Annotated in this window: 71 protein-coding genes and 2 pseudogenes; 40 read left to right on the forward strand and 33 right to left on the reverse strand. The window is 54.3% G+C overall.

From position 1 onward, the window contains the following. On the reverse strand, positions 1-529 hold a 529-nt coding region (locus tag AC2FEB_RS19615), incomplete at its 3' end, for a hypothetical protein (RefSeq protein WP_496884324.1). Between the two features lie 283 nt (positions 530-812). Here AC2FEB_RS19615 and AC2FEB_RS19620 point away from each other — a divergent pair. Both AC2FEB_RS19620 and AC2FEB_RS19625 read left to right on the forward strand, forming a co-directional pair. Next, positions 813-1,091 carry a hypothetical protein gene (locus AC2FEB_RS19620; RefSeq protein ID WP_496676166.1) on the forward strand — a complete coding sequence of 93 codons (279 nt, stop codon included), beginning with the start codon at positions 813-815 and terminating at the stop codon, positions 1,089-1,091. A 248-nt stretch (positions 1,092-1,339) separates the two neighbouring features. Then, a complete protein-coding gene (locus tag AC2FEB_RS19625; protein ID WP_496676168.1) occupies positions 1,340-1,909 on the forward strand; it encodes a hypothetical protein in 570 nt (189 codons plus the stop codon). Positions 1,910-2,153: 244 nt separating this feature from the next. On the opposite strand, the gene AC2FEB_RS19630 is transcribed toward AC2FEB_RS19625, so the two are convergent. After that, on the reverse strand, positions 2,154-2,339 hold the full coding sequence (locus AC2FEB_RS19630) for a hypothetical protein (RefSeq protein WP_496676170.1): 186 nt from the start codon (positions 2,337-2,339) through the stop codon (positions 2,154-2,156). Positions 2,340-3,364: 1,025 nt separating this feature from the next. Here AC2FEB_RS19630 and AC2FEB_RS19635 point away from each other — a divergent pair. Beyond that, positions 3,365-4,291 (forward strand): DMT family transporter, encoded by a 927-nt coding sequence (locus tag AC2FEB_RS19635; protein ID WP_496676172.1) that lies wholly within the window; start codon positions 3,365-3,367, stop codon positions 4,289-4,291. Positions 4,292-4,388: 97 nt separating this feature from the next. Here AC2FEB_RS19635 and AC2FEB_RS19640 read toward each other — a convergent pair whose 3' ends face one another. Both AC2FEB_RS19640 and AC2FEB_RS19645 read right to left on the reverse strand, forming a co-directional pair. Then, a complete protein-coding gene (locus tag AC2FEB_RS19640) occupies positions 4,389-6,887 on the reverse strand; it encodes a tetratricopeptide repeat protein (RefSeq protein ID WP_496676174.1) in 2,499 nt (832 codons plus the stop codon). Positions 6,888-7,202: 315 nt separating this feature from the next. After that, positions 7,203-8,114, reverse strand: a complete 912-nt coding sequence (locus AC2FEB_RS19645; protein WP_496676176.1) for a homocysteine S-methyltransferase family protein — start codon at positions 8,112-8,114, stop codon at positions 7,203-7,205. 385 nt (positions 8,115-8,499) lie between these two features. Here AC2FEB_RS19645 and AC2FEB_RS19650 point away from each other — a divergent pair, with 385 nt between their 5' ends. Further along, complete coding sequence (locus tag AC2FEB_RS19650; protein WP_117870033.1) at positions 8,500-8,961, forward strand: hypothetical protein; 462 nt, start codon at positions 8,500-8,502, stop codon at positions 8,959-8,961. Positions 8,962-9,257: 296 nt separating this feature from the next. Here AC2FEB_RS19650 and AC2FEB_RS19655 read toward each other — a convergent pair whose 3' ends face one another. From AC2FEB_RS19655 to AC2FEB_RS19665, 3 genes are read right to left on the reverse strand one after another with little or no spacing between them, the layout of a single operon-like run. Next, on the reverse strand, positions 9,258-9,746 hold the full coding sequence (locus AC2FEB_RS19655) for a DUF8737 domain-containing protein (protein ID WP_117870031.1): 489 nt from the start codon (positions 9,744-9,746) through the stop codon (positions 9,258-9,260). A 55-nt stretch (positions 9,747-9,801) separates the two neighbouring features. Continuing rightward, positions 9,802-10,374, reverse strand: a complete 573-nt coding sequence (locus AC2FEB_RS19660) for a carbonic anhydrase (protein ID WP_162896820.1) — start codon at positions 10,372-10,374, stop codon at positions 9,802-9,804. 47 nt (positions 10,375-10,421) lie between these two features. Beyond that, on the reverse strand, positions 10,422-11,528 hold the full coding sequence (locus AC2FEB_RS19665; RefSeq protein ID WP_117870027.1) for an NmrA family NAD(P)-binding protein: 1,107 nt from the start codon (positions 11,526-11,528) through the stop codon (positions 10,422-10,424). Positions 11,529-11,624: 96 nt separating this feature from the next. Here AC2FEB_RS19665 and AC2FEB_RS19670 point away from each other — a divergent pair, with 96 nt between their 5' ends. Beyond that, positions 11,625-12,203, forward strand: coding sequence for a TetR/AcrR family transcriptional regulator (locus AC2FEB_RS19670; RefSeq protein WP_496676241.1), 579 nt, complete (start codon positions 11,625-11,627; stop codon positions 12,201-12,203). Positions 12,204-12,522: 319 nt separating this feature from the next. On the opposite strand, the gene AC2FEB_RS19675 is transcribed toward AC2FEB_RS19670, so the two are convergent. Continuing rightward, positions 12,523-13,440 carry a LysR family transcriptional regulator gene (locus AC2FEB_RS19675; protein ID WP_162896818.1) on the reverse strand — a complete coding sequence of 306 codons (918 nt, stop codon included), beginning with the start codon at positions 13,438-13,440 and terminating at the stop codon, positions 12,523-12,525. Between the two features lie 109 nt (positions 13,441-13,549). Here AC2FEB_RS19675 and AC2FEB_RS19680 point away from each other — a divergent pair, with 109 nt between their 5' ends. From AC2FEB_RS19680 to AC2FEB_RS19705, 6 genes are all read left to right on the forward strand, one after another. Further along, on the forward strand, positions 13,550-14,509 hold the full coding sequence (locus AC2FEB_RS19680) for a tripartite tricarboxylate transporter substrate binding protein (RefSeq protein ID WP_117870021.1): 960 nt from the start codon (positions 13,550-13,552) through the stop codon (positions 14,507-14,509). 69 nt (positions 14,510-14,578) lie between these two features. Continuing rightward, complete coding sequence (locus AC2FEB_RS19685) at positions 14,579-15,046, forward strand: tripartite tricarboxylate transporter TctB family protein (protein WP_162896817.1); 468 nt, start codon at positions 14,579-14,581, stop codon at positions 15,044-15,046. Between the two features lie 5 nt (positions 15,047-15,051). Further along, entirely contained in the window at positions 15,052-16,566 is a 1,515-nt protein-coding gene (locus AC2FEB_RS19690; RefSeq protein ID WP_117870016.1) for a tripartite tricarboxylate transporter permease, read from the forward strand. Continuing rightward, positions 16,559-17,635, forward strand: a complete 1,077-nt coding sequence (locus tag AC2FEB_RS19695) for a lyase family protein (protein ID WP_496884325.1) — start codon at positions 16,559-16,561, stop codon at positions 17,633-17,635. The genes AC2FEB_RS19690 and AC2FEB_RS19695 overlap by 8 nt, the downstream gene beginning before the upstream one ends. Positions 17,636-18,503: 868 nt before the next feature. Continuing rightward, a complete protein-coding gene (locus AC2FEB_RS19700; protein ID WP_299895612.1) occupies positions 18,504-18,800 on the forward strand; it encodes an antibiotic biosynthesis monooxygenase family protein in 297 nt (98 codons plus the stop codon). A gap of 185 nt (positions 18,801-18,985) precedes the next feature. Beyond that, entirely contained in the window at positions 18,986-19,885 is a 900-nt protein-coding gene (locus AC2FEB_RS19705; RefSeq protein WP_496676184.1) for a hypothetical protein, read from the forward strand. 291 nt (positions 19,886-20,176) lie between these two features. Here AC2FEB_RS19705 and AC2FEB_RS19710 read toward each other — a convergent pair whose 3' ends face one another. Together AC2FEB_RS19710 and AC2FEB_RS19715 are read right to left on the reverse strand one after the other, a co-directional pair. Continuing rightward, positions 20,177-21,412, reverse strand: a complete 1,236-nt coding sequence (locus tag AC2FEB_RS19710) for a metallophosphoesterase family protein (protein ID WP_496676187.1) — start codon at positions 21,410-21,412, stop codon at positions 20,177-20,179. A 410-nt stretch (positions 21,413-21,822) separates the two neighbouring features. Next, positions 21,823-22,161 (reverse strand): annotated as a pseudogene (locus AC2FEB_RS19715) (lipocalin-like domain-containing protein); the annotation flags it as partial. A 415-nt stretch (positions 22,162-22,576) separates the two neighbouring features. Here AC2FEB_RS19715 and AC2FEB_RS19720 point away from each other — a divergent pair. Beyond that, complete coding sequence (locus tag AC2FEB_RS19720; RefSeq protein WP_496676189.1) at positions 22,577-23,809, forward strand: dienelactone hydrolase family protein; 1,233 nt, start codon at positions 22,577-22,579, stop codon at positions 23,807-23,809. 205 nt (positions 23,810-24,014) lie between these two features. Here AC2FEB_RS19720 and AC2FEB_RS19725 read toward each other — a convergent pair whose 3' ends face one another. From AC2FEB_RS19725 to AC2FEB_RS19745, 5 genes are all read right to left on the reverse strand, one after another. Continuing rightward, positions 24,015-24,278, reverse strand: a complete 264-nt coding sequence (locus AC2FEB_RS19725) for a hypothetical protein (protein ID WP_117870636.1) — start codon at positions 24,276-24,278, stop codon at positions 24,015-24,017. A gap of 450 nt (positions 24,279-24,728) precedes the next feature. Continuing rightward, positions 24,729-25,124 (reverse strand): nuclear transport factor 2 family protein, encoded by a 396-nt coding sequence (locus AC2FEB_RS19730; RefSeq protein ID WP_117869990.1) that lies wholly within the window; start codon positions 25,122-25,124, stop codon positions 24,729-24,731. Positions 25,125-25,513: 389 nt separating this feature from the next. Next, positions 25,514-27,484 (reverse strand): pyridoxamine 5'-phosphate oxidase family protein, encoded by a 1,971-nt coding sequence (locus AC2FEB_RS19735; RefSeq protein WP_496676191.1) that lies wholly within the window; start codon positions 27,482-27,484, stop codon positions 25,514-25,516. Positions 27,485-27,655: 171 nt separating this feature from the next. Then, complete coding sequence (locus tag AC2FEB_RS19740) at positions 27,656-28,078, reverse strand: nuclear transport factor 2 family protein (RefSeq protein ID WP_117869986.1); 423 nt, start codon at positions 28,076-28,078, stop codon at positions 27,656-27,658. A gap of 1 nt (position 28,079) precedes the next feature. Then, on the reverse strand, positions 28,080-28,715 hold the full coding sequence (locus AC2FEB_RS19745) for a glutathione S-transferase family protein (protein ID WP_117869984.1): 636 nt from the start codon (positions 28,713-28,715) through the stop codon (positions 28,080-28,082). Positions 28,716-28,822: 107 nt separating this feature from the next. Here AC2FEB_RS19745 and AC2FEB_RS19750 point away from each other — a divergent pair, with 107 nt between their 5' ends. Next, entirely contained in the window at positions 28,823-29,737 is a 915-nt protein-coding gene (locus AC2FEB_RS19750) for a LysR family transcriptional regulator (protein WP_117869982.1), read from the forward strand. Between the two features lie 25 nt (positions 29,738-29,762). Here AC2FEB_RS19750 and AC2FEB_RS19755 read toward each other — a convergent pair whose 3' ends face one another. After that, positions 29,763-30,665 carry a LysR family transcriptional regulator gene (locus tag AC2FEB_RS19755; RefSeq protein WP_117869980.1) on the reverse strand — a complete coding sequence of 301 codons (903 nt, stop codon included), beginning with the start codon at positions 30,663-30,665 and terminating at the stop codon, positions 29,763-29,765. A gap of 147 nt (positions 30,666-30,812) precedes the next feature. Here AC2FEB_RS19755 and AC2FEB_RS19760 point away from each other — a divergent pair, with 147 nt between their 5' ends. From AC2FEB_RS19760 to AC2FEB_RS19770, 3 genes are all read left to right on the forward strand, one after another. Further along, positions 30,813-31,199 (forward strand): YybH family protein, encoded by a 387-nt coding sequence (locus AC2FEB_RS19760; RefSeq protein WP_117869978.1) that lies wholly within the window; start codon positions 30,813-30,815, stop codon positions 31,197-31,199. Between the two features lie 72 nt (positions 31,200-31,271). Further along, positions 31,272-31,706, forward strand: a complete 435-nt coding sequence (locus AC2FEB_RS19765) for a hypothetical protein (protein WP_496884326.1) — start codon at positions 31,272-31,274, stop codon at positions 31,704-31,706. 25 nt (positions 31,707-31,731) lie between these two features. Continuing rightward, positions 31,732-32,118: a YybH family protein gene (locus tag AC2FEB_RS19770; protein WP_117869974.1), complete on the forward strand. Its 387-nt coding sequence runs from the start codon at positions 31,732-31,734 to the stop codon at positions 32,116-32,118. A gap of 651 nt (positions 32,119-32,769) precedes the next feature. Here the strand turns inward: AC2FEB_RS19770 and AC2FEB_RS19775 are convergent. After that, the gene (locus tag AC2FEB_RS19775; protein ID WP_496884327.1) at positions 32,770-33,696 is read right to left on the reverse strand and encodes a DMT family transporter; all 927 of its coding nucleotides are present in this window, start codon (positions 33,694-33,696) and stop codon (positions 32,770-32,772) included. Positions 33,697-33,798: 102 nt separating this feature from the next. Here AC2FEB_RS19775 and AC2FEB_RS19780 point away from each other — a divergent pair, with 102 nt between their 5' ends. The 5 genes from AC2FEB_RS19780 to AC2FEB_RS19800 all read left to right on the forward strand — a co-directional run bounded on the left by AC2FEB_RS19780 (position 33,799) and on the right by AC2FEB_RS19800 (position 40,382). After that, a complete protein-coding gene (locus tag AC2FEB_RS19780; RefSeq protein WP_496761400.1) occupies positions 33,799-35,796 on the forward strand; it encodes a sensor histidine kinase in 1,998 nt (665 codons plus the stop codon). Next, positions 35,793-37,133, forward strand: coding sequence for a sigma-54-dependent transcriptional regulator (locus tag AC2FEB_RS19785; RefSeq protein WP_117869970.1), 1,341 nt, complete (start codon positions 35,793-35,795; stop codon positions 37,131-37,133). Before AC2FEB_RS19780 ends, AC2FEB_RS19785 begins: the two co-directional genes overlap by 4 nt. A 125-nt stretch (positions 37,134-37,258) precedes the next feature. Further along, positions 37,259-38,269 (forward strand): TRAP transporter substrate-binding protein DctP, encoded by a 1,011-nt coding sequence (dctP, locus tag AC2FEB_RS19790; protein WP_117869969.1) that lies wholly within the window; start codon positions 37,259-37,261, stop codon positions 38,267-38,269. Positions 38,270-38,337: 68 nt separating this feature from the next. Then, on the forward strand, positions 38,338-38,970 hold the full coding sequence (locus AC2FEB_RS19795) for a TRAP transporter small permease subunit (protein ID WP_117869968.1): 633 nt from the start codon (positions 38,338-38,340) through the stop codon (positions 38,968-38,970). 11 nt (positions 38,971-38,981) lie between these two features. After that, a complete protein-coding gene (locus AC2FEB_RS19800) occupies positions 38,982-40,382 on the forward strand; it encodes a TRAP transporter large permease (RefSeq protein WP_117869967.1) in 1,401 nt (466 codons plus the stop codon). 431 nt (positions 40,383-40,813) lie between these two features. On the opposite strand, the gene AC2FEB_RS19805 is transcribed toward AC2FEB_RS19800, so the two are convergent. The 6 genes from AC2FEB_RS19805 to AC2FEB_RS19830 all read right to left on the reverse strand — a co-directional run bounded on the left by AC2FEB_RS19805 (position 40,814) and on the right by AC2FEB_RS19830 (position 49,871). Continuing rightward, the gene (locus AC2FEB_RS19805) at positions 40,814-41,887 is read right to left on the reverse strand and encodes a tetratricopeptide repeat protein (protein WP_496676205.1); all 1,074 of its coding nucleotides are present in this window, start codon (positions 41,885-41,887) and stop codon (positions 40,814-40,816) included. Between the two features lie 71 nt (positions 41,888-41,958). Further along, positions 41,959-43,794 (reverse strand): glycosyltransferase family 2 protein, encoded by a 1,836-nt coding sequence (locus AC2FEB_RS19810; protein WP_496676207.1) that lies wholly within the window; start codon positions 43,792-43,794, stop codon positions 41,959-41,961. Further along, positions 43,791-45,404 carry a cellulose biosynthesis cyclic di-GMP-binding regulatory protein BcsB gene (locus AC2FEB_RS19815; protein WP_162896815.1) on the reverse strand — a complete coding sequence of 538 codons (1,614 nt, stop codon included), beginning with the start codon at positions 45,402-45,404 and terminating at the stop codon, positions 43,791-43,793. Before AC2FEB_RS19815 ends, AC2FEB_RS19810 begins: the two co-directional genes overlap by 4 nt. 19 nt (positions 45,405-45,423) lie before the next feature. Beyond that, on the reverse strand, positions 45,424-46,644 hold the full coding sequence (locus AC2FEB_RS19820) for an NAD-dependent epimerase/dehydratase family protein (RefSeq protein ID WP_496676211.1): 1,221 nt from the start codon (positions 46,642-46,644) through the stop codon (positions 45,424-45,426). 151 nt (positions 46,645-46,795) lie between these two features. Further along, on the reverse strand, positions 46,796-49,333 hold the full coding sequence (locus AC2FEB_RS19825; protein ID WP_496884328.1) for a hybrid sensor histidine kinase/response regulator: 2,538 nt from the start codon (positions 49,331-49,333) through the stop codon (positions 46,796-46,798). A gap of 43 nt (positions 49,334-49,376) precedes the next feature. Next, positions 49,377-49,871 (reverse strand): putative pterin-binding protein, encoded by a 495-nt coding sequence (locus AC2FEB_RS19830; RefSeq protein ID WP_496676215.1) that lies wholly within the window; start codon positions 49,869-49,871, stop codon positions 49,377-49,379. Between the two features lie 155 nt (positions 49,872-50,026). On the opposite strand from AC2FEB_RS19830, the gene AC2FEB_RS19835 reads away from it, so the two are divergent. From AC2FEB_RS19835 to AC2FEB_RS19845, 3 genes are all read left to right on the forward strand, one after another. Continuing rightward, the gene (locus AC2FEB_RS19835; RefSeq protein ID WP_117869960.1) at positions 50,027-50,644 is read left to right on the forward strand and encodes a response regulator; all 618 of its coding nucleotides are present in this window, start codon (positions 50,027-50,029) and stop codon (positions 50,642-50,644) included. 128 nt (positions 50,645-50,772) lie between these two features. Beyond that, positions 50,773-51,198 carry a hypothetical protein gene (locus AC2FEB_RS19840; protein WP_496676218.1) on the forward strand — a complete coding sequence of 142 codons (426 nt, stop codon included), beginning with the start codon at positions 50,773-50,775 and terminating at the stop codon, positions 51,196-51,198. 62 nt (positions 51,199-51,260) lie between these two features. Next, the gene (locus AC2FEB_RS19845) at positions 51,261-51,893 is read left to right on the forward strand and encodes an amidohydrolase family protein (RefSeq protein ID WP_496676220.1); all 633 of its coding nucleotides are present in this window, start codon (positions 51,261-51,263) and stop codon (positions 51,891-51,893) included. Between the two features lie 601 nt (positions 51,894-52,494). On the opposite strand, the gene AC2FEB_RS19850 is transcribed toward AC2FEB_RS19845, so the two are convergent. Then, positions 52,495-54,120, reverse strand: coding sequence for a L,D-transpeptidase family protein (locus AC2FEB_RS19850; RefSeq protein ID WP_496884329.1), 1,626 nt, complete (start codon positions 54,118-54,120; stop codon positions 52,495-52,497). A gap of 208 nt (positions 54,121-54,328) precedes the next feature. Between AC2FEB_RS19850 and AC2FEB_RS19855 the strand changes: the two are divergent. The 7 genes and pseudogenes from AC2FEB_RS19855 (at position 54,329) to AC2FEB_RS19885 (ending at position 65,428) form a co-directional block, all read left to right on the forward strand. Beyond that, positions 54,329-54,898, forward strand: a pseudogene (locus tag AC2FEB_RS19855) (alpha/beta fold hydrolase). A gap of 1,303 nt (positions 54,899-56,201) precedes the next feature. Next, on the forward strand, positions 56,202-59,228 hold the full coding sequence (locus AC2FEB_RS19860) for a hypothetical protein (RefSeq protein ID WP_496884330.1): 3,027 nt from the start codon (positions 56,202-56,204) through the stop codon (positions 59,226-59,228). After that, the gene (locus AC2FEB_RS19865; protein ID WP_117869956.1) at positions 59,225-60,481 is read left to right on the forward strand and encodes a hypothetical protein; all 1,257 of its coding nucleotides are present in this window, start codon (positions 59,225-59,227) and stop codon (positions 60,479-60,481) included. Before AC2FEB_RS19860 ends, AC2FEB_RS19865 begins: the two co-directional genes overlap by 4 nt. Positions 60,482-62,192: 1,711 nt before the next feature. Further along, positions 62,193-63,455 (forward strand): ferredoxin reductase family protein, encoded by a 1,263-nt coding sequence (locus AC2FEB_RS19870; RefSeq protein WP_496884331.1) that lies wholly within the window; start codon positions 62,193-62,195, stop codon positions 63,453-63,455. Positions 63,456-63,892: 437 nt separating this feature from the next. Further along, the gene (locus AC2FEB_RS19875; protein WP_254683716.1) at positions 63,893-64,156 is read left to right on the forward strand and encodes a hypothetical protein; all 264 of its coding nucleotides are present in this window, start codon (positions 63,893-63,895) and stop codon (positions 64,154-64,156) included. A gap of 117 nt (positions 64,157-64,273) precedes the next feature. After that, positions 64,274-64,681: a universal stress protein gene (locus AC2FEB_RS19880; protein ID WP_117869953.1), complete on the forward strand. Its 408-nt coding sequence runs from the start codon at positions 64,274-64,276 to the stop codon at positions 64,679-64,681. 222 nt (positions 64,682-64,903) lie between these two features. Beyond that, positions 64,904-65,428 (forward strand): flavodoxin domain-containing protein, encoded by a 525-nt coding sequence (locus AC2FEB_RS19885; RefSeq protein ID WP_117869952.1) that lies wholly within the window; start codon positions 64,904-64,906, stop codon positions 65,426-65,428. Positions 65,429-65,441: 13 nt separating this feature from the next. Here AC2FEB_RS19885 and AC2FEB_RS19890 read toward each other — a convergent pair whose 3' ends face one another. Further along, positions 65,442-68,189 carry an HAD-IC family P-type ATPase gene (locus tag AC2FEB_RS19890; protein WP_496884332.1) on the reverse strand — a complete coding sequence of 916 codons (2,748 nt, stop codon included), beginning with the start codon at positions 68,187-68,189 and terminating at the stop codon, positions 65,442-65,444. 403 nt (positions 68,190-68,592) lie between these two features. On the opposite strand from AC2FEB_RS19890, the gene AC2FEB_RS19895 reads away from it, so the two are divergent. Both AC2FEB_RS19895 and AC2FEB_RS19900 read left to right on the forward strand, forming a co-directional pair. Further along, a complete protein-coding gene (locus AC2FEB_RS19895; RefSeq protein ID WP_117869950.1) occupies positions 68,593-68,970 on the forward strand; it encodes a nuclear transport factor 2 family protein in 378 nt (125 codons plus the stop codon). Between the two features lie 186 nt (positions 68,971-69,156). Further along, on the forward strand, positions 69,157-70,950 hold the full coding sequence (locus AC2FEB_RS19900) for a PHA/PHB synthase family protein (RefSeq protein ID WP_496676234.1): 1,794 nt from the start codon (positions 69,157-69,159) through the stop codon (positions 70,948-70,950). A gap of 164 nt (positions 70,951-71,114) precedes the next feature. Here the strand turns inward: AC2FEB_RS19900 and AC2FEB_RS19905 are convergent, their stop codons facing one another. From AC2FEB_RS19905 to AC2FEB_RS19920, 4 genes are all read right to left on the reverse strand, one after another. Further along, positions 71,115-71,543 (reverse strand): phasin family protein, encoded by a 429-nt coding sequence (locus AC2FEB_RS19905; RefSeq protein ID WP_117869948.1) that lies wholly within the window; start codon positions 71,541-71,543, stop codon positions 71,115-71,117. A 143-nt stretch (positions 71,544-71,686) separates the two neighbouring features. Further along, positions 71,687-72,811, reverse strand: coding sequence for an ABC transporter permease (locus tag AC2FEB_RS19910; RefSeq protein WP_117869947.1), 1,125 nt, complete (start codon positions 72,809-72,811; stop codon positions 71,687-71,689). Further along, positions 72,812-75,508, reverse strand: a complete 2,697-nt coding sequence (rbbA, locus tag AC2FEB_RS19915) for a ribosome-associated ATPase/putative transporter RbbA (RefSeq protein ID WP_496676236.1) — start codon at positions 75,506-75,508, stop codon at positions 72,812-72,814. It lies immediately after the preceding gene. After that, positions 75,505-76,500 carry an HlyD family secretion protein gene (locus AC2FEB_RS19920; protein WP_117869945.1) on the reverse strand — a complete coding sequence of 332 codons (996 nt, stop codon included), beginning with the start codon at positions 76,498-76,500 and terminating at the stop codon, positions 75,505-75,507. Before AC2FEB_RS19920 ends, rbbA begins: the two co-directional genes overlap by 4 nt. Positions 76,501-76,731: 231 nt before the next feature. Between AC2FEB_RS19920 and AC2FEB_RS19925 the strand changes: the two genes are divergently transcribed. Beyond that, positions 76,732-77,187: an alcohol dehydrogenase catalytic domain-containing protein gene (locus tag AC2FEB_RS19925; protein WP_254683715.1), complete on the forward strand. Its 456-nt coding sequence runs from the start codon at positions 76,732-76,734 to the stop codon at positions 77,185-77,187. Positions 77,188-77,204: 17 nt separating this feature from the next. Then, entirely contained in the window at positions 77,205-77,717 is a 513-nt protein-coding gene (locus AC2FEB_RS19930) for an MDR/zinc-dependent alcohol dehydrogenase-like family protein (protein WP_254683714.1), read from the forward strand. Between the two features lie 535 nt (positions 77,718-78,252). Here the strand turns inward: AC2FEB_RS19930 and AC2FEB_RS19935 are convergent. From AC2FEB_RS19935 to AC2FEB_RS19945, 3 genes are all read right to left on the reverse strand, one after another. Then, positions 78,253-78,567 carry a DUF1244 domain-containing protein gene (locus tag AC2FEB_RS19935; protein WP_117869944.1) on the reverse strand — a complete coding sequence of 105 codons (315 nt, stop codon included), beginning with the start codon at positions 78,565-78,567 and terminating at the stop codon, positions 78,253-78,255. Positions 78,568-78,654: 87 nt separating this feature from the next. Continuing rightward, positions 78,655-78,894, reverse strand: coding sequence for a DUF6868 family protein (locus AC2FEB_RS19940; RefSeq protein WP_117869943.1), 240 nt, complete (start codon positions 78,892-78,894; stop codon positions 78,655-78,657). Between the two features lie 87 nt (positions 78,895-78,981). Next, positions 78,982-79,719 carry an N-formylglutamate amidohydrolase gene (locus AC2FEB_RS19945; RefSeq protein ID WP_117869942.1) on the reverse strand — a complete coding sequence of 246 codons (738 nt, stop codon included), beginning with the start codon at positions 79,717-79,719 and terminating at the stop codon, positions 78,982-78,984. 142 nt (positions 79,720-79,861) lie between these two features. Between AC2FEB_RS19945 and pyk the strand changes: the two genes are divergently transcribed. Continuing rightward, a complete protein-coding gene (gene pyk / locus AC2FEB_RS19950) occupies positions 79,862-81,307 on the forward strand; it encodes a pyruvate kinase (RefSeq protein ID WP_117869941.1) in 1,446 nt (481 codons plus the stop codon). 13 nt (positions 81,308-81,320) lie between these two features. On the opposite strand, the gene AC2FEB_RS19955 is transcribed toward pyk, so the two are convergent. Then, on the reverse strand, positions 81,321-81,782 hold the full coding sequence (locus AC2FEB_RS19955) for an Lrp/AsnC ligand binding domain-containing protein (RefSeq protein WP_254683713.1): 462 nt from the start codon (positions 81,780-81,782) through the stop codon (positions 81,321-81,323). Between the two features lie 197 nt (positions 81,783-81,979). Between AC2FEB_RS19955 and AC2FEB_RS19960 the strand changes: the two genes are divergently transcribed. The 4 genes from AC2FEB_RS19960 (at position 81,980) to rplT (ending at position 84,745) form a co-directional block, all read left to right on the forward strand. Next, positions 81,980-82,417 carry a universal stress protein gene (locus AC2FEB_RS19960; protein WP_117869939.1) on the forward strand — a complete coding sequence of 146 codons (438 nt, stop codon included), beginning with the start codon at positions 81,980-81,982 and terminating at the stop codon, positions 82,415-82,417. Positions 82,418-82,430: 13 nt separating this feature from the next. Beyond that, positions 82,431-83,981: an alanine/glycine:cation symporter family protein gene (locus tag AC2FEB_RS19965; RefSeq protein WP_117869938.1), complete on the forward strand. Its 1,551-nt coding sequence runs from the start codon at positions 82,431-82,433 to the stop codon at positions 83,979-83,981. Between the two features lie 183 nt (positions 83,982-84,164). Further along, complete coding sequence (gene rpmI, locus AC2FEB_RS19970) at positions 84,165-84,365, forward strand: 50S ribosomal protein L35 (protein WP_010443552.1); 201 nt, start codon at positions 84,165-84,167, stop codon at positions 84,363-84,365. Positions 84,366-84,379: 14 nt separating this feature from the next. Continuing rightward, on the forward strand, positions 84,380-84,745 hold the full coding sequence (gene rplT / locus AC2FEB_RS19975; protein ID WP_058273348.1) for a 50S ribosomal protein L20: 366 nt from the start codon (positions 84,380-84,382) through the stop codon (positions 84,743-84,745). Positions 84,746-84,903: the final 158 nt, after the last annotated feature.

Here is an 84,903-nt window from a genome sequence, read left to right on the forward strand (position 1 = left end):
CGCCGCTGTTTCCCCCGCCGTTACCGCCGGAGTTTCCACCACCGTTGCCGCCGGAGTTTCCACCACCGTTGCCGCCGGAGTTTCCACCACCGTTGCCGCCGCTGTTTCCCCCGCCGTTACCGTTGCCGCCACGGTTTCCATTGATGCCATTGTTCGCCGACTTCCCTTGCGATGTAGCAGCAGAATTTCCTGGCGCTGTCTTAGCAGCTTCAGTTACCTGCCGCCCAACACTTGACCGATTGGGTACAACAACACCTGTTTTTGCATTGACGATAACGCTGATTATCTTTCCATTCGGCTTTTTGACCAGAATTCGATAGTAGACTTCATCTGTCTGAAAGGCACGCGCATTAACTGGGGTGCCGCCAAAAACTCGCTCTACACCCTTGATAACCTTCTTAAGCCGAATGGCTTGTCCCGAACTTGTCGCCTTGCGTAACTCCGCCTGCTTAAGTTCGCGGGCAGCCGCATCGCTTTCTCCGGGCTGGAGAACCGCGAAAAGGCAGGCAAGGATCAAAAGCTTTTTCATATTCGGTACTTTTTAGGGCGCTGACGCCCGATCAACCTAACGAAGGTTACATGAACCGTTGATGAACGACCAGTTTCCCGTGGGTTCAACATCGATGGGGTTAGATGACAAAAACTAGGACAAGAACCCGGCAAGGGCATACTGCCTGTCGGAATCAAATTTGTAATAGCGCTGACGACAGAAACTCAAAATTGAACAACGAGAAACGCCATGAAAAACACAATTTCCGGATTGTTGAAAACCTCAGCGGTCGCCATCGCCCTGATGAGTTCCGCCGCGCTTGTTGGGGCGGTCGCCTTTCCTGATTCTGCCTACGCGAAAGGCGGCAACGGAAAAGGCGGCGGCAACGGTGGAGGAAACTCCGGCGGCAACGGTGGCGGAAACTCCGGCGGCAACGGTGGCGGTCACGGCGGAGGAAACTCCGGCGGCAACGGTGGCGGAAACTCCGGCGGCAACGGTGGCGGTCACGGCGGAGGAAACTCCGGTGGTAATGGCGGTGGGAACGGAAATGGCCATGGTAGCGGAAATGACGGAGCCGGAAACAGTAATGGCAAAGGCTTAGGAAAGGGCGCACCCAAAAATGAAGGAAAGTCTGCAGCTGGCAAGACAGGTAACAAAGCAGCTGGTATCTCAGGATCGCGAGCTCAATCTTCAAAAGGGAAAAATTTCTCTTTGAAAGAGATATTTGGTGGCAGGAAGTCCAAGGCCAATAAACCCAAATCCAAAGCAACGAAAACCGCGCGAACAATCACGTCATCGCCTACGGTCACCAGTTCAGTGCGCCCGGAAAAGCGTCCGACAGGACACAAAATGGCTTCGTTACTTGGGGCTCATCCGTCAGAGTTGGGCGCGTTGAACGCAGCGAATGCGAGTGAGACGGCCCTACTGAACGCCGCACCCAACTCACGAGTCGGCCGAATTGCTACTTATCGTGAAACGGTATTGGCTGGCGATGATCTGCGGGCGGCGCTGGAGGAGCAGCAGGAGCTTCTGGACGGGATGACGCCGCCAGATCGTTCTGTTTCCGAAATCGAACAGGATCTTGAAGCGGCACAAACTGAAGTTCAGGAAAAGCAGGATCGTGTGACCGAACTTGAAGAGGCGCTGGAAGACGCAGGTGGCACCGACCCAGACATCGAGGCAGCGCTTGAGGAAGCAAACAACGATCTACAGGACGCCATCGACACGGCTGAAAGTTTGGAAACCGAGAAGCAGGATGCTGTCGAATACGAACAAGCGGTTGCTGAAGTCGAGGACTTGACAGAGGCCGTTGAAGATCAAGGGCTGACTGAGCGCGAAGCACTGGAAAACGCGGCAAACAAGCCAGTCACTGACGAGGTTGAGGCCGCGGTAAAATCACTGCTTGGCTTGGACAGCTAACAGTATTGGCTTGTTATTCTGCAGGCCGATGGTGGCCGGGTCGACCATGTCTTTACCACGAGCATGGCCGGCCCGGCATCGTATTGGCACCGTCCTGATCAGACTGCCTGAAGTACATTCTAAGAGCTTTGAGCACATTAAAGACACGCACAAAAATTGACCCGCTCCGATACGGAGCGGGTTTTGTCGAAACCTGATTTGGTCGCCGAAAACCGGAAGCGTATTTTTGCTTCAACTCGCTGGCTCAGGCGTCCCTGTTTGCCCCATTAAGTCGCTTGTCGCTGATGATGTCAGTCAGTGATTTTTCGATAGGAGGGAAGCGATTGTTGCTCGAATTTTCAGTATTGGAAAGTTCGCCACCAATGGCAGCACTTGAGGATTGCATCGATGCGGGAACGCAAAGCTCAACCTCAATGGCAGTCTTGATCATTCTTTTCCCCTTCCACTAAGCTGGGCAGCTCTAAATAGCCCTGCAGGTAGCAGTATGAGCCAAACACTTTGAACACGCAGAGAATACATTGTTCACGTTCGGTTAATGTTGTCGCCCCGGTGTGAACAAAAGGTTGGAATACCCTTGCTGCATGGAAAAACCAGCCAATCAGGGGAACCCATCCGACAGTGGCATTAGTTGAGCAGGACAGTTCAAAGAATGCGGTTGCTATTAATCGGTATTGCGCTTCTTAACTGGTGCCGTTGTTCTAGATTCACGGAAACCGTCTTGCCAACGGTGACTTTTTATTCGAGATGCTGTGGTATTTTATGTGGTACTGTTCGATTCAGATTATTAAAAACATTATAAAAACAGAAAATTGTAATATAAGTTCGAAGACTCCTCGGTCCGCCACTGGTTTCCTGTTGAACGTCACACGAATCTGACCCAACCGTCACAGGTGGACCAGAAACAAGGTGAACGTTCGACATCAGATGGCGCCCCCAACGTTGGACATCAGTTGAATTTGACCTTTGCGTCATCAACTAACACGCCGCCCCCTTATTATGCTCCCGCAGACAGTTTGGTTTGTTCTGACTTCCCTTTCGGACAATCAGAGCTGATCTGCAGGTCAGACAGCGAAGCTGCCTGTTCCTGCTAATCTGCCACGTGGCAAACGCGGGGGGGGGGGGGGGCGAGGCAACGCTATTCGACAGGGGTGGTGCGGCCCGCAGGCACAGCCGAGGACAAGCGGTCATATTTCACGACCGATATCCGCGCCGATAGGAAACTGCAGAAGATGATCTAATGATTCGGCGCCGACCAGTAACAAGGCAAAGCAGTCATTCGACAGAACTGTTTCGAGGGCTGCGACCCCAGCATCACAGAACCACCCTGAAGGTCTCCTTTGGGCCGCTTTCCGAGCTTCGAGGTCAAAGCAGTGCAAGTTTTTTAAGGTGGTTTTTACACAATTGCTGCATCGATTGAAGCTTTGTTTCAAAAGCCGGTCATGCTCTGATGTAACCATGAAAATGAACAAAACTGCACTGGCTTACGGGGCATTGTTGCTTGCAATGCTGATCAGCGCCGGGAACTTTTTGTTCGGCAATCTGGCAGTCAACGAAGTTCATCCGGTTGTATTAACATTTTGGCGCTGCCTGATTGCAGCAATATTTGTTTTACCACTTGTTTTGAAGGGACGGAGCAACCCATTCCATCATTTTCAGGGCAGTTGGCTTCGTACTACAATCCTTGCTTGCATTGGCGTGGTGGCTACGCCCTGGCTTGTATATACAGCGCTCCAATCCAATGATCTGATAGATCTTGGCGCCGGATATACCAGTGTGCCTTTGCTCACGATCTTGTTTTCGGCATTGTTGCTTAACGAACGATTGCGAGCAGTTCAGTATCTGGGTGTCGCCATCGCACTCTTTGGAGCGCTGGTTTTTGCATTTCGTGGTGATTTGGAAAATCTAATCAATTTCAACCCGCATCTCGCTTTCCTTTTGATGATAGCCTCCAATGCCTGCCGCGGGCTTTATTTGGTTCTTCTCAAGAAATGGCACATGCATCTTAAGCCCGACGAAGGTTTGTTCGTGATTTTCGTTGTTGGCATTGTCGTTCTGCTGCCATTCGTTGTGATACATGAAGCTGGCACATTTCGACCATTAGACTACTCTTGGCAGGTCTGGGGCTCGATCCTGTTCGTCGGAGTTGGTATGGGTGCTATCTATCTGCACCTGCTTAATTTCGGCACAAACGAAGTTGGTGCGTCGACAGCCTCCCTATTTGCATATCTCGTGCCGATACTCGTTACGGTCGAAGCTGTAGCCCTAAAGGGCGTGGATCTCCAGATCTATCAAGGTTTCGGCGGTGTGCTGATTGTTAGTGGCGTTTTGATCGCAACCCGTTTGCACCATCGACCAACCGCTGCGGACCATCCGCCTCATTGATACATGTGCTTCCAGCGGTATTGTGCCTGGCCTCATTTTGGGCAAGGCGAATTGAATGGAATTCTATGCCTCACGGCCAGTCCGCAGAAGGTGAAGCTCAATCCGGCAAACCAGCTTCCCGGAGGTCTCCGACAAATCTGTCAAGATCGTTTTTTTGCAGGTTTTCGAAGGCCAGACGGACGCGCGAACAGGTCATGTTGGGGCGTTTTTCTTTGCTCTGACTGATTATTCGTCTCGCTTCATCCGGAGCTTTCTGTCGTATCAGTATTACCGCCAACACATAACGGCCGAATGGATCAACCGATTTGCCCTCCAACGCTGTTCTCGCACAAGTTTCCGCCTGATCAAAACTGTCGAGAACATAAAGGCAGAAAGCTTTGGCCAGCAGCTTCACCTTGAAATATGGACCTGATGGGCCAAACCGGGTTGCTGTCTCGAAATGGGACAACGCAGGCTTCGCCTGCCCATTTGCCAGATGTGCATATCCGAGAACCAAATGCGCGTTTGCTGCACTTGGGTTGAGACTGACGGCAAGTTGTGCCTCTGCAATCGCGGTATCGTGTTTGTTATACTGAGTGTAGGCACGGGCAAGAGTGGCATGCGCGAAACTGCTTTGTTCATCCAGGGCCACGGCGCGCTCCGCGTGATAGAGCGCGCGTTCCTTCGCCTCTGCCCGATCATCGACCTGGACGAAGAACAGTTTCCGAAGCTCGGCGTTTGCCATCACTGCGTGCGCGAGCGCGTAGTCTGGTGTGATATCGATGGTTCTTGTTAAGATATCGTTTGCTTTCTGGGTATCTTCATCTGTGAATTTGAACAGATGCCACAGTGCTTTTTGAACCCTGTCCCACACGTTGATTTCACCACGTTTCAATCGGGCTTGTTCGCGCAAGTCAAACCGCAACTCCCAATCTATGTGCCCGACAACGGCTGACGCAATTTCCTCCTGGAGGGAAAAAACATCTTCCGTTTTGTGGTCCAGACGATCAGCCCAAAGATCATGCCCAGTTGATGTGTCTACCAGATGGGCGGTCACACGAACGCGCTGATCGTCATAGCGCACGCTACCCTCTACCAAATAATGCGCCCCGAGACGTTGTGCGATCTCTTCGCCGGCCAAAGAAGCATCTTTGAGGAGCTTGGTTGAAGTAGGAGAGACCACCGATAGCCAATCCACTTTTGCCAGTTCGGTCACAAGTTCATGGTTGATGCCCGCCACAAACCCATTGGTGTCGCTTTGTCCACTGAGGCAATCGAAAGGCAGCACTGCGACTACTGGCTTTTGCGGTGTTGGAAGCTGTGTGACCATCTGATCAAACAGACGGTCTTTTTCGGCCGGCGGCTCTGTTTTTGGTGCAAGTGTTTCGGTTTCAGTTCGATTGCTGGACAAATTTTTTTCCACTGTCGGAAAGCGGAAAACTGGTCCGTGCCGGGGCCACTCAACATTGTTGAGCGTCATGTAGTCTTTAAGGTTGTGGGCTGCGTACAAGAATGCGTGGCTGCGAGCAGCGACACTGAGGTTCTTGTGTGCGAAATTCAGGCCCACTGCGACACGGGCCAGCAAGTATTGGCTTTCCATAAAACTGAGCCGATGGCTTTCGTGGCGCTCAACCCAACTCATCGCCCCACGCCGCAAAGCTCTGACAAATTCGACGATGCCGACATCATCCTGCCAAAGCCCCAATGTGTGGTGTTTTGAATGAAAGAGGCCAAGATCATCAAGGATGGCATCCCATTGGGCAGGTATGCAGTTTCCGCGCCGCGCCAACAGGTATGCCAATTCGAAATACGCGTGGTCGTAAAACAAAAACTGTTTGTTTACGTACAACGCCAAATCGATCAGAAAATAATCGGGATCACGGCTTTGGTGCGCTCGAACCAGTACATTGTAACCATGGAGGTCCCCATGCACCCGACCCTTTGCCGCTCTTACGCTCAACCGGCTTGGCAGGTTCTCATCGTAGGCAAAAGCCAGCGGGTTTGGGTACCAGTGCCCTTCAAACATCAGACAACGTTCGTTCGGGTCATGACCGCAAACATCCGAAAGAAAGTGATGCAGCCGACCTGGTTCAGAGTCCAGTCTGTAGCCGAGCCATCCGGAAAGCAGTTCCCCGGGCGACTGCAATCCGGGCGCCATTTCATAATCGACGTTCCAGTCATCAAGCAGGCTTCTCGACAGCCGCTCAAGAACGTTCAAGGCCAGCTCGTAGCCGCAATCATTCCAAGGAAGAGAGTATTCAAGTCCTTGCGCCACAACGGTGGAAAGGATCGCGACCTTACCGTCGTGTTCCAAAGAATGGACAATGCGTGCCAGATGCTTTGATCCAAACGCAGGAACCGCTTCAAACGCCTCCAGATGTCGCTGGGTTTCGGCCTTTTCTTTCCATTCCGGATCGGGCAGGGCGTCAAATTTGAGAATGGCCTGGCCGCTGAATGCGTCGCAAGTGATGTCGACAATAAAAACAAGGGCACCGGACTTGCCGGCACTTAGTTGTCGGTGAAAATAAATTTCACCCTTCACTGACCACCTGTCAGTTATCAGCGGCAGAAGCTCAATGTAAGCTTCAGGCCATGAGAGATCATCGATAGCGGGCATTAACGTCACTCCGCAGAAGTGCGACCATGGAAGGTGTATATCTGTAAGGCGGCACCGTTTCGTGACATGATACACAAGCAATAGTGTGAACCAAGGCGTTTAAATCGACCGGTCAGAGCTTTCTACGCGACGGCTGGACCTGCCCTATAGAGCCCGAAGGGCTGCAACATGCATAAAAGTCCGCTTTACGAGAAAATACCGATAAGCATTTGAACGCGATCAATGATTGTATTCGGCCGCTCCTAACAAGTTGCGGAAAGAAATCTCGGTATCGCCTCAGATCTCGGCGTTAAAGCGCAGATTGAACCAAGTTGGCTACGCCAATTCGCTGATCATCGATTTCAGGTGGCGCATGTCGGTACCGCAGCACCCTCCAAATACTTGAATCGACGGATTCTGCTGCGCAATCGAGGCAATCTGTTTGCCAAGTTCAATTGGATCGCCTTCGTCCAGCTCATCGGCTTCGTCAAGTTCCGCATGCGAGCAACTCGAAGCGTTCGCCACCAGGCCTCTAAGTCGGGGGTGGTTGCCAAGCGCTCTGCCGAAATGGGTCGGATGGGCGCAGTTGACCATAAAAAACAGCGCCGCCGAGCCGGTTGCCGCGTCGATTTGGTCTATGCCGTCCACAAGTTTGGTTCCGTCTACCAGGCGCCCGTCTGTCTCAACAACCAGAGACATGATGATTGGCAGATCAGCGTCTCGGGCGGCGAGGATGCAACCCGCTGCCTCGCATGGACGGTTGAATGTATAAGCAGTGACCAGATCGACGCTTGTGTCTTTCAGGCTTTGTATTTGAGCGGCGTGGTATTGACGTGCATCTTCGACGGGTACCGGCGGGATGTCGGCGTATGGATCATAACGCGGGCCGATGCAGGCCGACACCAGTACGTCATCGCGAGCAGATGCTTGGCGCAGGTCCTCCATCAAACTCACCGCATCTTTGTTCACCTCACTGAGCCGTTCTGCATTGTACCCCAAGGGCGCTGCCCGGTCGGCGTTCGCCATCCAAGTGGGCGCATCAAGGATGCATCCGACATTCATTTCTCGGGCGAGATCGACAAGTGCCTGCATTTGACCGGCCAGTATTGCCCTGGTGCCAGGTTCTTCCAGCAATGGAAACGACGCGAAACCGGGTAACTCAACTCCATGATTGAATATCAGGTCGGTGCCAGTGCCGGCGTAAACCAGAAAGGTCTTATCACCTTCGAGTGAGAGCTGTCGGGCCATTCTGATCTACGCCTATTGCCGTTATGCTTTCACAAGAAACCTACATTGTCTTGGGCCTCCTGTGAACCTTAGGGCGGCGACAGGGTGTCTGCCGTGAGAATGACCTCATCTTCCCGGGCAACTCGCAACCGCAGCGAACACCCCCTTCGGCGGGCTGAACCGCGGATGCATCAAGCCATTGCCAATGGCCGATTTGGGCCACCTCGTCGGGCAGATTTACCCGTCAGCTTAACTTTCTGTGTCCGATCTAACGACCGTGAAGGCCCAATCTCGAGATTGTATTAGCGCTTTCCCCACACACTATAAGTGGACGGTCATCAGCATTCTTGCTGATTGTAAATGCTTTGAAGGCCCTTAAGATGAGTGACATTTTTTGGAGAGCCAAATGAGAATCTTATGGATCATCCAGCTTTTGGCGATACTTGGTGTTCCTGCCAGTGCTGACGAGCAACGCATCGAGATCAACAATGTCTACCCTCTGAACCAAGAGAATTTTGATCTTGGTGATCACATTTTTCATCTGACGGACAACACTGGTGGTTTCGAAGTAATTGAAGGTCCAATGGATGACGGGCCCGCCAGATGTTTGGGTTCGGGATTTGGGTTCGAAGACGGCACCAACTCGATCAATGGAATATGCGTATTCGGTGAAGGTGATGACACTTTTACCATGCGATGGAAGGCAGGAGAAAAAGGCGCGGCAAACACCTGGGAAATCATCACCGGGACGGGGCGCTATGAAGGGATGACTGGCAGCGGCATCGCGACAACAGATATCGCCTCAGCATACCAAGCGTTGCCTCTGAGGCGAACTCACATAGTCGGAACAGTGGAAATCCCTGACTAAGACGGCTGCGCTTTTGTATCTGTACTGTTTCGATTGGTCTCGAGCTTTGTCGGTCTTAAGTGGATTTCGCTGCTTGGTTTTAAACCTTCCGGGATTGCTTGCTGTAATGCGACGAACGGCCGCTTCAATCTGCGGAGTGTGAATTCGTTCTGCCGTCGATCATGCAGCCGCAGCGAATGGTAGCTTCGACGGGCCGCACCGCAACATTCTAAGACCGTACTCAAGGTCGGCTCTGGGCCGTGAGACTCAGTGGGGCGGGCAGCAGCGCTGCCTGCCCTGGAACAATACCTGTCCTCTCATGCCGAGGCTGTCTTGGGGCCAACTGCCTTCAATAGCCGTGCAAAGATCATCACATGCGTGACCAAAAGTACCGGCACAAAGAATGTTGGAATGAACCAAGTGGGGCCAAAGTAGTTAATTGCCTCGGCTTGGCGCAAGGCGTTCACCAGATCGACAGTTCCAAGGATGTTGAAACCCCACACCAACGGAAGGGCGGCCATTGATCTCCATCGCAAAGCGAAAAGCGCCGCGATTGCCAGAAACGCCGAGAGCAAGTCGCCATAGCTGGCGCTGGTTGCAAATGCCTCGGGCAACCCTCCGTTGTTGAGATTTGGTACAATGAAGCTCATTCCGATGTGTCGGAAAGCATGCGGCAGCAGCAGGATTGAGAGCGCCGCCGCCGCCGACAGCCGTGCAAGCCAGGGTGCAACGTACCACGCCGCGATCAGAGCAAAGACAAAGAGGCTCATCGCGAACTGAAGTAGGAATATCACTGTGGGGGTCATCTGATCGATCCTTTCGATATGCGTCTGTTTAAGTGAATTGAGGGTGGGCAGACCTTCATGCTCGGGCCGCAGTTTGCGATACGCTCGCCTCGGCCCGGGTCGTCCCCAGTGAAGCGGCTGGAGTAATCTCTTGGGCTTTTCCAGTGGCGACATCGTAAAGCAAGGCCGAGACGGTGATCGCGTCCGGTACCTCCGGTGCTGCCGCTAGACGCTTGATGTCTGCCGAAAGGTCGCTTTCCTGATCCGTGATTGCGTATTCGGATACGTCAATCCCAAGCTTTTTCAGCAGCGCGTCCTGAAGGTCCGGGTTGGACAGCCGCTCGGCTCCACATTGTGTGTGCTGCATCAGGATGACGTTGAACCCCTCTTCGCGGCCCTCCGTCATAGCGCTCACCAGAAAGGCGAGGGTGGCGATTTCTTCGATTGCGGCGCGTGTAACCCGTCCGCCATTGTTTCGGATCACAACCGCGTCGCCAAGCTCCAGTCCGAGGATGTGCGCGGGATCAACCCGGGCATCGCCGCAGGTTAGAACTACTGTTCGCAACTTTGGCAGGATCGGTAGGCCAGCACTGTCAAAGCCCGCAGAGAATTCTTGGTTTCGAGTGATGAGTTCGTCTTGAACGTTCATGAAGAGGTCCTTTCGTCTTGGAGGGTAAACCTTCGTCTTATGCTGCGTTAGGCAACGCGCATTGGTGCGGCTTGTACGTCCTTGGGTTGGTGTTTTTCCGTCCATGTCGCGTCGTCCAGGCAGTACGACGAAGAGGAAAGCTGAACGTAGTCTCGCTGCTTCTGAGCGTGATCAAGATCGAAGGCGCGCGTCGTGAGGATCTTCAGAAAGCTGCCGATCGCACCGATGCTGCCGAACAGGCTGCGTGCCAGGTCCGGTTGATCAGCGACCTTGCGCCGTACGATGCTTTCAAACGCTTCAGGTTCGTGCCCGCTTACTTGGAATACATCCCCGGTCGGGGCGTTCACCGCGAAGGCGCCTCGCCTGTACTCTTCTGAATAGATTGCAAGCTGGGTGACTGCCGCTTCCGAATAGTTGGCTGGGCGCAGGGCTTTCAGAGCCTTGACCATCATACGCTCGGAAATGTCGACATAACGTACCCGCCGCCCCAGCGCGCGGCCCATTGCTTCGGCGACTTCGTTGGGTGACAGCAGCGTTGGTCCCGTGGGGCGGTAGGTCTTGCCCGCATGGCGTGCCGGGTCCGTCAAGGCACCGACCGCCACGCGTGCAATATCTTCGTTCGAGGGGGCAGCATTCTTTTTCACGTCGCCGTCGCCAAGCGGCATTGTGAACTGCCCAAGATGGGCCGCCATGCCCAGCACCATCAGGTAGTTTTCAGCAAACCAGCCGACATTCACCGTGGTCACAGACATCTCGGGGCGCATGCCGATCAGGATGTCGCCTAAATAGACTTCGCGTGTAAACAGCGACGGGTGATCTACGCTCGAAAGCCATTGGCTTAGCGTAACGACGTGCTCAATCTTAGCTTCGTAAGCCGCAACGGTGAAGACCGCGTTGAAGTGCAGCCCATTGGGTGCCGTCGGGGCGCATTGATAGGCCCGCTGCACGCCATTCATGGCGTTGCGCATGTCGCTCAGCGAATACTGGTCACCCACGAATAGTTCAGCGCCCGCGCGTTCGAGGATATCAGAGCGATGATCCCTCTGCCGTATGAACGCACGGACAGGATAGGCTTTGGCTCTGAGCTGAAGCGCGACTTGCAGCCCGGTCTTGCCGCTTGCGCTGGTGACGAGGATCTTAGGCTTGGCAGGCATAGGCACGCTCCTTTTAGATGATACTTGCAATCTATAATTTAGATGATAGATATAATCTTAATTGTCAACCCGCCTAGGAGTGCGAAATTGCCGAGAATGTCGGAAGTGGAAAAAAGGCGCAGTCACAACAGGATACTGGATGCTGCAGCACAGTTGTTCCGCGAACGCGGTATCGAAGCGACTAGCCTCGCGGACGTCATGAAGGCAGCCGGAATGACACATGGAGGTTTCTACCGGCATTTCCATTCGAAAGAAAATTTGATCGCGGCAGCCTTCCGGCACGCAGTCGATGATGTGGTTTCCGAAATGGAGCGCGAGGGGTCCAGCGAAGGGCGAGGGAAAGAACGTCAGGACTATATAGCCAAGTACCTGTCCCAGGCACATGTTCAAGACAGTCGGCATGGATGCCCGCTTGCGGCAATGGGAACCGAGCTTGCCCGTACCAAGGGCGCATCCCGGCACGCGGGCGCTCAAGCTTCGGATCGCATGGCGGCCCTTTTGCAGGACACGCCGGAATCCGGCTCGCACCAGGGCCTGGCTGCGATGGCACTCCTTATGGGTACGATTACTCTGGCTCGTTTGGCAGGAACTGAAGAGGAGGCGGACCGAGCTCTGGAGGCCGGACGCACTGCCATAGATTTGCTGCAGGATCATTGGCCGCAAGACAGGTCCTAAACTGCTGCAGGGTATTCCGAGGGATTCGCGGTTGCGTTGTGCATTGCCATCACACGCTAATCGACAATGCTGCAAGGTGCACGAACGGCAGCAATGCGAAAGCTGCGCTTTGGCGTCGAGTAGTGCGGCCAATGGTTGGCTTGGGCCGTCCGCGTGATCAGTTATTTGCGGGGCAGGGGGCTTTGCTGCGACGGAACCGAAGTCTTCAATGAGCCCGATGATACCGATGCTGCATTGTCCACCAATGATAGCTTCCTGGATGCTTGGCTCTCTGAAAGTCGAGTTTCCAAGTGAATGCTCAGTGGGACTAGTTAAATCGCTAACTAACTACCTCTATCGACTGGCTCGATGCCGCGAGTGTTGCGACATGCGATTTTAATACTTCAACGAACTTGTCACGCGCTTCGTTTGGTTCTGAATGCAGTGGAAAGAGAAGCCCAAACGACATCCAGCGTTCAGGCGAAATTGGAACTGTCCGAACACGGGTCTGATCTACATCGGCGGCCACGAGTTCATCTGCGATTGTGACACCACCGCCATCTGCTACCAGAGCACATGCCAGCGAAGAAGATGCGACTTCGCAGGTTTGTTTTGGCAGCACCCCTGCAGATCTAAACATATCATCCAGTTGGTCGCGCAAGAGCAATCCGTGCATAAGGCGAACAATTGGAACTTCAGCCAAAACGTCAATGGAAACTTCTTCAAGATCGGCAAGCGGATGATCAATTGGTACGACGGCTTGCGCTCTTACGCGCAATAGCAACTCGGTTTGGATATCGGGGTGTTCGACCGGTAGAGCACCAATTCCCACGTCATATTCCCGACCGGCCAACCATTTGCCAGCTTCTCTGCGCGCGCGCACATCGAGGCTGACATTGATATCAGGATTTTCCCTTATGAATTGGCCAACAGCGGGGGAGGCGAGCGCGCGGGCGATGCGCGGCATTGCGACGATCCGAAGGTTCTGAGTGCGGCCTGCACGAATCTCGGCGGCGATTCTGGGGATCTCATCCAGGTTGTCGAGGATGCGACCAGCTTCGCGATAGAACGCAAGTCCCTCGGGTGTTGGAGTGAGGTTCCGGCCGCTTCGATCAAAAAGATTAAGCCGCAACTCCCCCTCGAGTCCAGAAATCAACCGGCTGACTGCCGGTTGCGAAAGGTGCAGTATATTTGCTGCTGCTGCGAGCGATCCCTCTGACAGCGTTGCTCTGAATGCACGAAGCGCTTTGATGTTCATGTTCGCCACCGTCACTTGCACTTTTTGCAAGTAAACTAAACACCTTTGCATTTTTCGCAATCTCCATCATCTGCTAGGTGAGATCAGGAGAGGAATTAGGGAGGATACTATGAAACGCAGAACACTCATTTCTGCCGCACTGGCAGGCATCGCCCTTGCGGCAACAGCAACAGCAAGCTTTGCGGCTGACTGGCCTAAACGCCCGATCAATCTGGTCGTGCCTTACAAGGCGGGTGGCGGCACTGACGCCTATGCTCGCGCCATCTCGGCGGCAGCTGATGGCATTTTGGATGTCCCCGTAGTGGTCGTGAACAAACCTGGCTCGGGCGGCTTGAATGGAGCCAATTCTGTCGTCGGCGCCCGACCCGACGGCTATACTATGATGATGACCTCAGGGGGCTCGTTCTTGCTGTCCACCATGACCCGCGACACCGACATTGATGCGCTGGACAGCTTTGAGTTCGTCGCACAGGTCGGCCAATTGCAAACCTCTCTGATGGTCTCGAAAAGCAGCCCGTTTCAATCCGTTCAAGACGTGATCGACGCGGCTAAAGCTGATCCTGGCTCGCTTCGTTGGGCGCATTCAGGCCGCGGTGGTTTCCACCATGTAGGCGGTCTGGGCTTTCTGGCCAATAACGGCATCGAAGCGCAAGACGTTCCATTCAAAGGTGGTGGCCCGACCCGTGCTGCTCTCATCGGTGAGCAAGCCGACTTCGGCTTCTTGGGCGTACAACAGCTTGCCGGTTTCGAGGACCAACTGCGCGCGCTGGCGGTCAACGGCCAGGAACGCGACGGCATCATGACGGATGTACCTGCCTTTGGAGAATTGGGCATTCCGTTTGCTGCTGTCTCCTCGCCGGTGATCGTGTTTGCTCCGAAGGGTACGCCTGCCGAGGTGGTCGCAGCGATGGAAGCCGCGCTTGCGCAGATTTCGGCTAAGCCCGAGTTCGCCGAGCTGCTGGCTTCGCGTGGGACCGGTCCTGTCTATCAGAATGGTGCGGATGCCAAGGCAACGCTTAGCGCTATGAAAGAGGACGCCGCTCCGTTGGTCGAAAGTCTGACTAATTAAGTCTTCAAGGCTGGGGGATCGATGATCCCCCGGCCTTTTTTTGCCCACGCGTTGTTGAGGGAGGATGACATGCGCGCTTATGCCGAAGGTTTGGTGCTGGCGGCCGTTTCACTTGTGGCTATTTGGGGCGCGTGGCAGGTGCCCGCTGCATCGCCCGGAGATACCTGGGCCGGGATTGTTCCCTTTGCCGCATCCGTCGCTCTATTGGGCTTGTCTGGTCTCTTGCTGATAGGTGCATCCCGTCAGACAGGCGATGTCGCCGCCGCCAGCACAGATAATGGGGCGACTGTTCAGATCATCGCACTATTCATCATTGCGTTGGTCTACCAACAGTCATTCCGCTGGTTCGGGTATCTACTACCTACGGCCATCGTGGCTCCCATCGTGCTATATTTGTTCGGTGTGCGGAGCTGGATCGGCCTTGCAGTTTCTGTAGTCATCTGCCCGTTGGTTTTTCACCTCATCTTTTTTGTGCTGCTTGGTGTCTTCCCGCCCTACGGCGAAGTGTTCGACCTACTCAGCTGGATACAGAGGTAAGTCTCATGGAAATTTTTCCCGCCCTTCTTTCGGTCATCACTGATCCGATGCTGCTCTTTGCCATCGTTCTTGCTGCCACAGTTGGCATGATTGTGGGCGCAACGCCGGGTCTGACAGCTTCAGCAGCAATCGCGATGCTGCTGCCAATCACCTTCTATATGTCGCCCCTCTTTGCTCTCGCCTTTCTTTATGTGATCGGAAAATCCGGACGCTATGGCGGTTCCATCGCAGCAATCTTGTTTAATACGCCTGGTACAGCCGCGAGTGCTGCGACGCAGATTGACGGCTATCCACTGGCTCGCGCTGGTAAGGCGGGTAAAGCAATGAAAGTTGCCACAATCTCATCCGTGATCGGCGATCTCATGGGCGACGTTCTTTTGGTTGTTGGTGTCGGGTTCATCGCAGCAATTGCTCTGAAGCTGGGACCTCCAGAAACCTTTGCCATCTACTTTGCCGCCTTTGTGGTGATCGGTTCGGTGATCGGAGAATCCATTGTTAAAGGTCTGGCCTCCGCGCTCCTGGGAATTCTGGTGGCAATGGTGGGGCTCGATCCGATTTCCAGCGAAGAGCGCTACACATTCGGCTCGTTCGACTTGTCCAATGGCATCGGCTTGGTGCCGCTGATGATCGGTGTCTTTGTCTTGGGCGAAGTCTTTGCGCAACTTGAAGAGCGGCGCAAAGCAACAGGTGAGACCAAAGAAAACGAAAGCTCGGCTGATGGCAATGATCTGACATGGGAGGAATACAAACCGTGTCTGCCTCATGCTTTTCGCGGTGGGTTTATCGGTGCGGGCATTGGTGTTCTGCCAGGTCTGGGTTCAGCGATTGCGGCTTTTATCTCTTATGGAGAAGGCAAGCGCCGTGCGAAAAACCCTGAGCAATGGGGTAAGGGCGCATTGGAAGGCGTGGCCGCGCCAGAAGCGGCCAACAACGCGGTGTCCGGCCCGTCCATGGCTCCTCTGCTGACTTTGGGTATTCCAGGCTCGACCATCGGCGCGATCCTGTTGGGCGTGTTTCTGATCCATGGCATCCAGGTCGGGCCGACGCTATTTCTGACTGACAAGGAACTTGTCTACAAACTCTTTGCCTGCGGGATGCTTGGTATCCTCGTGTATGGCCTGATCGGCTATTTCGGAGCCACACAAGTCGCCCGACTAATCCTGAAAATCCCGACCAACGTTCTCTATCCGCTGATCTTCATGACAGCCTTCGTCGCGGCATACTCAGCACGAGGCTCGATGTTCGATGTGACGGTTATGACCTTTGCCGGTTTCGTCGGCTGGCTGATGCGCAAGCATGACTTCAACATTGCGGCATTCGTAATCTCCTTCGTTCTGGCCAAAGGTGCGGAAGAGACGTTCCGGCAATCCCTGCTGATGTCGGATGGCGGCGCGCTGATCTTTGTTGAACGCCCGATCGCGCTTGCCTTCCTGATCCTTGGTGCCGGGGCTATTGCCTTTCGCATTCGCGGCATCTTAAAAGAACGCAAACTGGCGCAGGGAGGGTTGGGCGATGCTTGAATGGCAGCTCATGCAAGGCAGCTTTTCCAGCACAGATATGCGGCACATCTGGTCTGAATCCTCGACAATCTCTGCCTGGATCAAAGTCGAACAAACGCTGGCGCGTACGCAAAGTGATGCGGGTCTCGTGCCGAATGAAGCTGTTGTTGCACTCGACGGGTTTGGCATCGGAAAGCTCGATCAGGAGCGCTTGCGGCAGGACATGGCGCTTGTTGGGCGGCCCATTGTGGGATTGGTCGGACAACTGCGCGAACACGTCGGCGAGGATCTCGCCAAGTTCGTCCATTTCAATAGCACGACGCAAGATATCATGGATACAGCGCTTGCGATGCAAATGAAGCTCGGTCTGGCGACCGTGTTGAGCGACCTCGATCAGCTCGTTTTTTCCCTGACGGGCCTGATCAAGGAGCACCCCAACACGCGAATGATCGGGCGCACCAACGGGCAACACGCGATCCCGATGCTACTCCGGACCAAGTTTGAAGTCTGGCTCGAGGAGCTTCTACGTCGTCGCGAGGTGATCACCGAAGCGGAAAAGCGTGGGGTGTTCGTTCAGATCGGCGGGCCGCTAGGGGATTTGTCAAATTATAGCGATGGAACAGGGACAGAGATAAAGGTGCGAATGGCAGAGGCGCTTGGTTTGGGCGTTGCAGAACCTCATTGGCAAAACGCGCGTGACGGCGTGGCCGATATTGTCACCGCCCTCGGCGCGCTGTGTGCGACGATCTGCAAAATAGCCCACAACATCAACCTGCTTTCATCCAGTGATATCGGTGAGGTCTGCGAATGCCATGAAAACGGTAGGGGTGCGTCATCCTCAATGCATCACAAACGTAACCAACGGGCCAGTGAATTTGCCGAGGCCGTAGCAAGATTGGGGCGCCAAAGGTCGGAGCAAATAGGGGAACTGACTCTGCACCAACATGAGCGCTCTGGCGGTGTTTGGGTCGGTGAGTGGCTTGTCGTTCCTGAAGTGTTCTTGCTGTCTTCAGGAGCTTTGTCATGGGCAAATCGGATGCTATCTGATTTGAGAGTCGACGAAGGCGGGATGGAACAGAATTTAATCTGAGAAGAGTTAAGAAACGCTAGCCGTCATTCGCGTTGTTGCGGCGAACGGCAACGCTGTCCGCGTTCGGTGAGATCGACAAAGCCCATAATTCGCAGCTGCAGCAATGCCACGAGTTAAGCCGATAGCCGCTTCGCAGCAGGAAAAGCTGCCGTTCGTCCCAACCGCAGCAAGATTTTGGTGGCCGATGTCAAACTTGCGAACGAAGCGCCAACTCGCTGCACATCCTCCAATGACCGCTTTGAATACGTCAAGGTTCGAGAATAGAGTTGCCGCATTAGGGACATTCTTTTTTGATCAACGTCAGGTGATGGAATATCGCACGAAACGAAACTGGAAGTCAGAGTTCCGCGAAGGCCTGAAGTGGCACTTGAAAGACTTCATACTAATGGCAGCCTTCGTCATAGGCTGCGCAGCCGTAGGTGCCGCGCTGGGCGGGGCGATATGCGCATTCTTTGGGCTCCCCTTGTTCATTGGCATAGTTGCCGGCGCATTTGTATTTGAATTATTCAGCTTCAGTTTTTGGCTTCTACGGCGCCGCCGATAAAAGGCAAACCAAACTCTCCGAAACCGACTTTCAAGAACGCTGCAGCATCCGGGGCTTTGGGCTCAGAGCCGACTTGCGGCGGCGCAGTAGTTCAAGTCTGAAGAACAATCCGAAAGCGGCCATTTCCAAAGATGGTATAGTTCTGCGTTTTCAACTCAGTGCCACGATGTGAGGACATTCGCAGGTTGGAAACGGTCACCAGTTGGGTCGAGCCGGAACGGCGGCAGTGAGCCCATAGGCGACATTTTTAAGCCGTGCTGCTATGAGTTGATCTTGAGGCGATCATGCAGACGGAGACCCCGCCAAACCAAAAGGAGGGGTAAGATGATTATGCGCATTTTTCAGGTATTGGTTCGAGAAGGTAAGGAAAAGGAGTTCGGTGAGTTCTTTCACAATACCGCTATTCCATTAATGAGGGGGACCAAGGGTATCGTACAAGTTCTTCCCGGTGCATCTCGCTCAGATAGTCCGAGAGAGTTCAGTTTCGTGATGATCTGGAAAGACCTTGCCTCTCTGAAAGCCTTTGTTGGGGAAGACTACCAGTCGCCACATGTCGATGCGGCAGAAGCCGAATTGGTCGAAGCTAGAACGATTAAGCACTATGAGCTGGTTGAGAGTTGAAACTAGGCGAGATGTCGAAACAAAATGCGCAGTCCAAGCGCCTGTCATTAGCGCTGAATGTTCGGGTATTGTTCAACGAATTGCGAAAGGCTGCTTCGTCCCGCCTAGCAGACTTTAAAGGACTCGAACCGCTCGTTCAGGAATATCGACCCAAAGGAAATCCAGCGTCACGTAGGAAATGTCATATGAAAAACCTTATTCTAACGTGCTGCTTCGGAACTATTTCCCTAGGGTTCACAGCGTTTCCCTCTGCTGCACAGCCCCGGCTAGGTTGGGCGTATCAGATTGATGGGCTTGCCGCGTTTCAAGGGGACGCGGAGTTGAGTGACGGTGGCGGGTTCTCTGCAAGTCGAACATTTCTACGTGTCACCGCACTTTACAATCTGGAAGAAGGAAACTCCGTTGGGCTTTCCACCAGCTTCGGCAAGCTGGACTATAACTTCAGCCAACCGAACAACCAGCCTTGGGAAAACATCCGTGACCTTCGTATTGCTGTTCCTGTCCGGTTTCGTGTGGGTGATACTACAACGGTTTTTGTGTCGCCACAAATCAGGTGGGACTATCAAAGCGGGGCCTCCTCATCTGACGGCAGAACCTATGGTGTTTTTGCTGGTATTGCTTGGCAACTGAGCGAGCGCCTGACGATAGGCCCGGCCTTTGGTGCGTTTTCTCAATTTGACGATGGCAGTGCTGATTTTTTTCCGGCTTTGCTGGTCGACTGGGACATAAATGATCGCTGGAACTTGAACACTGGCTCTGGTGTAGGAGCGACGCAAGGTCCCGGATTGACACTGAGTTATGCGTTGAATGACACGATAGACCTATCGTTGACCGCGCGGTCGGAAAGGATTCGATTCAGGTTGGATGGGAGTGACCTTGCCCCGGGTGGAGTAGGTGAAGATAAGAGTATCCCTGTAGTTCTTTCTGTTGGCTACAACCCGAATCCTGGGGTTTCATTGAGCGTATTTGCGGGCGCAGAATTTGACGGCCGCCTGACGCTAGATGATGCGAATGGAGCGGAAATTAGTCGTCAGAGCTATGAAACAGCGCCATTGGTTGGGCTGGCGTTTAGGGTCAGGTTCTGATCACAGCATTGAGCCTGTTTGCCAGATGTGTACGCAGGTTTTCTCGCGGCCGAGTTCATACTTCTGCTTTGTCCCGCAACTCTGCCGTTCAGCAGATTTCAGCGAACGTCCGCTGCAGTTCAATGCAGACCTTCAGGCAAAATTTCTCGGAATGACCACGAATAATGACCGCTGTCCGCTACTAACTCTGGCCAAAGTATCCCGCTTCAGCGATGCTGCACAGGGGCGCGAGACTGACCTCCTGGAGAAGGATTCTAAAGCGAATTTATGCTGCTAAGATTTGGCTTTGTTTCACTCGCAGGAAAGCGCACGCCTGACTAAACGGCATCGGTTCCGAGCCGCTCCTGTTTCATCGATCGCTTCCATCAACCAATTGCTATCGGCTTGTCTGGTCAACATCAGAAAGCCGAAATCACCATTGTTCGCGACGACACTCGCCAAATTTCCGGCAACTTTGACATCGGTGACAACACCTGTGGGCATCGGATCAAGCTGCGTCCCGCCGTTGCCGCTAATACCCTGCACCGGCCCGTCCAACAAGTCGATTGCTTGAAAAGCGTGAATATGGCCAGAAAGAAAAAGATTTACTGTTTCTGGAATGGCTCTACTGAATGCTGCGCGCTGTGTGTCGTCACCATCGATCAATTCACCGAATGCATGCATGTTTACCCAAAGTGGGCGATGAGTAAGAAACCAAGTTTCTCCGCTGATATTTGCAAACAAATCTCGCGCCATCTTACCGTAAACATTTAACAACTCAGTGCTGCTTTGAGGTGCAGGGCCTGCGGATGAATCAAATGCAATTAGATTGAGGCCGTTGACAGAAGCTATCCACGGCTCGGTCACAGCTGGACAATCTGAGGGAACGAAACCTGGGGCAAAATAACGGAACCATCCTTTGCTGCCGCGTCCGCAGTTTTCGTGATTACCTCTTATAAAAACAAATGGAGCGAGCTTGAGCAGCCTATCTGCAGGATCCAACCAGTCGGCAGACCACGTCTGGAAATTGTCACCAAAGGGCGATCCACCGCACTTCTCCGGTTCGGGGCACTCTGCCGATCGGTACAAATAGTCGCCAACGTGGATGACCAAGTCTGGCGATCTGGACGCAATTTCTGCGGCAATTGATTTCAATGGCCAGGCATCGGGATCATTGCAATCTTGTACTCTGGATCTGCGAATACGGCATCCAGTATCTCCAATCACGGCAATACGCTGTACGCTTTGACTCAAGGTTGGTAGCGTGTCTCCCTCAAGTTCCATCTTCTGTGAATCTTGTCGGGCACGATGCTCGCAAACGATTTCCGGAAATTGGTCATCTGGAGCAGCACGTTTATGCATTGCAACAACACGCCCGTCGATTTTCAACAAAGGGCAGCTAGAAGATGTAGAGATAGCTCGAACAACAATTGTCTTGTCGGGCCCGAGTTGAACCCAATGCTGCAGTACTTCAGCAGTAGAAGGCGGAGCAACGAAACAAAGCCAAATCAAAGCCCCGAGAACGGTTGAAGCGGTCCTAGTCAACAAACGGGCACCCCTTTCGAACTAAGCGGCGAATTTACGATCGGGATCTGAAAAGTCCAGTGGATCTTGCAAGAGGAACTTAGGTTGAGGCAGCCGGCAACTTCAGTAGCATAGAATATCACACTTCATTTGAAAGCTTTCTGGAGTACCTCACCGCATGCACCATTGGGACGTACCGTATTGGCAAGGTGTCTGAGGTCTGTTCTTAGCCCGCTACGCATAGGTTCCAAAATGGCTGAGTTTACGAAGCCACTGCGCAGTAGGAGCAGCAAGCCGACCCGATGTCGGCTTTGTCCGCGATCCGGTCACTCTTGCACCCCGTCGCGGACGTCGGCTGTGGACAGTGGCTGACACTCATAGAGCTTGCAGTAGTCGTCGTCCCGGTGCTTGCGTATCGAATGGCTTAGGCGGGTCTAAACCCTGGTGAATTCCATTTGGTAGACGACTTCTTCACCTGTCCTTGGGTCGATGCCGGGGGCGCCGCTGATCACCAGCCGATCCCCCGTAAACTTGATCGGACGAGACACGTCTCCGGCCCATTTGGGGTTCCATGAGCCATCTACGTGGTGAATGACGCGATCTTCCTCAAGCGTGTTGGACGCGACGTAGGCGAGCATGTCATCAAACATCTGCGCCTTTTGCTCCTGAGACCAGTCGTCCTTGCCCGGTTCGGGTCGATCGCGGCGAAAGACCGTGGCCATCATCCGACCATCAGCATGATATGCTATATACCCAATTGGATCCGGCCCTAGGGCGTCGGTCGTCTCCCCCGTCTCGACCTAGGTGCGCGTCCAGGCGTCCATCTTCCACGATCCGATCAAAGCACTTTCGTCTGCAATGTCACCTCCTTCGAGCGATTGGTCGTTCTTATCGACAGTACAACTCGCAAAAATCCGCGACAATGAGGCGCCCTGCCTCTTTGCTCAATCCAGGGTTGATGCTGTCCGCGTCCTCCTGGTGAACTAATGCCCCATTCCGAAATGGCTGCTCAGTCCGCAGAGCGTTCATTGATGCTAGCCGCAGCAAATCACTGCCTTGAGCCCAAAGTCCCGAGTTTCTGCAAGATGGCGAATGTCAGTTTTAGTGGCTCAAACACTTAATACGTGCCCACGTTCTGTGCTCTAATGGGAATGCCTTGTATCAGACTGCGAAATTCGGAAACCAGCCATGCGCGTCATCTTTGCAATCGCCACACTTTTCATTCTGAGCAGTCAGTCACTGGCACAGGAATCAATCCTCGTGGGTGACGCACCCCTGCCCGACGATGTCGAAATCACCGCCCACGACAATTCGCCCTTCCTCGGGGTTTGGACGGGAAGATGGGACACTTGGAGAAGTCACATTCTCGTCGTTGAAAGCCAAGGCGAAGACGGGTTATTCAGCGTCATCTATTCAGTGGGACGCGGCCAGCATGGCATTCGCAATTGGTTCCGCAGCCAAGCGCGTTTGGACGGCGACACTCTGGTGTTCACCGATAGCGACTTCGCTGCGCGATATTCAATTTCAGCTACTGGACGGTTGCGCGGTATCAATCCGACTGAGGATCGTTTTGCCATATTGGAGCGGCAATCTCTCACAGCTGTACTGGCAGCACCGACCAGCGAGTGGTTCGAGCTCGGTACGCGCGAATTCGTTGCAACAGAACTGCAAGAAGGCAGTTCGAAAGTTGAGCTTGCGGTCGCAGTCTATACGCCTGCTGGTGATGGGCCGTTCCCGCTGACTCTCGTTCATCACGGGTCAACGGGCTACGGGACTGATCCACAGGCTTTTAATCGGTTCTTTGCCAACGATTGGCTTGCAGATGTTCTGAACGCCCACGGTTGGATTGCCGCATTCCCTCAGCGTCGTGGTCGGGGTGGGTCTGATGGTTTGTACGATGAGGGCTTTGCTGAGGATCGGTCGCAAGGATATTCGCCGGACACGCAGATATCCTTGGCAGGGGCGGAACGCGCTCTGATCGATGCAAACGCTGCCCTGCGAGCGTTGCAGCAGCAACCCAATGTGAGTCCGGAACCCGTCCTTCTCTCAGGGTTTTCGCGAGGGGGCGTCGTAGCCCTCATGCAAGCAGGAGACGATCCAGAGAATACTGCCGGTGTGATTAACTTCGTTGGGGGTTGGATAGGAGAAGGTTTCGGAGACCCCGAAATCAACCCGACACTTTTTCGGCGGACTGGAAGCTTTGATGGACCGGTGTTGTCAATTTATGGCGAGGACGACGCGTTTTACAGCATTGAACATTCGCTATCGAACCTTGCGGCAATGGAAGAGATGGGCACTGAGAGTGAAGTTCATGTCGTGTCTGTTTCTGGCCACAGTAGAGGCCATTGGTTGATGTTTCAGCCAACTCTCTGGGAAGAAATAGTAGGCGACTACTTAATGCGTATAGAAAGCCGCCGTTGAACCAAGTGCAACGAACGGCAGCAATGTCCGCAAAGTAGACGTTCAAGCAAGTTGCCGCGAATGGCCGCTTCAAGCCCAAACTCGACCATATTTATCTGGGCGTAAGGCTGTCAGAGCGAGAGACGAAAGTGGGTGCCAGTTCGTTTACAGCACAAGATGTCTCCAAACGCGCCCCCCAATCCCGGTATTGTATGAGCCTTGCGGGTTATCGTAGATCAGAACTAGCTGCTTCAGACTTTTGAAACACCAGCAAGGTCATAAAAACACCGCCAATTAGCATTGTGTGAGCCGCAGCCGTTACGCCAAAAACAAAGTAGCTTCCAACCATGAGCGAAAAGATAGCGCTCCACATCCAGGCCAGCATTTGCATCAGCAAATGGGCGGTGGGAAGGGACTGGTTTTTTAGAGGATTCTTAGTTTCGTTCATTACTGAATCCCACGTTGATTTAACGTCCAATCTATTAGTCATGTTTCTACTCCCATTACCTTTATCAATGACCCAACTGGAAACGCTTAGGCGTCTCTAGAACCCGCGCTGGCGATGAGAAAAGGTATTGGCCGACAACGCGGTCCACAGTGTGTGGTAATACTGGAGATACGTGCCAAAAGCGTTAGCGGACCAATATAGGCTCAGCTCCGCTGAAAAAGATTGAAGCATTTGCTATGCAGCAACGCCCAAACCGTCTTAGCCCCAAGGGCAGTTTTGTCCGCAAACCGTGAGTTCGACTCGATCTCGGTTTTGCGCCCGCGGCGAATGTCTCATCTGACGGGCCGCATCGCAGCAAAGATGCCTCTCTGTCAACGGCAGTTTTGGGCCGTCCCCCACAAGTGACTTCGTATCGCGACGGGAAAGGCTGCGCTGACCAGAGGCCACCATTGACCCCAAAATCGACCGCTAGTGTGTTTGCGATTTGAGCGGTTACGTCCCTGAAACCTGACGATCGTAATCTGCGCCGTCATACCACCCCAGCGACTTGGTCACGTTTAGATTTTCATCGAGGTCCCACTCTTCCCAACCCGAAAAGCGAACTTTGTTTCCTGTATCTTTGTGCTGGCCTTCGAACGTCCATGCGTAAACCATGTGATGATCGGCTACGAGAACAGTATCGAGGTTAAGCACTAGGTCGGGGAATTCAGTCATGAAACCGGTCGCCATTTCACCGATCTGCGAGCGACTGTTCATCGGTTCGCCACCATTCATAATCATCGTTGTATTTTCCGAATACCGACTGGCGACTTGATCCGGAGCCTTGTTCGTCCAGGCATCACAATGATCTTGCGCCAATTTTCGGGCTGTTTGGATATCAGGCGTCATGGCTACGTCCCTCAGTGATTATTCGTTCCGAAAATTCTAATTGGGACCTTGAAGGTGAACAAGCTACCGCATGAAAGCTGCACTATGGCACGTTCGATGTCGATGGTGCAGGAGCCAACCACCTCATCCGATCCGGGCCGTCCATGATACCGCTCCTGGTATCCCTCAATTCACATGCTGCGCCGCCTCCGAGGTCTGGTTTGAGCCCTACCTGTGAATTCGGTTTTCTCGCTGCGCGCGCATGCAGCGCGGGAACTGCTGCGTCAGTGTAAAATTTAGTGCTGCCGCGCGGTGGATAAATCAGCCATTCGTACATACTGCAGCAAAAATCTGGTTCAGAATTCACTAACTGCGGGTAAAAATGGTCATTGGCTTTGTGAATTTTGTAATCAGAAGACGAAGGACTCGCGATGACGTCTCCCTTCTTCGACGCCTAGTTTAGTGAGCGCTGCTTCGCTCCACGTCATTAGCGCATCGGGTCCGCACATATAGACTTCTCGCGTGTTGAGTGCGGAGATGGATTGGATATCTTCAATCTGCGCGCGCCGTTCTTCGGTCTGCAGCGCATCCTCAGAAAATGCTAGACGCAGATCATCCCTTGCAGATTTTGCGACCAATGGGTCATCTCCGACGCTTTGAAACGCCACAATGCGAAGTTTCACACTGGCTGGGACAGGACCAATTTGCCCGGCAAAATGCTCCAGCACTTTGATGTCATCACCACGACCAGAAAACAGGAGGACGATGTCGGTCGATGTTTGCGGGTGAGCGTTCGCCAACTGGAGGATGCCGTCCCACATCGCCATAAATGGGGTAATGCCGACACCGCCGGCGATCCACAGAACCTTTGATGGGATATGTGGAGGCGTGTCTTTGGCGCCTTGCGAAAAGCAGGTGAACCCCGCGCCAGACCCTCTGAATTCAATCGGCAGTCTGTCCTTGATCAGTTTTTGGGCATTGTTATGTAGAGCATTCGACATCAAGCCGCCCGGTTTACGTTTGACAGTGACGCTGACCTGATGGGTCGCGGCAAACGCATTTCTTTCTGCCGCAAAGCTGGGCGCATTCGAAAGCGTCCAGGTGCGCACGAAGTCCTCGTTGACAAGCTGAGGGTTAGCTTCGTTCATGTGGCTGTACCCCGTGTCCAGAAGCCCAGAGAAATCGAAAACACCAAACCCACCCGGCAAAGGTGAGTTGATCGGCTGTGACAGATCGAAGTTGAAAGTTGTGATACTTTCAGAAAGCGGTTTCGTCGAAACAAGAGTGGCAGTGATTGGGGTTGCAGTCTCGTGCGCAACGAGTGCATGCCCCATCTGTTCCAGTTCCTGACGCAAGGGCTTTACCGGCGGATTATAGGGCGAGAAATGCTCTTCCGACATGAGCCTGAGGTTCAGGCCGTCTTTCACAAAAACCGCCCCTGTAACTTTGATGCGCGTAAGCAGGCTGACCCGCGGCATGAGCGCTGGCGCTTCATCATCCATCAGGTTTTCGGCCTTACCCGTGACATAAAGGACATGACCCGTGGTGAAGTCTGGAAAGACAAGGCCGACCTCTGGGTCAGTCTCAATGTTGCCCAAGGACTGATAGAAGCGATTGCCGGAATAGTCGGGCAAAACCAGATAGGTAGTGATATCGTCGCCATCGGTTTCTTCGTAAATGCGGGTAAAACCCGGTGCACCGCCACGATGATTTACCCCCATATCCGTCTTCGTGCCAGTAGCGGTTTCATCTCCACTGTGCTTTGTCGCCAGAAAGACCGTGCTGGCCTGATCCACGACCGCCTTGGCCGCATCCGGCAAAGCAGTTGTGTGGCTGTCAAAGGAATCATGCACCAGTTCAGCGGCGCGCTGTTCATGCGCCAATGCCCGCACGGTGATGTACTTGGGGCAGTTCCCAAGGTGTTGATCAGACTCCAGTTGCAGGCTGATTTTTCCAGTCTCTTCAACAGATGCAGAGCGAATTCCCCCTGCGATTTTGTTCCGTCGACGGTTGCGGAAGTCGACCCCTACTCCAGCAAAGAGCCGTTGTTGCCGCCTAGACATTGGGTCCTGCTTCAAAGAGCGGGCAAAGGGATCGAAAGCGTTGCTTTCGGCGAAGACGTCCATCGCATTGTGGCCCGAAATCTTGATGCCGACCGACGGATCGCTCTCTGACTGTGTGACCAGCAGGCTGACCCACGGTCGCCCGTCGCGATCCAGCGTCGCCAGCGGCAAGTAAGACAGGCCCGCAAAGAAATCCGCGTGCTGCTGCGGCATGTCACTGTCGATGTACCGAGGAATGGAGTCGATCAGCTCTTTTGGTGTCTTGCGCCGCTTTTGAAGCAACAGCTCACCCTTGTGAGATTTATGTATCCGAACCATCCCGTGCTCCGTTCATCCGTTTGACAATCAGTTGTATTGCAATGCTTCCGCTGACGCCTTCCATTGGATCTGTGGGTCTGGAAGGCGTTAGCGACTTTTCGTGCTACGGCGTCAGAGCTATAGCCCCAGATCGCTTAGACCCGGATGATCATCAGGGCGGCGACCAACCGGTCAATGAATCTTTCGATCTGCCTCTTGAATGGGGTGTTCGTTGATGCTGGCAAAACGATGCGCCATGAACCCATCTTTGTCGAACTCCCAGTTTTCATTACCATAGGCCCGAAACCAGTTTCCGCTGTCGTCGTGATACTCATGGGCGTATCGCACGGCGATGCGATTACCGCCGTAAGCCCACAATTCCTTGATCAACCGATAGTCCAGTTCCTTGGCCCACTTGCGGGTCAGAAACTCTTCAATCTGCGCCTGGCCTTCGGGAAACTCGGCCCGATTGCGCCATTTGCTGTCGGGTGTGTACGCAAGTGCGACTTTCGCAGGGTTTCGACCGTTCCAACCGTCTTCTGCAAGACGCACCTTTTCGATCGCGGAGTCTTTCGTAAACGGCGGTACCGGATGGCGCGGGGCTGCGGATGTCATATCAGCGCGCCCCTAATTCAGCCACAAGGCCGACAGCCGTCGCTGGCATGGCCTGGAAACCTGGCAAGGCTTCGAAACGGGCGAGCCATGCCCGGACATTCGGGTAAGGATCAAGCGAGACATTCCCCTCAGGCGCATGGGCGGTATAGGAATAATTCGCGACATCAGCGATCGTCGGACGATCGCCAACCAGCCAATCACGACCTTCCAGCCCATGTTCCAGCTTTTGCATCGCCTTGGTCGCTGTGGAATCAGCAAAGACTGGGTCCAGCGGGGCGTCAAAAACGGTGATCAGACGTGCGGCACAAGACCCGAATGCAATTTCACCAGCCGCAAGGGTCAGCCAGCGCTGAACATTGGCTTCGTCGACCGGGGTGCTTGGCATCCAGTCAGGCGCATATGTCCGCGCGAGATAGACCAGAATTGCGTTTGAATCCGATACGATTACATCGCCATCTTCCATAACGGGCACCTGTCCGTTTGGGTTCATGGCCAAAAACTCCGGTGATTTGTGCGCACCACTTGCCAAATCCACGGGAACTTCTTCATGAGCGATCCCGGCGAGCTTCGCAAAAACCAAGGCACGATGGGCGTGACCTGACTTTGCGAAGTGGTGAATGCGAACGGCGTTTGACATCAGTGTCTCCAGTTATGTTCAAGGTATGCGCTAGCCCTACCAGTTGTACATTCCAGCGATAATTGTCTAAATTAGCGTATGTTTAAGCCCTGAGAAGGCGCAATAAGATGGATAAAATTGACCGAATGCGGGCGTTTGCGCTTGTCGCCAAGAACGCCTCTTTCACTATTGCCGCGCAACGCATGGGGCGATCTGCGCGTTTGGTCAGCAAATACGTCGCTGACTTGGAAAACGCGCTTGGTGTGCAGCTGCTCAATCGCACCACACGTAGTGTCTCTTTGACAGACGCCGGCGCGACATACCTAACGCTGTGTGAACCTCTTCTTGATGGCTTTGATGAGTTGGAAGAAAGGGTCAGACACGATCAGGCGTCGCTACGTGGTGCGATACACATTTCGGCCCCCACCGGGTTCGGTGCATTGCGGCTAACGCCGTCGCTTGCAAAGTTTGCGGCGAAACACCCCAACGTGGAACTTAATCTGCAATTCTCTGACCGCCGCGTGTCGATCATTGAAGAAGGCTTCGACCTCGCCATCAGGATTGGCCCCATGCGAGACAGCTCACTCAAGGTACGGCAACTGGGCCGCATGCCCTTGGTGGTCTGCGCATCAACTGCCTATCTGGAGCAAGCCGGAACGCCAAACCACCCGCGCGCGCTGGCCACCCATGAGTGTATTCTCGACGGGAACATGACCGAGCCCACCGTCTGGAGGTTCAATATCAATGGCCAGGAAGAGGCTGTCTCAGTCAGCGGACGCTTTCGCATGAACGCGCCCGCAGCCGCAGCCCGGCTCGCCGCAACAGGGGCTGCAATAGCACGTTGCCCCGCCTACACGGTGGCGGACGCCTTCAGGTCCGGTGACTTGGTTGAACTTTTCGCCGAGCACCGGGTCTCGCCATATACTGTTGCCGCGCTCTTCCCGCAGAACAGGCGCCTTACAACGCGGGTGCGCGCGCTTATTGATCATCTCTCAGGCGACGCGGCCTTATGTTCTGACAGCGTCGCGACACTGCCAGGCTGACACGGAAAATCGCCCCAACCCTGCGCTACGCCGCCTTGCCAGACGCTTTTGCCATATCGACAAACGCTCTGAGCCGTCGTGTCATATTACGCTTACTGCGGTAATTCAAAGAATAGCGCGGAAGCTGTCCCACTTGGCCGCTAAGAACTTCGGTCAGGCCACCCTCTTCCAAATGAGGCACAGCTATTTCTCTGTAAAGATATGCAAGACCAAGCCCTTGCTTTGCATAGGCAAGAAGCGACCGCATATCGTTTGCCACCATACGCGGTTTTGGCTGTATCGTGTAAATACCCTCTGGCCCGTTGAACCCCCACGCGGCCAGATTATCACCCGAGCCAAAAGCATAACAGATTGCATCGTGATCTAGGATATCCCGCGGATGGTCGGGTGTCCCCTTCTGCGCAAGGTACTCAGCCAAAGCGACGATGGTCATCTCCAGCTCTGGCCCAACAGAAACAGCATGAGTATCTGGCCCGAGTAGCGTGCTTGAACGGATGGCGGCATCGACGCCTGACGTCAGAAGATCGACCTTCTGATCATCATAGATCACTTCGACATCGACCGTTGGAAATGCAGCCGCGAAACGCGCGACCAGATCATCCAGAAAGAAGGGGCCAGCGCTGTAAGGGGCCGAAAGCCTCAAGGTGCCTGCGACCTCATCTTTCTGCGCGTGGATGTCATCCAGCGCGCCTTCCAGATCAAGTATGGCGGGCAGGCTTTTTACATAGAACTGTTCGCCTACCGGTGTCAGCACGACGGACCGTGATGAACGTTCAAACAGCCGCACGCCCAGACGGTCTTCAAAACGTTGGATTGCCTCACTAACCGACGCCGGAGCTTGCTGAAGATGCTCGGCCGCCGCGCGGAAACCACCACGGCGCGCGACTTCGACAAATACACGAATGTCACCAAAGCTACTACGGGCCATTGTTCGCTTTTCCGATCGCACTGTCAGGATGAAGTGGGGTTATTCTAACGTTAGCAGCGCCATACATACTCAGCAAGACGCAAAAATGTGGCAACGAAGATCAGGTCGATAACCGGTTCTTCAATCAACAACCCAAGGAGCAAGACAATGACCGAACGTGAAGAAATCCAAGCCGCCATCGGCGAATGGAACAATGGCCTTGACAGTGGTGACACCGAACGGATGGTGGCTTCATGCCATCCTGATGTGATGACGGTGAACGAACGCCAGCCCGTAACAATCGGCACGCAAGCGATTCGCGACAAATACAACCCGCGTATTGCCGCCGCAGAAATCACCTCTGGTTATGACATCGAAGATCTGCAGGTCTACGGTGACACAGCCATCGTGTCCGGCCGTTTCTACGGCACGATGAAGATGCGCGACACAGGCGAGGTCAAGAAGCCTGAGGGCCGCTTGGTGCTTGGGTACAAGCGCGACGAAAACGGAGCGTGGAAGATGTTCCTCGACATCGACAACAACGGCCCGGCCTAGGCCGTCGCCGCCGCGCCTGATCTGGCGCGACCGGACCTCTTTCAGGAAAAACCAAGACCCCAGGAGTTCGAGATGAAAACACTTCAGATTGTCACAAAGGAAATCGTCGATTTGCACGACTTCTTTACCGAGTGGTTCAACGGAACCGTAGAGCGCGACCAACTGGAGCCACGGTTCTTGTCACGCTTGGATGAAAATGTCGTCTTCATCCCGCCCGAAGGACACATCATGACAAGCGACATGCTCAAGGGCGGGTTCGACCGCGGGTATGGCTCGAACAAGGACTTCCGCATCCAAATCCGCGACGTCACCATCCGGCATGAAATCGGTGATCTGGTGATGGTAACATATACCGAGTGGCAGATAGGTGCCGCGTTGTCAGTCGAAAAGAAAAACGCGCGTGTGTCCAGCGTCTTGATGAAAATGACCGACCCGGTGACTTGGCTGCACATTCAGGAAACATGGTTTCCCGATGCTCTACGCGCGGCAGGCCCATTCGATTTCTGATCACCTCTAATCTGAAAGCAACGACATGACACAACGTATCGCCCATCACCCCGGTGAAATCGCTGATTGCGTCAGCGCTTATTTGCAAGAAGGTGATCTGGATGGCATCACCTCAATGTTCCATCCAGATTGCCAGATCTTCTTTCCACCCGACCAGCCGCCCCTGACAGGGTTGGAAGGGGCTCGCAAAGCCTTTGAAGGATTCTTGGACATCCGCCCTCAGATCAAAAGCGAGGTGTTCTGCGAGGCCATTAGTGGCGATGTCGCTCTGCTGCGCGCAAACTGGCGCGTTATTGCCCCGGACGGTAATGTGATGGCCGAAGGCCAATCCACCGAAGTTGCCAAAAAGCTGGAAAACGGCGGTTGGGGGTATCTGATCGACTGCCCTAACGGTCCTCCAAGCCTTGCCTGATCGCACGAGCATTTGAGGGCGTCCCACGGCTACCGGACGCTCTCATGATCGCTGGGTGGGATTGCAAAACAGATCGGGATTCGGGCAAAGGTCGACGTGACGCCCGCGCATTACATGTGGGATTTCGCGCCGGATATACCGGCGCTCCGTTGACATGTGTGCGAGAAAGCGAAAGAGCGAATTCAAATCGGCGCAAATCGATATCATCAAACAAAAGCATTGCTAACTCACTTTGCGAAGCAATAGTAGCAAAGCTGCGACCGCGAAATGATGCGGCGTCAGCGAAGTTCAAAGTTTCCGCGTCGCCTAGATCCGCGTCTCGAAAACTGCTCAACCAAACAGCGAAAGAGCCAAAGAGCAGTTTGGATTTGACGGCTTAGACCAGTTTACAATGGCCGCTCTAGTGACCTCGGCGCAGTGCAAAGATGACCGTGCTGCAAGTGCGAGCAAATGCTGCGTCAGCAATATCCTCGGAAGCAAACGGCAGCAATGTCCTGCTGACCACCAATCCCGCCTAGGAAATCCAATGTCCGGTTTCTGCGGTTCTCGACGTGCTGCGCTGGCAAAATCAGTCGTGCTAGCGGTGGTCTGCAAAGAGCTCAATCTGCTTGTCCAAAATCGCCGTAGAGAAAGTCGGCAACGAGACCAAAGCTACCTCTCAGGCTCCTTGCTGATCACGGTCGTCACAGTTTGAATTGACCGACTTTGAGTGAGAGCTATCGCACCCAAAACCAGCGCGCAGGCCAGTGCCTGTACACCCGTGATTACTTCACCGAATGCAAGAACGCCAACAGCAAACATCGTGGGTAGTTCAATACTTCCAACTACAGCAGTGCGCGCTGCCCCAATAATAGGCGAGCAGATCGTGTAAATCAGTTGCGGAATAAGCGCCGTTACAAGGCCAAATCCGACAACTAGAAACCAGTCGTCCCCACTTTCTGGTAGGATTTCGCCGACCTCGGATGAAAGAATGAGAGGGGCAAGGCCAATGACTGACCCAAGCGAGACTGACGCCATTCTGGCTAAAGGCGCAATACGTGACAGGCGGTGCACGAGAACACATATGCCGAAGCCAAAACCGAAAGGTGCCGCTAATGAGACGAGCAGGATTGGAATTTGGTCTGGAGGCACAGATGCCGGAGAACCTGCGGATATCGCAGCAACAACGATCAATCCAGCCGCAATAAGGCTACGCCGTGTTGGTTGATCACCAAAAAGCGCCCATGCGATAGCAATCGTAAACACCGGATAGGTCATGTAGAGAACACCAACCGTCGATGCAGGAACAGTCTCAAGAGCGGTAACATAGCCGACCCAGCCAAGACCCATCACTGCGCCTGCAACCATGCCCCAGACGATTTCCCGCCACTTCGAGCGATGCATTACAAGTGCGGGCAAAAGGACAACCGCTGCCAAGATGTACCGATAAAAGGCAACCGCATAGGGAGCGAGGCCCTGATCGGTGAGCCCACGGCTAAAGTAGGGTACAAGGCCAAAACAGATGGATGCAAAAAGCACACCAACGACCGCAAGGGCATAGGGTATGGCGTTCCGCTTGGCTGAGGTTAGTTGGTTCATTGCTGACAACTAACACGCTACATTGCGGGTGACCTCGTCAAGACAAATGTACGGCAACTTTGCCCGCTTACAGGACGCATGCACCCGCAGCGGTCAAGTAGCTTGGAAAAGGCAGGTAAGGGCTCTTACCGCCAATCGACGCCCACCGCAGAGAATGCCGACAGTGAGCCCATTTCAGTCATATTAGTTTCATGCTGCGCGCGTGCAAAGTGCGACAGATGTTGCTGGCGCAGAAAATCAAACTCCGTAACGCGGCTGAAAACTGGCCGTTCATTCACAACGCAGCAGTGTCTTACGCTCACGCCCAGCGTGTGGGATAGACTATCCCAAGCTACTATGTTCCTATCTTATGGGATCAAAGGGTGCTTAATGCGGTCATCGTCACATATTGCGATCCTGGTTACTGCAGTTGTCGCCAGCACCGGCCTTTACCTGTCATCTTACAGGTATTTCCTTTCGGAAGAGCTTTCGAAAGCACAGGGACGGCTTTCTCTTTATCAAAGTTCGGTCACCGCTGAGCTGGAGCGCTTTTCGCATCTCACATACGTAATGGCGCAAGACCCATTTGTAATCGGAACTGCGCAAGGTGACAGTACCGGAATTCTCAATCAGAGATTCGAGGATTTTGCAGCGCAAGCAGGCCTGGACGCGATTTATCTGATGGATCGGAATGGTATAACGATATCGGCTTCCAACTACCGTGAGGCCGGAAGTTTTGTAGGACAGAATTACGCGTTCCGCCCATATTTCCAAATGGCTCTCTCCGGCGACCAGGGGCGGTTTTACGCGATAGGGACAACAACAGGATTGCCGGGTTATTTCATTGCCAATGCGGTGCGTGGCGAAGCAGGAAAACCAGCTGGCGTCGTTGCTATTAAGATTGATTTTTCCAACCTTCAGGAAAGCTGGAAAAACTCGGGCGAGCAGGTTCTTTTGGCCAATGAAGACGGCGTCGTTTTGCTTTCTTCGAACTCGGATTGGCAATATCGCGCGATGACGCCATTGTCAGAAACTCAGCAAGAACGGATTCGAGATGCCAGGCAGTTTCCGGGGCAAGACTTAGATGTGTTGGATTGGGTTGAGTTGCCGGGAGAACAGGCCAGAATTGCTGGTACAAAGCGCCTGCACCTTGCAGCTACGGATTTACCCCATGGCTGGTCGCTTCACTATTTTGCAAGTGACGATCAGGCCGTAGCACGTAGTTGGCTTGTAACTGCAGTCTTTGTCCTTTTGGCGGGGCTCGCATTTATCTTTTTCCAGATACAACGCGCAAGGCGCGTAAGCGCGGCCTTGGAGCGGTCGGAAGAGGAAGAAGCAAAGCTGCGGGAGGCAAATGAAAGGCTCGCTATCGAAATCGACGACCGCAAGAAAGCCGAGCGGAGCCTCAAACGCACCCAAGGCGAGTTGGAGCGCGCAAGCCGATTGGCGGCTCTGGGGCAATTATCCGCGTCGGTCACGCATGAACTGGGCCAGCCCATCGCTGCGATGCGCAATCACCTGGTGGCAGAAGAGATCTCATCTTCCGGTGAGTCCAAGCTGCCGCAAAAAATTGGAAGTCTAGTCGACAGGATGGAAGGGATCACGCGCCAATTGCGGTTCTTCGCGCGCTCAGAGAGTGAGGCGTTTGACGACGTAGACTTATGCACTTCGGTCAATGCCGCTTTGGCTCTGGTTGCGCCAAACATCGAGCAGGGCAAAGTGAAAATCTCAGTTGATGCGCCGACCGATCCGGTCTTTATCCGGGGCAGTGCCCTGCGGATCGAACAGGTCATCACCAATCTTTTGCGCAATGCCATAGATGCAACGGATGAAGCGGATGCGCCTGAAATTCAAATCGCTATCATGGCATCTGATGATGAGGCAGTGTTGGAAATTCAGGACAACGGTCACGGGTTGGGCGAGGCAACGCTGGCTGAGTTGCAAGAGCCATTTGTAACCACAAAAGAGAGCGGGCGAGGCATGGGCTTGGGACTGGCCATTTCCACCAGCATTGTCAAAGATCACGATGGCACGATGACGGCCCGAAATCGTGATGGCGGCGGAACAGTTTTTCGTGTCACCTTCCCGATGGCCTCTATTACTGAAGAAACGAACGAATGACCCAGCGGCAACCGTTTAAAGTTCTGGTCGTTGATGATGACAAATCTCTGCGACAATCTCTTGTCGAATTGCTCGAAGCCGCCGACTGGACTGTCAGCGCCTTGCCACGTGCGACCCAGGTGACGGAACATCTGGCCAACGCCTCGCCCGATGTCATTTTGTCGGATGTGCGTATGCCCGGCATGTCGGGACTTGAATTGCTGGCCACCCTGGACAGGCAAGTGGCACCTCCGGTGGTATTGATTTCGGCACATGGTGACATCCCGATGGCGGTTCAGGCTATACAGGACGGGGCGTATGGGTTCATCGAAAAGCCATATGAGCCACGGCGATTGCTTACGGTGCTGAGGCACGCGGCTGAACAAAACCGAATGCGAAGAATCAATGCCCGCCTCAAAGACCGGCTGTTCAAACTGTCAGGCCTTGACCGCATCCTGCTGGGCCAAACAGACGCCATCACAGACTTGCGACAAGATGTACTTGATCTTGCTGATACCTCGGTTGCGGTTTTGTTGCAGGGGGATACGGGCACCGGGAAAGAGCTGGTTGCTCATGCTTTACATGATTTGGGCCGCTCGCCGGAGGCACCGTTTTTAGCGCTGAATTGCGCCGCGTTGTCGGCCGATACGTTTGAAGCGGAAATGTTCGGCGTCGCAGGTGAATCCGACGGAAGGCTTGTGGCGGCATCGGGCGGGACCTTGTTTCTGGATGAAATCTGCTCATGCACGCCTGCAGCGCAGGCCAAGCTGTTAAGGGTCATCGAAGATCAGCAGGTGCTGCCGGTGGGGGCTGTGTCGCCAGTGCCAGTAAGCTTCAGGGTCGTGTCAGCAACCAACGAAGATGTTGTACTGGCAGCCGCGGAAGGTCGCCTGCGTCAGGACCTTTTGTTTCGATTGAATACCGTTGTCCTGTCTTTACCTCCTTTGCGTCAAAGACGGGATGATCTTGTTCTGTTGGCAACGCATTTCCTGAACGAATACGCGCAGGTTTATGAGATAGACTCGCCAGAACTCGATCAGGACGATTTGGCCGCTCTGCTAGCACATGACTGGCCCGGGAATGTACGTGAATTGCGCCATGTCTGCGAACGGCGCATTTTGGCGGCCCGACGCGGAGGAGGGTCGGTGGTGCAGGCTATCCAAAGCGATCAGAACTTCGATGAAGTGCCGGATACGCTGCGCGAAGCGGTTGCCGCTTTTGAACGCGAGCTCATCGGCAAAGCCATAAAGGCGCATAAAGGCCGTATGGATGCCGCCGCCGAAGCGCTTGGGATTGGCCGCCGGACACTCAACGAAAAGATCGTCAAACTCGGTCTCGATAAAGAGGCGCTGTTGTAGGAGAAACCACTCTGCGGATATCCGCAGGGACTCCGAAACTTCACGCGCATTTTCCTTCATAGGCAGGCTGCTGCGCATCCTGAATACTCTGCCCAAACACATTGCATGATCTGGGAGGAGCCATTATGCGCAAACATCTTAACCGGGCGGCCATTGCCGCCCTGTCGCTGACCGTTGCATCCGAAGCACTGGCTGTCGAATGGAACGTTTCCCTGTGGGGCAAACGTCGCGCCTTTACCGAACACGTCGAGAAACTTGCCGAATTGGTGAACGAAAAGACGGGCGGCGAATTCACACTCAACATCAGCTATGGCGGTCTGTCGAAGAACAAAGAAAATCTTGATGGGATTTCGATCGGTGCGTTTGAAATGGCCCAGTTCTGCGCTGGCTATCATCGCGACAAAAACCCCTCGATCACCGTTCTGGAACTGCCGTTTCTGGGTGTGACATCGCTGGACCAAGAGGTTGACCTGTCGATGGCTGTCTACCAACACCCTGCCGTTGTCGAGGATCTGGCCCGCTGGGATGCTACGCTCCTGATGCCGTCGCCGCTGCCGCAGTACAACCTTGTCGGCGTTGGTGAAGCACCCAAATCCCTAACCGATTTCGAAGGTCTGAGCGTTCGGGCGACTGGCGGCATCGGTAAAGCGATGGAGACGGTTGGAGCAGTTCCGACCTCGATGTCTGCATCCGAAGTGCGTCAGGCAATGGACAGCGGCATCGTCAAAGCGGTCAGCTTTGCGCCACACGCGCATATGTCCTTTGGCACCATTGAAAATGGCACGTGGTGGACGACGAACCTCAATCCCGGCACCGTCAACTGCCCTGTCGTGGTGAACACGCTGGCACTGGAAGATCTATCTGACGAACACCGCGAAGCTCTGCTGGGATCGGTGGATGAGGCATTGGATCACTACGTGAGCCACTACCAGACCAAAACGATGGAAGCGTGGGGCCCTGAGTTGGATCAACGCGGCATCGAACGGGTCACTTTCAGCGACGAAGAAATCGCAGCGTTCAGAGAAGCCGCTGCCGCCCCCGCGGCCGAGGCCTGGATTGCAGAAAACACCCAGCGTGGCCTACCAGCACAAGAACTCTATGACCTTGTGACTGGGAAGATCGCAAACGGCAGCTAATCCACTCACAACCCGGCGTCGGCTTGATTGGCGTCGGGTTCTTTCTTTCCTGACAGCGGAGTAAAACGATGGCCGGGTCATCCCTGGTGCTGTCCGACGACAGCCGTCTCAGCATTCTCGATCAACATCTCTACAAACTGGAAAGCTTTCTGGCCCTGATCAGCGGCCTCGCAGTTTTCTCGCTGATGGTCATGGCCGTAGTCTCCGTTGGTGGTCGGAATTTCGCCAATGCGCCACTTCCCGGTTACGTTGACTGGATCGAGCAGGCCATGCCGTTGATCGCCTTCATGGGGATTTCCTATGCGCAGCGTGATGGCGGTCATATCCGAATGGACATGGTTGTTGGAGCGCTTAGAGGCCGGACGCTCTATATCGTTGAGTTCGTCACAACCACTGTCATTCTGGCGCTGATCGTCTTGCTGATTTGGGGGAGCTGGGCGCATTTCGCACGCAGCTTTGACTTTGGTGCTCCACTCTGGAGCCGCGACAGCTCCATCGACATAGGTATCCCGCTGTGGCCCGCAAAGCTGTTGGCCCCCGTCGCCTTTAGCGTGCTTTGCCTAAGGCTTGCTCTACAGATCTGGGCCTACGGTCGCGCGATCAGGCACCCGGATCAGGCACCTATTGCCGTCCCGCTAATAGCCGATGCAGCCACTCAAGCTGCAATGGAAGCCGAGCACGTCTCGGGCCACGACAACTGAGGTTAAATCTGATGGAACCCATTGATATTGGTCTGATCGTCTCGGGCGGTATGCTTGTTATTGTGGTGTTGGGGATGCGCGTGGCCTTTGCCGCCGCGACAGCTGGCATGGTTGGTCTGATCTGGATCTTCTGGGCCAAGTTTGGGTACGACCCGGCGCGTTTCGGCAAGGCTGTGACTGTGGCCGTCAAAACAGCGGGGCAGGTGCCGCACTCCAAGATTTCAAGCCAGGCGTTGAGCCTTATCCCGACCTTTATCCTGATTGGCTACCTTGCCTACTACGCGGGCCTGACCAAAGCACTGTTCGAAGCCGCGAAGCGTTGGCTGGCATGGGTCCCGGGCGGGTTGGCGGTTTCGACTGTCTTCGCGACCGCCGGGTTCGCTGCAGTGTCCGGAGCCTCGGTTGCCACATCCGCCGTTTTCGCTCGCATCGCCATCCCCGAGATGCTGAAGATCGGCTATGACAAACGCTTTGCTGCGGGTGTCGTGGCGGCAGGCGGTACGCTGGCCTCGCTCATCCCTCCCTCGGCCATTCTGGTCATCTACGCGATCATTGTGGAACAGGACGTGGGCAAACTGCTGTTAGCCGGATTCATCCCGGGCATGTTCTCGGCTGTGATCTATGGTTTGCTGATCATTGGTATGGCCGTCGTGATCAAAGACTTTGGTCCCGCAGTCTCAGGCTTTACATGGAAAGAGCGTTTCATGTCTCTTCCGCCCGCACTGCCTATCTTGTTTGTCGTCGTTACCATCATCTTCTTTGTCTACAACCCATTCGGAGGCGATGCTTGGGGCACGCCAACCGAGGGTGGCGCAATCGGTGCCTTCGTTGTCTTTCTGATGGCGCTATATCAGGGCATGCGCTGGTCCGAACTTAAAGACGCGTTGCTGGAGACGGCCAAGCTGAGCGTCATGATCTTTACCATCATCTGGGGCGTGTTGGTTTACGTTCGGTTCTTGGGTTTTGCAGAGTTGCCCATCGCGTTCTCCGACTGGATCACCTCGCTCGAGATGTCGCCAATGCTGATCCTGATCTGCATCCTTCTGGCTTATGCCGTTCTGGGCATGTTCATGGATGCGATTGGAATGTTGTTGCTGACGTTGCCGGTTGTTTATCCCGCGGTTATGGCGCTGAATGGTGGCGAGGCCGTAAGCGCAGCTGACAGTACCTTCGGTATGTCTGGACCGATGTGTGCCATTTGGTTCGGTATTCTGGTCGTAAAAATGGCCGAGTTCTGTCTGATTACCCCACCCATCGGGCTGAATTGCTTTGTAGTGGCTGGCGTGCGTGATGACCTAAGCGTTCAGGATGTTTTTAAAGGTGTAACGCCTTTCTTTCTCGCGGATGCTGCGACCATTGCGATGCTTGTTGCTTTCCCTGCTATCGTTCTGTGGCTTCCCGGACAGGTTTGAAGTGGTTTTCCGATGGGTCCAACGGCGATGGATAGGTTGGAGCTTTCTTGCATCCGAAAATGGTCATGCTAGCAGTTGGCGTTCCGAATACGAACTGGACCAATGACAGCTTACTAAGCCTGGTTTGCGTCGCGGTAAAAGACTCGCTGCAATTGCAAAGCGATGCAGCGTCAGCCAAGGCGGAATTGCCAATGCCGGCTCTGTCCGCGAGGCAGCCTTTCGTACTTGTTCCACTGAAGGGCCATCACTCAACCAAAGATCGCTTCACATAAAACCGCTTCAGCGACGTTGATGGCTAGTAGCGACAAAGTGAAACACCAAGTATTTGTGTTTCTCTGAGGCCAAAACGAGGTGCGCGCTGGGAACTTTTCAGTCGGATCGCAAAAGTCCGTACCTGAATGTCTAAAACCTTCCATTTGCTCCGCCTCACTTCACGAACCCGGATGCGCAATATTGTCAATTTTGCTGCTATGCTTTTCCTTTGCAATTTCACTTGCCATGGTCCGTACGGTTGCTCCGCGCAGTGGACCTGATGCGCAAATTGACCAAAGCTCGCGATCCCTGCAAAAACGGTTTTGAGCCATGATTGTAAGTGTGTTCATCATCCCATCGATCCGACCTTGATAATAACCGAATGCGCGAAGTTCTTTCTGTAACACGCGAACCCACGCATTCTTGTTGATCCAAAAGGCCGTGCTTGCTGCCTTGGCGTAGTTTTCTGGTTGAGTGTTTTCAAGAATATCTTCGACTTCCAACCAAAATTGAGTGGGACGTATTTCTGCAGCAAGCTTAATCAGCTCTGGCGACAACACCCGATCAGAAATGCCTGGAACTTCCGCGAGCATGGCGCGCGTTTGAACAGCCTCTTCGCTTCTATCAGGCTGCGAAGACAGATAGACCAGTGCAACTGCGGCGTACCTCGCGTCACCCCCAAGGCCTGCACGCACAACTTGCTCTACGGCTGTATCGGGCGCCGGTCCTCTTAAACGTTTCCAGTTTATGCGCACCACTAAATCGCGTGCCGCATTTTGATCACCGCTCTCCGCCATACGCTCCAAGATCGCTCGTCCTTGTTTGACGTCTGAAGCGGCGCCCAACTTTCGATCAATGTGTGCCGTTGCCAAAAGCCGTTCTGCGCCGGGTTGGTTGTCGCGGGCGCCAGCCCGGAGGAGCTCCAATGCAACGTCACCCCGTCCCATCTCCATTTCAACTCGTGCCAGAGATGCAGTGGACCAAGGGTGACCAGCATCGACGGCGCTCGCATACCATTGACGCGCTGCTTTTAGATCTTTTTGCGAGCCGATCCCATTTCGGAAATAGTATCCGACCCGATCGATTGCTGGAACGTACCCACTTTCTGCCAAAGACGTCATTGCGGCATGTGCCGCAACTGGATCGGCCTGCTCCTGCTTGATAATGGCCTTGAATTGTAAGCGTTGTTCCTGAGCAGCGCCCACATTTGCCAAAGTCAAAGCTAAGGTAGCAGCCAAAGCTATTTGTCTCATTTTACGCTCCTCTACTTAATCCCATAGTTTGTGTCGGCCAATCTTTTGTGGCAGTGAATGAAATGTCGTCATCATGCTACGCGTTTGGGCTTGTCGGGAACGATGTCGCGTCGGATTGCGAGCTCAAGGTTTTCGGCACGGATGTCGATCAGAATGCTGAGCATAGATTCGAGAGTGAAATAGGCCCGCAAGACCCGAAAGATCAGGTATTCTGGTAGCGCAAGGATGCCGCGCGGCACACCGTTTAGCAGTGAAGCAACCACTGCCACGATCGCAGGCGCACCTGTGGTCACGGCCACGATGGATTGCCATACGATAGGGGTATTTTCGTTAAACGCGACGCCCCACTCTAAGGCCCCAAAAATTATCAGAGGGACAAGCATCGCGCGGCGTGCGGAGTTTACCAGCATGTAGGGCAGGATAACCTTCCCCCTCAACGTCACGTTTGGTCCATAGATCAGGTCCCGACAGCGCGACGAGATGTGATAGATTGAGCGGAACCACCGCATGCGTTGCTCGCGCATGTGGCTGTAGGTTGACGGCACTTCGGAAATGTAGCGGATCTTGGGATCGACAACCGAGTGGAAACCCAGCTCGCCAATACGCAGCGAAATATCGGTGTCTTCGCCATTCATCCCTTCAACAAACCCGCCCAGGTAGCGTGGATGATGCGTGCGGTAGACAACGAACATGCCCGGTATACCCACAACTCCATTCACTGCCCCCATGGCAACTGAGTAGAAGCCGTGTTTCACGAGAACTTCCAACAGGCGCGCCCGGTCAAAAAGGGCTCCACCTGGTGGTACAGGCACGCCGCCTACAACACCTACGGAGGGATCGGTGAAGTATGGCATAGCTCGGGAAAAGTTATCTTCGCCCACAAGAGTGTCGGCATCGACACGCACAAGAAACTCGGTCTCGCAGGCATCAAGACCTGCGTTGAGAGCGTTAGATTTGCCGGGCTTCGGAACATTGATTACGCGCCCCTTTGCGGCCTTGCATGACAAGAGTGTCTCGCGCGCGATTTCTTCTGTGTCGTCGGTCGAATTGTTGTTCATGATTAGAACGTTAACTTCGCCACCATAGTGGTGGGCGGCGCGGTCCATCGCGTTGATTGTATCTTTGATGATGTAGGATTCATTGTGCGCAGGCACGATGACCGAAACGGGTGGATTGAACTTGGGCGTCTTGGCAGTCACCACATCGTAGATCGCAAGCAGATAGAGCTGCCCAAAAAGCACGGGCAGGAACAGGAACACACCCGGACCAATGCCGCCTAGCAGAGTCAAGTTGCGCATCACTTCGACCGCATGCAGTTCCATACCACCAACCCACATCGCGACTACTGCCGCGATGCCAATTGTGACGCCAAGGCGCAATAAAGCACGCATCTGACTAACTGGGATATGCTCGACCCGGATGCGGGCCGGCATGAAACCACGCTCCAGCAGTTTGAACGAATACACCGCAAAGCCGAACAGCCCAGACGCAATGGCACTGAAATGCAGGGAGAAGGATGATCCGAGTATGTCTTCTGCCATGACATTTGCCAAATCGAATACTGCGCAGCCTGCCAGAAAGGTCAGTACCAGATCGAGGCCGAACATCGAACGCCCACGGAAATCGCCGGAGCTGAATGCAGCAAAAGCAACAAAGAACGAGATCAGGAAGATCCGAATCGCAATGGCGTGCCGCCCCGAATGGGCCGAAAACACATAGTCACGGTTTGGAAATACCTGTGCGACAAAATCAGTGTTCACGATCCAAAGTTGTGTTGTGGCAAGCAGCGCAAACACCGCCAGCATCTTGGGTGCCTGCCATTCAGAAACCGATCCGGCAAAACGTTTAGGTGCGCTGTCGACCGAGACAAAGTTGATCTGTTCGCGCCTGTCATCAAGGTCACTCATCCTTTTGCCTCCGGTAATACCGGGGCGGCGGGCGTCACCAGCAGTGCAAGACCGACATGCGACAGTGGTTCGTTCGGTAGTAGTTTTCTAACGGACAAGCCTTGGGTGGCACTGACTTGCGTGACTAACCAGGTGGTGCCACCATTAGGTAAAAGCGGGGCAGGGTGACCTGGGCCCAGAACATTGATGTGAACCTTCCTTGCAGCCGGTTTGAGTTCAACGCCGGCAGGTACCACCAGATCCAACATGCGGCTTGCCGCGGCAGCGTCCAGCGCGGTCAGTTCTGAAGTCATGGCAACGTTGACCGGTCCAACACTGTGCAAAGCAGTGTGTAATTCGGACATTGCGTTGGCAAAGGGTGTGTCACTAACGATCAAACGGGAATGAGGTAGTAACTCCGCCACCAGTTCAGGACCCTGATCACACACGCCGTCTTTCGGAGCGGTCGTTGTCGCCACTACTTCGAGCGTATTTGTGGCGACCTGAATATCAACCGGGAGGTCAATTAACGTTTGGTACTCGGCGTCAGACCCATTGGTATGCTCTTGAAAAACAAGCCGGTTGTTCAGCGTTACGGTGAGCGACCAATTCTGACCATGCATGAGGTGCCCAAGCTGCATGCGAAGGTCCAACTGGCTGGGTATGTACTGTCTGCTGTGGCCTCCCAGTTCGAACCGCTCACGCCATACAGCTTGTCTGTAAAAGCGACGCAAACCGCCATTCGTTCCCTTTTGCGCCAACGCGCCTACCGTTTGCGCGCTTACATCGGTTTCAGGAAAGGCTGGAAGTGCCGCGCGTAGCTCGAGGGTATTTAGAGCTGGTTCTTGTGAGGACGGAGCAAACACGGTTGCAAGGCCCCGTCGCTGGAACTGGGTTGCCAACACCAAGCGGCGAAGCTGTTCGTCTTTTTTCAGCCAGTCGGGCCATGCAACGCGCACGACATTACCCCAGGCATGTACCTGATCGCGTACACTGTGCAGTGGTCGATCCAGCGTCAAAAAAACGGCACTGGTCGTTTCAATCTCAACAACGGCTTCAAAACCATCCTGCGAACCACACTGGATTTGAGGGCCAGTGCCCTGCAGCGAGAAAGAAACGACCAGTTGGTTCCCTGCAAAGTCCGCCTGTGAAAGAGGAATTTGCAGGGAACGTCCCACCTCGCCTGAACGCAGCAGCATCTCGCCTCGACGGGTATTATTGATTGAGATGCGTAGCACCCCTTCAACCCCAACCAGAACCTGAGACGTTGCATCGATTTGGAGGTATCCAGACGTCGGGCGTGCATCCACTGGCATCATGAATGCGACGCTCTGGTAGGCGGGAAAACCGGATAAAATGACTGGATTGTCGGGATCGGCGCGCAATATCACTGCTTCGTACAAGTCTTGTGCTTTGGCGGGTGTACGGTGCTCAAACACCAATTGCGGGCCGGACGTTACTTCATGGATGTAGCGTTTTCCTTGTTCCAGAATGTTCATTGTCGATAGCAGGAGGGCTATGCCTGCCAAGAGAAATCCCATGAGCCCAATGCCAATCATGCGCATGTTTTTCACTGTAATTTTATGGTTATAAAAACCGACCGCGTTAGGCCCACCTCCAAGCAGGTCCAACGCGAGCGGTGCGAAGTTGTCAGGCCACCTTGCGTGGCTTTGGAGAGACGATGCCTGGACGTTGCTTGTGGGTCCAGGTGGATACACAAGGGATCATCTTGTGAATGCACCGGTCCGCATATTTTGCGGCAATCTTTTGTGTTTCTTCGATCAACCCTTCGGCCAGCGTGATGGGCTTCAGACCCAGAGAGAGAAAAGTTTTGTTCGAAACACGCAGATCGTTTTCAGCAGCTTCGTTGCGCGGGTTGTCTACGTTGGCGATCTGAGCGCCGGAAACATCAGAAACCAGTTTGGCTAGCTCGCGCACGGTATGCGTTTCGGTCATTTGGTTCAGGATCGCAACTTTGCCGTCCTTTTCAGGCGGATTTTCAACGGCCAGGGCAAGGCACTTCACCGTGTCCTGAATGTGGATGAACGCCCGTGTCTGGCCACCTGTTCCGTGCACCGTCAGCGGGTGGCCAACAACGGCCTGCATCAAGAAACGGTTCAATACGGTTCCATAATCCCCGTCATAGTCGAAGCGGTTGATAAGGCGTTCGTCCAGTTTGGTTTCGTCCGTCTGAGTTCCCCAAACGATACCTTGGTGCAGGTCGGTGATCCGCAGCCGATCGTTCTTGGCGTAGAACTGGAACAGCAGCTGATCCATGGATTTCGTCAGATGGTACACGCTGCCGGGGTTGGTCGGGTACAAGATATCACGCTTCGTGATCTGCTTGTCATCACCAGGCACATAGACCGGCAAGTAACCTTCAGGAATTTCCAATCCGTCATCATCGTATCCATAGACGCCCATAGTGCCGAGGTGGACAAAGTGTGGGTCCAAACCCAATGCGACCGATGCCGCCAGTAGGTTGTGAGTGCCCGAAATGTTGTTGTCGACAGTGTAGCGCTTTTCAACGACACCCTTCATCGAATAAGGGGCAGCGCGCTGCTCGCCAAAATGCACAATGGTGTCTGGTTTGATCGTGTCCAGCAAAGTGGTGACTGCGTCAAAATCTTCCGCAATGTCGATGTTCTCAAATGCAATGGTATTGCCTGAATGCTCTTTCCATGCGGCCAGTCGATCATCCATGGAGGCAATCGGCGTCAGGCTGTCAGCGCCCAACGCCGCATCAATTCCACGGCGCGACATGTTGTCGACGATAGTAATGTTATGACCCAGCTTTGATAGGTGGAGCGCCGTTGGCCAGCCACAGAATCCGTCGCCACCGACCACTATGATGGTTTTTGAATATTTCATTTTGATGTTCCTCTACGCGGGCCCCTCCAGGCGACCCTTTTCAAGATGAATTCAGGTGTAGAGGCCCGGAGCAAAACGTGCCGGGGTGCGAGAGTATAGATTGGGGGGATTAAGGCTGGGGCAGCTATCCCAACGGGTAGAGCGGATAGGCCTATGGGGTGTTGGCGTGGCGGTTGATGGCCCCATCAAATACCGATTTGGATGTTACTGCCTCGTCGTCAAGTCTATCGGCCCATGTCTGAAGTGCCCTGAGTTTTCTATCGCGCGCGTTGTTTTCCAGCTTTTCCAAAGCATCGCGCAGTTCTATCTGTCCCAGAAGAGATGCGGCGCCCTTGGCTCTATGGGCTGCTTCAGCGATAGCCAGCATATCGGGCGGGTCGCTCGCCGCGCGAAGGTCCGCCGTAAATTCAGCCACCTCTGCCAGAAATTCTTCCGCGATGGTTGCGACCTTGTCACTGCCCAACAATTCGATCATCTCAGCAAGCGCTTCGGGAAAATGTTCCGAGTCCGGTTTGGACAAGTGCTTTGAAGTGACTTCTGCAACGATATTGTGCAGTGCCTCCAACCTGATGGGCTTGGTATGAAAGCGATCCATGCCCGCAGCTACAGATCTTTCACGGTATTCTTCGCGCCCATGGGCTGTTAATCCGACAATATGTGTCCCGGCGTTTGTCCCGTTACTGCGGCGTAAGCGTTCGGTCGCTTCAATCCCGTCCATGACTGGCATGCTGATGTCCATCAAGATGATATCGAACACCTCGTTCTTGGCCTTTTGTAGGCAATCTTCGCCGTTAACAGCCTCGCGTACAGTGTGTCCCATCGTCATTAGCATGTCGCACAGGACACTGCGGTTGATGCTGTTATCTTCGACAATAAGGATATTGCATGAGGGCGCTTGCTTGGCGTTTTGGGCCAGATTGTCACTGTCGTCTCGCGTCTCAGGTTCCGTGCGTCTTAAAGGCAAAGTTAAGATGAACACCGATCCCGCACCTTCGACACTTTTTAGGGACACATCCCCGCCCATCGCCCGCGCGATGCGACGAGAAATGGACAAACCCAAACCATCCCCACGAGCCTGGCGACCTTCGCTATTCGCGAGGGCAATAAAATCCTCAAACACCTGTTCGTGCAGTTCGGCGGGAATTCCGATGCCGGTATCGACCACTTCAAAACGAAGTGAAGAGGTTTCGAGACCATGAATGCCGCTGACGCGTAAAGTGACGTCTCCATCTTCAGTGAACTTGATTGCGTTTCCGATCAAATTGGTAAGTACCTGGCGAATTCTCCCGGAATCACCGTGATATGGCCCTTGCATTGCTGGGTTTATGTCGAGTCTCACAGCCAAATTTTTCTCATTGGCGAGTGGTTCAAACAATTCGACCAACGCTTGCATTAGCTCTTTTAGATCAAAGGCTTCGGAGTTCAGTTGAAGATTGCCCGTCTCAATACGAGTGATGTCGAGTGCTTCGTTCACATGTTCCAGCAAAACCTCGCTGGAAGATGTTGCAATGCGGGCATAGCGAGCCTGTTGGTCGTTTAGGGGGGTAGTCTTAAGCAGATCAAGCACGCCCAGGATACCGTTCAGGGGGGTGCGCATTTCGTGGCTCATCACTGTCATGAATTGTGACTTGGCCTTGTCCGTCCTCTCTGCTCGGTCCCGGGCATCAATCAGCTTCTGCTCGTTGATCTTACGCTCGCTGATGTCACGGATGTAGGCAATGAACTTGATGTCATCACCATCATGAGTGGTTGTAACGTTTAATTCGACTGGGAACTCTTCGCCACTTTTGCGCAAAGCGGCAAGCTCAACACGGCCGGCATCAACGACACGTGGCGCGCCCGTTTCTAGGTAACGTTTCATGCCATTGTGGTGCGCATCGCGCATACGCTGAGGGATGAAGGTGTCCTCCATCGTCAACCCAACAATTTCGTCTCGAGCCCAACCAAAAACGCGCTCGGCCGAAGCGTTGAATTCGATAATACGTCCCGAGCTATCTGAAGTTACAATCGCATCTAGTGATGCAGCGACGGTCGATGCAAGTTGCTTTGACGAAGCAGATAGTGCCGCGTCCCTGCGAACGGAGCGCTGCAAAAGTCGATCCATGAAAAGTAACAAGAGTGCCATAAGGATCAGTAAACCGACTGCAATTCCCCCGGTTCGAGACAACAGGCCGGCCAATTCAGCGCGCCGGTTTTCGGAACGTTCGGCGACTATCCGGACGCCCAGCAATGCAAGCTCTCGAACAACAGGGCGAACGTCACTAACCAAGCGTTTCAGTTCAAGTAGATCGGTTTCGTCCAGTGGCTCTGACGAATCCAAAATTGCAACGGTATCGTCCGCAAAGACCTCGATTTGCTCAATCAATTCCGCCGCTTCGCTGCTGTCACCATAAATTTCGCGGGCCCGCCCAGAATTGACAACGTGCAAGCGACTTAAGGCAATATCTGCACGCAACTGTAATTGGTCAGAGAAACCTGTTTGTGCAGCAATTTGCTCGGTTAGAACGGCGTCGAGGTTCGCAAACTCGATGTCAAGCTGCGAAATGCTCCACTGAATGTTGTCTTCATCAGCGCTCGACAAGTCGCGTACCTGTGTTAACAGGTTCGAAACCATTGTTGCGAACAAGATGATCAACAGGCAGATGCCTGCCAATACCAAGAGACGGTATCGGTTCAACTCGGGCTTCAATTACAACCTCCTGTTTGAGGTCACCGTAAGCACACTCAGCGTGTTAATCTACGACTTTCAAATGCTTAAGCTGCCAAATGCTGAACGTGTAGATCGTTTCAGCCCGGTATTTGGGATCCTGATCGTATGGGAAAACAACCCAATACGGCCCCTTGTCCCTAACAGACATCGTCTCGCCATCCATGCGAGTGGCTATGATCGGAGCGTCGTTTTCAAGTTCCGCCAGCGGCATCGTGACCTTGTAGTCGTTTAAGGCCACCATCTCGATACTGGTGCCGTCCGTGTTCAATTCGGTAAGCAGGGCTTTTAACGGCACTCCCGAGAACGTAACTTCATCATCTGTCCAGATCGTTGAGGTGCTGAATGTCACCTGGTCCATTGCGTCAAGATCTTGAAGGCTGAATTCGACGGATGCGGAGTTAGAGCCTGACGTTGTTACTTCCAACGTCATCTCTGCCCGAGCTGTAGCCGGAGTGACTAAACTCAGCAATAGCATGAACAGCACGATGTAAATCCGCGAGTAGTGTTTTTGTGCCATTGAATAGACTCCGGGTCAGGTAAACTGGGTTATAACTATTGATCCCCCACGGTCATCAGAGCATTGGCATAGGCAACTATACCAAAGTATAGTTCTGTCATGTTTTGGCCTGATTTTTTGGTTGTGAATGCGTTCAGCGTAAGGACACTGTGGACATGCCTAATATCCTCTTAGCTGACGACCATGATCTGGTCCGCGATACAATCGCGGCCTATCTGGAAACCGTAGACGACTTCAAAGTCCAAACCGCTGCCAATTTGGAAGAAGCGTTGGAATTGATGCGCGGTCTGGATTCCATCGATCTGCTGATCCTCGACTATCACATGCCGGGAATGGACGGCCTGAATGGCCTCAGTCGCGCCCGTCAGGCCTTTCCTGCGACTAAGGTTGCACTGATGTCAGGTGTCGCTAACCGAGAGGTTGCCAACAAGGCAATGGAGAACGGTGCAAACGGGTTTATTCCCAAGTCGTTGAAAGCCGTGTCGCTAGTCAACGCCATCAAGTTTGTACTGTCAGGCGAACGGTATTTTCCCTTTGATTTCGGACAAGCAGATGAGCCAGTGGAGTCATCTGGCGTTTTTGCCACCCTGTCCGGCCGGGAGATGCAAACGCTGGAACAGCTCTGCAACGGCCTTTCCAACAAAGAAATTGCTCGAAATCTGGAAATCCAAGAGGTCACGGTAAAGCTGCATGTAAAAAACGTGCTGGCAAAACTGGGCGTTTCCAATCGAACGCAAGCCGCACTACTGGCAAAAGAGAAGCAGTTGTTCTAAACTGCGGAACAAACGTCACAACAGCTTTTATTGTTTCTGCTTCGAACGCTCATTTGGTTGCATGGCGAATTTCTCATTCCACTAAAAGTGCCCTGTGTTGCGCGCGGAGTCTAAATAGCTTTCGAGCTTTGGCTCTACGATCACTGAAGCGGTCAGCAGCATCAGTTAAGAGGGATACTCAGGCTGGAGCCAGAAACCAGATAGAACTTCTGAAAGAGTCCGGCATCGAAAAGGTCGCCTTTGCCACCGAGATTATCGGGGACCCTACGGCACTCACCAAACAGAACGATGAATTCAAGTACCGCCTCGAGGAATGGTCGTCCTACGAAGTGCTGGTCCAGGCGACTTCGAAGGCCGGTGAGTTGTTGGCCTTGTCGGGTAGACTCAATCCCTATCCCGAGGGTCCGTTGGGCGTGATTGCCGAAGGTGCCTATGCCGACATTCTGCTGGTCGACGGAAACCCGGTCGAGGATGCCCTGATCATGACGGACTACGAGAACAACTTCGATCTGATCATGAAAGATGGCGTGATCTACAAGAACACACTCGACTGAGTGTCGCGTGGGGTGAACTTACCTCGGCACCCGGCGCACTAAATTCTAAGGGAGAGAAGGACATGAGTATTTCGACAAAGACGGCTGCCGTCGCGAGCCCGGTATTTTGCACGGCCACTGCCAAGTTTGCACAGGATACGCTGCCGCAAACCCTGTTCACCAACGTCCATGTCTTTGACGGAGTAAAGGAGGCGCGGATCGAGAACGCCAGCGTTCTGGTTGAAGGCAACTTGATCAAAGAAGTTACCACCGAGGCCATCGACGCGCCTGGCGCGACGGTTGTGGATGGAGGTGGTCGCACATTGATGCCCGGGCTGATCGACAGCCACGTCCGCCTGAACCTTACCGGTCTATTCACAAGCTTTGGCGGCGCGGAATATGCGAATTGGGACGGCGTCGGCTCGATGGCGGTCGCAAACGCGCGTGACTACCTTATAGATGGATACACAACGGTTCGCGATTCCTGTGGCCAAGGCGATGCGATGAAAAAGCTGATCGATCAGGATATCCTTGTCGGGCCACGGATTTACTCGAGCGGTGCGTGCATCGGCCCACAATCTGGTCACACGGACTGGCGCAGCCCTCGTGCCCAGGCTGAAGGTGGCCCCGTCGCACAGGTGGAAGAACTCAATCTCGCGGTCTTTGCGGACCGCGTAGACGAAATCAGTACGGCCGCGCGCCGGAACCTCAGCTAGTCGAATTGATGAGCAGCTCCGACATGGCTGTGGCGCTGGAACGTGTTTACGAAATTAAGGCTGTGGAAGATGTAAAGTGATTGGAGGTTTGTCGCACCAGAGATCGTACTTTCCACCACGACCGACCCTTGCCACTGCATTATTGAGCGCCTTTGCATTATCTGGCGGTGCTGCTGATGACCAGGAAAATTCTGCTCAGGCGAAACTGGAGGCCCAGCCCAGGTATCGTTGGGTGGTCCGGGATCAGCCAGCGCGCAGCAGGAGCAAGACAGGTTGCGCCGGCTGGAAGATTCGCGTTGGCCCGGTTTGGACCGTGCCATTACCCGGCTGGCTTCGATGTTAATTGGAGCCACAACGCATGTTATGTCCGTGTAACCTTGGCGGAGTTCCTCTGAAAAAAGCCAAGGGAAAATACCAAGCCCTGCCAACTCCAGAAGGCTGGTGCTGACAAAGCCTTGTGACATAGAAAAAGAAGCATTGCCGCGCATGGAATCCCTCTGTCGTCGCCTACGCCGTTTTGTCTATCTGCAATTCGGCGTTTGCCAATCTGCTGGACTAGATGGGCACATAATTTGATTCTCGCGCGCCGCGTATTTTTTGCTCATCGGTCCAATGCTGCCAGGATACGAGCATCCCGTTCGTATGGGTCCTCGCGGAAATGAACGACCCCGTCTTCGACCCACGCTGTCCAGTATGTCAAAAGAACCGGCATTGGCTCAGGTAGATCAACGCGCGTTGTCTTTCCGCTATCCAAAATGGACTGCATCTTCTGTCGACTCCAATCTGGCTCTCCCTCCATCAGAAGGCTCGCGAACTCGAATGGATATTCAAGACGAACGCAGCCGGAACTGAGGTTTCTCTCGTTTCGGTCAAAAAGGGTTTTGTCATTTGTGTCGTGCAAGTATACAGCGTACTTGTTTGGAAACATGAACTTAACCAAACCCAGCGCATTGTCTGGGCCCGGCTGCTGAACCAAGGTCACGCCGGGGTTCTTCGCCCCCCAGTTTACAGCGTTTGCGGGGATTGTCTGGCCATCCTTGTTCCGAACGACATAGTTGTTGCGTGTCAGATAGGCTGGATCCTTGCGGATGCGCGAAAGTTTGTCTTTACGAAAAATCGAGGCGGGAACGGTCCAGGTGGGATTGAATTCCATGTACTCAATTTCATCTCGGAACACCGGGGTCTTTCGGTAGGCTGACCCTGTGATTGACCTAGTGGTCCAAAGCGTGCCATCCGATGTGACCAAATATGTGCGGGCTCCTGCAATGTTCACCAGCACGAATTCGTCGTCGACTTCCCGCATAAGCCAGCGGCCACGTTCCAAGCTGAGACGCAGCTTGTTTATGCGATCCTCTACCGGTTTGTTGAGCGATGCGAACGTCTTACCGCCGATGACCCCATCGGCTTCTAATCCATGTCGACTCTGAAAGGATTTGACTAATTTCACCAAGTTATCGTCGTAAACCCAAGATGGGTCTATGCCGTTTTCGCCGTCTTCAGAAGAACCGCTTGATTCAACGTAGCCTTCTGCCGCCAACCTTTCGCGCAGCTTAGCGAGGGCAGGATCTACCATTTCTGGTTTAAGAACGGTGTCATCCGGAACATTGGTCCAACCGCCCTGTAAAGCAATGGCCCTATACTTACTCAGTGCTTCGACAAGCATCGTATACTGCGCATTGTCGATATCGATGCGTTCGATTAACGCGCTAAAACCTTCACCTTGAAGAAACTGATTCAGGACAACGGCTGGGTCTTGTTGAATTACCGGTTTTGAGAAGTTCCAATCGTCGTCCAGTGCATTTGGGTCGACTTTCCCAAACACCAAATGATGAACCAGTTTCACTGCAGCGTCAGTTGCCAGAATATCGAACATTGCTTGATTGGAGACATCCCCACTTTGGGCGGCCTTAAATGCGGCTTGAAGCTCCGCTAAGTCAAAGTCATCTGGTCTGAATCCCTGTTCTATTGCTCTATCCAACTCATCAAAGAGTTCGTCCGACAATACATCGCGTTTCCACGCAGGAGTGAAGTCCCTCTCTTCGTAAAAACGCGGCACTAGGATTTCAGCATCCAAGCTCTTGCTGTCAGGCAGCGTGCTACTCACGCCCAACTTTGCATCGAGTAGAGCAGCAATCTGCTGTGAGATCTCGTTTGCGACGCTTGGGTTGGGGAAGATTATTGCCAATGCAGTTAGCGAAATCGCGACTAACGACTTAACGTGACCCACCAATACCTCCTGCGGCTTCGCGCTATATGCTGTCTCTATGTGGGAGGATACTCATACATAATGTATAATCAAATCGTAGTTTATGATTTTTTTATTGCCATTTGATTGGATGGTTCGAGAGCAGTGTGTACATGCAGGAGATCAAGTTCAAACGATGCTGTGAACGAAGCGGCCCTAGTGAATCTACTGTCATTGCAGTATCGACGGAGTGAGGCGAGTTTTGGCGACATTTGTATTGGTCCACGGAGCGTGGCAAGGGGGATGGTGCTGGTCTCGCGTAGCAGCCCTTCTGCGCAGGGAGGGCTACGACGTTTTCACCCCGGCACTGACAGGGTTGGATGAACGCGCTCACCTAGTGAGTGACGAAACAGATCTGGCCATGCATATCTAGGATGTCCTTGGGGTAATCAGGTGCGAAGAACTCTCTGACATTGTTTTGTGCGGTCATAGCTATGGCGGCATGGTTGTCACCGGAGTGGCGGATAGAGCACCCAACCACGTTCGATCACTTGTGTACCTTGATGCGCTCGTGCCGGGCGATGGGCAGGCGGCCTTGGACGTTTTGCCCGCGGATATCGCGGCAGGGCTTCGTGATAGTGCCGTCGATGGCAAAGTCGCGCCGGGCCCGGCGGAGGCTTTTTCAGTGAATGGAGCAGACTGTGCGTGGGTGGACCGCCGAAATGTCGCGCAACCACACAAGACATTTGGGCAACCGATGCAACTGGTGAGCGGCGAAACCAAGGTGTTAAAGCGGACCGACATCTATGCCACCGGCTGAGTCCCAAGGCTTGGCCAACCGTTTTTCGAGCGATATCAGCATCAGTCGGGGTGGACGGTGATTTCGGTGCTATTCGGGCACCACGTGATGATCGATAGGCCTGACGACTTGGCCCGAATGCTAATGTCCGCAATTTGAAGGTGGCCACCGTCTCCTGCACGAGCGGGTGGACAGTGAAATCGCTCGCATAGGATAGTTATTCTTTCCAACCCGGTTGTGCTATTTCAACCACCGTTTCGGGGAAGATGCGCCGCAGCGCCGCAAGTGATGCCGCCTCTCGACTGAACAGCTGACATTGATCTCGCTGCACCATCTTCGGGCGGCTCCTGTCCGCACAACTGGAATTGCAAAGTTCGGATTTGAATGTCGGCTTAGGGCTGGGACCTGCCGACTGAACACACAGCATCCAGATGGATCGGGAATGGCGGATCAGGGCTCAAACGACTGATTTTGCAGAAGTTCACCAAGTACGGATATTGACTAAGCACCGCTTGAAACAGTTTTCGATAGGCGGCTATTGGTACGATGATCTGTTACCAGAGCCATTCGCTTCAGTCTTAATTCCATGGCCAGTTTTGATGCACCGAAGTAATCAGATAAAGACGATAGCATCATATTGTAAGGTGCGTAGTTGCAAGGCTGGTCATCGACAAAAATATAGCCGTGCTCCCTGTCTTCGATTCCTAGTTGGCATCTTAGCTCGTCGACCTTTTGCCTGAACTGTGCTTCGGGTAACTACCTTGCTTTCATACGTCGTATGAAGAAACAGGGAATCTATGATATGGGTCGTTGGAGTGATGAGAGACAGGGTGGGTGATGATACAATCAGGGATCGCTTCACATAACACCCATACTGCGACGTACGCGGTTTGTTATGACGCCGCAATTCATGCGGCGGTCGCGAAACCGCCAATCGAAATCCGGATCGACGAAGACCGCAATGCGGACAAATTGAGCCTTCGCCGCGAACGCGCCAATGGCAGCTTCCCGTAAAAACACTCTCGTATGTCCCAGACAATTCCGACGAGGCCATGCGGGCCATAAGAGAATTTTTGGAGCGTGTAGCTGCCGCAATCTAAGTTTACAGCATCTTGCAGTCTCGCATTTGCGCGTCCAAACGCGCGATGAAGGCCGGTACGTCTATAATGCGTCTTCGCGGTCCGGACGGTGGTGCAATCATGCGCCCAGATTTATTTCCTTTGGATCGAGATATCTGACTATAGTCGGCCAGAGGCTGGACCAATTTTGAAGGCCTGGGCGGTGTATCCGCGTGCTTTGCTTGATTCAAAGAGAGGCGATTGCCATGAACGACAGGACAGAAACTTCCGAAACATCGCTCGGGGGCCTACCAGTGCTGCCGGGTGATCCTGTTCCTACACGCCTCGATGTGCTGGGAAAGGCCTCGACTGAAAACCAGATCCTGTCGCGAAAACTTGATTTGTTTTTGCCCACAGGGCTCGACACTGCACCGCCGACCTTGTCGTTTGACAGGTTGCGAGATGTTCCGATCCGCTGGGATCAAGTGCTGGGCACCATCGCGGAGGATCCGAAGTTGCCAGCCTCGGGCGCGGCGTTGCGCACATTCTTTGAGTCCTCCTGGTTCGGCACGCCAATGGCCGAGGTGACGCAAGATGACGTCACGCGGGTGCTCGAAAACAAATGGGCGTTTGTTCTGACCCCGCCTGAGGATCCCGAGGACACCCCGCCTCAGGTCTTTTACCGCGCCGCCGACGATGGATCGCAGGCGGTCCCGGTGACACAAGGTTCCCTCCTGCGCCATGGCACGTCGGGGCGCATGTATCTGATTGAGGCGGCACCAAAGGCGATCCCGCAAGCCACTGCTCAGGACGCGACCGGGACTGGCCCAACCGCGCCTGCACCGGTTCTGTTCACCGATGTCGACAGCTACGAGACCTTCTGGAGCAAGCGCGCCGTCACCCTGCACCTTCTCGCCAGCAGCGAGGCCGATTTGGCAGGCCTTGTCTCCACCTATGAGGAAATCGACATGCGGGCGCAGTTCATTGAACGACGCTATGCCGAGCTGAAAATCCTCAAGGAACTTGCTGATGCCAAATCTGCCCGCGCCGAAGCAGCACTTAACAGCTCACTAGACGACACGACGCTTTTGCTAGACCCCGATCAGGCAGCGCAGTTCGAGCCGCTGTATCTGGAAGCCAAGCTCGAGCCTTACCGCATTGATCAGCAATTGCGTAAGCTGCAGGAAGATGCAGCCGCGATGGGCTATGTGCTGTTTATCGGCAATGCGTCCGCCATTGCCGAAGAAGTTCCTGACGGCTCGTCCATCACCGCTGAAGACGGCAAGCTTTACACCACCAGGCGACGCAAGGCGTCCTGGACTGTTCGCGAAGAACGTACCGTTCTAGAGCGTGCTGGTAACCTGGTAGACGAAACGCTACGTACGTTGGTAAACCCGTTCCGCACGCCAAAAGTGAAGCGCGTACAGCGGTATAAGTTCAGCCGCGAGTCGCGGATTGTGACAGATTACATCCCGGTTGATACCGGCTTTGACCCGATGATCGCCCGGAGGTTCGCGCTCGAAAGTGAAGGTGCGGAGGTGTTCGTTTGTCGCGAGACACCCGCAGGGTATCAGACCGAAGATGGTCAGTTTCTGTCTGATATCATGGCACGCTGCGCGGCAGACGAAGATTTTCGCCGTCGCGCGGTCGTCATGATCCCTGGCTATGAGCAATCTGTTTCGGTCGAAAAACCCATCGTCGACTGGCATGTGTATCACCATCCACTGCCAGCGATCTTCCCCACTGGTCTGACGCGCCTGTCGGTCAACGAAGCGCTCTCGTATCGGCTTGCCTGGAAAGGTGCGGAGCTGGGTGAGTTGGTGAGCACCATCACTTTGGCCCCTGGCGAAAACCGCGAGATCCGGTTGACCCAGATCTATGAGGAAGAAACCTCAACCCGCGAAACCCGCACCTCGGTGGCGGAATTAACCAAGAAAAACCGTACTGATATCTCCACTGAGATGGAGCAGATGACCCAGTTTGACAACGAGCTCAATGTCTGGGGCAACACCAGCGGTGGAACGTCGGAGACGGCGGGTCCGCCTTTTATTCGCTCGGAATACGCAGCAGGGGCGTCCAACACGTTGAAGGTCTTTACCCAAAGCCTCAACAAAATTGCCCGCAAGGCCAGCGCCTCCGTCAACCAGCGCACCAAGACCACTGTTACCACGGACAGCTCTCACAAGATCAGCACGCAAAACAGCGAAACCACGGTGATACAATTGTCCAATATCAATGAGGGTCGGTCTCTCAATCTGGTGTTCAACCGGCTTTACAACCGATTTGAGACGGGGCTGTTTTTGGAGGATTTGCGCTTCTCCGTGACCACCGGCGTGGAGCTGATCGCGGGCAGTGGTCTCTATGAGCAACGCTCTTACCGGTTGGGTGAGATCCGGGCGCTGCTGGAAGATGTCGCCGCCGCGCCGCTGCCCTTTGACATGAACGCGCAGGGGATCGAGGCGTATCTGTCGAGCATTCTTGATCTGATCCTAGCGCAGCTCTCTGCGGAGTATCTGACGCCGCCTGACGAGGGCACTCAGACACCGCGCTTGGGTAGCGCCCCCGGCGAGGAAGAAGAGGTATTGCCCGAGGATGCGGCCAGCGCGGCAGCTGTGGATGCGGCCCCGGAGCTGCGGGCCCTCGCGTATGCGGCGCGTCAGAAGCTGCGCGATGGGATGACTCCTGACGCGCCACCGTTAAAAGGCGGCGCGCTGGGCGCAGACCTGCCAAGCGCGCTTAGCGACCGGATCGCGATGATCGAAGATCTCGCGGCCACGCTGAACACCACGTCCTTGCCCGTGGGTGGTGCAGGTTCGGCCGATCTTCTGGTGGCCAGTGAAGGCCTCTACATGGACTCAATGGTCGGCGCGCGTCCCGCGACAGAGCCTTATTCCGAAGAAATGCGCGCCCAGGAAATCCGTCTGCGAGCCGCTCGGGTCCAGCGCGAACAGTCCGAGGCGCAGCTGTCGCTGGCGCAAGCCACACGCATTGCGGGGCAGGCGCGGGTGGTCGGTGGCAACTCGATCATCGGGGTGTTGTTGTCGCAGGATGGTCGCAGCCTGGTGCTGAGCCTTTCCTTGCCCTTGTCACCTGCCCAATGGGCTCTGGTCATCGCTGGCAAAGTAGAAAGCCGTGCGCGGATCGATCCATCGCAACGCGGGCGTACGATGATTTCGGTTGATCTGAGCGCGGTCAGCGTTGCCGCCCGGAACCGGATGAAGAAAAACGCGCAACTCATGAATGACGTGTCGCTGCGCGACCTAAAGACCGAGGATGAGATCTTTCCGACATGACGGATTTCTCTTTGTATAGTGGGAAGATGGCCTATGACTCATCACAGGGGTCCGCCCTTTACAGTGTAGGGCTGCGCCGCCTGGATAAGCTTTACAGTTACGGGCTGGAGCGCAACGAACCGATTTCTCATGAGGATCTTTCGAAAGCGAATGTCACGCGTCTCGAGAACTGGAAAACAGGTCTTATTAGCACGCTGGACGCGGCTGAGAAGGAGAGGTTCAAAACCGGGTTCAAACGGCTCGAAGCCGCGTTTGAAAAGGTTGACTTCTACTGGAAACATGGCACCGCCCACGAAGCCACCGTCAGAAATATCATGGCGTCTGGGCGTATCCTGTCGGGGGAGGTGGTTAAGGCCCGCGCACAAAATATTTTTGCAAGCTACGGCAACACTGGCTCTGGTGAGGCTAGCGCACGCCAGGATACCCTTTTCGTTTACTTCCGTGTTGAGACCCATACCTGCGCTATGGAGACCAGATTTGGCAAGTATCAGTTCGTTGTCAGAACCAATGTGAACTCGGAATGGATGAACGACAGCTGGATCACGCTGCGGGACATGCTCTACCCCTATGGGCGAGGCGGCGTAGTGGAGATCCTGGCTGGAGAAGGAGAAGGAGAAGGAGATTGCACCTATATGCGCCGGACCCAAGTCCTGGCCGAAAACGCAGCAAGCAACAACGCCGTGGTGACCGGCGCTGTTTTTAAACATTCCTTTACCGAGCTTCGCAGTGACGGTAATCACAAATCGAATTTTCGGGAGCGGACAGAAAGCGTATTTGAGGGTGCTTTTTACGGCCCCGCGGATATCAAGAGAGGGATCATGCTGTCGCTGTGCCGGGCGATGTATGAATTGCCGCCGTTCTGGCAGGAGATCCTGGACGCCGCAGAGTCTGATCTGCCCCAGGTGATCGCTTTGCGCCTTGAGAAATTTTTCAACATCGAGGGAAAAGTCCCGGTCAGCCTGGAAGTTGGGCCGGAAGTGGCACGTGAAAATGATCAGGATGATTATAAGTTCAAGACAGGTGTGAGCCTTCCGATCTGGGAGAAAAAAAAACGGGACAGGTCGAGCAGATCCAAGGACAAGGGGACCAGCACGTCGCAACCAGCCGAGAAACCGAAACCACCGAAATATGCGGGCGACTACGCAGGAATCCCACGGATTGGCGCCGCGACCCAAGTGAGCGGCGGTGGGCTTAAGAACCCCTCGGACGGCGAGTCTGACGAGGATTGGAACCCAACATATTACGATGGCTAAGAGGGTGTCTGGCAACCGACGGGTTCTGAGAGTTCAGCTGCAAAAAGTTGTCATTCGATGATGTGCAGAAAATGGAAGGTGTGGGCTCTATTGAGACATTAGCCACAGCGTTGATGAAGGGTCGCTATACAGATTGGGTAAGAAATGAATGATGCATTTTACAACTTTATTGGGGTTTTCGCCGTAAATTGAGTCAAAGATCAGTGACGTTCCACATTTCCCCGTAAGGCGACACATAGTTCTGCCACCAGCGACAGAACCTTGCCATTTTCGCCTCACTTCCTTCATCCAGCACCTAGACCGATTTCATTGATTTTGACTTCCTTTTTGGGAATATCGGGGCTGATTTGCAGATCAGACGCCGAAGGCCCCTGTTCCTGCTGACCTGCCACATGGCGAACGCGGATGGGAGCGAGGCAATGCTATTCGACAATGGTGGTGCGGCCCGCAGGCGCAGCCGAGGACACGGTGTTGTCTAATAGGGTGGCCCGAGGGGGAAGGCAGCGTCTTACCCCTGATGGCCAGGGGCGTTTGGCTTGTCCAAATCCCGCGGGCCCCAAAACAAGTGCGTCGGCGCGGTCTGCGCCGTAACTCTTTGCGCCAGAACACGTTGTTTTTCTAAAGAATGGGTGGAAAGCCAACCTTCGCTGCAACCGAAATAGTCAATAGCACAAGCCTACACAATGGGAATTCAATACACTGGTTGATAAGGACTGGGACCAGACGCTGGCGGCTTTAAGGAGAAGCGTTCCAAAGGCCGTGTGGTCGGCGTAGCAAGAATTTTGCGAGGGCTGGCTATTAATGGCACGAGTAGATTCGACCGGAAGCACAAATTTAAACACTCATGGCTGAAAGATCTGCAAAACAGTGAAGTAATTCAGAAACTTGCAATCAAGATACATGCCTTGCAACTGTCACGCTTTCTCACCCCACCAAGGGGCGGCTACATTCACAAGGCTAGAGTAGTCATAGTCTGGTTTCCTCTCCCGCTTTTCGGCAAAGTCACTAAGTACTCCCGATAACTCATAGCCATGAAACTTCTGCTCAACCGATTTCGAAACGGCATCATGAACGTCGGAAAGGTCATATGACTTTAGACTTTGTTCCAAGTCTGCATAACCGACTAGCGCAACTGGAACTCTCTTGTTCATCTTCGCTCCATAATGGCTTCGATGAACCAGAAATCCTCCGTTGCTCAAACCCCTAAATTTGTCCGGTGGGCGCTGACGTCAGACATACCAAGATTCAAAAGCCGGTTCATGTTTCGAGCACCCGAAAACTGGGAATGAAAACTAGTGATCAAAATAGGTGATTTCGACATTATCATCTTCGATAGGTGCTATATTCTAAGTACTGAGTCACTAGTTGTGCGAATTTGCTTTCGCGAAAACGTTAACGGGGATCAAATGGCTTGACTGGATCGCAACATTTTACCTGGAAGTCTAATGGATTGTAACAGCGAAAGGATTCTCTTTTTCCGCTCAATCATCTGTGAATAGGATTTGGAACATAACTTTCGATTTGTGGAGGCCGCCGTGGGACTTTGCAAGGATTTGTCCGCTTCTGCTATTGCAGGAACAAAGTGCATGAGCGTGCGCCGTCCGAGAACGGCGCTGTTGCCAATTGACCTCCTTTCAATTGGCTCTTCTGATCGTAACACACAAATGCAATGAGTGCGCCGTTTCTAATATCAGCCTACCTGGTAGTACTCTTGCTACCACTCGGGCTTTCTTATGCTCTTGGTTGGCCGCCTCGGCCATGGCACCAGGAAATCGCGTCCGGACTGGGCATCCTGGCCTTTTCGATCATTCTTGTTGAATTCATCCTGTCTGGCCGGTTCAAACGCATTTCAACAGGTATCGGCATGGACGTTACAATGCGGGTCCACCAGGTTATGGCGCGTGTCGCTTTGGCCTTTGCCGTTGTGCATCCACTGTTCTATCAAGGCTCGGTTTCCGGGGGTTCTCGCCCTTGGGATGAAACGCGGCAGTTATCACTCACAACGGATTTGACAGCCCTCGCAACCGGGATTCTCGCTTATCTTCTACTGCCTGCTCTGATCCTGTCTGCAGCCAGCCGAACGAAGCAAGAATACAAATACGAATCCTGGCGTTTCACGCATGGGATTGGAGCTTTGTTGCTTGCGGGATTGCTACTACATCACACCATAGCAGCAGGGCGCTACGGGTCGAATTCGGTCCTGACTGTTATGTGGTCCGCTATGGTAGCGATTGCAGTCGGATCGCTGTTGTTTGTGTATCTTTTTAAGCCGTTGGGGCAGCGCCGCAGGCCATGGAGGGTGGTATCGAGACGCAGACTGACCCCCAAGCAGTGGGAACTTGTGATCGGCCCTGACGGTCACAACGGGCTGGTGTACGAGGCGGGCCAGTTTGTTTGTCTGAACGTAGGAAACAGTGTGTTCTCACTGCACGAGAACCCCTTTTCAATAAGTTCGGCACCGGCAGAGGGGCCAGAGATTTCTTTTGTGATCAAAGAACTCGGCGATTTTACCGGTTCGCTTGAGCGACTCGGGCCCGACACCTTCGCCTATCTGGATGGCCCGCATGGTAGTCTTACGATCAATGGGCGGCAGGATCCTGGGGTCGTGCTGGTTGCGGGAGGGGTCGGAATAGCTCCGATGCTCAGCATTTTACGGCAAAATCGTTTCGCCGACGTCCCAAAGGATATCAAACTGATCTATGGGAACCGCATGAAAAACCAGATCGTCTATCGCGAAGAGCTGGCGGCGGAAAACGCAGTTTTCGCCCTTTCAGAGCCGCAGGAAGACTGGGACGGTGAAACCGGAGTAATTGATGGAGCCCTCCTTGATCGTGTCCTGACTCCTGACCACTACGCGCAATGGCTTTTTGTGCTCTGCGGACCTGCAGTAATGATGGACGTTGTCGAGGATCATCTGATCGCTCAAGGCACCCCATCGGATCGCATACTTTTGGAAAGGTTCGACTATGATTGATCAATTCAGGCGAATGTCCTTGCGTCGTCGGATCTCGCTGGCAATTTGGTTGATCGTCGTCATTCTATGCGCCGCAGTTTTGGGCTTCGGTCTGCGATAGAAGATAGCCCATTTTGTTTTCTACCAGGTATCGCTGATACGCCTTGGATTCCATTGATATTTGTCGGACATGGCTTGCTTGTCTCGCCAAAAACACACTCGATGTAACCTGATCATCATGAGCGAAATCAAAGCAGAACCGAAGGGTGCCTGGTAAACTTCTCTTGGAAAACGCATTTGCAAAGGAGGAGGAATTGCTGGGAATTCGCGTAAAAATAGTGGGGCTATTTGCTTCGGGTGCCGTACTGGCACAGGAAGTCAACGTTCAGGAAGGAAACGAGCTGTATCGGACCTATTGCTGGTAATGCCATGGTTTTGAAGCGACCGGAAACGGGCCAATGGCTGAAATGCTGGCGATCAGGACACTTGATCTTGCCCAATTGGCAGCACAAAACGACGGAGTGTTCCCGACCGATACGGTTGCACTGAGGATTGATGGACGATCGGCGGTGCTTGCCCACGGGGGAGACATGCACATTTTCGGACCGGCGTTGGATTCAGACCTTCAAGTCGCGCTTTCTTTGCCAAATGGTCAGCAGATGATGACGGGCGTGCCGCTGGCGAATTTAATCTCTTTTCTTGAGACCTTACAGATCGAGTAGTTCGCCAAAGGCAGTTCAGGACATCTCGCCCTGCGGAACGCGACTTGCGACAGTTCAGAAATCTAACTACCGCTGATGTCAGTCCGAAGGCATCAGGAACGTTAAAGGGGAGTTCACATGTACAAGAACATCCTGATCCCTGTAGCGCTGGACCGTGATCATGATACTAAGGCATCTTTTGAAGCCGCTCGCCATTTGGCAGACGCCGACACCAAATTCACCATACTTCATGTACGGGAGCCGATCCCGGCTTACGTGGCATCTCAAATTCCTGAATGCGTTTTTGAGAATACGCGACACGAGCCTCTGGAAGAACTACATCGGAAGGCATCGGAACTGCCTGATGCATCGGCACGGCTGATCTCAGGGCATCCGGGCAGAGCGATCGTCGATTTCGCGAACGAGAACGAAATAGATTGCATTTCGATAGCCTCGCACAAACCTGGTTTGGAAAACATCTTTGTTGGCTCAACAGCCAACAAGGTCGTTCATCACGCAAAGTGCCCGGTTCACGGAACACCTTGATATATTTTAAATCGACCTTCGTTCGCGCGATTAGGGTGAGGGCATCGCAATTAAGTTAGCATTTTTGCATGGTGGTCTTTTAAGGGATTGCGAGCGGATTGTTTCCCGACGGTGGCTGGAAGGCAAGGCTGCCAATCCAAGCCGATTGACCAAGATCAGCGTTAACCGCGAGAAGAACTGCTATTATGGGCGCGCGTTTCAGACCGTTTGGAGGAGGTCGGTATGATCGTAACTATTGCCTACGGCAGCATAGAAGGTCAGACTGCGAAAATCGCGGACTTCATCAAGGGTGTTGCGACAAAGAACGGGTTCGAAGCCACTCTGATCGATACTGGTCGGGAGATAGATGAACTCTTCTTTGAAGGTGTGGACAAATTCATCCTTGCGGCCTCGGTCCACGAGCGACGGCATCCCAAGCCATTTGAGACATTTATAAAAACAAATCGTGACGCCTTGCTAGCCGGCAGCTCGCTGATGCTATCGGTAAGTCTTAAAGCGGCTTTCGCCAAAGGTCGGGAGGAGGCAGAGGACTATCTGGCTGAAATGATTTTGCGAACCGGTTTTGAACCGGACGAAAGCGCTCTGGTCGCGGGTGCAGTGCGTCCCGAAAGTTATGACTATTATGAGAAAGAAGTTGTCCGTCATGTTGTTTTAAGGGGTCGGCGCGTCGATCTGCGAGATGGCATACAGGAGTTTACGGATTGGGCCGCACTGGAAGCAGTCGTGACGGCATTCTTGAACAGATAACGCTTTCTGCGCACTAGCGCCGATGCCGATTGATTGTGGTTTTGGGTCGCGCCCCCAGGGTGAGAGCGATTTGTTTTTCCAGCTCAAGCAGAACAAACAGCGCAATACCCAGGCCGACAATAAGGAGGCCGTCCTTTAATCCCACAGCAGCGGTTCCCAGGACATTTTGAAAACCCGGAACGTAAGTGGCGGCGAGTTGCGCCGCTGAGACGGCACCCACACAGGCCCAAACGGTTGGCGTTCCCTGGATCGCCTTCCAGGTCAACGACGTGCCATAGATATTGCGTACAAAGAACAGATGGAAAATCTCCATCACCACCAAAGTGTTCAGCGCTAGCGTCTGCGACAGTTCTACAGAGTAACCTTGCCGTTCAGCATAGGTGAAAATGCTGAAGACCCCGGCCAGAAACAGACCAGAGACAAGCGCAATGTGCCATACCAGTTCACCCCCCAGGATCGGCGCGTCGCGCGGACGGGGCGGTCGAAACATCGTGTTCTCTTCGGTCGGCTCAAAGGCAAGCGCGATGCCAAGCGCGATGGCTGTGATGAGATTGATCCAGAGGATCTGAATCGGAGAAACCGGCAGCGTTAATCCCAACAACAGGGCGACGATGACGACCAGGGCTTCACCCCCGCTTGTGGGCAGAAGCCAGCTGATGACTTTTTTGATATTGTCAAACACCGTACGCCCTTCACACACCGCCGCAGCGATGGTGGCAAAGTTGTCATCGGCGAGGACGATGTCGGCAGCTTCTTTGGCGGCCGCTGACCCCTTTTGGCCCATGGCGATGCCTACATCCGCGCGTTTCAGGGCCGGGGCGTCGTTGACGCCATCGCCGGTCATGGCAACCGTCAGGCCTTGCGCCTGCAGCGCATGGACAAGGCGCAACTTATGCTCCGGGTTTGTGCGAGCGAAGATATCCGCCTTCAGAGCCGCGAGTGATAACGCGGTATCGTCCAATTTGTCGATCTGTGCACCGCTCAGAATGTTGTCGGCGTGGACCAGACCAATGTCCTTGCCGATTGCTGCGGCTGTCCCGGCGTGATCACCGGTTATCATTTTGACCGCAATACCTGCGTTCTGACAGGCAGCAATCGCATGTTTCGCTTCTTTGCGTGGCGGATCGATCAGACCAACAAGCCCAAGGAAGACCAGATCCCCCGAAAAGTCCTGAGACGTTAGACATGTCTCACCTTCGTGTGCAGGACGGGAGGCGAACGCCAATACCCGGCACCCTGCCGAGGCAAAGCGATCTTCGATCGCGGACCATGCTACAGGGTCAATTGGCAGTGCGCTCCCATCGGCGTCGAGCTGCGTTTCGCAAAGAGACAGCAGCGTCTCGGGCGCGCCTTTGACAAAAATCTTACGTGCTCCGGCCTCACTCTGATCCAGCGTCGCCATAAAACGCCGTTGCGCATCGAAGGGTAGAACATCGCGACGGTTCCATGATGCCCGCGCCCCGTCCAGAGGGCCTAGGACCTTTGCGGCGAAGGACAGAAGCGCACCCTCCATCGGGTCGCCGTTTACATCCCAAACACCGGATCGTTGTTCAAGTGTCGCGTTGTTGCAGCAGAGCGCGACGGTTGCCAAATCCCGCAGGGTTGGCGGCAGAGTCTGTATCAGTTCTGAACCATCGCACACAATAGCACCGGCGGGATCATAGCCGTCGCCTTGGATGTCAAAGCAATGGCTTCCCACAGCAACATTGGTCACCACCATTTCGTTGCGAGTCAGGGTGCCGGTCTTGTCTGTACAGATGACCGAGACCGAGCCAATCGTTTCGATTGCGGGAAGGCGCCGGACAATGGCGTTGCGGCGTGCCATGGACTGCACCCCGATCGCCAGAGTGATGGTCAGGACCGCAGGAAGCCCCTCGGGAATTGCGGCGACCGAAAGACCAATGACCGCCATGAACAAATCAATGAAGCTGTATTCAGCTACGAAATAACCGAAAGCCAGAAGGATCGCGGCCACGGCCAGTATAAAAAGTGTAAGCCAGCGCGCAAAGGTATCCATTTGGCGTACCAGCGGCGTCGAGAGTGTCTCGACCTCAGAGATCATCCGGCCAATGCGCCCGATCTCGGTCCGCGTGCCTGTTGCTGTCACAACGCCGCGTCCCTGACCGGCCGTGATCAACGTGCCGCCAAACACCATGCCGCGCTGGTCGCCAAGTGCTGCGTCTGCGTCAGTTGCTATGTCTTCTTTGTCAACGGCGACTGACTCGCCTGTCAGAATAGCCTCTTGTGCCTTCATGCCATGCGCTTCGATCAGGCGCATATCGGCAGGGGGCTTGTCACCGGCGTCGAGCTGAACGATGTCGCCGGGAACAATGTCGGCACCATCGATTGCGATCCGCCGCCCATCACGTAAGACTGAAGCCCTTGGGGCAAGCATCTGATGGATCGCATCCATTGCCTTTTCAGCCCGACCCTCTTGCACGAACCCGATGCAGGCATTGGCCAGAACAACGGCAAGAATGACGACAGTGTCCACCAAATGCCCCAGCAAAAAGGTTATAGCTGCTGACCCGACAAGCACGTAGATCAGAACATTGTGGAAGTGAGCCAGGAACCGCAGGATCACATTTCGCCTGTGTGACGGCGGCGGCTCGTTGCGTCCGAATTTCTCAAGACGGAGTTTAGCTTGTTCTGAAGTAAGCCCGGTGGCCACTGTTTGCAGGTCCTTAAGCACATCAGCACTTTCTTGCGTGTGCGGCAGGGCTCCAGGTGTTTCAGGCAGAACTTTAAGGCGTTCTGGCATTTCAAACTCCGTTTAAGACACGTCTCAGAGATGTCGTTGCAGCAGTGAACTTGGGATTGATGCGCCCTCGTGACGACGGCCAAGTCGCACCGTCACGACAGGCTTATGGTTGAGCGATTCCTTTATACGCGGTCCTGCCGTGGCCGTATTTGATGTGGTTCAACTCAACGACGCGGGATTGAAGTGTGCGCGATTTTCACAGCTTCCTTTGTGCAATTCGGATTGTGTGCGTTGTATAGCACAGCAGTGACGTCCCGGTTCCAAAGGGTGTCTTTCGGTTCCATCGCGTGAATGAGACCCGCAGGCCGTACAATCAAATGCTCAGGGCTGTTCCATTTTGATCTTCGTCAAGGTTGAACGCAGTGCGCAGAGGTACAGTCATCAACATAACAGGAGGTCTTGCATGGAAGCGCTAGTCGAAATAGGCCGGGCATTTGTTCAGGCGATGCGTGATCGCAAAGGCTTAATAAGCGTTGACGAAATGTACGCAGAAAACGCTCAGTCCGTAGAGGCGGTTGTGCCTCCGGTAAGGCAATTTCGGATTACAAAGGGTCGCGATGCCATCAAGGCGAAGCGAGAAGACTGGCTGAAAACACATGAAATCAAGGAGCTTACTGTAGACGGCCCCTATGTTCATCCTCCCAATCGCTTTGGGGTGGGTTTCAATGCCGAGGTCGTGCAGAAAGACACGGGACAAAGCATGACTCTTAGCGAGATTGCCATTTATTCCGTTGAGGATGGCAAAATTGTACTGGAAGAGTTCTTTATGCTGCCGAAATAGCGAAAGATGCCTGGCAATACGGGTTGCCGGACGCTCGCTGCTTCTGCAGAAGGGGTCGCAGACTCCGTGCGGCGGCAACAAGTATGTCCAATGAAGATGGGCGGTTGCCTGGTCGTTCCGGGCTTGTTGGCCGCGAAGGTTTAAGATCGCAGCTTTAGAGCACTTTGCCCAGATCGGAGAACCCAGATGACTGAATTACCTCCTGACAATCTGTCTGCTGAAGACAAGATTCCTGCGGCAGACACTGGGCAGAATACTCCGCGACACCCTTATGAGAAACTTGACCGCGCTACGCGCGCGGCACTAGCCCGTGCCACCGCCGGTGTATCGCCGCATTCGATTATGGCCACTTGGATGGATTGGGCCATGCATCTGGGTCGTTCCCCCGGGCGCCAGCTTGAACTGACAGAGCGCGCGGCACGCGATACTGCAAAACTCTGGGTCTATGCCTGTGAGATGGCGATTGGAGCAAAAGCTACTCCGCCTTTTCAGCCACGCAAACAAGACCACCGCTTCAGTGCACCCGGCTGGCAGAAGGCGCCATTTTCGCTATGGCAGCAAGCCTTTCTAAGCGCACAGGATTGGTGGCAGGCAGCAACGGACGAAATGCCGGGCATCGCCCCCCGCGACGCGGAACGAGCTCAGTTTCAAATCCGCCAGACCCTGGATCTCATCTCCCCATCGAATTTCCCATGGTCAAACCCGGAAATAATCGACCGCACTTTCCAGACCGGTGGTCGCAATTTGGTAGAGGGCAGCGCGCATTTCATTGAGGATGTTGCCCATACCATAACGCAAGAACACGAACCTGCCCCTCAGGGTTATGAGGTTGGCAAAGACCTTGCCGCAACTCCCGGCAGGGTCGTTTATCGCAATACGCTGTTCGAGCTGATTCAATACACACCGTGCACCAAGAGCGTGCAGGCCGAACCTATCCTTTTTGTGCCTGCCTGGATCATGAAATACTATGTACTCGACCTCTCTGCTGAAAACTCCATGGTGCGGTACCTAGTCCAGCAGGGCTTTACTGTGTTCATGATGTCTTGGGTCAATCCCACGGCTGATCAAGCTAACCTTAGCTTGGAGGATTATCGCCTGAATGGCGTTATGGCAGCGATTGACGCCATCGAAACAATCATCCCGGGTCAAAAGATACACACCAATGGATATTGCCTTGGCGGTACACTTCTGGCGATTGCGGCTGCGGTGATGCAACGTGATGGCGATGACCGGCTTGCCAGCGTCACACTCATGGCAGCGCAGGTTGATTTTGCCGAGGCCGGTGAGCTTTTGCTGTTTATCGACGAGAGCCAAGTCGCTTTTGTCGAAGACCTGATGTGGTTGCAGGGCTGTTTGGACCGCCCTCAGATGTCTCGAACTTTTACAACTATCCGCGCCGAAGACCTGATCTATGCGCGGGCAGTGCGGCGCTATTTTTTGGGTGAAGACGATCTTCCAACAGACCTGACCGTCTGGAACAATGATACAACCCGGATGCCCGCACGGATGCATTCCGAGTATCTGCGCGGACTGTTCTTAGAAAACCGACTGAGCGCCGGACGGTTCGCCGTCGAAGGACGGGTTGTCGCGCTTAAGGACATACGCGTTCCAATGTTTGTGGTCGGAACGGAATCAGATCACATTGCTCCGTGGCGCTCAGTTTACAAGATACGTCTTTTTACTGATGGAGACCTGACCTTCGTGTTGTCCAATGGCGGTCACAACGGCGGCATCCTGAGCGAGCCGGGGCACAAGCACCGCCACTATCGTCAGGGCCATAGACCGGCGGATGCGCTGTATACCTCACCGGATGAATGGCTTGAAGCGACGGAAATACGGCAAGGTTCCTGGTGGCCAGCGATGGCGGATTGGATAAAAGGCCGTTCGTCTGGTGAAACTGCGCCCCCGCTGATGGGGGGAAAACGAAAGGGGGTCGCAAAACTGCCCAAAGCGCCGGGCACTTACATTCATCAGACCTGAACGCTAGGCCCCAGCTTTGCTTGGTCAACCATGTGTGGACAAACATGCAAAACTGGCAGAGCGCTATCGCAATAATAGTCACCCGGCTTGGCCTGCGATACGTGAATGGTCAGATAGGACCACGCCTGTCGAAGACAGGCTGCGTCAAACGGGTTTAATCGGTTCTAGCTTTTGGATTTGCCCGCGGCCTTGGAGGCAGCTTCCATGCTTTCGCCGATGGCGTCTGCTTCTGTTTCGCTCACGTGTTTTGCACAGCGTGACACCATTTCGAACCACTCACGTGCATCTTCCACCATTCGTTCTATGGAATGACGTTGCCAATCGGCGACGGCCTGCATCGTTTTGGCCGGATCTGGGTTGTCGCCAGTCGTGGTTTCCCGGGCTGTTTGCAGCGCAGTACGTGTAGCTTCGTGGCGGCGTTTGAACCAGAGACGCGAGTATTCCTCCGCCTCGCTCAGCAGATGGTCCTGCGCTTTCCAAAACTGTTCGATCTGCGGTGCGACCACCGGGTTCATGGACATCACGCCCCGCATGGATTTCAACGCGTCGGTAAGGGCTTCCTGTATTTCGGGTTTGGCTGATTTTGTAGGCATTTGGACTCTCCCTAGAAAGAAGACGGTGAGCCGATTTTACCATGTCTACAGGCGCATTCACATTAACCGAGATCAAATTCGCGAGGTATTTGCGCACTGTCGTTCCCGATATGCCTGGAAACGGCGCACGCGACCGGTTCATATCAGCTCATCTGGGTGACCGACCTTCGGAACATAAACAGGCTTGTCATTAACAGTGCCAAACCCAACACAGCCATCCAAACGAATTCCGGCCAGATCATTTCGATTCCAGCACCTTTGAAAACGATTGCTTGGCTGGCTGACATATAGTGGCGCGACGGCAGAAACAGCGTTCCGGTTTGCAGCCAGTCTGGCTGCCCTTCGACAGGTGTTTCCCCTCCGGACAGCATAAGCATTGGCAGGACAATCAGCATGACCAGAAGCGCAAACTGTGCCATCGAGCGCGCGATCGTAGCCAGAAAGACCCCAAGTGCCGTGGCTGTAAACAGAAAGAGCGCCGTTCCACAAAGAAATAGTGTTTTTGACCCGGCAATTCGAATGTCCAGCGAGCCCTGCATGACGAAGGCCAGCGATAACCCGGCAGCGATCAGGACAACGGCCGCATTGGCCCAGATTTTAGCCAAAGCGATGTCAAGCGGGGTTAGGGGCATGGCCAGCAGATGCTCAATTGTTCCGTGCTCTCTTTCCCGGATCATGGCAGCACCCGTCAGGATGGTCGTGAGCCACATGATCTGACCGATCAGCGCAACGATGCCAGCAAAACGCACCGTATCTCTGTTTTGGTTGAAGGCGCTTCTCAGAATGACATTGATTGAGGGTGGATCCATGAGATCTACACCGATTGCAAAGCGATGGATCTCGGCGCTCAGAATGTTGGTGATGTAGTTGGCGCCGATACCTGCCTGCTCCATGGCCGTGGCGTCTATCAGAACCTGAATCTCTGGCGTGCGCCTGGCACGCAGGTCTTTTTCGAACCCTGGCGGAATGGCGACAATAAAGATAAACCGCCCGGCATCCATATGCGTTGGGCCGGTCCCCGGTTCAATTTGCACGACCGGTTGAAACTCCGGCGGGAAAAACGCGGTGGCAAGTGTCCGCGACAATGGAGAGTTATCCTCATCTGCAAATGCGATCGAGGCGTTGTTCACCGAGCTTGCAACGCCTGTTGCCTCCATGATCGGAGCCAGCGTGAACGACCAGACCAGCAAGGCCATCATCACCCAATCGCGGCGCAGGCTCATCACTTCCTTAAGCCCTAGCCAGAATATGCAATAGAGGCGTTGCATTCACTTCTCCTGCGCACGGAGGCAAAGAGCGGCGATTAGTGTCAGCACCGGCCCGAAACAGGCAAGCGCCAGAATGTCCGGCGCAAGAGATTCCCAACCCAAGCCCTTGGTGAACGCGCCGACGTTCAAATGAAGAAAGTAAGAAGACGGCCAGAGCGAGCCAATAACCTGAGCTCCCCCTTCCAATGTGGAAACAGGTTGCAATAGGCCCGAGAATTGGATGGTTGGCACAACCGAGGCTATGGCCGTCGCAAATGTCGCCGCCACCTGACTGGATGTCATTGTGGCAATCAGCAATCCGTATGACGTCGTTGCCCAGACATACAATAACGCACCAACCGCCAGCGGAATGGGATCGCCTTTGAGGGGCACGCCGAAGACGAAAATGGTCATCGCTGCCAGCAGCAGAAAGTTCGCGAAAGCAATTGCAATGTAGGGGATTTGCTTGCCGATCAGGAATTCGAGCCGAGTTGTCGGCGTTACGTAGAAGTTCACCACAGATCCCAGCTCCCGCTCACGCGCGACACTGACCGCCGTCAAGACGGCCGGCAACATGATAAGCAGAATCGCCGGCATGGCCGGGGCCATTGCTGCAATGCTCTCAAAACTCTGATTGTAGCGAAATCGTGGTTCTATCCGGGCAATCTCGAAGTCACGTTGTCCGGTGTTACGGGCGTATTCATCCAGAAAGGTCTGATGCAGCCCCGCGACATATCCTTCAACCGTCTCGCCTTTGAACGGAATGGCACCATCGACTGTCGCGAGGACCTGTGTCGGCTCTCCTGTGCGCAGCTTACGGCCGAAGTCCGGTGGCAACTCTATGACCAGTGAAACGTCTCCGGCCTTTAGCCGGTTGCGCCCTTCCAAAGCGCTGTTCAAGGGGGGCGTGGGTTTGAAGTAGGACGACCCCGCGAACTCAGTCGCATAAGCCCGGCTTTCAGGACCCTGAGAAAGGTCCAGAACTGCAAAATCCAGCTCTTCAATGTCTAGCGTAATGCCAAAGCAGAAAACTAACATCAAAATGGCAGACCCAAGAAACGCAAAGGCAAGGCGAACAGGATCGCGCGCCACTTCGACGGCCTCGCGTCGTGTATAAGCCAGCGCACGCCCGACACTTCCGCCCACATGTTTTGAACTGGTCGTTACGTCAACTTTTGGCGCTGCAACCGGCGCTGGTTTTTCCGCCGCCTCTAGAATTGAGATGAATGCCTCCTCAAGGCTGTCTGCACCTTCGGCGGCGATCAGTTCGGCTGGTGCGCCTTCGGCCAAGACCTGGCCTGCATGCATGAACGAAACCCGGTCACATCGTTCTGCCTCTGCCATGAAGTGGGTGGAGACAAAGATCGTTACCGCGTCTTTTCGCGACAATTCAACGAGCAATGCCCAAAACGTATCTCGTGCCTCGGGGTCCACCCCGGAGGTCGGCTCATCCAAAATCAGCACACGCGGGCGATGGATGATTGCAACTGCCAAAGATAGGCGCTGTTTGATCCCAAGGGGCAAAGTGGCCGCCAAGGTATCACGATGTGCCGCCAGTCCGAAGCGTTCCGTCAATTCCGCAATGCGCGCGTCACGGTCACGGATCGCAAAAATGCGGGCATGCAACTGCAGGTTCTGGTGCACCGACAATTCGCCGTATAATGAGAAAGCCTGGCTCATGTACCCAATATCGCGACGCACTTTTCGATCCCGGGCGTCAACGGGTTTGCCGAATAGCGATGCCTCACCTGAGCTGGCCGGTAGCAAACCGGTCAGCATCTTCATCGTCGTGGATTTGCCGCAGCCGTTTGATCCCAGAAACCCGAAAATTTCTCCGCGATTGATTGAGAAGTCGACGTTGTTCACTGCGGTGAAATCGCCAAAGCGCCGTGTCAGCCCGCGAGCAGTGATCACCGGATCCGTGTCGATCTGTCGAACGATTGTTTGATCCGACTCTGAACCAGACGCCCCATCGGCCCGCAAGCGTCGGTATGCGGTTTCGAAATCCTTGTCGGCGCGCTTCAATTCGGCGGGTTTGCCCTGAAAGATGACGCGACCTGCGTCCATCGCAACGATCCGATCAAAGCCTTCGGCCTCCTCCATATAGGCTGTCGACACCAGAACAGAGAGCTTAGGGTTTTCCGCTCGGATCGCTCCGATCAACGTCCAGAACTGTTGACGTGACAACGGATCGACACCGGTTGTCGGTTCATCCAGAACCAGGAGCTTAGGGTCATGAATCAATGCACAGCACAGGCCCAGCTTCTGCTTCATCCCGCCAGAGAGTTTGCCCATCAAGCGATCCTCAAAAGGCGCAAGCCCCGTCGCCGTTAGCAACGCGGCGATCCGTATATCACGTTCAACGTGCCCCTGGCCGAACAGCCCCGAGAAGAATTCCAAGTTTTCGCGTACCGACAGTTCTGAATAGAGGTTCCGACCCAAACCTTGCGGCATGAATGCGATCGCGGGACATATACGTCGACGATGAGCGGGCTCATCTATTGCACCGCCTAGAACGTTGATTGACCCGGATTGCAGTTTCTTTGCACCTGTGATCAAGCCAAGCAATGTGGACTTGCCCACCCCATCCGGTCCTATGAAACCGACAAGCTGTCCGGTCGGAAGTTCCAAGGATACAGAGTTCAGCGCGACGTGTTTTCGATACCTGTGCGTAACACCGGCGATGCGAAATTCTGACGCGGCGGCCGCCAAATTCATTCGAACAGCTCTTGCGGGATGCGCTGTTCAAGCGCCTCGGGCCACGCGCTGGCAGGGTTGATCCGGATCACGGCAATCCCACGCAGGCCAGTTTTTACATGTTCAATCCGGCTTTCAACCAGGTCCTGGGGGATACGGACGCGGACGCGAAAGACCAGTTGCTCGCGTTCATCCAGGGTTTCGACCTGTTTGGGTGTGAACTGTGCCTCGGGAGAGACAAAGCTGACATATGCGGGCGTGGCGTATTCGGGCAAAGCGTCAAGCACGATGCGAGCCTCGGCGCCAATCGGCAACAGCCCGGCTTCGCGCGCTGGAAGAAATATTTCCATATACACGTTCTCAAGACTGAGAAGGGTCAGGATCGGCTCGCCCGATCCGACGACCTCGCCGGGTTCTGCCAATCGATAAAGTACACGCCCCGGCATTGGTGCCAGCAGGGTACTGTCTTCAATCTGCGCCTCAATCCGGCGCACTTCGGCCTCGGCAGCGGCAATCCGGCTTTCTGCGGTTGCAACACGGGCCTTGGCGGCACCCAACACAGCAGCAGCAACTTGATGGATGGTTTCGCGTTCTTCGAAAACCGTCTCAGAGATAGTGTTCCCGGTCAGCAACGCCGTTGCGCGTTCAAGCTCTTGCGCTGCCCTGCGCTGCTCACTCTGGCGTTGCAAAACCAAAGCCTCGGCTTCAGCTTTTGTTTGGCGCTCCAGCGCCACCTCAGCTTTTGCCCGATCCAGCGCAGCGGACAATTCATCTATGTCCATCTCGGCAAGAACATCACCCGCGGCAACCATGCCGCCCTCAGGTGCCAGAACCTTGGCAACGCGACCTGCGATTGTCGGTGCAATCTCAACCTGCTCGGCCTCAATTCGTCCATTTCCCTGAACGAAACCATTCGGCAATTGATTGCCGTTTTGGGAAATAACGGAATAAAAAACCGCGCCAGCGATCACGACGACTGCCAGAGCAAAAAAGATGGGCGAACTCTTCTTCATAGCTTTTGCCTGATCATTGAATTCGACGGTCAGTCTAGTACGTGTCTGGATCGGAGGCTTTGCGATGGATCAAGCGTTTCTAAGGCGCGCGTGTGCTATCGTGCCGATAGTCGAAACTCTGTTCCACGTTTGGGGATCGTCCGAAAGCCGGGTTCGTGCGCCCCGTGACTTGCAACGAAGGAAGCAAAGAACGCGGATGATCCCGAGTAATTGTTTTTGGAGTGCTACAACATGACACTCGCAATGGTTTTCAAAGGTGTCGGCCGCGAGCTGAGACTGGAAGGCATCGAACTTCCAGCACCAGGCGCTCATGATATACAGATCCAGATTGAGGCCTGTGGTGTTTGTCGCACTGATCTGCACGTCGTCGATGGAGACCTCAAGCATCCTGAACTTCCACTGGTTCCCGGTCACGAAATTGTTGGACGAATCCTGCGTAAGGGCGATGAAGTGACAGGCTTGGAAATCGGGCAGCGCGTCGGCGTGCCTTGGCTTGCGTCCACCTGTGGTCAGTGTCCTTATTGCCGAAGCGCACAGGAAAACCTGTGTGATGCGCCAATATTCACTGGATACACACGAAACGGAGGATTTGCCGAAGCCTGCCTCGCGGATGCACGCTACTCTTTGCGCTGCCAGAGGTCGCCGATCCGGTTGCACTGGCCCCGTTGTTATGTGCCGGGCTTATAGGGTTCCGCTGTTTGCGAATGGCTGAAGATGCCAGGAACATTGGGTTCTATGGGTTTGGAGCCGCCGCGCATATCTTGGCGCAATTGGCCGTCTGGCAGGGTCGAAACGTCTATGCGCTGACCCGACCCGGCGATATCGAGGCACAGGAATTCGCGCGTGATCTGGGAGCAGTATGGGCGGGTGGGTCTGACGAACAACCACCAGCAGAACTGGATGCTGCGATCATTTTCGCGCCCGTCGGGTCCCTTGTGCCCAAAGCGCTGCGCGCCGTACGAAAGGGCGGCCGCGTGGTTTGCGGTGGGATTCACATGAGCGACATCCCAACATTTCCATACAGCGATCTGTGGGGGGAACGACATATCCTGTCTGTCGCAAACCTAACGCGCAAGGATGGTGAAGAGTTTTTCGCAATTGTCCAAACCGCAGGCATCCAGACACAGACGCAGAGATATTCACTAAGGGATGCCAACATAGCCCTCGCGGATCTGAGTGCTGGGCGGTTGCAAGGGGCAGCGGTTTTGGTTCCCTGACCAACGGCTCCAAGGTACTCTAAAATGCGACTACCCGCCCCATAAATTTGACGACTTTCTTTCAGGCGGCCACGCCTTTTTTTAACGCCCAAGCTTGTCGCAGTGTGATGTGCTTTCAGAAAGGTCGCGTCCATTGCCCGGCGGGGCATCACGGTTGCCCTCTCGTCTTGTGCGGCCCCTAGGCGGAGGGCGCGCGCTCCGCCAGAATAGATCAGTTCACCGCTCGTTTTTCGAACCGTGAGTCATCTCTCCAAACGGAAATCAATGGGTCCTAACCCTGAGTTCCCGGTTTAGCTTGACGCCAACTTGGAATTTAACACAGGCGTAGGATCAGGTTGGTGTTCGATCAGCTTGCGGACCAGCTCAGCGCCGCGGCCACCACGTAATCTGCGACTCAGTTGGATAATGCACGCCAAAAACCTGTTCTGGGCTCAGGGCAGCCGTTGATTTGTTTGGCGCGCGGCATAACAGCTTGAGGCGGCAATCCACATCAGATGGCCTGCCGGATTGGCAGGCCTTTTTGAACTTTGCGCTGTCAGTCTTTCCTGCCGACGTTTTTTTCGAACGCAACCTTGAAGGCGGCCTGCTTCTCGGGGTTGGCCTCTGTTTGATACTTGGATTTCCATTCATCCATTGTCATGCCGTAGAAAATCTCGCGGGCTTCATCCTTGCCCAGCTCGATACCCTTTTCGTTCGCGGCTTCCTGATACCAGCGCGACAGGCAGTTGCGACAAAAACCGGCGAGGTTCATCATGTCGATGTTCTGAACGTCCGTGCGGTCTTCCATCAGGTGCTTTTGCAACCGGCGAAACGCGGCAGCCTGAAGTTCGATTTCGGTTTGCTTGTCCATGATGTGGCTCCGGATGGCGATTGTGTTGAATCTGACCTAACAACCCAGCGGTCCTGTTACAACAATCTGACCTGCACCAGTGCGTTTTCACATCAGTTTCAATGCCAGCCACGGTACGATGCAGAAGACCAGCGTCAGGATCTTGTAGTTTGCAAGGTACCTGAAATACGCGCGTTTCACATCGGGGCGTTCCATCTGAAACATCCTGCCGTGAATGCCTGCGATCCAATCCTGCAAGAGCAGAACCATCAGGGTGGTAAACAGAAGAACCGCGATATTGAGCACGGCCATCCAACCAAAAAAAGTCGTCAGAAGCTCTAGTGTCACGATGACCCCCTTTCCCTGTTCATATGGGGATCGAGAGGTTTTCTCACAATAGCGTGATGAACGTTAAAGCGCGTGTGAGACTTGCGGTCAAAGGTCGCTTGCTTCCAATGCATCTTGCAGCATAGGAGCCAATCGTTCGGCCCATTCCCTTTGCCCCGCATGGTCCGCGATCAAGTCGTTGCGCAGCTCGATCAGTGCGTTTGGGCGTCCGAACGCGGTACAGTGTTTGTCAATCGCATCCCCCGGCAAAACTCCGGAATACGGCTCGTTGACGCCAACACTCAGATCATCCTCGGCCTGAAGTCTTGCGACCAGAGGGCGCGAGAACCGTTCGTCCAAGGTGTGCAGCACACCAATGTGCCATGGACGCGGTTCACGACCGCGCAGTTGGCGGGTGAAGGAATGCATCGAAACGATCACCGCATGGGGCAGGGCCGCCATTTGCGCCAGTGCCTCGTGATAGGGGCGGTAGCACATGTTCAGGCGACGTTCGCGTTCGTCATCATCTGCATGGCGATTGCTGGGGATGATTGAGCCATCATAGAGTTTCATCAACAGCGTCGGATCGTCTTCACCCCGGTTTGGGTCGATTACCAACCGCGAGAAGTTGGCGGCGATCACCGGCGCGTTCAGGATCTCACCTAAATGTTTCGACACCTCGTACGCGCCGACATCATAGGCGATGTGGCGTTCCATATCCTCGCGCGGCAAACCGAGGTCGCCGCCATTTACGTCTGGGGGAACAGTATTGGTTGCGTGGTCGCATGTGATCAGCCAGCGCGACGGGCGATCCGCACCGTGGACGAAAAACGGGGTGTATGTCATGAGCCTGTCATCTAGTTTGCCGCAGGTGTAGGGCAGTTGCTTTGAAAAGGGAATTGCGCAATAAGCATCGAAATGATGTTTGCGGTAACATTTTGCGGAAGCTGATCTGCAAACCTGAGATGACGTAAGGAGGTCTATGCTAATGCGACGCCTGAGAAATGTGAAAATCGTGGCGACGCTGGGGCCAGCGTCAAATGACTATGACACGATTCGTGCCCTGCACGAGGCTGGCGCAGATGTCTTTCGTCTGAACATGAGCCATGGCAGCCATGATGAGATTCGCGAACGGCACAAGATCATTCGACAGGTGGAAAAGGACCTGGACAGCCCGATTGCCATTCTGGCCGACCTTCAGGGGCCCAAGCTGCGCGTTGGTGTTTTTGCCAATGAGGCAGAGGATCTGGAAGAAGGCGCAGCTTTCCGTCTCGACCTCGACCCTGATGCTGGCGACATCAACCGGGTCTGCCTGCCGCATCCCGAGATCTTTGCGGTGCTGGAACCGGGCGCGCGCCTGCTCGTTAATGACGGCAAGATCCGTCTGACTGTTCAGGACTGCGGACAGGATTATGCAAATTGCACGGTTGAGGTGGGGGGCACGATCTCGAATCGCAAGGGCGTCAACGTTCCCGATGTGGTGCTGCCGCTGGCGGCTTTGTCGGCGAAAGATCGAGAGGATCTGGAGTTTGTCTGCCAACTGGGCGTCGACTGGTTGGCGCTGAGCTTCGTGCAGCGCGCCAAAGACGTTTTCGAGGCCCGCGCACTTGCTGACGGCCGCGCGGCGATCCTGTCCAAGATTGAAAAACCTGCCGCAGTTGAGGCGTTTGACGACATCCTTGATGCGTCGGACGGGATCATGGTGGCGCGAGGCGACCTGGGCGTGGAACTGCCTGTATCTGCCGTGCCTCCGATCCAGAAACGCCTGGTTCGAAAATGCCGTGGGGCGGCCAAACCCGTCATCGTTGCAACACAGATGCTGGAAAGCATGATCGAAAGCCCGATGCCGACCCGTGCCGAAGTGTCGGACGTTGCGACAGCGATCTACGAAGGTACGGATGCCATCATGCTCAGCGCGGAATCGGCAGCCGGTGCCTATCCGATCGAAGCCGTGCAGACGATGAACAAGGTTGCCATCGAAGTCGAAGCCGACCCGACATATACGCAGATCATCGCCGCCTCGCGTACCGCCAAGGGAACCACCGTTGCGGACGCGATCGTTGCCGCGGCGCGCGAAATAGCCGAGAAAACCGAAATCAAGGCGATCTGCTGTTTTACGCAAAGTGGCACGACAGCCGCATTGACCGCGCGCGAACGTCCCGGTGTTCCGATTATCGCAATGACGTCGCTGATGGGAACGGCGCGCAGACTTTGCCTGACCTGGGGTTGCAACTGCGTCATGACGCCCGAGCTCGAACGGTTCAAAAGCGCGGTAGTAAACGCGGCTCGCGCAGCCAGGGCAGGGGGCTTTGCAACCGAGACCGATCAGATTGTCGTCACTGCGGGCGTGCCGTTCAACGTGCCTGGCACGACCAACATTCTACGTGTGGCCCCGTGTGACGAGCGTCTGATCTACAGCACTGATCCCGAATAATCAGAAACCGGCTTCAGGTTTCCGGTACCCGTTGGCCAACAGGTTCTTTCACGGCTTCCATGACCGTGAAGGAGCTGGTTTGGTGAATTCCGGGCAGCTTGTTTATTTTCTCGCCCAGTATCATCCGGAAATGCGCAATATCGCGGGTGCGGACAGTCAGAAGATAATCAAACGACCCTGCCACCATCAGGCAGCTTTCGATTTCCGGCACATTGCGTACGGCCTCGTTGAACTTTTCCAGGGATTGTTCCGCGGTCGCGGTCAGCGACACCTGCACGACGGTCAGTAGGGCCAGCCCAATCCGTTCTTTGTCGACTATGGCGCTGTAGCCCTTGATATAGCCGTTCTTTTCCAGCCGTTTCACACGTTCAGAGCAGGGCGTATTCGTAAGGTTTACGCGCGCCGCAAGCTCAACTATTGAGAGCCGACCATTGGCCTCAAGCTCGTTCAGGATGCGTTGGTCGATATTATCCAATTCTCTGCTAATCAGTAATATTCCCTGTATTTTTAGCGTAAAACGACAAATTCCACTGAATATAGACCAAAAAAATCTCCAATTCCTAGTGAAAATTCCTGATACTTACCAAAGGGCGGTCTTATTGAAAGTTCCAAGTTCCGGCTGCCCTGTCGGGGGCACGGGCCCCGGCCAAATGAAAAAAATGGAGGAACGACATGACAACAAAGATTGTCATAGGACTCGACGGGACAGAGACCGGTGAGCGCGTGATTGCCTTTGCAAAGGATTTGGCAAAGCTGATCGGGACGTGTGAATTGGTGGTCGCTTATGTGATCGAATGGTCCCCTTACACCTTTCAGACACCGGAAGAAAACGCACAGCGTCACAAACGAAGGGAAGAAGAGGTTGATCTGGCTACGTCGCGTATCGTGACACCTGCCGTTGAGGCCCTCAGAGAGGCTGGTTTTGAAGCGCAGGGTGTTGTTCGTCATGGCGATGTGGCGGAGACCTTGAACACCATTACAATGGAAATGGGCGGCTCGCAGATCGTTGTTGGCCGGTCTTCGGCGGACGGGATCAAGAAACGTATCTTCGGCAGCTCGACGCAAAACCTTGTGATGCATGCCGATGTTCCGGTCACGGTTGTGAACTGAAGGGAGGGACAAAATGAGAATGCTAAAACAACTCGGCGCCTCAACGGCCGCCGCTATTGTCGCTAGCCCTGCCTTTGCGCAAGACGCTCCGGGGCTTGATGAAAAAATCAACCAGGCTTTCGCTGACCTGACCGGTCCATTCGTTGGCTTCATCTTCGCGCCATTTCCCGGGACCAGCTTTCCGTGGATCGTGATGTGGCTGGTGATCGCTGCGACGGTCTTCACTCTGTACTTTGCTTTTGTGCAGATGCGGTTCTTCAGTCACGCGATCAGCCTTGTCAAAGGTGACTATTCCGACCCCAATGATGCGGGCGAGGTCAGCCACTTTCAGGCTCTGGCCACGGCGCTTTCGGGCACAGTCGGCCTGGGGAATATCGCGGGCGTCGCCGTTGCCGTCGGCATCGGCGGACCGGGCGCAACCTTCTGGATGATCCTGGCGGGCCTTCTGGGTATGGCGTCGAAATTCACCGAATGTACGCTGGGCGTGAAATACCGCAACGAGTACGAAGATGGCACCGTTTCGGGTGGCCCGATGTACTATATGTCCAAGGGGTTCAACGAATTGGGCTTGCCGGGTGGCAAAATCCTTGCTGTTCTGTTCTCGATCTTCTGTATCCTTGGCGCGCTGGGCGGGGGCAACATGTTCCAGGCCAATCAGGCGCATCAGCAGATCGCGAGCATCGTCGGTGATTATCCTGGCTGGATCACAGGGTTGGTCTTCGCAGCGGTTGTTTTCATGGTCATCGTCGGCGGCCTGAAGTCTATCGCGCGGGTGACTGAGAAGGTCGTACCGTTCATGGGCGTTCTCTACGTTCTGACCGCTCTTGTCATCATCCTGATGAATGCGGATATGATCGGCTGGGCCTTTGGCCAGATCTTCGCCGGCGCCTTCACCGGTCTGGGTGTTGCAGGCGGCATGGTTGGCGCGCTGATCCAGGGCTTCAAACGTGCGGCGTTTTCGAACGAAGCGGGTGTTGGCTCGGCGGCGATTGCACACTCGGCTGTTCGGACCAAGGAGCCGATCACCGAAGGCTTCGTGTCGTTGCTGGAACCGTTTATCGATACCGTGGTGATCTGCACAATGACCGCTCTGGTCATCATCATCACCCAGCAATTGATCATCGATCCGGAAACCGGCAACTACATGCTGAATGAGGCCGGTACGGCGATTGCCACTGTTGACGGCAACTCGGGCGTCAGTCTGACTTCAGCCGCTTTCGGCAGCGCATTCAGTTTCTTCCCGTATATCCTGGCGGTTGCGGTGATTCTGTTTGCCTTCTCGACCATGATCAGTTGGTCCTACTATGGGCTCAAGGCCTGGACTTACCTGTTCGGTGAGGGCCACACCAAAGAGCTGATCTTCAAGGTCATCTTCTGTATCTTCGTCGTCATCGGGGCGGCGGCCAATCTTGGCCCGGTCATCGACTTCTCGGATGCAGCGATCTTTGCGATGGCGGTGGTCAACGTCTTTGCGCTCTACTTCCTGATGAAAGTGGTGCGTCAAGAGCTGGCCTCTTACTCTGAGCGATTGAAAACCGGTGAAATCCGCAAATTCGAGCACTAAACCCAATCACTGGGGCGGCCATTGTCGCCCCAGTGCCTGATCAGCCTGCAAAAAGCGCAGATTCTGATCCAAACCCCCTTGCCAGTATGACCGAACTTGCGTAAACGGCGCTTCTGATCGCGTGACCGGCCGAGATGGCATGCCGAGTCGCGTCTGAAACCGAACCCGGAAAAGGAGACGGAAATGCCTAAGATGAAGACAAAGTCGAGCGCCAAAAAGCGCTTTAAGGTGACTGCGACCGGTAAGGTCCTTGCTGGCCAGGCCGGCAAACGGCACGGCATGATCAAGCGGACCAAGAAATTCATCCGCGATGCCCGTGGCAACACCACCCTGTCCGCCCCCGACGCCAAGATCGTCAAGGGCTACATGCCCTACGACCGCTAAGAGGAGATTAAGACATGTCCCGCGTTAAAGGTGGAACCGTAACTCACGCCCGTCACAAGAAGGTTATCAAGGCCGCCAAAGGTTACTATGGCCGCCGCAAGAGCACCTTCAAGGTTGCCCGTCAGGCCGTCGACAAGGCCAACCAGTATGCAACCCGCGACCGTAAGAACCGCAAGCGCAACTTCCGCGCCCTGTGGATCCAGCGTATCAACGCTGCTGTGCGTTCGCATGACGAAGCACTGACATATTCCCGCTTCATTAACGGCCTGACCCTGGCCGGTATCGAAGTGGATCGTAAAGTTCTGGCCGACCTGGCCGTGCACGAACCGGAAGCGTTCGGCACGATCGTCGCCAAAGCTCAGGCCGCTCTGGCCGCCTGAACCCTCTGAAAAGAGACAGTGAAAGAAAGGCCGTCCCGCTTGGGGCGGTCTTTTTTTGTTCGTGATTAGATAGTCCGCTTCGAGCCCAAATGTATGTACCGGCTGCTGTTCGCAAGTGAGATATCGGCGTGGCTAGCGGTAGTCGCTGATATGTATCC

The organism is Ruegeria sp. YTSC106 (assembly GCF_059609765.1).

Bases quoted from the DNA above. Each gene is read 5' to 3' on its own strand.
- AC2FEB_RS19645 (WP_496676176.1), bottom strand. From the start codon at position 8,114: ATGGCCCGACAGCTCTCACTCGAAGGTGATAAGACCTTTCTGGTTTAC.
- AC2FEB_RS19885 (WP_117869952.1), top strand. From the start codon at position 64,904: ATGATCGTAACTATTGCCTACGGCAGCATAGAAGGTCAGACTGCGAAA.
- AC2FEB_RS19800 (WP_117869967.1), top strand. From the start codon at position 38,982: ATGGAACCCATTGATATTGGTCTGATCGTCTCGGGCGGTATGCTTGTT.
- rpmI (WP_010443552.1), top strand. From the start codon at position 84,165: ATGCCTAAGATGAAGACAAAGTCGAGCGCCAAAAAGCGCTTTAAGGTG.
- AC2FEB_RS19750 (WP_117869982.1), top strand. From the start codon at position 28,823: ATGGATAAAATTGACCGAATGCGGGCGTTTGCGCTTGTCGCCAAGAAC.
- AC2FEB_RS19730 (WP_117869990.1), bottom strand. From the start codon at position 25,124: ATGACGCCTGATATCCAAACAGCCCGAAAATTGGCGCAAGATCATTGT.
- AC2FEB_RS19845 (WP_496676220.1), top strand. From the start codon at position 51,261: ATGAGTATTTCGACAAAGACGGCTGCCGTCGCGAGCCCGGTATTTTGC.
- AC2FEB_RS19695 (WP_496884325.1), top strand. From the start codon at position 16,559: ATGCTTGAATGGCAGCTCATGCAAGGCAGCTTTTCCAGCACAGATATG.
- AC2FEB_RS19640 (WP_496676174.1), bottom strand. From the start codon at position 6,887: ATGCCCGCTATCGATGATCTCTCATGGCCTGAAGCTTACATTGAGCTT.
- AC2FEB_RS19795 (WP_117869968.1), top strand. From the start codon at position 38,338: ATGGCCGGGTCATCCCTGGTGCTGTCCGACGACAGCCGTCTCAGCATT.
- AC2FEB_RS19910 (WP_117869947.1), bottom strand. From the start codon at position 72,811: ATGCAACGCCTCTATTGCATATTCTGGCTAGGGCTTAAGGAAGTGATG.
- AC2FEB_RS19705 (WP_496676184.1), top strand. From the start codon at position 18,986: ATGAAAAACCTTATTCTAACGTGCTGCTTCGGAACTATTTCCCTAGGG.
- AC2FEB_RS19875 (WP_254683716.1), top strand. From the start codon at position 63,893: ATGGCTGAAATGCTGGCGATCAGGACACTTGATCTTGCCCAATTGGCA.
- AC2FEB_RS19770 (WP_117869974.1), top strand. From the start codon at position 31,732: ATGACACAACGTATCGCCCATCACCCCGGTGAAATCGCTGATTGCGTC.
- pyk (WP_117869941.1), top strand. From the start codon at position 79,862: ATGCGACGCCTGAGAAATGTGAAAATCGTGGCGACGCTGGGGCCAGCG.
- AC2FEB_RS19805 (WP_496676205.1), bottom strand. From the start codon at position 41,887: ATGAGACAAATAGCTTTGGCTGCTACCTTAGCTTTGACTTTGGCAAAT.
- AC2FEB_RS19635 (WP_496676172.1), top strand. From the start codon at position 3,365: ATGAAAATGAACAAAACTGCACTGGCTTACGGGGCATTGTTGCTTGCA.
- AC2FEB_RS19660 (WP_162896820.1), bottom strand. From the start codon at position 10,374: ATGAACGTTCAAGACGAACTCATCACTCGAAACCAAGAATTCTCTGCG.
- AC2FEB_RS19690 (WP_117870016.1), top strand. From the start codon at position 15,052: ATGGAAATTTTTCCCGCCCTTCTTTCGGTCATCACTGATCCGATGCTG.
- AC2FEB_RS19920 (WP_117869945.1), bottom strand. From the start codon at position 76,500: ATGAAGAAGAGTTCGCCCATCTTTTTTGCTCTGGCAGTCGTCGTGATC.
- rbbA (WP_496676236.1), bottom strand. From the start codon at position 75,508: ATGAATTTGGCGGCCGCCGCGTCAGAATTTCGCATCGCCGGTGTTACG.
- AC2FEB_RS19830 (WP_496676215.1), bottom strand. From the start codon at position 49,871: ATGGCACAAAAACACTACTCGCGGATTTACATCGTGCTGTTCATGCTA.
- dctP (WP_117869969.1), top strand. From the start codon at position 37,259: ATGCGCAAACATCTTAACCGGGCGGCCATTGCCGCCCTGTCGCTGACC.
- AC2FEB_RS19880 (WP_117869953.1), top strand. From the start codon at position 64,274: ATGTACAAGAACATCCTGATCCCTGTAGCGCTGGACCGTGATCATGAT.
- AC2FEB_RS19935 (WP_117869944.1), bottom strand. From the start codon at position 78,567: ATGGACAAGCAAACCGAAATCGAACTTCAGGCTGCCGCGTTTCGCCGG.
- AC2FEB_RS19670 (WP_496676241.1), top strand. From the start codon at position 11,625: ATGTCGGAAGTGGAAAAAAGGCGCAGTCACAACAGGATACTGGATGCT.
- AC2FEB_RS19930 (WP_254683714.1), top strand. From the start codon at position 77,205: ATGGCTGAAGATGCCAGGAACATTGGGTTCTATGGGTTTGGAGCCGCC.
- AC2FEB_RS19895 (WP_117869950.1), top strand. From the start codon at position 68,593: ATGGAAGCGCTAGTCGAAATAGGCCGGGCATTTGTTCAGGCGATGCGT.
- AC2FEB_RS19905 (WP_117869948.1), bottom strand. From the start codon at position 71,543: ATGCCTACAAAATCAGCCAAACCCGAAATACAGGAAGCCCTTACCGAC.
- AC2FEB_RS19675 (WP_162896818.1), bottom strand. From the start codon at position 13,440: ATGAACATCAAAGCGCTTCGTGCATTCAGAGCAACGCTGTCAGAGGGA.
- AC2FEB_RS19685 (WP_162896817.1), top strand. From the start codon at position 14,579: ATGCGCGCTTATGCCGAAGGTTTGGTGCTGGCGGCCGTTTCACTTGTG.
- AC2FEB_RS19680 (WP_117870021.1), top strand. From the start codon at position 13,550: ATGAAACGCAGAACACTCATTTCTGCCGCACTGGCAGGCATCGCCCTT.
- AC2FEB_RS19900 (WP_496676234.1), top strand. From the start codon at position 69,157: ATGACTGAATTACCTCCTGACAATCTGTCTGCTGAAGACAAGATTCCT.
- AC2FEB_RS19865 (WP_117869956.1), top strand. From the start codon at position 59,225: ATGACGGATTTCTCTTTGTATAGTGGGAAGATGGCCTATGACTCATCA.
- AC2FEB_RS19775 (WP_496884327.1), bottom strand. From the start codon at position 33,696: ATGAACCAACTAACCTCAGCCAAGCGGAACGCCATACCCTATGCCCTT.
- AC2FEB_RS19760 (WP_117869978.1), top strand. From the start codon at position 30,813: ATGACCGAACGTGAAGAAATCCAAGCCGCCATCGGCGAATGGAACAAT.
- AC2FEB_RS19625 (WP_496676168.1), top strand. From the start codon at position 1,340: ATGGCTTCGTTACTTGGGGCTCATCCGTCAGAGTTGGGCGCGTTGAAC.
- AC2FEB_RS19810 (WP_496676207.1), bottom strand. From the start codon at position 43,794: ATGAGTGACCTTGATGACAGGCGCGAACAGATCAACTTTGTCTCGGTC.
- AC2FEB_RS19650 (WP_117870033.1), top strand. From the start codon at position 8,500: ATGAGAATCTTATGGATCATCCAGCTTTTGGCGATACTTGGTGTTCCT.
- AC2FEB_RS19720 (WP_496676189.1), top strand. From the start codon at position 22,577: ATGCGCGTCATCTTTGCAATCGCCACACTTTTCATTCTGAGCAGTCAG.
- AC2FEB_RS19665 (WP_117870027.1), bottom strand. From the start codon at position 11,528: ATGCCTGCCAAGCCTAAGATCCTCGTCACCAGCGCAAGCGGCAAGACC.
- AC2FEB_RS19725 (WP_117870636.1), bottom strand. From the start codon at position 24,278: ATGACTAATAGATTGGACGTTAAATCAACGTGGGATTCAGTAATGAAC.
- AC2FEB_RS19755 (WP_117869980.1), bottom strand. From the start codon at position 30,665: ATGGCCCGTAGTAGCTTTGGTGACATTCGTGTATTTGTCGAAGTCGCG.
- AC2FEB_RS19735 (WP_496676191.1), bottom strand. From the start codon at position 27,484: ATGGTTCGGATACATAAATCTCACAAGGGTGAGCTGTTGCTTCAAAAG.
- AC2FEB_RS19945 (WP_117869942.1), bottom strand. From the start codon at position 79,719: ATGACATACACCCCGTTTTTCGTCCACGGTGCGGATCGCCCGTCGCGC.
- AC2FEB_RS19835 (WP_117869960.1), top strand. From the start codon at position 50,027: ATGCCTAATATCCTCTTAGCTGACGACCATGATCTGGTCCGCGATACA.
- AC2FEB_RS19820 (WP_496676211.1), bottom strand. From the start codon at position 46,644: ATGAAATATTCAAAAACCATCATAGTGGTCGGTGGCGACGGATTCTGT.
- AC2FEB_RS19890 (WP_496884332.1), bottom strand. From the start codon at position 68,189: ATGCCAGAACGCCTTAAAGTTCTGCCTGAAACACCTGGAGCCCTGCCG.
- AC2FEB_RS19630 (WP_496676170.1), bottom strand. From the start codon at position 2,339: ATGATCAAGACTGCCATTGAGGTTGAGCTTTGCGTTCCCGCATCGATG.
- AC2FEB_RS19960 (WP_117869939.1), top strand. From the start codon at position 81,980: ATGACAACAAAGATTGTCATAGGACTCGACGGGACAGAGACCGGTGAG.
- AC2FEB_RS19740 (WP_117869986.1), bottom strand. From the start codon at position 28,078: ATGACATCCGCAGCCCCGCGCCATCCGGTACCGCCGTTTACGAAAGAC.
- AC2FEB_RS19965 (WP_117869938.1), top strand. From the start codon at position 82,431: ATGAGAATGCTAAAACAACTCGGCGCCTCAACGGCCGCCGCTATTGTC.
- AC2FEB_RS19745 (WP_117869984.1), bottom strand. From the start codon at position 28,715: ATGTCAAACGCCGTTCGCATTCACCACTTCGCAAAGTCAGGTCACGCC.
- AC2FEB_RS19765 (WP_496884326.1), top strand. From the start codon at position 31,272: ATGAAAACACTTCAGATTGTCACAAAGGAAATCGTCGATTTGCACGAC.
- AC2FEB_RS19925 (WP_254683715.1), top strand. From the start codon at position 76,732: ATGACACTCGCAATGGTTTTCAAAGGTGTCGGCCGCGAGCTGAGACTG.
- AC2FEB_RS19785 (WP_117869970.1), top strand. From the start codon at position 35,793: ATGACCCAGCGGCAACCGTTTAAAGTTCTGGTCGTTGATGATGACAAA.
- rplT (WP_058273348.1), top strand. From the start codon at position 84,380: ATGTCCCGCGTTAAAGGTGGAACCGTAACTCACGCCCGTCACAAGAAG.
- AC2FEB_RS19700 (WP_299895612.1), top strand. From the start codon at position 18,504: ATGATTATGCGCATTTTTCAGGTATTGGTTCGAGAAGGTAAGGAAAAG.
- AC2FEB_RS19655 (WP_117870031.1), bottom strand. From the start codon at position 9,746: ATGACCCCCACAGTGATATTCCTACTTCAGTTCGCGATGAGCCTCTTT.
- AC2FEB_RS19860 (WP_496884330.1), top strand. From the start codon at position 56,202: ATGAACGACAGGACAGAAACTTCCGAAACATCGCTCGGGGGCCTACCA.